Below are 115,343 nucleotides of genomic sequence, written 5' to 3'. Positions count from 1 at the left end.
GGATCGACGAGGCGCCTCACGAGGTCGGGCACGGCCAGCGCGAGGATGTCCTGCTTGTCCTTCATCGACTTCGAGTTGTCGATGGTCAGGAGGAGGTCGATCTTGTTGACTCCCCGCGGGAGCCGCTCGACGACGGTGCCAGTCGTGCGCGTGTCCTGCAGGGCTATCGGGCGGCTCAGGCACCCTGGGAGGAGCGATGTGCCGCCGACGACGAGAGAGCACAAAAGCGACGCTGCCGCGCGGGCAGCGCGGGACGGAGGACGAGCGGGCATGGATCCTTCCTTGCGCGAGAGATGGAGTGGGCCCTTCCGCGCGGCATGCGCGCGGCGCCGGCCAGCCCGTCTCGCGCGGAGTGGGTGACAGGCCGCCTGGCGATCGCGTATCAGACGCCGAGAGGGGGTGTTCTCTTGGATACGTGGCGAGATGAGCGCGGTGCCATCACGAAATCCACGAACCATGGAGAGAGCGCCACGACGGCCGCATCGCACATGGGCGACGTCGCCGCGGTCGCGGCACCGGCGGCACAGCCGCCATCGGGGGCGAAGGCACAGCCGCCATCGCGGGCGGAGGCGCAGCCGTCATCGCCGGCAAACGCGCCGCCGCCTCGTCGGAAGCGGAGGCAGCCCGCGCTGGTGTGCTACTGCGCTGAAAAATTATGCGTGGGAAGGAATTGTGCGGGCCGGGCGCCGGGTGCGTCCCTGGCCGGCGGCGGGAGCTCAGCTCTCGGCGGAGGCGGCCGTCTCGGCGCCAGCGACGAGCGGCGCGTACTGCGCGAGGAACTTGGTCCAGCGCTTGTGCTTGCGGCCGGGCTTCCGGGAGCTCTGAGCGCTCCTCTCCTGCTTCTGGGTGACCTTGAGGGTGAGGTGCTGGTGCTGGCGCGTAGGGCGATTCATGGCGGCGGATGCTGCTCGAACGCGCCGCGCTCTGCAAGCGTCAACGCGACGGATCCGGCTCCCGCTCGCCCCGCCCGTCCCGCTCCGTCCCCAGCCGGCCGAAGCTGTGGATGCCGTAGATGAGCACCAGGAGCGCGAGCAGCGTGAGCGCCATGCCCGCGTCCGACGGCCCGACGCCGACAAGCGCGAGCCCGGCCACGAGGAGCAATCCCCCGCCGCCGAGCGCGCGTCGCGCGCGCTCCTCGATCTCTCGCCCCCTCCGGGGCACCCGGCGGCGCGCCGCCCCGCCCTCCTCGAGCGCGCTCACTGGAACTTCTGCGTCCGCGCGTAGGTGATGAAGTCCTGCACGTCGCGCGTCAGCTCGCGCTCGGCGGTGATCGTCGTGCGCTCGTGCGACTCGCCGACGAGATCGTCGTAGAGGTAGTTCTGCTGGTAGAGGAGCACGAGGCGGATGGCTCCGTCCGGCCCGCCGCGGACGATGCGCAGCTTCTCGTCCCGGCCGTTCGGCGGCGGGATCGCGGCGCCGAGCGCCTGGGCGTCCTCGTCGGTCACGTAGACGACGCCGTACGAGCGGCTCTGCACGCCGACGTCGACGCGCACCTTCTTCCCGCTGGTGAGCTCGACCTCGCGCCCGCGCGCCGGCTGCGCCCCCTCGTGCGCCATCGCCCGGCGGATCACCTCGATCGCCCTGCGCTCGTCGAGGGCGCGCATCGGGTTCGGCGCGCGCGCCTCGCCGCCGCTGCACGCCGCCAGCGCGAGCGCCGCGGTCGCGATCCCCAGCGCGAGGCGCGCTGCTTCGCGCGCGCCGTCGAGGAGACGGCGCGCGCCCCGAGCCTGCCCGGGCGCGAGCGCGCGCGCCGAAGGCCGATAGTGAAGGGGGCCGAGACGACGAGCCCCCGAGTCCTTATGAAGCTTCCTCGACATGAGCGGCATGAGAGTAGCCAACCGCCCGGAGCTTCGCTACTTCTCCCGACATGGCGCGGCTCGCGGCGATCGACATCGGATCCAACGCCATCCGGCTTCGTATCGTCGACGTCGATCCTCCGGCGCTCGGGGCGTTCGGCGCCGGCTGGGATCCGGCGCTCGCCGGGGCCTCGACGGGCGCGCCCGACGCGCCGCGCTTCCACCCGTTCCGCGACGTCCATGCGGATCGCGCGTCGGTGCGCCTCGGGCACGACGTCTTCACGAAGGGCCGGCTCGAGTCGGGGCTCATCGGGGCCGCCTGCGAGGCGCTCCGGCGCTTCCGCGCGGCGATGGATGCGGCCAAGGTCGACCGTTACCGCGCCGTGGCGACGAGCGCCGCGCGCGAGGCCCAGAACGGAGACCTCTTCATCGAGCGCGCCGCGCGCGAGGCCGGCGTCCACATCGAGGTCATCGAGGGGGTCGAGGAGGCGCGCCTCGTCCAGCTCGCCGTCCGCGAGCGCGTCGCGCTCGGCGAGCGGACGGCGCTCCTTGTCGACATCGGCGGCGGCTCCACCGAGCTCACGCTGCTCCGAGGCCGCGGGGCCGTCTTCTCGCGCTCGCTCCCCGTGGGGACGGTGCGGATGGTCGAGGCCTTCCTCGAGGATCGCCGCCCGGTCGACGCGGGGCACCGGCGGCTCGTCGAGGAGTACGTCGATCGCGTCATGGTCGAGGCCACGCGCGACATCGTGGAGCTGCTCGGCGAGGGGTCGGGCTCAGGGGTCGATCTGCTCGTCGGCACGGGCGGCAACATCGAGACGCTCGCGGATCTCTGCCCCGCGACGGGCGCGTCCGCGGAGGGGCGGGCGATCGACGTGTCCGCGATGTCCCGCCTGCTCGACGAGATGGCGTCGAAGACGCCCGAGGAGCGCGCGCAGATCTACGGCCTGCGCCCGGATCGCGCCGACACCATCGTCCCCGCGGCGACGATCCTGGGCCGCGTCGCCCGGGCGTTCGCGCAGCGGGTCATCGCCGCGCCCGGGGTCGGGCTCAAGGAGGGCGTGCTCGTCGATCTCGCCCACGCCCACTTCCTCGGCCCCGACTTCCGCGGCGAGGCCGCCGCGGTCAGCGACGCCTGCGTCCGGCTCGGCCGCCGCTACCACTTCGACGAGAAGCACGGCGCGCTCGTGGCCCGCTTCGCCGAGCGGCTGTTCGACGACCTCGCGCCGCGCCACCGCCTCGGCCAGCGCGACCGCATCCTGCTGCGCGCGGCGGCCCTGCTCCACGACATCGGCGACTTCGTCCGCTACGAGGGGCACCACAAGCACAGCTATTACGTCATCGTCCACAGCGACCTCATGGGCCTGACCCCGGAGGAGCGCGCGATCGTCGCGAACATCGCGCGCTACCACAGGAAATCGCCGCCCAGCATGGACCACGACAACTTCCGCGCGCTCTCGCGCGACGCGCGCGCCAAGGTGAAGGCGATGGCGTCGATCCTCCGCATCGCCGACGCGCTCGATCGCGAGCACCGGGCCAAGGTCGCCGAGGTGAGCGCCCGCATCGAGGGCGACACGCTGGTGCTCGAGGTGCAGGGCGCGGAGGACCGGGCGCTCGAGGAGTGGACGGTCGTCGCGAAGGCGGGGATGCTGCGCGACGCGCTCGGCCTGGAGGTGCGGATGGTCGACGCCACGCCGAGATCGCGCCCGCCTTCGGCCACGAGCGCGGGCGGTTGACATGAGGGCGCGGCGAGCGTGGCGGTTGACGCGAGGCGCCGCCCGAGCGGTGGCGCCTCGGCGCCCGAAAAAAGTCGCTGCGGCCTTTGCGCGGAGCCCTGCGGGCCACCATGAAGCTCGGCATGGGGGCGCTTCTGCCCCCCGTGAATGATCGCGGCGATGCCGTACCGACGGGCGCGGCTGCGCCGCTGCGGAACAAGGGCGAGCGACCGTTGACGCTGAAATCTCCGAAGCTGATGGAGGCCCGCCGCGCCGCCGGCATCCTCAAGTCCGCCCTGCGCGGGCACTCGGGCGATCTGACGCTCGCCGACGCGTCGGCGAAGAGCGGCCTGCCGCTGCGCGACGCGGAGAGCGGCCTGCACCTGCTCGTCAGCGAGCACCGCGGGCACCTCAAGGCGACGTCCGAAGGTGAGCTGCTCTTCCGCTTCCCGTACGGCTTCACCAAGCCGTGGGAGACCCGCACGCGCCTCACGCGCGCGCTCAAGGCCGTCCTCGGCGCCGCCGCCGGCGTGGCCCGCTTCGTCGTGCGGGCGTGGATCGCGATCGTGCTGATCGCCTACGTCGTGATCTTCGTCGGCATCCTGATCGCCCAGCTGTTCGCTCGCTCGAGCAGCGATTCGCGCGACCACGACGGCTTCTCCGGATCGTTCGCGGGATACTTCCTCTTTCGGCTGGTCCTCGACGCGATCTTCTGGACGTTCCATCCTTTCTCACCGTTCGTGTGGACGGCCGAGCCGGCGTGGTCCTCGTCGTACGGTCACCGCAGGGCGTTCGTGCAGCGGCGCGACGAGACGCCTTTCTACGAGAAGGTGAACCGGTTCTTCTTCGGTCCGACGCCGGCGCCGCGCGATCCGCTGGAAGCCGAGAAGCTCATTCTGGCCGAGATCCGCGCGCAGCGGGGCCGGATCGGGCTCGCCGACGTGATGCGCGTGACGGGGCTCTCGCGCGACGAGGCGGATCCGCTGATGGCGCGGCTGATGCTCGACTACGACGGCGCGGTCGACGTGTCGGAGGAGGGGGGCATCGTGTACCGGTTCGAGGCGATCCGGCGGACGGCGGCGGAGGTGCCGTCGCGGGCGCCTCCGCCGGTCTGGGCGAAGCGCGAGGAGCTGCCTCCGTTGACCGGCAACGGGCCGGGGGTCAACGCGCTCATCGTGGCGCTCAACGGGTTCAACCTGCTGATGAGCCTCTATGCGCTCGGTGCGCACTTTACGCTCGACAACCTCGGGCTCCTGGCCCGGGGCGTCCCGATGGCGGAGCTGCCCTCCGCGGGGACGGCGGTCGCGCTCGGGGTGGTGCCGCTCGTCTTCTCGCTCGCGCTCTTCGCGCTGCCGCTCGGCCGCGCGCTCCTGCGCCCGCTGAAGCAGCGGAGGCTCGCCCAGCGGAACGCCCGGCGGGCCGTGCTGCGCGCGGTCCTTACCCGCATCGACGCGCGGCACGGCCGGGAGCCGATCACCGACGCGGTCCTCCAGCGGGCATGGCAGGAGGCGGCAGGGGAGGCGCCGCGCTCGGAGGAGATTACCCGCGAGGTGGTCGCGCTCGGGGGCGACGTCGATCTCGAGGCAGGCGAGGGGATCCGGTACCGCTTTCCCGATCTGGAGACCGAGGCGAAGGCCCTCGAGGCCGAGCGCGAGGCGGCGTCCGAGGAAGAAGCGCGCGCCGGGAAGGTGATCTTCTCGTCCGACGCCTAGGCGCCGCCTAGGACGGTTTTTTCTGTAGCGCTTGATGGGGCGCCGACAAAAACCGTCGATGACGTGTGCGTGCGTACGGAGTGGTGCCGCACGGATCTGCCGTTGATTGACGCGCTCTGGTCTGGACGTCTACGGTAGGGTGAATTTCGCTCATGTACTCCGTTGACAACAGAGCCGGTCGTCTCATCGAGGTGAGGCTCGCATCACCGCTTCCGGCTGGCGAGGTCGACGCGTGCATCGCCCGGATCCAGGGCATCGTGACCCAGAACCGGCACGGCGCTGTCGTCTGCATCGAGCTGCTCCAGGTCGACGTGCTCGCGCCGGAGAGCGCCGAGAAGTTCCTGGAGATGATGCGCGTCCAGAACGCCACGGTGCACCGGACGGCCTACCTGCTGCCGGTGTCGAACGCGATCCTGGGGCTCCAGGTCGAGCGGCTCATCCGGGACGCGCACAACTCGAGCCGAAAAGCGTTTCGCGACACCACCTCGCTCGAGGCCTGGCTCGTCCCGGTGATGACGATGGTGGAGGCGCAGCAGCTCCGGAAGTTCTTGTCGCAGCTCGGCTGAGGCGGAGCGCGCCGCGGCCGTGGTCGGGAGCGCCCGCGCCGCGCGGCCGCGGGCGCCCCACGACGAAAGGCTCTAACCGCGGACGAACGGCAGGTACTTTGGCTGCCAGAACCGCGCCTTCACGTAGGCCTCGACGTTCCCGGGGTCGACCTTCTTGCTCCTCGCGACGCCGTCCTCGAACGCCGCCCGGATGACCGCGATTGCGACGCGGGTGGAGACCTCCTGGAGCTCCTCCACGGGCGGGTAGATAAGCCCCTTGTCGAGGTGCTTCTCCGCCGTGTAGTCGACGAGCGCGTACGCCGCCGCGAGCACCATGCCGTCCGTGATCTCGCGCGCGTCGGACAGGATGGCGCCGAACCCGAGCCCCGGGAAGATGAAGGCGTTGTTGCCCTGGCCGATGGGGATGGTCTTGCCGTCGAGCTCCACGGGGGCGAACGGGCTGCCGGTCGCGACGAGCGCGCGGCCCTTGGTCAGGGAGAGGATCTCCTCGGGGAGCGCCTCGCAGGCGCTCGTCGGGTTGGAGAGGGCGAAGATGACCGGCCGAGGGGTGTTGTCGGCCATGGCCTTGATCACGGGCTCGCTGAACGCGCGCGGCTGCCCGGACAGCCCGAGGAGCACGGTCGCGCGCGCGTTCTCCAGGGTCTCGAGCAGCGTCGGCACGGCCCCGGCCTTCTTCCACGGGGCGATCTTCCCCGGATCCTGCGCGAATTTCCGCTTGTACTCCTCCATCGGGCGGTCCTTCGCGAGGAGGCCCTTCGAGTCGAGGACGAAGATGCGCGCGAGCGCCTCCTCCTCGGTGAGCCCCTCGCGGAGCATCCCCTGGCAGATAGCCCATGCGACGCCGACGCCGCCCGCGCCCGCGCCGTGGATCACCACCGATTGATCCCTGAGCCGCTCGCCGCGCAGCCGGCAGGCGGCGACGACGCCCGCGAGCGTGACTGCCCCTGTCCCCTGGATATCGTCGTTGAAGGAGGGGATCACCTTCCGATACCTATCCAGCACGGAGAAGGCGGCCTCCTTGGAGAGGTCCTCCCACTGGATGACGGCGCGGGGGCAGCTGTGCTTCACGGCGTCGACGAACTTGTCGAAGAAGTCGAAGTACGCATCGCCGCGCAGGCGGCGCTGGCGAACACCGAGGTAGAACGGGTCCTCGATGAGATCGGCCCTGTCGGTCCCCACGTCGAGCACCACCGGCATCGTGTGGAAGGGGCTCACTCCGCCGCCCGCGGTGTAAAGCGCGAGCTTGCCGATGGGGATGGCGAGCCCGCCGTAACCCTGGTCGCCGATGCCGAGGATCGCGGAGGAGTCGGTCGCCACGATCATGCGCACGTCCTCCCACGGGAAGCTCGCGAGCACGCGCTGGGCGCGATCGATGTTCACGGGAGAGAACGAGACGCCGCGCGCGCTCTGATAGAGGAAGTTGAACTGCTGCACCGCCTCGCCCACGGTCGGTGTGTAGACGATAGGCAGCATTTCTCCGAGGTGACGATTGAGGAGCGCATAGTAGAGGATCTCGTTGCGCTCCTGGAGCGCCCGCAGATACTGATACTTGGCGATCGGCGTCGGCTCGCGGCGAAACCCGCCGTAGACGCGGGCGAGCTGTTGCTCCATGGTGTTGACCTGCGGCGGGAGCAGACCGTCGAGCCCGAGGTTCACGCGCTCTTCCGGCGTGAAGGCCGTCCCCTTGTTGGTCATGACGAGCCTGAGGAGGGCGATACCGTCGAAGTATACCTCCATGTACTCGCGGCCATATGCGTCTTTCTTGACGTCGAAATACTTTGAGATCCTCACCATGGAGGCATCCTAGACCGATGCGCGCCCGCCCGCGAGCCTTGTTGAGCGCGCAAGCGGGCGAGCTCGGGCGGATTCTGCTCGGCGAACGCGGTGGTTCTCACACTGTTATCGCCGGCGGGCGAACCCGGGCGGATCGTGCCCGCCGGATGCAGTGTTTCTCACATTGTTGTCGCCTCGTGGTATAGAGGCGCGATGCGACGCATTGCCGTCATTGGAGGTGGTCTGGCCGGCTGTATCGTTGCGTTCCGACGAGCGATGGCGGGCGACCAGGTGACGCTCGTCGAGGAGGCGCCGCGGGTCGGCGGGCAGCTCTGGACGGAGCGGGCCTCTGGCTTCGTCGTCGAGCTCGGCGCCGAGGGGTTCATCGCGCGGAGCGAGGCCGTCCCCGGGCTGGCGAGCGCGCTTGGCATCGCCGGCGATCTCGTCGGCCAGGAGACGCACCGGTCGTTCGGCTTCGACGGCGTCGCGCTGCGAGAGCTCGCGCCGGGCGAGGCGGCGGAGTTCCTCGGCTTCCAGGTGCCGCGCGACGAGCTCGGCAAGGGGATCCGGACCTTCCGCCTCGGGATGGCGCAGCTGACCGAGACGCTCGCGCTCGCGATCGCCGGGCGCGTCGACGTGCGCACCTCCGCCGCGGTCGCCTCACTTGCGCCGGTGGCCGGCGGCTTACGCCTCGCGCTCGCCGGAGGCGCCGAGCTCGACGCCGACGCGGTCGTCCTCGCCACCCACGCCGCCGGCGCGGCCGCGCTGCTCGGCGAGGCGGGGCGGGCGCTCCGCGACGCCCAGACGCTCTCCAGCGTGACCGTCTCGCTGGCGTACCCGCGCGCCGCGATCGAGCACCCGCTCGACGGCACAGGCTTCGTCGTGGCCGCGGGGCACCAGGCGCACGGCTTCCGCGCGTGCACGTTCACGACCTCGAAGTTCGCCGAGCGCGCCCCCGCCGGCCACGTCACGCTTCGCCTCTTCTTCCGCCCCGATCCGGCGGATCTCGAGCAGATGGGCGACGACGCCTGGACGGCGCGCGCGGAGGCCTCGCTCGCGCGCGTGCTGCGCGTGTGCGGGCCGTCCGAGCGCGCGTGGGTCTCGCGCTGGTCGAGCGCGCTCCCGGTCTCCACCCCCGCTCACGCGGCGCGGGTCCGGGAGGTCGAGCAGGCGCTCGCCGGCAGCGGCGTCCTCCTCGCCGGCTCGGCGTTCCACGGCTCCGGGATCGACGCCGCCGTGCGCTCCGCCGAGGCGGCCGCGGAGCGCGTCGGGGCCGTGTAGCGCTCCGTCGCGCTCCGGCGCTGCGAGGAGCGCGGCCTACCGGCGTCGATCGGCGGTGACAGGCTCGACCCAGACGGGCGAGGATGCGCACCATGACCACCGACGTCACCGGCTGTCACGGCACGCGCGAAATCGAGAGGCGCCTTGCGTTCGGCTTCATCGCCGCGTGCGTCGCCGCGGGCTGCCGTGACCAGCCGCCGCGGCCGACCGCCGAGAGCGCGCCGCCCGTCGCGGCGAGCTCATCTGCCGCGGTCGCATCGGCGAGCAGCGCTGCGCCGCCGGCGCCGTCCGCATCGCCCGCGTCGCCGGTCGTGCCCGCGCCGAGCGCGCGCCCGCTCACCGACAAGGAGAAGCAGGCCCTCGCCACGTACAAGGCCGCCTTGGCGAGAGGCCGGCTCGCGACAAAGAAGGGGGACTTCGACGCCGCCACCCGGGCGTTCACCGAGGCGCTCGCCGCGGATCCGAGCGACCCGCGGGCGCTCGCGGAGCGGGGCTTCGTGCACTTGAACGGCGGCAACAACAACGAGGCGTGGGGCGATTTCGACTCGGCGCTCGCGGGCGCAGGTGATCCCGAGCTCCGCTCCCAGATCTGGTTCAACTTCGGGCTCCTGCGCGACCGGACCGGTGATGCCGAGGCGGCCCGGGTCGCCTACGCGAACGCGCATCTGCTCAAGCCCTCGGCGGCGACGCGCGGCAAGCTCGCCGGCAGATCGACGTGCACCGTGGAGGTTCGCAAGGCTGACCTCGAGAACGCCGAGCTCGTGAAGGACTGGTTCGAGCTCCTCGCGCGCGTCGGCCCTGCCGAGGAGGCGCCGGGCGACGCGACGAGCGAGGCGGCGGCGCGAGAGCGCGTGTGCAACCCTGACGTGAGGTGGCCGCACCACAGCCCGTGCGCCGGCGATCCGCCGTGGGTCATCCCCCGCGACTACATGATGTACGTGTACCACACCAACCATGTGGTCTTTCCGCGCAAGCCGGAGGGGTTCCTGGTCGTGAACGGCGGTCACTCGGGGGGCTGGCCCGCGCGCTGCCAGGGAACGCGCAGCGTGAGCGGCTCGGTCGAGGGGGATCTGCTCGTGGTCGAGGGCGCCTTCGACGGCGCGGGCGCGGTCATCGACGGAGAGCTCAGCGACGAGACGCACTGCCGGGACGGCGTGAGCTACCGCGAGCGGACGTTCTATGACGTGCGCACCGGCCGGGCGATGGTGGCGCTGCGCTGGTCGGCTGGGAGCGAGGCCGATGTGAAGGTGCAGGGCGGTCAGGTGGTCGTCTCTGGCGGCGGCTGTAACGAGCGATTCCGGCTCGGCATCAGCGCCAGCACGAAATAGGCCACGAGGTGCGCTGCGCTCGGGCCGCCTGCCGCCAGCGTCCCCGCCTCAGGGTGGCTGATCGCCGTCATAGGCCACGCGTGGCGCCCGCGGCATATCCGGGGCGGGCGCCGGGAACCGGGGAACCGGGAAAGAAAAAACGGCGCGATCCCTCGATTGCACCGACCGCGCCCGGACGCTCTGAAACCGGACGTTCTGATAGGAGAGTCCCGGTGTCGAAGGCGGCGAGAAAAAGAATCGACTCGAGGAACTTTTCTGTTGCGCAGCCGGTCCAAGGAGAGTACTTATTCCGGACACGAGGATTCGCCATGTTTAGCCGCCGCGACAACAAGCAGATCATCTCCACCCTGTCCAAATCGGGAACGCCCGATGCGGTCGTGGCATGGGATCGCCTGCTGGGTGGCGAACATTTGGCGCATAATCCAGGCTACGCCTGCGGCCTCCGCCCGTCGCGGAAGCTCGGTAACCCGGAGAATAGCGCCTAGAGGCAGCTAAGCACGCGTCGATCGACGACGTTCGCGAAGGCCGCCTCGGGAAACCCAGGCGGCCTTCGGCGTTCTGGGGGCTTGTAGGCTGTCGGCCCGCTGCGGTTATCGGCCCGCTCGTGGGCTGGAGATCTGCCGTGGGCTGTCGGCCTGCTGGTGGGCTGGAGATCTGCTGTGGGCTGTTGGCCTGCTGTGGATTGCTGGCTGCTGGCTGCTGGCTGGTCGAGGAGATGCGTTGTCTTGCGCGCAGCGCGCGATGTCGTCGCGCGCTGTGGTGGGGGAGTTGCGCCCGGAGAAAGGAGGCGCGGCAGAGAATGCGTTGGGAGCATTCGATTCGAGAATGAGCGCCACGGCGCGCGTTCATGACGCCGGGTAATGCTTTCGCGGAATGTCAGGCGTGTTTTGGCCTGCTGACAAGGCAGGTCGGGCGGAGGTGTGCCCTCCGCGCGGACCCGTAGCTCAAATGGGTAGAGCAGCCGCTTCTTAAGCGGACGGCTGGAGGTTCGATTCCTCTCGGGTCCACCTGTGTCTCGCCTGCGCAGCAGCGCCGGTCCTGGGACACCTGATCTGTGACAACCCAGGATGATGTAGATGGAGGCGCGTCGCGCCTCCATGTTCCGGTGTAGCTCAATGGTAGAGCGTCCGTCTGTTAAGCGGGTCGTTGGAGGTTCGATTCCTCCCGCCGGAGCCGCGCCCCCGTCCCGGAGGAAGGCCCGCCTCGCTCACGCGAGGCGCCGGTTCGCCGCCGGCCTGGGGGCACGTAGGCGCCTGGCCTGAACAGGCGCTGCGGGATGTAGCCTAGTGGGAAGGCGCCTTATCTGGGGTGAGGAGATCCGCCGGTTCGATTCCGGCCATCCCGACGATGATTTGCGTGGGTGTTTCTCTTCTGGTGAGGAGGGCAGGTTGTGACCCTGCGGAGGCGGGTTCGATCCCCGTACGCCCACCCAGGACGGGTCGGACATGCTCGGTTATCTTTGGGAGATCAACCCGAGCGCGATCTCTTTATCCGTCCTCTTTTGCCCGGGGTCCCGGGCCGGAGGTGGTGTGATGGCCAATTATGTGAAGCACTTCGCCGGGCTGGTCACCCCGCAGCGGCAGAAGGCCCGCGCCGATCAGGTGAAGAACAGCGCCGGCGGCTTCGCCTTCGCCCTCGACGAGTGGGCGAGGCTCGACCGCTGGCTGATCCTCGGCGCGGAGGGGGGCACCTACTACGCGACCGAGCGGAAGCTCACGGTGGAGAACGCCCGCGCCGTCGAGGCGTGCCTCGCCGCGGACGGTCCTCGCGCCGTGCAGCGCATCGTCGACATCAGCGGCTCGGGGCGAGCGCCGAAGAACGCGCCCGCGATCTTCGCGCTCGCGATGGCCGCCGCCAACGAGAAGCTCGAGACCCGGCAGGCCGCCCTCGCGGCCTTGCCCGAGGTGTGCCGCACCGGGACGGATCTCTTCCACTTCGCACGCGACGTGCAGGGCTTCCGAAAGTGGGGGCGCGGGCTCCGGTCCGCTGTCGCCGCCTGGTACAACGGCAAGCCCGTCGATAGGGTCGCGTACCAGGCGATGAAGTACCAGCAGCGCGACGGCTTCAGCCACCGCGATCTCCTGCGGCTCTCCCACCCGGTCGCGCCGACCCCGCAGCACGACGCCCTTTACCGCTGGATCGTCGGCGGCATCGAGGCGCTCGGCAAGGAGTCGACGCGCGGCAAGGCGCTGCCCTTGACCGAGCTTCCGGGCGCGGTGCGCGCGTTCGAGTCGCTCCGCGCGGCGACCAACCGCAAGCAGGTCACCGCGCTGATCAGGCAACACCGCTTCACGCACGAGATGCTCCTGACCGAGTGGAAGAACGACCCCGCGGTCTGGGAAGCGCTGCTCGAGCACATGCCCCAGACGGCGCTCCTCAGGAACTTGGGGAAGATGACCGCGATAGGCCTGCTCTCGCCGATGAGCGAAGCGTCCCGCAGGGTGGCGCAACAGCTCACCGACGCCGGTCGGCTGTCCGCGGCGCGGGTCCACCCGATCGCCGTGCTCTCGGCCCTCAAGGTCTATGAGCAAGGCCACGGCGAGCGCGCTCGCCGGCGCGCCAACGCGCTCTCGTGGACCCCGGTCCGCGAGGTCGTCGACGCGCTGAACGAGGCGTTCTACCTCGCGTTCCGGGCGGTCGAGCCGACCAGGAAGAAGCACCTCCTGGCGCTCGACATCTCGGGGTCGATGACCAGCGGCTCGATCGCCGGCGTCCCTGGCTTGACGCCGCGCGTGGCGAGCGCAGCGATGGCCATGGCGACGGCGAGGATCGAGCGCGAGTACGGCGTGGTCGGCTTCTCGGCGGCGTCGGGCGGGTACGGCGGCAAGTGGGGCGGGGGCGTCTCTGGCCTCACGCCGCTGTCGATCTCGCCGGAGCAGCGGCTCGACGACGTGTTGCGCTCGGTAAACGGCCTCCCCTTCGGCGGCACCGACTGCGCGCTACCGATGATCTGGGCGAAGCGGAACCGGGTAGAGGTCGACTCGTTCGTCATCTACACGGACAACGAGACCTGGGCGGGCGGCGTTCACCCGTTCCAAGCGCTCAGTGAGTACCGGCAGGCGATGGGCCGACAGGCCAGGCTGATCGTCGTCGGGTTGACGTCGACCGGCTTCTCGATCGCCGATCCCGCGGACCCCGGTATGCTCGATGTCGTGGGGTTCGACGGGGCGGCCCCCCAGGTGATGGCGGATTTCACCCGGGGTGTCTCGTGATAGACAGCGTGACGGACGGGCTCCGCCAGCCCGTCCGTCCGACGCGGGGGCGCCGCACAGGCGCCCTCCTTTTGCGGGACGCCGCCATGATGGATGGCACCTGTCCTTCACCAATTTGCCCGGGCTCTCCCGGGCCGCGGAGGGACAGTTCTCGTGGTTCGACTCCAGCGTCCCGCTCTCAGCAATAGCCCCCGAGCCCGAATGGATAGGGGCCGGCCTACGAAGCCGGTCGATGCGGGTTCGAGTCCCGCCGGGGGCGCCGGGATCCTCTCTCCGTCGCCCGCTCTCTCGCCCGATCCGGGCCGAAGGACGACGGTTCTCGGATCCCGACCTTGCCGCCGTAGCTCAGCCTGGTAGAGCACCTGACATGCCGTTCTCCACCCCTTTGCCCGATCCGGGCCGAAGGAGGACGGTTATCCGTTAATCTGGATGACGCGGGTTCGAATCCCGTCGGCGGCGCTGGTTTGCCCTCGTATGCATCTGGTGAGGCAGCCTGATTGTCGATCAGGTGAGGGGAGTTCGATCCTCCTCGGGGGCGCCTTGGGGTGTCGCGTCATGGAGACGGCGGAGCCTCCAAAACTCCTGCGAGAAGGTTCGATTCCTTCGCACCTCGCCGCGCAAATTGAGCGCGACGGGCCCAATGAGATCGATGGATGATCGTCCAATGAACAAGGAGGTGAGGGAAGTGGGGGGACAAGGAAAGGGGCGTGCGATGATGAAGATCTGACGCCAGCGCCTCTGGCTTCGGGGTGATAGTTCAACCGGGAGAACACTGCCCTCGCACGGCAGGGATCGAGGTTCGACCCCTCGTCGCTCCACCGGACGGGCCAAAGCTCGTGGGTTACCATGCCGCTTGGCAGTTCCCCCTTGGGGCCTTCCCACGGCGTTCCTTGCCCGTTCGTTCGTCTCGTTGCCGAGGCGGGCCGCCGGCCGGCGGACCGCACACCGTGTGGGCGCGCGGCGCCCGGCGGCCCGCCTCCTTTTTCTTTCGATGATCCCGCGGTGGTAGCTCAACGGTAGAGTGCGAGCGTGCCAGGCTCGCGACGGGAGTTCGATTCTCCTCCACCGCTCCGGTCAGGGGACCGCACCTCGCGGAGGCCCGCTTCCGCGATAGCGCGGCGCCGGGGTCGCCCGCCGGCCTGCTCTCTTGATCCGTGACCCTGTCCCCATCTCGCTAGAGGTTTAGGCGGCCGGATTTTCGCTCCGGAGACGCGGGTTCGAATCCCGCTGGGGACACCGGGCCGCTCCGCTCGCCAGCGTGCTACTTCGGGAGCCCGCGCCCGAGCGAGCGAGCCTGCCAATTTCACCTTGATGATAGATTTCTGGGTGTGGCTCAACCTGGTAGAGCACCGGCTTCGGGAGCCGGGGACTGGGGGTTCGAATCCCCCCACCCAGACCGCGGAGGGGCGACAGCCCCGCCGCGACGCGCGACGAAGACCCTCTGGGTGTGGCTCAACCTGGTAGAGCACCGGCTCGGGGAGCCGGGGACTGGGGGTTCGAATCCCCCCACCCAGACCGCGTCGCGCAGACGTCACCGTGACGGAACGGCATACGTGGCAGGCTGAGATCCTGCGCCCTTCGGGGTATGTGGGTTCGAGTCCCACCGGTGACACCCTGCCCGGGTGGCGAAACGGCAAACGCTGCTGGCTTAGACCCAGCCATCTGGGGGTTCGACTCCCTCCCCGGGCACCGATTGCGTCTAACCTGGAGTGACGTCATGAAGAGAAAGAGACGATAGAGAGGTGGGCCATGACCGCGCAGACGCTGCTTTTGACGCCATGGATGGTGCCCCATAAGGTCATCCCGTGGCAGACCGCCGTCACGATGAGCTTCCTGGGCAAGGTCGAGGTCATCGAGGTGTACGACGACGTGATCCGGTCGCCGTCGCTCTCCATCAAGGCGCCTGCGGTGGTGCGGCTGAAGCGGCCGACGCTGGGGATGAAGCGCGGCGTGAAGTTCTCGAGGCTCAACGTCCTCCTGCGCGACGGCTTCCGCTGCCAGTACTGCGGCGAAAAGAAGGTGGCCCGTGAGCTCAACTACGATCATGTCATCCCGCGTGTGCAGGGTGGCAAGACCGTCTGGGACAACATCGTCGCTTCCTGCTACGCGTGCAACTCCGCCAAGCGGGGGCGTACGCCGGAGCAGGCCGGCATGAAGCTGCTCCGCGCCCCGGTGAAGCCGAAGTGGCTGCCGCCGGCGCCCGTCATGGGCCTGAGCGAGCGGCGCATCCCGGAGGTGTGGGCAGGCTACTGCGCGAGCTCGGGGTGAGCTGAGCCCCACGCGCCGGCGCGTCCACGGCCCGTCGTGCAGACGGCGGGTCGGGCGCGCCGACGCGCGTCGGGGCTTCCGCCGGCGGCCGCGCGGGTGCAGGATGGCCAGGCATGGAGACGCGTCAGGCCGAAGGCCGCGCGGAGGACGAGGACGCGCCGTTCCCCGCGATCCTGCGGGGCTGGCTCATCGAGGGAGAGCTCGGCCGCGGCGGGATGGGGCGCGTCTTCCGGGCGCGGCACCCGAAGACGCGGGCGCGGGCGGCGATCAAGGTGCTGCTCGGCGACTACGCCCGCCGACCGGACGTCGTGGCTCGCTTCCGGCAGGAGGCGATCGCCGTCAACATCATCAACCACCCCGGCATCGTCCGTGTCTTCGACTCCGGTGAGCTCGAGGACGGCTCGCCCTACATCGTGATGGAGTACCTGGACGGGCGGGGGCTGCGCGACTGGGTGCAGGCGGTGCCTGCCGCGGATCGACCGCGGCAGGTCGTGCGGCTCGGCTACCAGATCGCATCGGCCATGGCTGCGGCCCACGCGTCCAAGGTCGTCCATCGCGATCTGAAGCCGGAGAACATCATGGTGATCGACGACGAGCTCGCCCCCGGGGGCAGCCGCGTCAAGATCCTCGATTTCGGCATCGCGAAGGTCCTCTGGGGTGGCCTTCCCGAGGTGCTGGAGCTGGATGCGGGCGGGCCCTTCGTGCCGGCGGCCGTGCCCACGATTCGCACCGAGCTCTCGGCGCCGACGGCGCCGACGGTGGCGATCGCGCTCGACCCCGCGTGCGCCGTCGGTCTGGCGGGGGGCACGACCGAGCTCGCGAGCGTCGCCGCGTCTTCGGGGGGCGCGACCGAGCCCGAGAGCGCCGTCGGCTCGGCGGGGATCGCGAGCGGCGCAGAGAGCGGCGCGAGCTCGGCGGCGGAGAGCCGAACGAGCTCGACAGCGGAGAGCGACCCGCGCGAGGACGACGCGCTCCGGAGCCTCCCTCGCGTGAGCCTCGGGAGGCCCGCGATAGAGCTCCTTACCGCGCCGGTAGAGATCCCGCCCGGAGTGGTCTCCTCCGCGGCGGGGCGCGTGTCCATCGAGCCCGCCGGGCCCCCGGCGAGCGGCGGGGGCGCGGGACAGCCCACGATGCCGTTCACGCAGGAAGGCGTGTGGGGCCTCGGGACGAGGAGCTACATGGCGCCGGAGCAGGAGCGCCACTCCGGGAGCGTCGACGTCAAGGCGGACGTCTACTCCCTCGGCGTCATCCTGTACGAGCTGCTCGAGGGACAGACGCCCGACGCGCCGCGCGGCGCGTGGCCGCCCCCGATGAGCGCCGCCACGCCGCCCGATCTCGTCGCCCTCGTCCACCGGGTGCTGTCGTTCGACCCCGATGCGCGGCCGCGCATGGCGGAGGTGGCGACGGCGCTGCACCGGCTCGGCCGGGCGAAGAAGGAGCTCGACGAGGCGCTCTCGAGGTGGGTCGCGAGCGGACGGGCCCCGAGGCTCCTGCCGCGCGGCAAGGCGCTGCACGAGCTGTCCGCGTGGGCCCGGGACATCGACGACCTCTCCGGCCTGGAGCGCAGCTTCCTCGACGCGGCGGTCGGGGCGGAGGCGCGTCGCGAGCGCCTCACGCGGGTGCTCCTCGCGCTCGGCATGGTCTTCTTGATGGGCATGGTCGCGACGACCACGGTGTTCTGGGTGCACGCGACGCGGGCGCGCGCGACGGCCGAGGCTGCGGAGCGCGCCGCGCGGGAGCACAGCCGCCTCGAGGCGGCCGCGAACGCTTCCGCGCAGGAAGCGCTCGCGAAGATGACCGAGGCGCAGCGCGCCACCGAAGAGGCGCTCGCGCTCGCGATGAAGGCGAGCGACGACGCGAAGAGCGCCAACTCCGCCAGGGAGTCGATGACCGAGGCGAAGCGCCTGGCCGAGAGCGCCGAGCTCCGCGCGAGGCGCGCGGCCCAGGCCGCGGCCGCCGCGAAGGCGGAGGCCGACGCGCGCTACGAGCAGTCGAGGAGCGCCATGGAGCGCGAGATCGCCGGGCTCGAGGTCGACCGCGAGCGCCTGTCGGCGCGGCTCGGACAGGCCGAGAGCGATCGCGAGAGGACGATTGCCGCCCTTCGCTCGAGAGAGCAGGAGCTCAGGGCGACCCTGTCGGAGCTGAGGCGCGAGTCCGCGCGCGTGGGCTCGCTCGAGCGCAGGCTCGACGACGCCTCCGCGCAGATCGCGGCGCTGGAGAGGCAGAACGAGGAGTGCGCCCTGCGGCAGCAGAGGGCGCAGCCGCACCCCGAGCCTCCCCCTGACGGGGACACGGCCCCTTCAAACGAAGAGCGAGAGGAGAGCGCGACGCCGCCGGCCGAGCCTCCGGTCGATGCGAGGCCACGGCGGGCGCCCCGCTGGCGATGGCGGCACGACACGACGATATAGCCGTGGACTCGGAGGGGAGCGGGAGACGTGGGGCTCGCGCCGCGCGCTCGAGCCCCGCGCGCCGCGTGGGCTCGGGCTAGCTGAGGGTAGGTATCTCCTCGCGGCCACGGTTGCCCCCGCGCGCGTCGACGATGCGCACGGTGCTCGCCTGAGGCCCCTCGTCGCCGTCCTCTTCGGTGTAAGCGACGCCCATGCCGACCCTGAGATCGGAGAACGGCGCCGATACGATGCTTCGCTCGTGGAAATAGATCTCCCGACCGTCGGTCGTCGTGATGAACCCGTAGTCGTTGAACAGCTTCGTGATGACGCCGGCCGTGTCCTGCGCCGGGTGCGACTTCACCTCGCTCCGCTGCTCGTCAGCGAGCTTCTTGAGCTGGCGAGTGGCGCGATGGAACACGTCGCGCACAGCCGCCGGCAGCAGGTTCCTCGCGGCCCGCTCCTCGCTCACGATCTCGTGCTTGCCGGCCACGTGAAGGTCGACGCGCACGCGGTACTCTCCGCCCGTGCCCATGCTCGCGTGGTCACGCTCGACCACCACCGCGCAGCTGTTGATGTGGTCGTTGAAGCGCTGGATCTTGTTCGCCTGTTCCCGGATCAGCTCCTCGAGCGAGGGGCTTTTGCCGATGTGTCGGAAGGTGAGCTCCACTTGCATGCTCTCTCCTTTTATCCTGCGTCGCTTGGACGCGTCGCTGCAGTCGCTGTGGGTCGCTGATCCGTATCAGCCGATTCGAGCAGATGTGTGGGAGTTCCGGTCCGCTGACCGGACGCTGTCGGCCTCGCGATCCTCCGCGCGGACGCTCGGGGCGCGCGCCGCTCCGGGGCCGCCAGCACAACGACGTCGTGCACCAACCGGGCCTCCTCAGGCAGGAACGGGATCTCCCGGAGATCGGCCGAGGCGAAGACCCCACCCCGACGCGCTGGCTCCTCGATGTTCAGCGCGCGCTCCACGCTGGGCTCCAGGGGGGAGGGCCCGCCCCCGATGTCCTGCCCGGACACGTGGTTCGGCTTCAAATCACGCTGTAGCATCATCGGTGTGCGTCTGCTTCGCCGGAGGCGCGGGCTCCGAGGGATTGTCCCTGCGACCGTGAACACCTCGCGTGTGTTCGGTGTGAACAGGTAGCAAGTTCGCTGCCACGGCTGCTCAGCGGCGCGGCAGCCACGGGGCGCGCACCTTCACGGTCGAGCGCGCCGGTCGCGCGCGCGGAGGCGCAGGCTCTGCGCGGAGGGAGCAAGTTCTTGCGTCCCTCGTGGATCTCCAGGCTGGCGCGGTGGTGTGGCATGAAGCGACGGGGCGTCCTCTCCTGGGGCAGTTTGCGACATGCAGCGCGCTTCACGTCATTCCATCGCGCTTCGTCGGCGCTCCACGTGGGTCGAGTCCGGGAGCGGTGCCGCCTACTGCCGACGAGCTCTTCCATCAGGGGGCGCCGCGCGGGCTGGTGGTCAGGGCGAGCGCTTCCGGGGGAAGGCGCGACGCGGAGGCCCGCCCGCCGTGCCGATCGGGAGCACGGTGCGCACGGCGTGTCGTAGTGCCGTCGTGCGGCGCAGGAGCAGCGATAGGACGGCGCGCACGAGGGCGAGCGCTCGCGCCTCGAGCATCGGGGCGCTGCCGGCTCGCGCTCCTCCGCTCGGCGCGCCTCACCGCGCTGCGCCGTGCGCCCCCAGCTCGCCCTCGCGACGCCGCGGCGCTCGTCCGGAGCCTGCCTTCGCGCCGCTCTGGCCCTGATCTCGCGCTCGCTTCTCCGCGCCTGGGTGCTTCAGCGGATCTCGAAGACGTAATCCGTGTCGTAGGTGCGGACGAAGAGCTTGCCGTCCTTCTCGACAAGGAACTCGGGCCCGCTCTTCAGCGGGAGCTTCGAGACCACCTTGCCGGTGGCGCGCTCGAGGACATAGAGGAAATCCGGCTCGGCTGTGAAGCCGTATCCGCAGAGGAGATGATCTCCGCGCAAGAGGAAGTTCTCGGCGTTGCAGACGAGCGGCGCGCTCTGCCAGAGGAGCTGTCCAGAGGCGAGATCGATGGCCGACAGGTAGGCGTTCTTGCCCTTCGACGAGGCGGCGTACGTCCTGTGCCCCGACGAGATGTAGAGCACGCCGTCGTCGACCTCGGCCCAGCCGACCTGGCCCTTCACGAACCCGGCTTCCTTGGGCGCGAACTCAGGTGGCATGAGGAAGCTCTCGAAATCGAAGAAGGCGACGACCGTGTGCGCCTTGTCGAGGATCGCGACGAAGCGCGCCTCGGCGAAGCTCGGGCCGTAGAACAACGCGAGGTGGTCCCCGTGACCGATCGCCTTGACGAGCGCTTGATCGCGGTAGCGCTCGGGAACGAAGGAGGGGAGGGGGGCGCTCTCCCCGCCTGCGTCCGCGCTCGGTGCCGGCGTGATCATCGGCAGCGAGAGGCCGTTCGTGGTGAACCATGCCGCCTGGTCGGTGATCTGGTTCTTCTTCTCGGCGACCTTCACGAGGCGCGGCGCGGCGGAGCCTCCGGCCGGCGCGCGCCGGAAGAGCGCCTGACCGAACGGCGGCGGCGGGAGCCTCACCGGAGACCTGCTGTCGAGCGCTGTGCCAGCCGCGGCGTCGCCCGCGGCCACCAGCGCCGGCTGCGCGTCGCCGCGGGGGTGTGGCGCGGGCTGCGGCGCCGGAGCGCCGTCCTGAGGCGTCGGCGTCGCGGCGCCGGCCGCGACGGGGCGCGTCGCGGCGTCCTGGGAGGCGCGCGCCGGCGGCGTCGGCGCCGGCTGGCACGCGCTCACGGCGAGCAGCGCGGCGGCGAGCAGACGCGCAGGGCGAGATAGGCGAGGTGGGGGAGGGGCGGCGAGCACGCGCGCAGCGTACCGCATTCGCGCTGGTGAGGGGGCGCTCCGCGGCGCGGGGGTTCAGCGGGCGGGCATGAAGGAGAGGTTAAGCGTGTAGGGCCCGGCGTCCCGCGAGCGGTACGCCTCGACGAAGATGAACAGGGGCACGCCGCCGTCGACGGCGATATCGGTCCTCTCGTCGTCGCCTGCGATCGCCCCTTCGATGCACGCGAGCTGGGGGCCCATGCAGCCGGTCCGCACGTAGAAGCCCTGGTCGGTCGCGGAGGACAGCACAAGCCTGAGCGTGCCGTCGCTCGGTGGCGTGAACGCGTGGATCCTCTCCCGCGTCCCAGGCCCGGTGCAGGTGCCCTCGAACACCATCGTCCCGGCCGTCGTGTCGCCCGGGTTGGCGCCCAGGATGGCCACGGGCGCGTCCGCGCAGAGGTCGTCGAGCTCCGCGGTGCACTCGGCGGAGCAGCCGTCGCCGTTGGTGGTGTTGCCGTCGTCGCACTCCTCGGGCCGGCTGACGGTGCCATCTCCGCAGGTGGCCGGTGAGAACGACAGATCCAGCGTGTACGGCCCTCCGCCAGCGGACGTGACGGCGTCGACGAAGATCGGCACCTCCTGGTCCTTGCGCACGGCGATCGCGATCTCCTCTTCTTCAGGCCCGGCGCCCGAGGGGGCAATAGCATCCTTGCACGCGAGCTCGGTGGACCCGTCCGCGCACGCCGTGCGGGCGTAGAGGGCGTGATCCCTCCCCGACCGGAGCACCACGCGGAGCATGCCCGACTGCCCAGCGGGAGGCGTGAACAGGTGGACATCCTCGGGCCCCACGCCCCCGCATCTGCCTTCGAACACGCGCGTTCCGAGCGACGTATCGCCTTCGATCGTCGTCGTCGTCACCGGCGCGGCGTCCGCGCAGGCTGCGTCGACGAGCGGGCGGCAGGTCGCGGCGCAGTCGCTGTCCGCGCAGTCGACGCGATCGTCGCCCTCGTCGTCCTCGCCGTCGGAGCAATCCGTCTCGCCGAGCTTGCAGAGGCCGTCGAGCGTGTCGCACACGCCGAGCGCCGGGCACTGCGAGTTCTCGGTGCACCCCGGGACGCACGCCATGTGCTCGCCGCTCATCTCGCTGCACCTGTAGCCGTCGCGGCAATCGTCCGGCCCGCTGCACGGGAGGAGGCACAACCCCAGGCCCTCGCCGAACTCTTCACAGAGGCCTCCGTTGGGACAGTCCCCGACGGCGGGATCGCACTGGCCTGCACAGGCTCCGGACGGCCATCCCCACTCGCGCTCCGTGATGCAGTAATCCTCGGGGCAGGCCGCGTCGTAGGTGCACGCCGCGCCATAGGGGGAAGAGCTCTCTCCGCCGGCGCCGCCGGTGCCCGTCGGGGCCGCGCCGCCGGTGCCCGTGGGCTCGGCGCCGCCCGAGCCGCCGGTGCCTGTCGGGTCGGCGCCGCCGGTGCCCGTCGGGTCGGCGCCGCCGGTGCCCGTCGGGTCGACGCCGCCCGAGCCGCCGGTGCCTGTGGGCTCGGCGCCTCCGCTGCCGCCCGTGCTGGTCGCGCCCGATGTCCCGGCGCCGCCGGCGCCGCCATCGCCACCTTCAGCGCCATCGCCGCCGCACCCTGCGGTCGTCGAGAGCGCGAGCACAAAGAGACCTGCAACGAGTCGTACGTTCATCCACCCGCTCCGCCAGAAGAGAGATCGTCGAGACGCGAGGTGCGCTCCACCCCACGGCGCAGCGCTGCACCATCTTCAGTGCAACGGCTTCGCCTGCCAACCCCCGCTTCGCGGCCTCCGCGTTCGCTGACCTGCCGCGCTCGCCGCCTTGTCCTGCGCGATGCGCGCAGGACAGCGGACCTCTTCGTGGAGAGAGGCCGGCTCGCGGGGGCATCGCCGGACGGCGCGAGGAGCGACTGTTGGCTCGTTTGGGCGTCTCGGGATGGGTGGAGGAGCGACTGTTGGCTCGTTTGGGCGTCTCGGGATGGCCGGAGGAACGACGGCTGGCTCGCGGCGGCATCCCGAGATCGCCGGGAGAGCGACGGCGGGCCCGTGGCGGCATCCCGGGATGGTCATGAGAGCGACGGCTGACCCATGGCGGTATCCCGGGATCGCTCGCCGGACGCCGCGTGGGCCCGCGGGAGGCGGCGCCATTACATCGCGTGCGCCCGTCCGGCTGGCCTGTGGATGCAGAGGCCGTCTCGTCCCCAGGAACTGCTCTTACGAAGGCGCTGTCGTCGGCGTCAGAAGCGCCCTCGCGCGCCGAACACGGCCCCTTCTGGCCCGGCTTCCAGCACGCCTGCGCTGATCCACCTCGGGCTCGCGGTGACCGCCTGTGGCGCGGTCTTCGGCTCGGTGAGGAACAGGACGAGCGCCGTCCCTGCCCCGGCCAGGCCGACCGCGAACCCGATGGTGCTCACCGTGGCCAGCGTGTTCGCGCTGTTCCCGGCGTCGCGCCCTGTCGTGTCGCATGCCTTCGGGTCCGCGGCGTGGATCCCGCTGCCGCAGTGCTCGTCGATGGTGCCCTTCTTGCCGAGCACGAGCGCGCCGGTGATGCCGCCCAGCGCGAGCCCCGCCGCACCGAGCCCGCCCGCCACGACCATCGCCGTCCGGCGGCCTCCCGGGCCCGCCGGCGTGTCCGGTCCGGCCGGCGCAGGCGCTGCCTCGGGCCCCGCCGGCAGCGGGGAAGGCGGAGGCGGCCTGGGCGGTGCCGGTGCCGGCGTTTCGCTCAGCCCCAGCGTGAGCTGCTTCGTCTCGCCCTCGGCGATCGTGATCCGCTGTTCCCGGACGGGGCTTCCGGGCGTCTGGATCGAGATCCGGTGCTCTCCGGGATCCACGGGCAGGGCGAGGCCCAGCGCGGCCTCACCGAGCTCGACGCCGTCGCGGGTCACCACGGTCCCGGCCGTGGCGCCGGGCGGCAGCGAGAGCGCGAGCTTCGGCACGCGCGGGGCGAGCCGCTCGAGCTCCTGCTTCGAGAGGCTCGGGCGTATGCCCTGGCGGGCTTGCTCCGCGGGCGTCAGCCGATCGAACCGCGCCAGGTAATCCTTGAAGTGCGCGGCCGCGGTGGCGACGTGGCCCCATTGTGCCTCGCAGGAGGCCAGCGTGAAGAGCGTGCCGGGCTGAGGGTCGATGCGCTCGCTCTCGGCGAGGGCCTTACAGCCCGTCTCGTAGCGGCCTGCCTGCATGTCGGCGAGCCCTCGCTCGAAGAGCGCCTCGGCGGCCGCGATGTCCTGCGCCGCCGCAGGGATGGAGACAGAGAGCAGGCCGAGGACGGCGAGGAGGTGCGTGGAGCGTCGGAAATAAGGGGTCATGCGCTGGCACTCAACAGGAGAGGAGCGCCCGCGGGACACGCGAGCGCGGGCGCGGTGGGCGGGCCGATTGGAGCACGGTGGCGGGAAGGTGGGAAGGCGGGAGGAATGGAGCTTTCTGCCCTCGGGACGGCGCGTGCGTTGCTCGGCGGCAGGCCAGGTCACGTGTGTGCTGGGCGCGGAGCGGCGTCGCGGTGGGGCGCAGCTCAGCGCCGCCCGTAGGGGGACGTGGAGGTGCTCTGCAGCGTGGCCGGCGTCTTGTTGCCTGGGGCTGGCCTCGTGCCCGGCGGTGAAGCGTTGCCCGCGACCCTGGCCGCGGAGGTGTTGGGGCGGACCGCCGTGGGCGCCGGTGCCGTGGAGGTGGGCGCCACCGCCGGCGATGGCGCGCGTGGAGCCGCAACGCCCGTCGAGGTCGTCGAGGGGGTCGGCGCTGGCGCAGCAGCGGTCGACGGCGTCACGGCGGGGGTCGGCTCGGGCGCTGCCGCAGGGGTCGGCTCGGGCGCTGCCGCAGGGGTCGGCTCGGGCGCTGCTGCGATCGTCTCGCGCGCTGCAGCGGTCGCGGGGGCGTCGGGCGCCGCCACCGGCTCACTTCCGCGTCCGTTGCGCAGCGCGAGCCAGCCAACAGCGCCCAGCAGCGCGACGAGAGCGAGCGCCGAGAGCCCGGCGGCGAGCGGCCCGCGGCGCGAGCTCGCCGGCCTGACCGGGACGCCGGACACCGGGACGCCGGTCGAGGCCCCCAAGAGCGCCGGACCCGACGAGCGCGCGTCGCGCGGCGGGACCAGAGCTCCCACCGGTGCGGGATCCATCGTCCCGAGGCCGGGGGGCACCGCCGTGGCGGCCGGGACGACGCCGGGCCAGGACGGCGCGCTCGGGAGCGTCCCCCGGCCGCCGGCCACGGGGACGCCGAGCACTTCGCCGAGGGCCCGTATCGCCTCGGTGGCCCGCTGGAAACGCGCGGCGGGATCGACCGCCGTGGCCCGGGCGAACCACCCGTCAAAGGCCGGCGGCAGCGCCACGCCCATCGCGCGCGCCCGCTGCTGCGGCGCCTCCTGCGGGCCGCGGACGGCGATCATCGCGAACGCGAACACGCCGTCGACGGTGCTCGCCTCGGGATCCCAGTACGAGGCGCCCACGAGCAGCGTATAGGCCATCATGCCGAGCGCGAAGACGTCCGCGGCGCCGGTGAGCTTGGTGCGGCCGTGGAACTGCTCGGGGGACATGTAGAGCGGCGTGCCGAGGCTGCTCGTGGCGCCGGCCGCGGTGGCGCCCTCGGCGACGAGCTTGGCCACGCCGAAGTCGAGGATCTTCACGCGGACCGAGCCGTCCTCCCGATGCGAGAGGAAGAGGTTCGCGGGCTTGAGGTCGCGGTGGACGATGTTCGCGGCGTGGGTGCGGTCGAGGGCCAGCGCGGTCTGGTGGAGGTAGGTCATCGCCTCGGCGGGCGGGAGGCGGCCCGCGCGCTTGATGCGCTCGCCGAGCTCCTCGCCGCGGAGCAGCTCCATGACCAGGAAGGGCACGCCGGTCGCCTCGTCGATGCCCGCGTCGAAGACATCGACGATGTGCTCGCTCTCGATCTTCGCCGTGATGCACGCCTCGGCCTTGAAGCGCCTGCGCATCTCCTCGCTCTGGAAGAGGTGCGGGTGCATCACCTTGAGCGCGCGGTGGCGCTCGGTCTCGAGGTGGACGACCTCGTGGACGGCGCCCATGGCGCCGGCGGCGATGAGGCGCACGACGCGGTAGCGGCGCGCGAAGACGGTCCCCTCCGCAAGCGCTATGGCCGACACGGCAGGACGGTCGCGCCGCGGGCGGGCGGCGTCAAGAATGCAGGAGGCCCGTGAACCGTCGCCGCTGGGGAGCGCCGCCATGAGGCTCATCGATCCCGCCAGCACCCTCCGTCTCGAGGTTGCGGGCGGACGAGAGCAGGCTCGACGCTGCGTAGTGAAAGCTCCCGCCGCGGACCACGCGGGTCGAGGTGGAGGTGGTGTTGGCGCAATTATTGCAAATGCCGGCTGGGTACGGACTCGCGTACCAGTCCAGGACCCATTCCCACATGTTCCCGGCCAGGTCCGCCTGCCCCCACTTCCCATCGCCCTCCTGTGACCTCGACCCGACGGCGTGGATGTCGCTGAACGCGCACGAGTCCGATCCAGACCCGTCAGCGGCGCAGTTATACACCGCGTGATCCGTATCGATGATGTCATTCCTAGCCGATTCCGACCAGGGATATGGCCGCTGCTCGTCCCCTCCCGCTGCCGCGTAGTTCCACTCCGCCTCGGTCGCCAGCCGCCCCCCGTCCCACGCGCAGAACGCGAACGCCACGTACCAGCTTAGGCAGTTCACCGGAAGGCGCTCGTGATCACCGGCTGCATCCGTCCACGTCTGGTAGCGTGAGTCGCACTTCAGCGCAGTCTTCAGCGCTGCTGCGTCGACGGGCAGGTTGCTGTTCCACGCCTCATTCCACCCGCTGCCCTCAATCAGCGGGTGCGTCCCCGCTTCCGCTGCCGGCTTGCTCCCGGGATACGCCTCCACGAACTTCCGGAAACGACCCACCGTCACCTCGAACCGATCCAGCAAGAACCCGCTCACCGTCGCCGGGTACGCTGCGTCGTTGCTCCGGTTGAAGGTGCCTCCGGGCACCGCCTCCCCCGTCGCGCAGCAGCTCTCGTTGCTGTCAGGGCCGCACATCTCGGCCAGTCCGACACAGCTCCGCGGCGTGACGCACGTTCCTCCGCTGCACACGGGCGCTGCCGCACCACACGGCTCCGCGTCCTCCCACGCCCCGCGCTCTCCGCACCGCTGCGGGCGATTGTCCTCCGAGCAGCGCACGTCCCCGCTCCCGCCATACACCGGGGCGCGCCTCACCTCGATCGATCTGACGGAGATCCAGCCTGCAGAGTACCGCGCCGACCTCGTTGTTCTGCTGCTCGACGGCGACACCCCGGTCTGGGTGCTCATCGTCGAGGTCCAGCTCGACATCGCCCCCCGCAAGCGCCTCACCTGGCCGGAGTACACGATGGGAGCGCGCGCCGCTCACCGATGCCAGGTGGGCCTTCTCGTCGTCGCTCCCGACCCCGACGTCGCCGCGTGGTGCGCAGCGCCGATCGAGACCGGCATCCCCCGGCTTCGTCCTGCGTCCGCCGGTGCTGGGGCGTGAGGCGGTTCCGATCGTGACGGACCCCGCCGAAGCCGCCCGCCGGCCCGAGCTGGCGGTGCTCTCCGCCATGGCGCACGGCGGCGGCGAGCAGGGGGCGAGGATCGCCGCCGCCGTGCTGCCCGCGATCCGGGAGCTCGACGAGGAGACGGCCAGATTTTACGGCGATCTCGTGCTAAATTCCCTGAACGAGGCGGCCCGGAGGGCCCTGGAGGCGATGATGAAGGGCTACGAGTACCAGAGCGAGTTCGCCAAGAAGTACGTCGCGCTGGGGCGTGACCAGGGGCGCCGAGAGGGAGAGCGTGCCGTGCTGCTGCGGCTGCTGCGCGCTCGTTTCGGCGAGCTGCCGGAAGCCGCCATCGCCAGAGTCGAGGGGGCCGAGATCGCAGCGATCGAGCAGTGGGCCGAGCGGGTGCTCAGCGCGAAGACCCTCGCCGAAGTGCTCGACGAGCCGAGCTGAGGGGCGCTGCTGGGGATTTCGCCTGACAGCGCGATGCTGCCGGCGCGCCGGCGCGGCACAGGGGAGCCCGCGGCGAGCGCCGTCGGCGTTCTTCGTGCCCTCGACGGGCGTGGCGCCGCGAGGGAAGTGCTTCGTTCATCAATCGTGGTGCCGTGAATTTATGGTGTCCTCACGCACCGGGCACCGACGTTGTGGAAACGGAGAGCCGGGGCTTCGCCGCTGCGAGTGGATGAGCGCTGGGCATACGCATCGCTGCGGAAGCCCCCGCCCCGGATCACCCGAGGCGAGATAGCGGCTATGTTGGCGCAGTCGATGCACTCGTCGGGGTATTCTGCGTACCAGTCCAGAACCCACTCCCACAGGTTCCCGGCCAGGTCGGCTTGTCCCCACCTCCCATCTCCCTTCCGCGATCGCGACCCGACGACCTGGATATCGCTGAACGTACACTCGCCGGACGCGGACCCATCCCCTGTGCAGTCATACACCGCATAACTGTCATCGATGGTGGTCGGGCTCGCCGGATTCGACCAAGGATACTCCCGCTGCTCGCTTCCTCCCGCTGCCGCGTAGTTCCACTCCGCCTCCGTCGCCAGTCGGCCACCGTCCCACGCGCAGAACGCGAACGCCTCGTACCAGCTCAGGCAGTTCATCGGCAGATGCTCGGTACCTTCGTCCGTGTCCCTCCACGTCTGGTGGTCGGTGTCGCACTTCACCGCGGTCTTCAGCGCGTCGGCGTCCGCCGGCAGGTTGCTCGCCCAAGCTGCCTTCCACCCGCTCCCGTCGACCTCCGAGTGCGCCCCCGCGCCCGCCGCCGGCTTGCTGTCGGGATACGCCTTTACGAACCTACGGAACCTCCCTACCGTCACCTCGAACCGATCGAGCAGGAACCCGTTCACTGTAGCTGGATACGCTCGCTCGTTGCCCCGGTTGAACGTGCCCCCAGGCACCGCGTCCGCGGTCGCGCAGCAGCTCTCATCCGTACCCGGCCCGCACGTCTCGGCCAGTCCGACACAGCTCGGCGGTGTCACGCATGTCCCTCGACTGCACACGGGCGCTGCCGCACGACACGGCTCGGCGTCCTCCCACGCCCCGCGCTCATCGCACCGCTGCGGCCGGTTGTCCCAGCAGCGCACGTCCTCCGGGCCGCACTGCCCGGTGCACTTCCCCTCCACGCACGTCTGACCGTCGCACTCTTTCCCGCCGGGCGTACACTCCTCTCCGCCTCCAGCTCCCCCGCTCCCTCCCGTACCCGGGCCGCCTCCCGGCCCGTAACCAGCCTGCCCTCCGGCGCCGGCATCACCTCCGGTCCCGCTCCCGCCGCCAGCCTGCCCTCCGGCGCCGGCATCACCTCCGGTCCCGCTCCCGCCGCCAGCCTGCCCTCCGGCGCCGGCATAGCCTCCGGTCCCGCTCCCGCCGCCAGCCTGCCCTCCGGCGCCGGCATAGCCTCCGGTCCCGCTCCCGCCGCTGCCGCCCCCCAGCACGTAATAGCTGTCCTCTAGCCCTGCCAGCGTCGCACACCCGCCCGCCGTGAAAGCCCACGCCGCCCACAGCCAGCTCGCGCGCTTCCTCTTCGCCATATCTTCTCTTACTGCCGCCCCGCAGCCGCTGTCCACCGCGGCGCGCCATGCTGCGCGAGCCGATTGCGGTCCCCGCGGCGCGCGGAGATGCCATGGCGCGGCTACCGTCGCGCGGCCCCGGCGCTCCGCGCAGCGCCGTCCTCGTTAAGCCTGCCGAGCTCCGGCCGGATAATGCCAAGCACCCCGGTCTCCAGCCCGCGTCTCGTGCCGTTCGATCAGCGGAGGACCCAGGATCGTGCAATTACGTGCGATCTGCCCAAATGATGTCTCTATTTCTGCCAATCAAGGCGGTTATTTCAAGTGCGTTCATGCCCCAGCGTTGATATCAGGGCGGCGTGGGACAGCTGGACCGGTTCGCGAAGCAGACCTTCGCCGAGGAGGCGGCGCGGGTCACGGGCGGTGCTGCCGCATGGCAAGATGCGCCCGAGGTTCGCCTCGATCGGGTGCAGGCTGACGGCTTCCTGCGGGTGCTGCGGCCTGATGGGCTGGCTCCCCTGGCCGCGCCATGGCCTGAGGCTCGGGTACATCAAGAGCTGCTCATGGAGCTGAAAATGCCCGGTGACCACGTCGACGTGCGGGAAGTCAAGCGGGCGCTCTTGCGCCGGCAGGCGCGCGAGGTCGAGCGGGTCGAGGAGCGCGAGCCGCCTTGGATGGGCGAGGAGCCGCTCTGGGTCGTCGCTCCCCACCTGCCGTCGTGGCTGTACGGCGTGCGGCTGCTGGAGCGGTTCGCCCCCGGCTGTTACCGCGTCGGCCCATCGCCGTTTCAGTTTCTGTGGATCGCGGCCAACGAGCTGCCGCTCCGGGACGAGCTCGTACCTTTCCTGGTGGCGCGCTCAGGGCGCGCTCTGGACGAATTCGCCCGGTGGGTCGCGCCGCGGCGGGAGGTGGAATGGGTGCTCGCTATGCTACAGTACATGCCGATGTCACCGTGGACCCAGGAAGAGCTGAAGCGTCGGTTCGCGCGCTCCGATGATCCAGAGATCGAGGCGCGCAGGCAGGGGATCTTGCGCACCTTGCTCGCGGACAGCCCCGAGGTGAAGGAGGAGCTCATCCAGGAGGGCATCGAGAAGGGGATCGAGAGGGGTATCGAGAAGGGGATCGAAAAGGGGATCGAAAAGGGGATCGAGAAGGGGATCGAGAAGGGTCAGCAGCAAGGTCAGCTGACGACGGCGCGCGCCGCGCTGCGCACGGTGCTGGTGCGGCGCGGGCTCGCGCTCAGCGCCGCGCTGGAGGCGCAGATCGACCGCTGCGCCGACCTGGCCACGTTGTACCGATGGATCGAGCAGGCCGTGACCGCTGCCAGCGCAGAGGAAGCGCTGGTGTAGGTGGAGGGACGGTCACGGCGGGATGCTGCGGGCCGTCTGGTCGATCCGCATCCTCGCCGCTTGCTCGGCGTGCCGCACCCCGGCTAACGGAAGGTCACCCAGCCGCTGAGGGTTCTACCGCTCTTCACGTCTCTGACGGTTATCGACATCCTGCCGGTAACATTGTCGACGATCCAGTTGAGCTGCGCTGCGTCCCTGATCGCGACGCCGTTCGCCGAGGTGATGATATCTCCAGGATCCGCGTAGAACCATCCAAAGTAGTCGGAGTACATTCTTCGCAGCGGACTGCTCGGATCGACCCAGTTGATGATGACGCCGCTGACGAAGGTGATGGGATCAGAGTAGCTGGAGACGCTGGCGCCGAGCCGCGGGACGAAATCACTCCGCACAGTCCGAGACGGTTGCGCGTGCGCCTGCGGCGCGGCGAGGCAGGCCCCCGCTGCCAGCGCGCAAAAGGCCAGGATCCTCGTGAAATTCATCATGACTTGCCCCCTTCCTTGTGCCTGTGAGGTCACGCGGAGAGCCGCGTGAGGTTGGCCTGGTGAATGCGCATCCCCGTCCAGCCGTGATCCGACCTCACGGTGCATCCAGCGACCACACGGGATTCCTGCAGCCGAGTACCGTCCACGTCAACGATGCTTCTCGTCCAGGAATTCGCGAGCCACTTCGTTCTTCGTCGAGACGAGAGGGCGGTGATTGGTGTCGACTTGCCTGGCTCTGGGAGTCACGGGCGCGCTCTGGCGATCAAGCGCGGAGAACCTGGCGGGCCAAGGTGGTCGGGAAGCGCGGACAATCCTTGCTTCGTGGGTCGCGGCCATGATCTGAAGAGGCGCTGCTGCGCAGGGAATGCGTTGCGGCGTGGGGCCGCGCTCCGCTTGTCGCAAACGGCTGCCGCTGGATCGCAAGGAACGGCGCCGCCCGGGGGAGTGACGGGCGGTCGTTGCTCGATGCGATCCTGCCGCGCAGGCGCGTTGGCCTAGGTACAGCCCTCTCGCCGTCGAGGGGCGCCGTGGAGCCGCGTCGCCCCGCCGGCGTCACCGGTGGCGATGCGACTCCATGGGCTGCTACCGTTCGCTGTCGCGGCCTACCTCTGCGGGTACTGGGGAGGCGACGGGTACTGCGGGGGCGCAGGCGGATACTGCGTCTGGCAGAACTTGGACGGCGGCGGACAGAACTTGGACGGCGGCGGGCAGTACTTCGACGGCGGTGCACACTTCTTCTGCAATGGACACTGCGAACCGAACTGCGTGCCCACGCCAAGGCCTACCTGAGGGGGCGTGCCCAGGCCGGCGCCCTGCGGCCCGACCGCAGCGGACGGGTCGGGGGCGCCCGGCATCCCGGCCTCGGTGAGATCCGTTGCCTCGAGCGCCGCGTCGCTCGATTCGACGCTCTCGATGTCCGCATCCATGTCGCCATCGGTCATGTCCGCCGACTCGGCCGCACATCCCACCATCGCGGCCGCGACCAACATCAAAAACGACGTGCCGTAATGAATCGAGCTCATGTTGCCTCCTGCGATGTCCTGTGATGGCCACCTGGCCCAGGAACATCTTGTCTCGGGTATGAGCATGTGGCGTGCCCGGCTCTGTCTGTGCACGGTGCGCATGCCTTGTTTGTGTGTTTGCCCCGGCGTCGACCAAAAGCCATTCCATGGATCCGTGATGACACCAGCGCTCCAGCCGAGCGCGCGCGTCGGCGCGGCGCTGTCCGAGCGCCCACAGCGAGCGAAGATGGGCTTGCTGACCTGCGAACGCCCGACGGACGCGGCGAGGGGCGTCGTTACACAAGGGGTGATCGTGGCGGGGGCTCGAGCGCGGGCGCGCAGAGATATTGTGCAGGAGGAGAGCGCGCCGGCTGAGATCGTCATACGGCGCTTGCGAAGCATGAGGGCTATCGCGCGCTCCATCGTTCACCCGAGGTGCTCCGCGGAGCGCGGCGCCGCCGCGCCGAGGCGCCGCGCTCTCTGGCTCGTTCGGCGCGCCGCCGTGATAAACGCTGCAGAGGCGACGGGTACGGCTAATCCCAGACGCATCTTGCCGTGTAGACGTACGTATTTGGTGCCGTTCGGGGCGCAACGCATTGACCCGTCGTGGCGCTCAGGGCAGAACGCTGCCGGGGTGTACACACCGTTCCCACTGTTTCGTTTTGTCCAACGACGGTCGTCATATGCTGCGAACAGTATGGGGCCGGTGTGGCTGAACGGAACCTCCCTCTCCGCGTCGACGGTGGTGCCGTCCGTCGTGGAATGAAACGTCGAGGACGCAGAGGATCAGGTTCAACATGGGAGCGATGCGGGGCGAAGCGCGTGCGCCGAGCGGCTCGCGGCTGCGCGCGTATCGCTCGTCGACGAGAGCGTTGCCACTCCCTCCTTCCGGTCCATGAGGATCTCCCGGCCATCGACGGTGGCCTGCCTCGCGCCGGACGCGCCGATGATCGCGTGGCTCTCCGATTCGCGTGCGACGATGGCGGCGTGGGAGAGGGCGCCGTCCCTCGCCGCCGCTCGAGCTGGGCTGGTGGTGCCCTCTGGCATCGACCACCTGATGGGTGGGCGCGCCGCATCTCGAGGTGCTTGTCGAGCTCCGCCTGCGGGGGCCGGCTGGCCGAGGAGCTCGCGGCGCCCCTGCTGGCTCATGAAGGCGCGGTGTCCCTCCGCGTCCTGTATCCGACGTGCGCAGCGCGCCTGAACAGGACGGCTCAGGCGAGCTCGGCCGGGCGCCCGCGCAGCGCCGCGCCGCGAGCTGCCTCTCCCCGGGGCCGGGCGCCCCGTGGAGGCGCCCTCACACGGCCAGGAACTCCCTTGCGATCTCGTCGTTGAACTCGGCCACGCTCCCGCGCCGCGCGATCCCCCCGTTATCCATGATGAAGTACTCGCTCGCCGTCGACAGCGCGAAATCGAGGAACTGCTCGACGAGGAGGATCGCCATGTCGCCCTTCTTCCCGAGCCCCTTTATCACTTCCCCGATCTCCTGCATGATCGACGGCTGGATGCCCTCCGTCGGCTCGTCGAGCAAGAGCAGCTTCGGCTTCCTCAGCAGCACGCGCGCGAGCGAGAGCTGCTGTTGCTGCCCGCCGCTCAGCGTGCCTGCCGCCCGCGCCTGAAACTTCTTGAGGATGGGGAACATCACCATCATCTCTTCCAGCGCCGCCGGGCTAGGCGTCGGATCGCTCTTCGCCTCGAAGCCCATGAGCAGGTTCTCTCGCACCGTCAGGTAGGGAAAAATCCCTCGCCCCTGCGGCACATACCCGATCCCCGCGCGTGCCCTGTCGCTTGGCGATCGCGTGGTGAGATCCACCCCGTCGAGCGCCACCTTCCCGTGCCGCGGCTTCAGCACGCCCATGATCGCCTTGAGCAGCGTCGTCTTGCCGACCCCGTTGCGGCCCAGCAGGCACGACACCCGGCCGGGCGCGACGTCCAGGCTGACCTGCGACAGGATGCAGCTCTCCTCGTAGTAGACCGCGAGATCCTCGATCACCAGCATGCTCGCTACCGCTCCTCCGCCTGAGCCTCTGCCCCCGCTTTGACCCCGCTCCGCGCGCGCCCCGCGTCGTGCGCCCTCCCGAGGTAGACCTCGATCACCTCCGCGTTGCCCTGGACCTCCTCGACCGGCCCCTCGCACAGCCTCCTGCCGGCGTGCAGGACCGTCACCGTGCTCGCATAGCGCCGCACGAACTCCATGTCGTGCTCCACCACCAGCACCGAACGCTGCTTCGCGATCTCCTGGACGAGCTCCCCGGTGCGATCGCGCTCGCGCCGTGTCATCCCCGCCACCGGCTCGTCGAGCAGGAGCAGCTTCGGCTGCTGCACGAGCAGCATGCCGATCTCCAGCCATTGCCGCTCCCCGTGCGCGAGCACCGCGGCCCGCGCGTCCGCGCGCCGCCGGAGCCCGACGCGATCGAGCGTCTCGGCGATCTCCCTCTCTTGCTGCGCAGACAGCCCGCGGAGCAGCCCCGGCGCGCTCTCGCGGAAGCCCATCGCCGCCTCCAGGTTCTCGAGCACCGTGAGGCTCCCGAACACCGCCGGCGTCTGGAACTTCCGCCCGATCCCGAGCCGCACCAGGGCGTGCTCCGGGAGGCGATTCACCTCCACGGCCTCCTGTCCGGACTCCCCACCTCCGTGGAACACGACACGCCCGCTCGACGGCTTCGTCTTGCCGGTCAGGATGTCGAGCAGCGTCGTCTTCCCCGCGCCGTTCGGCCCGATCAGGAACCGGAGCTCCCCGCGCTCGATGGAGAACTCGAGCTCGTCCAGCACCTTGAAGCCGTCGAAGCTCACCGTCACCCGCTGGACCTCGACGATGTTACCGCGGCTCATCGCGCTGCTCCCCTGTCCGTCTCCGCGCTCGTTTCCGTTCATCTCCACTCCCTCTCAACGCCCGGTCGTCGCCGGGGCCTCGGAGCTCGCCGCCGCGTCGACCTCACCCCCGCCCGCCGGCCCCGCCGCGCCGCCCGCGTCGCGGCGCGAGAGCTTCGCGACGTGCCGCCGCAGGAAGCCGGTGACGCCCGTCGGGAGCAGCATGACCGACGCCGCGAAGAGCGCGCCAAAGCCGAGCTGCCACACCTCGGGGTACGACTCGCTCAGAGCGCTCTTGCCCAGGCTGACCAGGATCGCCCCGACGACCGCGCCGATCAACGTGCCGCGCCCGCCGACTGCCACCCAGGTCACCATCTCGACCGACGGGATCACGCCCATCGAGGAGGGCGAGATGAGGCCGACCTGGCAGACGAACAGCGCGCCCGCGATGCCCGCCATGCCCGCCGACAGCGCGAACACAAGCGTCTTCAGCGTGACCGGGTTGTAGCCGAGGAAGCGCACCCGGTTCTCGTCGTCCCGCATCGCGACGAGCAGGCGCCCGAAGCGCGACTGGGTGAGCCGCCGGCACAGGAGATAGAGCGCGCCGAGGCAGAAGAGCGTCACGAAATAGAGCACCGTCTGCGTCCCGGCTCCGCCCCGCGCGAAGCCGAAGATCGTCTTCAGGTTCGTGATCCCGTTCGTGCCGCCCGTGATCGCCTGCTGGCCGATGAAGAGGATCGACGCGATAAGCGTCAGCCCCTGCGTGATCAGCGAGAAATACACCCCCTGGACGCGGCTACGGAAGACGAGATAACCCACCGCGGACGCGATCGCCATCGGCAGGAGGACGACGGCGCAGAGGGCCACGACCGGCGAGCGGAACGGCTCCCAGAAGATCGGCAGCGCCTCGAGGCCGCTCCAGCTCATGAAATCGGGCAGGCGCGAGCCGGACGTCTCCAGCTTCAGGTACATCGCCATGGCATAGCCGCCGAGGCCGAAGAAGAGCCCCTGCCCGAGGCTCAGCATCCCGCCGTAGCCCCAGATGAGATCGAGCCCCAGGGCGACGATGGCGTACGTAAGGAACTTGCCGAGCAGGTTCAGGCGGAAGTCGGAGAGCACGAGCGGCGCGACGAGGAGCGGCAACGCCACGGCGAGCGGCGCTCCCCAGGTCCAGACGAAATTGCGAAGGGCGGAGTCTCGAGCGTCCATGTCCGTGTCCTCTCCTATCGTGTGCGCAGGGCGAGCAGGCCTGTCGGACGCCACTGCAAGAAGGCGATCACCAGCGCGAACACGAGCGCCTTGCCGAGCGACGCCGTCGTCGAGAGCTCGAGGAGCGTGTTCGCGACGCCGATCACGAGCGCCGCCACCACCGTGCCGGGCAGCCTCCCGAGGCCCCCGAGGATGACCACCATGAAGGCGTCGACGATGTAGTTCGTCCCGAGCGACGGCCCGATCGAGCCGAGCTGCGTCAGCGCGCACCCCGCGATCCCGGCGAGGCCGGCGCCGAGCGCGAACGTCGCGGCGTCGACCCGGCGCGCGCGGACGCCGAGGCACGAGGCCATCTCGCGGTTCTGCATGACCGCCCGCAGCCGCCTCCCGCCCGCGGAGCGGTGCAGGTACGTGTAGACGGCGGCGATGCACGCGATCACGAGCGCGATGAGGAAGACCCGCTTGTACGGCAGCTGCACCCCGCCCGAGAGCGCCACGCCTCCGCTCAGCCACGACGGGCTCGAGACCTGCACGTTGGACGCGCCGAACAGGCTCCGCGCCGCCTGCTGCAGCACGAGCCCGACTCCCCACGTGGCCAGCAGCGTGTCGAGCGGCCTGCCGTAGAGGAAGCGGACGATCGAGAGCTCGAGCAGGAGCCCGAGCAGGCCGGCCACGAGGAACGAGGCCGGCAGCGCGAGCAGGAACCAGAGCCCGGCCTCCGTCCCCCCGACGAGCGGCGCGACGTGCTGCCCGACGACGTACGTCGTGTAGGCGCCCGCCATGATGAACTCGCCGTGGGCCATGTTGATCACGTTCATGAGCCCGAAGGAGAACGCGAGGCCCATCGAGATGAGCAGGAGGATCGAGCCCAGGCTCAGGCCGTTGAAGGCGTGGAGGAGAACTTCGTTCATTCTAGAGCACCCAACCGATCGAGACGCCGCGCACAGAGAGGTTCGAGCCGCGGAGGCGCCGAGGGCTCGTGACGAGCCCCCGCGCCCTCCGCGGATCGGTGGTCCGGGCTTCAGGCTTCAGGCTCGCGCCCGGCTACTTCGCGGCCAGCTCCTTCGCCCAGGGGAACGCGCTCAGGTACGGATCCGGCTGGATCGGCTTGCCGGTGCTCCACACCTCGTCGATGAGGCCGTCCTTCCGGACCGCGCCGATACGGACCGTCTTCCAGGTGTGCTGGTTCTTCCCGTCGAGCCGGACAAGGCCCTCGGGCGCGGCGTACTCGATGCCTCCGGCCGTCACGGCCTCCTTCACCTTGGCGACCTCGGTCGACTTCGCCTTCTCGACGGCCAGCTTCCACAGATAGACCCCGAAGTAGCCCGCCTCGATGGGGTCGTCCGTGACGCGCGTGGGGCCGTATTTGGCCTTGTACGCCTCGACGAACTTCTTGTTCTCGGGGGTCTCCGTGGTCTGGTAGTAGTTCCACGAGACGAGGTGTCCAGCGATGTTGTCGGCGCCGATGCCGCGCACCTCCTCCTCGGCGACGCTCACCGAGAGGACCGGCAGCTTGTCGGCGGTGTAGCCGGCGTCCTTGAACTGCTTGAAGAACGCCACGTTGCTGTCGCCGTTCAGCGTGTTGAAGATCGCGTCCGGCTTGGCCGCGCCGATCTTGCTGATGATCGTGCTGACCTCGGTGCCGCCGAGCGGCAGGTACTCTTCTCCGGCGAGCTCACCGCCCTTCGCGGCGAGCTGGGCCTTGATGATCTTGTTGGCCGTGCGCGGAAAGACGTAGTCGGAGCCGAGGAGATAAATGCGCTTCTTGCCCTTCTCGAGCAGGTAGTCGACCGCGGGGACGATCTGCTGGCTCGGCTCGGCCCCGGTGTAGAAGATGTTCGGCGACTGCTCCAGGCCCTCGTACTGGACGGGGTAGAAGAGCAGGCCGTTCAGCTCCTCGAACGAGGGCAGCATCGCCTTGCGGCTGGCGCTGGTCCAGCCGCCGAACACGACCGCCACGGCGTCCTGCTGCACGAGCTTCCTGGCCTTCTCGTTGAACGTGGGCCAGTCGCTGGCGCCGTCCTCGACAACGGGCACGAGCTGCTTGCCGAGCACGCCGCCCGCCTTGTTGATCTCCTCGATGGCGAGGAGCGTCGCGTCCTTCACGGCCACCTCGCTGATCGACATCGTGCCGCTCAGCGAGTGGAGCACGCCGACCTTGATGGAGGCGCCGTCCGAGGCGGCGGGCGCCGCGGGTGTCGTCCCCGGCGCAGGAGCCTCCTCGTTCGCCTTGCCGCAGGCAGAGAGCAGGGCCGCGCCAGCGAGGGCCGCCGCCGCGACGCAGAGCGCTCGACGCCGAAAGGAGCCCGCCGCCGGCCGATCCTCAACGCCCATCCCAGACGTGAACATATTCAACGCATCCTCCTTGGGGTGCCGGGGGCGCGTCCAATGACCTGCATCGACGCGGCGCGGCGATCCGACTGCACAAGAGCCGTTGTGAGTTCGGGAGCCGGCAACTAGAGACTCCCGGCTGGACATACCGGCAGGCCGCCCTGCGCAGCAGAGCGCGGCCTCCGGACAAGGGCCAGCCACACGATGTCGTGGTGAAAGGCCTTATGCCGAGTGCCATGTTTCGCCGAGGTTTCGTCGACGTGAAATGTCGCCCGGCCCGGAGAATGGGCGCGTTTTCCGCAGACCATTTGGAATTCCGACCACAATCCGACCACAACGCGAGTCGCGCGCTCGCGCGGCATCGTCGTTCCCGCTCGGCTTACGGGTCCGGTCCGGGTCGGGCGCGGTGCGCCGCGCGCGGCGCGTTGGGCGCGCTCGCGCCACCTCGTACCTGGCCGTCACGCCCGATGTCGCTTGAGCCGATACGGTGTGGGGAGCTCTGGCCGCTGCGCGCACGAGCGCTGAGCGCTCCGGCGCGGTGGCGAGGGTGGCGAGGAGGTGCGCTCTCCAGTGTAGTAAAAAACTTGTATCAAGAGCGGCAAATGGGAAGTACACTTGGAGATGCTGTCTGCGCCCTGTGCTCGGTCGACACGGAGGGCAGACGGGGTGGAGTGTATGGGAAGCACGAATCACTTGCCTGGCGAGACGGATGGTCGGTCCACGAGCGGCGGTGCGGCGCCGGACGGCGCCGCGGCCGGGCCGCGGGACGAGAACTCGGTGGTGATCTCCCTGAGCGCGCTGCTCGCGGTGGAGGCGGCCGCGGACACCAAAGGGGGCAGCACACGGGCCGAACACGGCGCGAGGGGCTCCGGGACGGTGGATATCCACGGCCTCTCCGCCGGTGACGAACAGCGCGCCAGCTACCTGGATCTCTTCCCGTTCGGCGCGCCTTCCGATTCCGCGCTGCCGGCGTTCAGGCCACCCGATCTCACGCCCGTGCCCTCCGAGGTCCCGATCGACCTGCGCCCGCCGCGCGCGCGGCGGGCGGCGGGCATCCGATACGGTATCGCGGGCGTCCTCGGGGCGGCCGTGGTCGCGAGCGCGGTGTGGCTCGGCGCCCCGCGCGAGACGCTCCAGGCCGCCGCGCAGCCCGGCGTGCGGCTCGCGGCGAGCGCGGCGCTGACGCACCTGCCGAAGGTGGAGGCGAAGGCCGCGGCCGTGCCCGCCGAGGCGCCTCCGGCCAAGAAGAAGGGCGACAAGGCGCGCGAGCGCGGGGCGAAGGCGCCTGCCGCCGCTCCGGCGGCCGGAGGCAAGGCGACGGCGAAGCGCGCCGCGGCGGGCGGCGGAGCGGCAGCCGGGGGCGCCGCGCCGCAGCCGAAGAGCCAGGGCGGCGCGCCGGCGAGCGCCGTCTGCGATCTCGACTGCGCCATGCGGCGCGCCACCGGGGGCTCGTAGCGTCGCATACGTGTGCAAAGGGGCCGAGAGCTCGCCGTTCCATCGAGATCTCGCTCGCTCGGAGGGCGACGAGCCATTGATGAGATCGGTCCGGCACCTCCTATCTCACCTCTGCTGTTGAGGTCGTCCGTGTGCCCATCGCGTTCCCCTGGAGCAGGTTATCCGCGCGGAGCCGCTTGATCTCCAGCACCTGCCTTGTGCTAGGGTCTGCTTCTGCTGCAGAAAACTGCTGACAGCCGATCTCTCCTGGTGGTTGCACGCACATTGTGCAGATGCATGCGCGCTCCTGCGCAACCGCTCACCGCGCGGAGGCGCAGCTGTAGGCACGAAGCAGATACCATCACGTAAAATTCTGGTGTAGGAACAGCGCCCGGCGCCGACGGCGGCGCTGAAGTGCACAGGAAGCGTCGCCCGGCGACGTCGCTCGATGTCTTTACGAGCTTCGAGCTACAGGCCGAGCTGCGCGACCCTACTCGTCTGGAGGTGGATTCATGAAAGCTTTTGGTTTCGCAGCGATCTTGAGCAGCGTGGGGTTGATGGCGGCCTGTACGGTCACGAGCGGCGAGGGCGATACGAGCGGCGACGGCGGCTCGGGCGCCTCGGGCACGACCACGTCGTCGGCCACCACGGGCGAGGGCGGATCAGGGGGTGAAGGCGGCGGCGATGGCGGCGGCGGCACCGGCGGGGCCAACGTGTGCGCCGAGGAGACCGGCGACGCGTGCTTTGAGTGCTGTTCTACCGAGCACCCCGACGAGGCGGAGGCGCTAAGCAAGCTGCAAGCCTGGTACTGTGGTTGTGTGGAGGACGCTCCGTGCGCGGCCGACTGCGACACCGACGACGCCACAAGCGATGTCTGCGTGGACGGGGGGGTCAACGTGGCCGTCGACAACTCCGCCTGCGATATCTGCATGGCCCAGGCGGCGGATGAGTGCTTCCTCGCGGCGGAGGCGGCCTGTGCGGAGGCCGACGACTGCAAGGCGCTCATGACCTGCGGCAACGACTGCGAGTAATCGGCTCGGGCTCAGAGGCCCATCCAACCGGACAGGACAGGCGAGCTCTCGCAGCACGCCTGTCCTGTTTTCTCTTGTGCTCGCGTGAGCGGCGCAGCCCGCCGCCCGGCGCGTACCGCGGTCGTGCCGCGCGCCAGAGACCCTTGCCGGGCCTCGCGCGGGCGGAGCTAGTGCGCCATCCGGACCAGCAGGATGTCGGCCGCGGTCGATTGCGCCGTGGCGCCGTCGAGGTTCACGCTGCCCTCCACGGTCCCGGCGAGCAGGACGTTGCCGCGGTCCGCGAAGGTCGCGATCCCGGCGGCGGACCGCCTCCCGCCGCTGCTCCCCGCGCCCGGGCCGAGCCGCTTGCTCCATACGTGGCGCCCTCCGGCGTCGAACCTCGCCACGACGACGTCGCGGCTGCCGGCGCCGACGAGCGGCCCCCCGCCGAGATCGGTCGGGCCATCGACGTCGCCCGTCAGGACGAGCCCGCCGTCCGCCTCGATCGCGACGCGCGGCGGCAGCTCCGCCGGGTAGGCCAGGCTGAAGCGGTGCTCTCGCGCGGGCCCGAGCTCGATCACGAACGCCGACATCCCCTCCGAGGGCGGCATGCTGTCGTCCAACCCGAGCAGCCCCTCGAACGTCCCGCTCAGCGCGATCTCGCCGGCCGGCCCGATCTCGACGTCGCCCCCCTGCTGCCGGCGGCCGTCGCCGAAGGTCATCGACCCGATGATCCGGCCGCCCTCGTCGAACTTGGCCAGGAACACGTCGCCGTTGTTCTCCGGGGACGAGAGCCGGGGCGCGGACGGGCCGAGCTGGAGCTCGTCGTGGAAGGTCCCCGTGATGAGCACATCCCCGCGCGGGTCCACCGCCACGCCCGTCGGCTCCTGGATTCCCGTGCCGCCGAACTCCCACCCCTCGAGCGGATCGCCCGCCGCGCTGAACCGGGTCACCGCCACGTCGGTCCCGCTGGGCTCCATCTGCGTCGACACGACCACGATCTCGCCTGCTGCCGAGATCGCAATGTCCTGCGGCCTACCGGGGACCTTCTTCCCCCAGCGCGGCACGCCCTCGGCGTCCAGCTTGATCACGAACCCCACCGGCGCGTTCTCGGGGAGCCCCACGGCGCTCATCACCCCCACGAGCTCGCCCGTGATCGCGACCCCGCCGTGGCGATCCACCGCGAGCGCCTGAAGCGAGCCTCGCCCCTCGTCGATGAGCCGAGGCGTCGTCCATTTCACGGTGCCGTCCGGTTCGAGCCGCGCCACGAAGATGTCCTGCTCGGCGACGGTCGCGAGCGGCCCGGCGCCGAGGTCGAGGGTGCCCTCGAACTCGCCCCCCAAGATCGCGGAGCCCTCGGGGCCCGCCGCGAGCGCCGTCGCCCTCTCCCGGCCTGCGCCGCCGAGGAGCCCGCCGAGCGGTCCGCCGGGGAGCACGGCGCCGCAGTCCCATCCTCCGTTGCAGTCCTCGTCGGCCGGCGTCGCGCAGTCCTCGATCCGAGGCGTGATCTCGCCGGCGCAGGCGCCCCACCGGCCGTCGCTCCCGCACGTCCGCCAGCCGGCGCTGCACACGCCGACGCCCACGGTGCCCGGAGGCCCGCCGTACGGGCACGGTTCGACGGTGTCGGGAGCGCAGGCGCAGACGGCGCCGCCGCTGTCGGCAGGGTCCTCTGGTCGGCCGCCGTCGCCGTCCGCCTCGTCGATCGCGCCGTCGCAGTCGTCGTCGGCCGCGTTGCCGCAGCGCTCCGGCGCGGGCGTCACCTCGCCCTGGCAGGGGCCGTAGCCGTCGCCGGCGGCATTGCACCGCATGAGGCCGGTCTGGCAGGCGCCGACCCCCTCGGTCTCCGGCGGTCCGCTGTAGCAGGCGGTGACCGAGAGCGGCTCGCAGCGATCCTCGTCGAGGATGCCGTCGTCGATCCCGAGCAGCGTGTTGCATCCGGCGCAGCCGAGCGCCACGAGGGCGAACCGCAGGCCGAGCCCGATCGGACCGCGCGCGCCCACGTCAGTAGCTCCCGCCCACGACGAGGGAGAACGCCCCGGGGCCGGCGGCCGCCGCTGCCGTGGCGCGGCGCGAGGGCTGGCCGGCGGCGCTGGGCGGGGCGGTCCAGAGGAGCACGCCGGCCGCGAGCAGCGCGGCGGCGCCGGTCGAGAACGCGATCGTCGAGGCGGTGCCGGCCGTCTGAGCGTCCTCGCGCAGCGCGACGCCGGTGGCGTCGCAGCGGTTCCGCGCGTCGCAGTGGCCCCGGTTCGAGGCGTTCCTGCGGGTGAGCGCCTCGGCGCCGAACAGGACGCCAAGGCCGATCCCGACGAGGCCAGCCCCGCCGGTCGCGAACCCGATCACGCGCTGGACACCCCCTGGGCCGGCTCCGTCGTCGCGGCCGGCGATCGACAGGGGGGGAGGCGTCTGCCTCCTGGGGCGCTTCGGCGCGGGGGCGAGCGCGCGCGGGGGCGGCTCCCGCTCCAGGAGGGGCACGTCGATGACGACGCCCGCGCCGTCGGGCGGGACGGCGCTCACGACGGACCAGCGTTTCCTGCCGGGCGCCTGCGCCTCGATCGTGTGCGTCCCCGGATCGACCGGGAGCGCCTGCCCCCACTGGGAGGGCAGGAGCAGCACGCCGTCGCGGCGGATCTCCAGGCCCGGCGCCGCGCATCCGGGGGGCACGGCGATCGCCAGCCGCGAGAGCCGCGGCTCCAGCGCCGCCGCGAGCGCGGCGGCGCGCGCGGCGCGGGGGTCGCCCGCGCTCTTCGCGACGGCCTCGGTCTCGCTGAAGACGTTCCATGCGCTAGCGGTCTCGCCCGCGCGCGTGAGGCACTCGCCGAGCCGCAGGAGGAGGTTGATGGCCGTCGGGTCGAGCCTCCGGCCCTGCTCGAGCGCGGCACACGCCTCGGCGATGCGGCCCGCCGCGAGCAGGTGCGTCGCGATCTGATAGAGCGCGAGCACCTGATCCTTGTATCCGCCGGGCTGTGCCGGGCTGGGCTGTCCCGGGTTGGGTTTGGCCTGTGCCGGGTTGGGCTTGGGCTGTCCCAGGTTGGGCTGTCCCAGGTTGGGCTTGGGCTGTCCCAGGTTGGGCTGTCCCAGGTTGGGCTTGGGCTGTCCCGGGTTGGGCTTGGGCTGTCCCAGGTTGGGCTTGGGCTGTCCCAGGTTGGGCTTGGGCTGTCCCAGGTTGGGTTGTCCGAGGTTGGGCTGGGCCAGCGTGGGGCTCGCCTGTGCCGTGTCGGGTCGTCTCGGGCTCGGCTCGCCGGCCTTGCCGCTCGCCGGCGTGAGGGACAGCGACAGGGCCGCCAGGGCCCAAACGAGCCCGCGGGGGCGCAACCGGAGGCGGTTCTTCGGCAGGGCTCCTCGGCGCATGGCGATCACCACGGGCTGTCCGGCGCGCTCGCCGGCGTCACGACGTCAGCGCCGCTGCCGGGAGCTGCCACGAGGGGCGGCGCGCCGACCGCAGCACCCTGGCCGGGCGCCGGCGCGGCCGCCGCCCGACCGACAGCGCCGACGGCGGGCGCCGGCGAGGGCCCAGACGCGTGCACCCCGCGCGCCGGTACGCGCTGCGTCCTCGCCGCATTCGTCCGCGCGGGCGGCGCGTCCTTCGTGGGCAGGACGGCTCCGGCCCCGATGCACTCGGCCGCGTGCGCACCTCTGGCGCCGGCCTGCGGCGCGCCGCACGCGCTGGCAGCGCCGCCGTGCAGCGCGCCGTCGGCCGTATCGCCGGGCCCCTGGAACGACCCGGTTGCCACGGCGTTTCCGTTCGGCTCTGCGGCGAGCCCCTGCGGCACCCCCGCGCGGTGCTGCGCGACAGCGCCGTCGGCCCAGGTCGATCCCACGGCCCGCGGCCATCCGGGCCACAGGACGATCGCGGCCAGCGTGGCGCTCGCGGAGACGGCGCCGGCCGTGGCCGCCAGCCATGCCCGCCTGGGGCGGCGGCCCTCGCGCCTCGTCTCGGGCTGCCCGGAGGCGGTCGTGGGCGGCCGGGAGGCGGTCGTGGGCGGTCGCGCGGCCGCCATGGGCAGCCGGGAGGCGGTCGTGGGCGGCCCCTGGTCCGGCCAGGTGAACGTCGGCTGGCTCCGGTGCACCCCCGTGGGCAGCGTCGCGTCGGGCGCTCCACGCAGCGCGAACGGCGCGAGCGCGGCGGCGAGCTCGCGCGCCGAGGCCAGACGGCGCGTCCGATCCTTCTCGAGGCAGCGCATCACGATCTCCTCGAACCCCTCGGGCAGATCGGCGCACACGTTCCGGAGCGGACGGGGCGCCTGCTCCGACACGACCAGCACGAACTGCTCCAGCGTCTCCGCGCCGAACGGCAGCGTGCCGCTCACGAGCTGGTAGAGCACGACCCCGAGCGCCCACAGATCCGCGCGCAGATCGATGTCCTTGGGCGTCAGCATCTGCTCCGGCGCCATGTAGCGGCGGGAACCCATCACCGACCGCGCCGTCGTCATCTCGAGGCCGTCGTGCTCCGGCTTCGCGCACGTGAACTTCGCGACGCCGAAGTCGAGCACCTTGACGAGCGGCGTGCCGTCGGTCCGGTACGTCAGGAACAGGTTCGCGGGCTTGAGGTCCCGGTGCACCATCCCGAGCGCGTGCGCCTCCGCCAGGCCGACGCACGCCTGACGGACGTACTCGGCGGCCTCATCGACCGGCAGCCGCCCGCGGCGCTCCACGATCGACCGGAGATCGTTGCCCGAGAGGTGCTCCATCACGATGTACGGCACCGGGAGCGCGATCCCCGGCCTCGGCGCGAGCGCGCCCAGGTCGTAGACCCGCGGCACGTGCTCCGTCTTCAGCCGGAACATCCCGCGCGCCTCGCGCTGGAACCGCCTCAGCAGCGCCGCGTTTCCACAGTGCTCCGGCCGCATGAATTTGACGGCCACGAGCTCGCCCAGTGACAAGTGCCGTGCCGCGACGACGGCCCCCATCCCGCCGATACCGAGAAGCCGCTCGACCCGGTAGCGGTCTGCGATGACCTCGCCGCAGTGCACGGGCACCACTCCCTCTTCATCGCTCACCACGCGCCCCCCACTCCGTCGCTCTGAGATTGCAGACCGGCCAGCCACGATCTCGGACCGGATGGTTCCTTGCAGGGCCGCGCTCGACGCGCTCGCCGCAGGTCTCTGGTGAGATTCGATTCTCGGGAGAGGCGATACGTCGCGTCGTCTGTCGAATTTTCCGGCGCTCCTGTGGGCGCGTGGAGGTGCGCTCCGTCTGCTGAGGGCGATCCGAGAGCGCCCCTCCGCCCTGCACGCGTAGCCGCGCCGAAGGCCGCGATGGATTGAAGTGTGCCGGTTCCTTTCCGCCGTCCCCTGCGATACAGACGTGCCGTGTCTGCCTCTCCCGCCCTGGTCTGTCGCGGTCTGGTCAAGCGTTACGGGGACGTCGTGGCCGTGAACGGGCTCGACCTCGAGGTGCGGCGCGGCGAGTGTTTCGGCCTGCTCGGCCCGAACGGCGCGGGCAAGACGACCACGGTGGAGATCCTCGAGGGGCTGAGCCGCCCCGACGCGGGCGAGGTCGAGGTGCTGGGCGAGCGCTGGGTGGGGGACGGCATCGCGCTGCGCGCGCGGCTCGGCATCCAGCTCCAGGAGACGCGCTTCCCGGAAAAGCTCCGGGTCGGCGAGGTGATCGCGCTGTTCCGCAGCTTCTACCCGCGCGGGCTCGATCCGGAGCAGGCGCTCCGCCTCGTGTCCTTGCAGGAGAAATCGGGCGCGTTCGTGCGCGCGCTGTCCGGCGGGCAGAAGCAGCGGCTGTCGCTCGCCTGCGCGCTCGCGGGCGATCCCGAGGTGCTGTTCCTCGACGAGCCGAGCACCGGGCTCGATCCGGCGTCGCGCCGCGAGATCTGGGACATCGTCGAGGACCTGAAGGCGCGCGGCCGCACGATCCTCCTGACCACGCACTACATGGAAGAGGCCGCGCGCCTCTGCGATCGCGTGGGGATCGTCGACCGCGGGCGGCTGCTCTCGCTCGGTACGCCGGCGGCGCTCGTCGCCTCGCTGGGCGCCGAGCACGTCGTGGAGGTCGAGGTGGACGGTGAGATCGCCGAGGAGGAGCTCCGGGGGCTGCCCGGGGTGGAGGCCGCGCGCTCCGCGCAGGGGACGCTCCGGCTGACGGTGCGCGACGTGGCGCGCGTGCTCCCGCCGCTGCTCGCGCTCTGCGCGGAGCGCGGCGCCGCGCCGAGGCGGCTCGCGACGCACCACGCGAGCCTGGAGGACGTGTTCATGGCGCTCGCCGGGCGGCGGCTCGCGGGCGAGGAGGCGGCGTGATGGCGCGGTGGCTCAGGTCCCTGCGCGCCTCGCCGCTCGCGCAGCTCATCCGGGCGCGGGTTGTGGAGTTCCTGCGCGAGCCCGAGGCGCTCTTCTGGATGTTCGTGTTCCCGATCCTGCTCTCGTCGGCGCTGTCCGTCGCGTTCAGGGAGCAGCCCGCGGAGCCCGTGCGGGTGAGCGTCGAGGAGGGCGCCGGGGCCGAGCCTCGGCGCGCGGCGCTCGAGGCGTCGGGGCAGGTCCTCCCGCGGGTGGTCCCGCGGGCGCAGGCGCAGCAGGACCTCCGGACCGGCAAGGTCGCGCTCGTCGTGCTCGCCACCGACCCGCCCACGTACTGGTTCGATCCGGCGCGGCCGGAGAGCCGCCTCGCCCGGCTCGAGGTGGATCAGGCGCTCCAGCGCGCGGCGGGGCGCGCCGACGCCTTCCGCCCGGCCGCGCTCGAGGTGACCGAGAAGGGCTCGCGCTACATCGATTTCCTGGTGCCCGGGCTGCTCGGCATGAACGTGATGGCGACCGGGATCTGGGCGATCGGCTTCTCGATCGTGCAGCAGCGCATGGGCAAGCTCCTGAAGCTGTTCGTCGCGTCGCCCATGCGGCGGTGGCAGCTCCTCGCGGCGCACCTCGTGGCGCGGCTCGTGTTCCTGGCGCTCGAGGTCGTGGCCTTGCTCCTGTTCGCGGTCCTCGCGCTCGGCGTGCCGATCGCCGGCTCGCTCGCCGCGCTCGCGCTGGTCCTCGTGCTGGGCGCGATGTCGTTCGTCGGGCTCGGCCTGCTCATCGCGGCGCGGCCGCGGACCCTCGAGGGCATCTCGGGCCTGACAAACTTCTCGACGCTCCCCATGTGGATCTGCTCCGGCGTCTTCTTCTCGACGGAGCGCTTCCCCGACGCGATCCAGCCGTTCGTCCAGGCCTTGCCCCTGACCGCGCTGAACGACGCGCTCCGCGGGGTGATGCTCGAGGGGGCGCCGCTCGCCGCGCTCGCGCCCGAGCTCGCGGTGCTCGTGGCGTGGGGCGCCGTCTCCTTCGCGCTCGCGCTCAAGCTCTTCCGCTGGCAGTAGCCCCCGCGCCGCGGCCAGCGCCGCCGGGCCACGGTGCGCGAGCGAACCGGCGCACTCTGTGCGCCACTCGACCCCTCGTTCAGCGTGCATATCAGTCAACCTGCGTCGTGGTGGCGGCGCAGTCCCCGTGAGGCACGTGAGCTCCGACCGTGTCGTCTATTTCTGTTCGGGACATTGTGTTTACAAAGCGGCGCGGTCCCGCACTCGTGTACGATGACCGTATGACTGAACGGGGGGAGCGGCGCGGCGGGCGCCCTCGCACGGCGCCGAGTCTGTCCTTCTGGGTCGCGGGGCCGCTGGCCGTCGCGCTGCTCGTGTTCGTGGGTCCGGGGCTGTGGATCGCGGCGTGGGCCATCGAGGGCGCGATCCTGAAGAACGAGCTGGGCGTCCTCGCGCGGACGCATGACGAGTGGACCCGCCGCATGAACGACCGCCTGATCCAGGCGGAGGCGAGCGTCGCGCGGTACGGCCGCGTGCTCACCTCGTCGTTGCATGAAGTCGAGGGAGAGACCCCGCAGAAGTTCGACGCCATCGTCGGGCCGTCACCCGACGGCGGCATGGTGTCGCGCAAGGCGGGCTTCGAGCCCAAGCGAGACGCCATCGTCTGGCTGCCCGCGGGGTACCCGCTCGACGACCAGGAGAAGGTCTTTCTCCTTCAGCTGAAGCGCACGACTGAGCTGTACTCGGCGGGGGCGCCCGGTGAGCCCATCAACACCTGGCTCATCCCCAGGCGGAACGGGCTCGTGATGTACTGGCCGAGCTACACGAGCTACATCGATCAGGTCGACACGACCGTGGATTTCGTCAACTCGGAGTGGACGACGCTCGTCCTCCCGGCGAACAACCCTGAAGGAAAGCCGCGCTGGACGCCGACGAGCTACGACCCAGGGGCACGCGAGTGGATGGTGAGCGTCGTGGTGCCGTTCTTCCGCAACGGGGTGTTCGCGGGCAGCGCCGGGCACGATGTCACGGTCAACACGGTGATGGACAGCTTCCGGGAGCTCTCGCTGTATCCGGGCACGGAGCACGCCCTCGTGAGGGGCGATGGGACGGTGCTCGTATCGAGCGTGCACCAGGACAAGATCCACGGGAGCAAAGGGACGCTGACCGTCGACTCCATCGGCGACGACGATCTCAAGCGCGCGTTCGAGGCGGCGAAGCGCGACGACGCCATGGCGGCGCGCGTGGTCGGCCGCACGGATCAGCGCGTGATCGTGGCGGCGCGCATCGCGGCGCCGGACTGGTATCTGCTCACCGACGTTCCTCGCGCGGCGCTGCTCTCGTCCGTGAAGGGGCTGTACTGGGACTACTGGCTGATCGCGGCGTTCTCGATCCTGGCGCTCGTGGCGCTGCCCGTGCTCGTGATCATGCGCGTGACCTTGCCGTCCGTGCGGCAGCTCGTCGCCGCGGCCGAGCGGATCCGGGGCGGTGACCTCGATCAGCGCTTCGAGGCGTCAGGCACCCGGGAGTTCGTGCACATCGGCGACGCGCTGAACGGCATGGCCCAGCAGCTCCGTGAGACGTTCGCCGCCCTGGCGAAGACGAACGAGGAGCTCGAGCAGCGCGTCGAGCAGCGCACCGCCGAGCTCAAGGAGGCCACGGTCGCCGCGGACGCGGCCAACAGGGCGAAGAGCGACTTCCTCGCCAACATGAGCCACGAGCTGCGGACACCGCTCAACGGCATCCTCGGGTACGCCCAGATCCTGAAGCGCTCCAAGAGCCTGGGCGAGCAGGACCTGCGCGGCGTCGAGGTCATCGCCGAGTCCGGCTCTCACCTGTTGACCCTCATCAACGACGTCCTCGATCTGGCGAAGATCGAGTCGCGGACGATGGAGATTCACCCCAACGATTTCTATTTCCCTTCGTTCTTGCACGCGACGGCCGAGATCTGCCGGATCCGCGCGGAGCAGAAGGGGATCGCCTTCGTGTTCAAGCCCGGCCCCACGCTGCCCGCGGGGGTCCGCGCCGACCAGAGGCGCCTGCGTCAGATCCTGCTCAATTTGCTAGGCAACGCCATCAAGTTCACCGAGAACGGCAGCGTCACCTTCACGGTCGTGGAGGTGACGGAAGGGCCGCAAGGCGCGCGCAAGGAGCTCCCGGAGGACGGCGCGAGCCCCGAATCGCGAGCCAAGACGCACAGGATACGCTTCGAGATCGAGGACACGGGGACCGGCATCAGCGCCGAGCACCTGGACCAGATATTCCTGCCCTTCAAGCAGGTCGGAGACAAGAGCCGTCACCGCGAGGGCACCGGGCTCGGTCTGGCGATCAGCCAGCGCATCGTCACGCTGATGGGCAGCTCCATCCAGGTCAGGAGCGAGCTCGGGAAAGGCAGCGTCTTCTGGATGGACCTGAGGCTCGCCGAGGCGCCCAACTGGACCGACACCGCGAGGCGCACGGAGCAGGGGCAGATCGTCGGCTACAAGGGCGCGCGACGGAGGCTCCTCGTCGTGGACGACAAGCCGGAGAACCGCGCCGTGGTCGTCAGCATGCTGGCGACCCTCGGGTTCGAGATGGTGGAGGCGAGCGACGGCCAGGAGGGCCTCGACAGGACGGCGAGCGAGAGGTTCGATCTGATCATCACCGATCTCGCGATGCCCGTGGTCGACGGCTGGGAGATGATGCGCCGCATACGAAAGGTGCCGGCGCTCGCAGGGACGGTCATCATCGCGTCCTCCGCCAGCGCGTTCATCACCGACCAGGACAAGAGCCTGGAAGCAGGCGCGGACGATTTCCTGGCCAAGCCGCTGCAGATGGATGAGCTGCTCGAGAAGCTGCAGCGACACCTCAAGCTGGAGTGGATCTACGAGCGGCAGGACGGCGCCGGCGGGGAGACGGAGCCGAGCCCCAGCTCGGGTGTGACCGGCGTCTCCGAGGTCGTCCTGCCCCCGGACGAGCACCTCAAGGCCCTGCGCGAGCTCGCGCGCAAGGGGCTCGTCAACCACATCGAGAAATACGCGGACAAGCTCGAGCAGGGCGATCCGCGGCTCGCGCCTTTCGCCAAGCACCTGCGCGAGCTCTCCAAGGACTTCCGGCTGGAGTCGATAGAGGAGTTCGTCGGCGGGCGTATCGGCGGCAGCGCCCCATGAGCGTCGGTGTGGGATTGGTCGTGAGGGTCGTCGTTCTCATGCAGCGTCGCTGACGCGAAGGGTGAGTATGTCCGCGGGAGAGCGCAGTGTGACGAATGTGAGTGACACGGGGACGGTCCTGATCGTCGACGATGAGCCACGCAACCTGAGGCTGCTCTCCGACAATCTCTCGGGCTGGGGGTTCGAGATCGCGGCCGCGACGAACGGCCTGCGAGCCATCCAGCTCGCGAAGGACGTGGCGCCGGATCTCATCTTGCTGGACGTGAAGATGGAAGGGATCGACGGCTTCGAGACCTGCCGGCGGCTCAAGACGGATCCCGTCACGAGCGACATCCCTGTCATCTTCATGACGGCGAGCACGGAGATGAACTCGGACAAGGTGAAGGGGCTGAACCTCGGCGCCGTGGACTTCCTCCTCAAGCCGTTCCAGAGCGAGGAGCTGCTCGCGCGCGTCCGGGTGCAAACGAAGCTCAGGCAGCTGATGAAGAGCCTCGCGGCGCAGGTCGACGAGCGCGTCGCCGCCGAGGCGGCGCTGCAGGAGCTCACGCACGAGCTGGAGCGGCGCGTGGCGGCGCGGACGGGCGAGCTCGAGCGGGCCCTGGAGGAGCTCACGCAGGCTCAAGCCCAGATGGCGACGGTCATCCGCGCAGCGCAGACGGTCGCCGGCGAGGTCGTCCTCGACAGGGTGCTCGATCGGCTGCTGCGGATCACGCTCGAGCAAGCCGGCGCCGAGAGGTGCGTCCTCGTCCTCGCGCGCGAGGGCGGGCTGTTCGTGGAGGCTTCGATCACGAGGGATCGCCCGGACGCGGTCCGGCTGGGGCTCGCGACGCCCGTCGAGGCGGACGCGCAGCTCGCCGTGACGGTCGTCCAGGGGGTCGCCAGGACCAAGGAGTCCGTCTTCATCCAGGATACACGCGGCGAACCGGGCCTCGCCGGGGACCGCTACCTCGGCGCGAGCGGGCCGAGGTCGATCCTGTGCATGGCGATGATGCACCAGGGCGAGCTGACAGGCGTCTTGTACGTCGAGCGTGAGGCGGTCCGTCACCCCTACACGCCGACGCAGCTGGAGACGCTGAGGCTCCTCGCGTCCCAGGCGGCCGTGGCCGTGAAGGTCGCTCTCCTCTACGCCGCCCTCCGCAGGTCGAACGAGCAGCTGGAGACCGAGGTCGCGCGCCAGACCGAGGAGCTCCGCAGGACGAACGAGCGGCTGACGCTGGAGCTCACCGAGCGCGAGCGCGCGGAGCTGGCGCGCGCGGCGCTGCAGGAGGAGATCATCCGGGCGCAGAAAGAGCGGCTGGCGGAGCTCTCCACGCCGCTCATTCCGATCACCGAGCGGATCATGGTCATGCCGCTGATCGGGACGATCGACGCCAGCCGCGCGCAGCAGGCGCTCGAAGCGGCGCTGAACTGCGTGCAGGCGAACCGGACGGACGTCGTGATCATCGACGTCACGGGCGTGATGCTCATCGACACCGCGGTCGCGCGGACGCTGATGCGCACGGCGGCAGCGCTTCGGCTGCTCGGCGCGACGACGGTGATCACCGGCCTGCGCCCCGAGCTGGCGCAAACGCTCGTCTCGCTCGAGATCGATCTCAGCACCGTGGTCACCAGGGGGACGCTCCGGAGCGGCATCGACTACGCGCTGCGGCAGGTCCGCTGACGCCGTCACGCCAGCGCGCCTGCGGGATCGCGCGGGTGAGGCGGCACACGGTGGCATTCGGCGGCACACGGAAAATCGATATCATGACAGCCACGCTGTGAGACGAGTTAGCCAGAACACCGCCGGCGAACTGGCCATGCGATATGGCCATAAGGACGCGACCGCTCGAGCGCTTTTGTGTTGTTAATCGTCTTTGTTTTACATAGCTTGAAAGCATGCTGCCATCATGCTGTCCGCGCCGCTTTCTGGCTGTGAGCGCAGGTGCTACGGCCATGTTCCTCGCCGCCGCTCTCCCCGCGGCGGCCGCCACGCCGTTCACGACCTTCGAATCGGGCCAGGTTCGCCCCCTGGCCCTGTCGTCGAACGGCAAGCTGCTCTTCGCGGTGAACACGCCCGACAACCGGCTGGAGATCTTCCGCGTCGAAGCCAATCGTTTGCAGCTCAAGGCGTCGGTGCCCGTGGGGCTCGAGCCGATCGCCGTGGCTGCCCGGGGCGACGACGAAGTCTGGGTGGTGAACCACCTGTCCGATAGCGTGAGCGTCGTCGACGTCCGAGACCCCGAAAGGGCGCACGTCGTCCGCACGCTGCTCGTGGGCGATGAGCCGCGCGACATCGTATTCGCCGGGCCGCAGCGCTCGCGGGCCTTCATCACCACGGCCCACCGCGGGCAGAACGCGCCCTTCGATCCGCAGCTCTTGACGCCCGGCGTGGGGCGCGCGGACGTCTGGGTGTTCGATGCGAGGCGGCTCGGGACGTCGCTCGGCGGCACGCCGCTCTCCATCGTGACGCTCTTCAGCGACACGCCGCGCGCGCTCGCGGTGACGCCGGACGGCAGCCGGGTCTACGCCGCCGCCTTCCACTCGGGGAACCGCACGACCACCATCGACGAGAGCCTGGTGCCGGACGGCGGGGAGGACGCGGGCGGACTGCCCGGACCCGACACAAACTTCGAGGGAGTCCCCCGGCCGGAGGTCGGGCTCATCCTAAAGTTCGACGGGGCCCACTGGGTCGATGAGCTGGGCCGCCCATGGGACGACGCGGTGCGCCTCTCGCTGCCGGACAAGGACGTCTTCGTCATCGACGCGCTCGCCAATCCGCCGCGCCAGGTGGACGGGCCAGGCGGCTTCTTCACGGGCGTGGGGACCGTCCTGTTCAACATGGTCGTGAACCCGGTCAACGGGAAGGTCTATGTGTCCAACACCGACGCCCGGAACGAGGAGCGCTTCGAGGGGCCGGGCATCTTCGCTGGCCACAGCGTGCGCGGCCACCTGCACGAGAGCAGGATCACCGTCCTCGGTCCGGGCGGCGTCGCCCCGAGGCACCTCAACAAGCACATCGATTACAGCAGCTGCTGCGCGCCGGTGCCGAACGACGAGAGCAAGAAGAGCCTGGCGCAACCGACGCAGATGGCCGTGACGCGCAACGGCGCGACCCTGTATGTCGCGGCGCTCGGCTCGGACAAGATCGGCGTCTTCGACACCGCGAAGCTCGAGAACGACACGTTCGTGCCCAGCGCGGCGAGCCATATCCGCGTTCCTGGAGGCGGGCCGACCGGCCTCGTCCTCGATGAAGACAGGCAGCGGCTCTACGTGCTCGCGCGCTTCGATAACGCGATCTCCGTCATCGATACCCGGACCCGCCGTGAGGTCGCGCACGTGCCGATGCACAACCCGGAGCCACCGAGCGTCGTCCGGGGGCGCCGCGTCCTTTATGACGCGGCGCGGAGCTCGAGCCACGGCGACTCGTCCTGCGCGAGCTGCCATATCTTCGGCGACTTCGACAGCCTCGCGTGGGACCTCGGAAACCCGGACGGCTCCGCGGTGGAGAACCCGGGACCGTTCTGCACCGATCTCTTCGGCCAAAATACGAGCTTGCATCCGATGAAGGGGCCGATGACGACCCAGAGCCTGCGCGGCATGGCGAATCACGGGCCGATGCACTGGCGCGGCGACCGCACGGGCGGCCACGACGCGGCCACGTCCCAGCCGGACAGCGGGGTGTTCGACGAGCGGGCGGCGTTCAAGAAGTTCAGCGTAGCGTTCGTCGATCTGCTCGGGCGGGACGAGACGATCCCGGAGGAGGAGATGGACGATTTCACGGACTTCATCCTCCAGGTCACGTATCCACCCAACCCCATCCGCGCGCTCGACGACTCGCTCACGCCCGATCAGAGCGCGGGGCGCGACTTCTTCGGGGGACCCGTGTCGAGCATCCTCGGCGCCTCGTGCATCGGGTGTCACGTCGTCGATCCCGACGCCAACCCCGACGACTTCGCGCCGGGCTTCTTCGGCAGCGACGGCGGATCGGCCAACGCCAACGAGACCCAGCTCTTCAAGGTCCCGCACCTGCGCAATCAGTACCAGAAGGTCGGGATGTTCGGCATGGCCGAGTCGTTCGTGTTCCCGTTCGGCGGCTCCAACGAGCACATGGGCGACCAGGTCCGCGGCTTTGGCTTCCTCCACGACGGCGCCGTCGATACGCTCGTCCGCTTCAACGCGTTCTCCGACTTCGTCCAGACGGAGGAGAACCCCGGCGGATTCCCCATCAGCCCCGAGGGCGAGCTCCAGAAGCGCCAGGTGGCGGAGTACATGCTGGCGCTGGAGTCGAACCTGAAGCCCATCGTGGGCCAGCAGATCACGCTCACGGCGTCGAACGCGGCGGTGGCCGGCCCGCGCGTCGATCTGCTCATGGCGCGCGCCGACGCCGGCGACTGCGATCTCGTGGTCAAGGGCTGGTCCCACGGGGACGAGCTGGGCTTTCTGTACACCGGCGATGGCCGTTTCGACGCCGACCGCGAGCGGGCGTCGCGGCGTTCGGACGGCGAGCTCCGCTGGCTGGCCACGAGAGGCGGCGGCGAGCTGACGTATACCTGCGTGCCGCCCGGATCGGGCGAGCGCATCGGCGTCGACCGCGACGGCGACGGCTTCCGCGACGGCGACGAGCGGGACGCCGGCAGCGACCCGGCCGACCCGGGGAGCGTTCCGCGACGGGGACATCACGGACCGCGGCCGCCGCGCTGAGCGGAAGATCGGGTTCGCGCGCTCACCCGCGCGCCGCGGGCAGCGGGGGCCTTCCCATCGACCCGTGAGCTGCCGCGGACGGGTGTTTCCCTGACAGCAACGTTTCCGCAGCGCTGGTGATCCGTTGCTGCCCTCGCAGCACGCCGCGGTGGCAGGGGAGGGGCGGCGCTTCGATCTCCGCCGCTGCGCCCGCGGCTCCGGCGTCGGGCACGGCGCTTGCGCTCTGGGAAAGGCGATCGCGTGCGGCCACGTGGCCGCGCGCGCGATCGCGAAGGACCGAGACCGAGGACACCCCATGAGCGACACTCCGCGGAAGATCCGTTTGGGCGCCTTTTTGCCTGGCGCAGGACACCACGTGGCAGCCTGGCGGCACCCGCAGGCGCAGGCGGACGGAGGCATCAACTTCTCTCATTACAAGCGCGTCGCGCAGGCGGCGGAGCGGGCCAAGTTCGACGCCGTGTTCCTGGCGGACGGGCTCGCCTTGCAGAGCCGGCCCGGAGCGCAGGGCCGCACCGCCTACGGGGCCAGCTTCGAGCCGGTCACCTTGTTCTCCGCGCTCGCGGTCGTCACCGAGCGCATCGGCTTCATCGCCACGGCGTCCACCACGTACGAGGAGCCTTATCTGCTGGCCCGCAAGTTTGCCTCGCTGGACCATATAAGCCAGGGGCGGGCCGGGTGGAACGTGGTCACGACCGGCGGGGGCGAGGCGGCGGGGAACTTCGGGCTCGACGCCCACCCCGACCATGCGCAGCGTTACGTCCGGGCGCGCGAGTTCGTCGACGTGGTCACCGGCCTCTGGGACAGCTGGGAAGACGACGCCTTCCTCCGCGACAAGGCGTCAGGGGCTTACTACGACCCGGCAAAGCTGCACACGCTCGATCACAAGGGGAAGTTCTTCTCGGTTCGAGGGCCGCTCAACATCCCGCGCCCGCCCCAGGGGCACCCGGTGATCGTGCAGGCGGGATCGTCGGAGGCGGGCAGGGAGCTCGCGGCGGAGACCGCCGAGGTGATCTTCACCGCGCAGCAGACGCTGGAAGACGCGCAGGCCTTTTACGTGGACGTCAAAGGCCGGATGGCCAAGTACGGGCGCCACCCCGATCAGCTGAAGATCATGCCCGGGGTGTTCCCCGTCGTCGCCAGGACGGAGTCGGAGGCCAAGGCGAAGTACCAGGAGCTGCAGGACCTCATCTTGCCGGAGGTCGGCCTGTCGCTGCTCTCGGGCCTGTCGGGCGGGATCGATCTGTCGGCCTATCCGGTGGACGGGCCGCTGCCCGAGCTGCCCGAGACAAACAACAACAAGAGCCGGCAAGCGCTGATGTTCGACATCGCCCGCAAGCGCAACTTCACCATCCGGGAGCTCTACCTTTGGGTGGCTGGAGCGCGCGGGCACTGGACGATCGTGGGCTCGGTCGAGCAGATCGCGGATCAGCTGGAGGCGTGGTTCACGCAGGGCGGCGCCGACGGGTTCAACGTGATGCCGCCGTGGCTCCCGGGCGGGCTGGACGACTTCATCGAGCTGGTGATCCCGGAGCTGCGGCGGAGGGGGTTGTTCCGAACGGAGTACGAGGGCCGCACGCTGCGAGAGAACCTCGGGCTGGCGCGGCCGGAGAACCGCCACGCAACCGGGGCGAAGCCTCGGGCGTCGGCGGCCTGAGGGCGCCGCTCTCGGTGATCCGCGGCTCCGCCTCTCCGCCGCTGGGTTCGGCGGAGAAGCAGGACGCCTGGCTGCCTGTGCAGGCCGCTCGGAGCCCCTGCACAACCCGGTTCAGGAATACGCGGGGGCGCTCACTTCTTTCCCACCCAGGTGTGGATACGGAACCGGGCCCCCTTGTACTCGATCACCACATCGGTCTCGCTGCCGTAGGTGGTCTGCGATTTGATCTTCTCGTCGCCCCGGTACTTCTCCAGCACCTGCCCGTACAGGTAATGGACGATCACGTGCTGGACCTCCCCGATCTCGAGGACCAGCTGGACGAAGCGCAGGATCCGCCTCTTGCACCCGTCGCACGGGCCATAGGGGCCCAGGATGATGAGCTGGACGACCGGCGGCGGCTTTTGCCGTAGGATGGCGAGCGCCGACGAGAGGACGCCCACCTCGCCATCTTCCTGAGAGACCACGATCTCGGCGTCGTCCCCGATGAGCGAGAACTTGGAGGAAAACTCTTTGTTCTCTCCGACCTTGATTCCGCGCTCGCCTATCGTATCGGAGAGCCAACCGACCACCCATTTCGGGTTCCCGCCCTGCGTCTCCACCTTCGCCAGCTTGAGGACGTCGTTGGACAGCTTGACCGCGTCCGAGCTGGAGTGGTTGATGATCGGTTCCTTCCTCCCCTCGTTGACCACCTTCTTCTCGTAATGGTACGTCCGACCGCTCAAGATCGAGCTGTACTCGCTCCAGAACGCGCTCTCCCCGCCTTCCTTGTACGCCGAGACGAGGCGCGGCTTTTCGTCGCTGGAGAGCTCGTCGTTGGCGAGCACCTCCCAGAGCAGCTCGTGGAGCGGGCGGCTCGGCTGCTCCATTCGCTGGAGCGAGCGCCCTCCGGCCGGACCGGGCCTCGTCGCCGCGCGCTTGGCCGGGTGCGGCGGCAGCGCGGCCGCTCCGGCCGGCGCGGCTCGGCGCAACGCGACCATCGCCGCGTGCGGGGGTCGTGGGGCGATCCCGGGCACGGGCCGCTTGGGCTGCGCGACCGTGGCCGGGTGTGGAGGCGGCCTGGGAATGCCGGAGGGACGAGCGTTCTTGGGGATCATCGGGTCGGGACGACGGGCGCCGTCCCGACCCATGTTCCGGCGCTCGATCGGCGTGGACCAGTTTTCGTCGATCTGCCGGCGCCGAGGGCGTGCAATCGCCTCAGCCGCAGCCGCTCCCGCCCGCCGGCTCCGCCGAGGAGGCGCGCAGGCGCTCCTTGATGTCGTCGGACAGGCACATCCGCGAGACCATGTCCTCGAACGTGTCGCGCCGCCGGATCAGCCGGCTCTTCCCGCCGTCGACGAGCACCTCGGCCGGCCGCAGCCGACCGTTGTAGTCGTAGCTCATCACGTGGCCATACGCGCCGGCGTCCATCAGGACGACCACATCCCCCGCCGCGACGTCGGCGGGGAACTCGCGCTCCGTGATCCACATATCCGTGTTCTCACAGACCTGGCCCGTCATCGCCATCGGGGCCGTCTGGCCGCCGCGGCCGTTGATCCGAACCTCGTGGTAAGCGCCGTACATCACCGGGCGCGCCATCGTGTTCATCGAGATGTCCGTGCCGATGATCGTCTTGTATCCCTGCTTGATCGAGATCACCCGCCCGATCACGCAGCCCGCGTCCCCGACGAAGTAGCGCCCCGGCTCCATGACGAGGCGCGGCGCCTTCAGGCCGTGCTCCGCGCACTTCTGCCGGACCACCGCGGCGATCCCGCGGGCGACGGCCTCCACGTCGAGCGCCGGCTGCTCCCTCCGGTAGGGGATGCCGAGCCCGCCGCCGATGTCCATGAACGCGAGGTCGAAGCCGAGCTTCCGGGCGACCGGGCCGATGAGGTCGAGCAGCTTGCCCGTGACGTGCGCGAAGTTCTCCGGCTTGTGCGCCTGCGAGTGAGGCATCATGTGCACCCCGAGCCGCTCGACCCCGTTCTCGAGCGCGGTGCGGTACGCCTCCTCCACGTAGCGCGGGTGGATCCCGAACTTCGCGGACGGCCCCGCGAACGGCTTCAGATCGGGCGTCGCGATGTCCTCGCCGCTCGGGTTGATCCGGAACGACATGCAGCGCGGCTTCCCGAGCGAGAACAGGCGCTTCAAGATGCCGTGATCATCCACGTTGAAGATCACGCCGGCGCGCAGCCCCACGGCCAGGTCCTCGTCCGAGAGGCTGTTGCCCGTGTAGATGATCCGCTCGCCCGACAGCCCGAGCGCCTGCGCCAGGCGGATCTCGTTCGGGCTCGCGGCGTCCACGCCCGAGCCCTCGTCGACCAGGAGCTTCGCTATCTCCAGGTTGTTGCACGCCTTGATGGCATAGAAGACGGACACCTCCGGGTAATTGCCCCGCAGCGCCCGCGTGAGTCGACGGAAGTTCTCCCGGATGCGCTCGGCATCGTAGGCATAGAGCGGTGTTCCGTATTGCTCCGCGAGGTCGCGGACCGAAATGCCCCCGATCTTGATCTCTGCCTCTTGCATACTCCTCGTCGCGTCAACGCTTCCACTGTGAGAGACAACCTGAAGAAACCGTTCGCAATTTCGCGGGACAGCCTACCATGCGCCCCCGGCGGCCGGAAGGGGCGCGCCCTGCCTCGGGTCCAGGAAGGCCGCCGGTACCCTTGCCCGCGCCCGCGCCTCGCAGGCGCTCGCCCGGCGCGCTCGCGCGCGGCTACTTCTCGGCGCTCCGGCTCGCGAAGAGGTGCCGCCAGAGGGCGCCGAGCCCGCCCACGAAGAGCGAGCCCTGGCGCTGGTCGATGTCCTCGACCGCGGCGGGGTCGAACGGCAGCTGTTGCGGATCGATCACCGCGAGCAGGGCGCGCTCGTCCACCGTGGGCGAGGGGTGGAGCCTCAGCCGGCACGAGCTCCCCGGCGTGCGCGGCCCGGTCGCGGGGCTCGCCAGCCGGTCGAGGCACGCGACGAGATCGTCCACCCGGTCGAAGTCGGCGTCCCCCAGGTGCTCGCCGATGAGCGACGCGCGCGCCGCGCGGATCGAGCGGCCGAGCGCGTCGTCGGGATCGTCGGTCTCGACCGAGGCGTTGATCTCCGTGTCGATCGAGAGGCTGCGGTTCGTCAGGTTGGCGGAGCCGACGGTGAGGAAGCGGTCGTCGACGATCATCACCTTCGAGTGGATGTACGTGGCGCGCTCGGCGGTCTCGTCCTCACCGCACGCCGGCAGGGTGTAATAGACGCCGAGGCGATGGCCCGTCTCGGCGGCGACGTCGCGCAGCCCGCCGAGCACCTTGGCCTGGGAGAGGCCGACCGCGATCTGCTCCTTCATCGTCTCGGCCTCCATGTTGAGCAGGAGCACCACGTCGAGGAGCGGCCGGCCCTCGGCGCGCATCCGCCGCGCGAGCCCCTCGGCGATGACATGAGAGCTGAAATACTGCGTCTCGATGTAGATGAAGCGGTCGGCGGCGTCGATGGCATCGAGGTAGAGGTCGCGTATCTCCGTGCACTGCGGGACGCCGGTGGGCGCGCCGTGCGGATCGGTGCGGCTCAGCGTGACGCGCGCCGTCGCGAGGGGGATGCCGCCCTCGGGCCGGTAGTCGGGGAACGTCGGCTCGGCGCCGTCGACGTCGGGCAGCGTGATGTCCACGCCGCCCGCGCGCCGCCAGCGATCCGTGAAGATCTCGGTCAGCGCTCGGGCGACCGCGCGGCCTCGAAGGTAGGCCTGCACGTCGTGAAACGGCTTGTGCGGCTCTCCTCGGCTGACGCGGAGCGGGTTCTTGGCCGCGTGGCTGCGGTCGTCCCAGCGGTGGTCGCAGAGATCGAGGCCGCCGAGGAACGAGAGCTCACCGTCCACCACCACGAACTTCTGGTGGTGCGAGGCGCGCTCGACGTGGGTGGAGTCGAAGAGGAAGTGGAGACGATGGTTCGTCCACTCGAAGACGAGCTGCTGGAGCCACTCGCGCTCGAGCGCGAACACGAGGTGGAAATCCCACGCGAGGATGAAGATCTGGAGATCGGGGCTCCGCTCGCAGAGGTGGTTCAGGAACTTGAGCAGCGTGATCGGGCTCGACACCTGCTCCTCCCTCCCGCCCCGGAGCAGGGCGACGTCGCTGTCGAACTGCCAGCCGGCGAGGAGCAGGTACCGCCGCGCCCTGGACGCGACCCCGTAGAACTCGGGGTAATACTCGTCGGCGTCGACCAGCAGGCCGACGTCGTCCACCGGGGTGTCGCACCACGTGTGGCGCCGAGGGTCGATGATCGTCCGTGCTTCCCTCATCGCGCCCCTACGTCCTGAGGTGCTCGTCGACGAGCCGCTTCAGGCCCGCCACGTCGGGCTGGCTCCCGCTCGCTTCGCCGATCGCGGCGAGCCGCTCCGCATCGTTGCGCGAGAGATCGGGGCATATCCACTCCAGCAACGCTGCCCAGTCCGGCGCGCCGTCGCAGCTATAGCAGTCATCCGGGATCGGCGTATTGTCGGGGAAATTCCTGAAAGCCATGTACGGCATCACATCACCCTTCGTGCCGGGAACGCGGTCGCGTCGTCATCCCATCGTCAACCATGGCTCGCGCTGGCGTGTCCGCGGGGCGCTGGCCACCTCGGCTATGGCGCCGGCGGAGCGAGGGGGCAAGCGTGCCCGAGGCCGTTCCGGTTCGCGCCGCCGGCGGGCCGTGCCCGGAGTGGGGTCCGTGTTCATGTTCAGGGGAGAGCCCAAAAGGCGCCGCGCCGTGCACGCGACGGCCGTCGGGTCATCGCGCCGGCGCCCTCGGCGCGCCGGCGCTCGGCCGTGTCAGGGGGCGCAGCCGATCCGCTCCGGCGCGACCGCCACGTCGTCATACCACATCGTCCGCGCCGGGCCGTGGAAGCCGAGGTAGCCGAAGCTGAACGTCTTGTAGGCGAGCTTCTTCCAGTTGGTCTTGTCGATGATCTTGGTGCCGTTGGCGTAGACCTGGACGTCGCCCTTGGTGCCGTCGAAGTAGGCCTCCATGCAGTGCCACTGGTCCTTGGGGAGCTTCACACCGTTGCTCCCGCACCGGGCCTCGCCGCCCACGGACAGGGCGACGTCGTCGCGCATGTTCAGCACGAGCTGGCAGTATTGCTCGGCGACCTCCATGTTGTCGCCGATGTTCGGCTCGCCGTCGCCCGTCATGGCCTGGAAGTAGGCGTTGTGATCGGACTGGCCGAGGTCGACGCTGCTGCGCACGTAGAGGCGGACCCAGAACGCCGGCCCGGGCGCCGGGACGGAGAGCATCCTCCAGTCGTAGCCGCTCATTCCGGGGTTCACGCGCAGCGCGCGCGTGCCTGCGTGGACGATCGAGGAGTCGATCGCCATGTTCTTCAGCGCATCTGCCGCCTGGTACGCGGGGCGGTACGTCGCGCCGTCGGGGAGCCCATCGTCCTCGAAGTCGGAGCAGAACGTCGCGCTCGCCGGGCACCCGCCGGTCGGCGCCCCGCTGCCGGTGCTCGCCGCGGCGGTCGTCTCGGGCGTCCCGGTGCCCGTGGTGCTGCTGCTGCCGTTGCTGGTGCTGCTGGCGTCGCTGCCGCCGCCGCTGGTGGTGGTGCTGCCGCCGCCGCTGGTGGTGGTGCCGCCGCCGCTGGTGCCCGTGGTGCTGCTGCTGCCGTTGCCGCTGCTGCCGGCGACGGGGTTGCCCGCGCCCGAGCTCACGCTCGCGCCGCCGCCGGTCCCCGCGCCGCTGCCGCCCGCGCCTCCCGTCTCCGAGGAGTCGTTCGCGCCGTCGGAGCAGCCCGCCGCCGCGGCGGACAGGGCCAGACAGGAGATCCCAACCCAAGTGAAGCGTGCGATTTCGCGATGAAGAGAAGAAGTCATGTCGATGCCCGAAGGGTGATAGGCCCGCTGCCGGAGCTGCGCTGCCGCAGCGCGGCACGTTTGCCGGTGATTCTAAGAAACCGCTGCTGCGCTGAGGCGCCAACGAGCGCTCGGCGCGGCGCACAGCTATAGCAGAATTCGCCGCGTTTCGGGGGGCGTTCTTCCGGGTCCAGAAGGGCCGTAAACTTTTGCGTGGAGCGGTGAGCGCGGACGGCGCGGCGCCCGGCGGGCTGGCGCCCATCGCGCCTGCGCCTTGCCACCCACGGTGGCCGATCTCGGCAGGGCTGCGCGCGGGCTCGGCCTCGTCGCCCGCCGGCCGCGGAATGCATCTTGAACCCGCCATGAGCCATGAGCGACGAGGCTGCGCATCCTGGTGACGCAGCGGGGGCCGAGGGGCTCCTGCTGACCGAGGCGGCTCGTGAAGCGGGCGTGCGCGTGCATCCGGTCGACACGTGGCTCGAGGAGCTCTTGTCCCACGCGGTGCGCCGCTACAACCAGCGGCCTCGCCCCGCGAGCATCTCGGCGTCGACCGGCGTGACGGAGCCGACCGACGCGTGCGCGGTCATCCGGCGCGCCTGCGTCCGCTCGGCGCTCGCGGGCGGCGCGACCGGCGCGCTCTCGACCGGCGCGGCCGTGGCCACGGCGCAGACGGACGGGCTCGGCGGGCTCGTCGCGATCCCTGCCGCCGCGCTCGCGCTCGGCGGCGAGACGGTGCTCCGGCTGCTCCTCCACGTGCGGATGCTCTGCGAGCTCGCCGATCTCTTCGGGCTCCGCTTCGATCCGGACGAGCCCGCCGACGTGTGGGGGCTGCTCGCCCTCACGTTCGGCGTCGTGGAGCACCCCCAGGACACGGACGATCCTGCGGCCACGCTCGCGCGCTCGGCGCGCGCGCGCGGCTCGGGTGTGGCCAAGCAGCTCGCGGCGCGGCTCGCCGGCGAGAGCGTGGCGCGCAACCTGGTGCCCGTGCTCTCGGTCGCCTCGTCGTCGATCACGAGCTGGGTGGTCACCCGGCGCCTCGGGGACACCGCGCGCCGATACCTGCGTTACCGGCGCGCGTTCAGCGGGCCGCTCTGCGACGAGGCGCTGCGCCCGCACCTCGATCGGCTGTTCGACGGGCTCTGGTTCATCTTCACCGCCGACGGCCGCCTCACGCCGGAGGAGACCGCGCTGCTCGCGCTCGTGCTGGGTCAGCTGCCGGCCTCGGCGCGCGCTGGCCTGAACGAGCGGCTCGCCGACGACATCGCCTGGATCGAGCGCCTCCGCGCCGTGCCGGAGGGCGCGCGCGCCCCGCTGCTGCGCGCGCTCGAGGTCGCGGCGGCCATGGACAAGGTCGCGTCGCTGCGGGAAAGGAAGCTCCTTGCCCACGCCGCGGCGGCCCTCGGCCTCAGGGTCGACGAGGCCGGGATCGCTCGGATGATCCGCGAGTTCGAGGAGATCGGCACCCTCGGCGTGGCCGCGTAGCGCGGGCCGCCCCGCGTCGAGGAGCGTCGGCGCCGGCGAGAGCGGCGAGGGGCCACACCCGCGGCGATGGCCGGGCGGTGATGGCGAAAGCCGAGCGTCGGCGCGGTCGACCGTCCTTGCCCTCGGGCCGATCGAACGGCGTGCCGCGGCTCAGGAATGAGAGCGGCCCGTCACAGCGCGCGACAACGTGGATTCACGGAGCGCACGAGCTCGTCGGCGTCGCCGGTGATCTGGCCGATGGCGCTCCCCTTCGAGCACTTTACCGCGAAGCCTGTGCTGTGCATGTTGCCGATGCCAGGGCCGACATTGATGTTGCTGTCGCTCGCCTTCCACTCTTCGATCGTCTGGCACAGCAGCTCGACCCGGTAAACCAGGGAGTCGACCCAGATGTTGATCCCGACAAGGACCTGGCTCGCAGGGCAGATCACGCTGCCCGGCGATCCGCCGTTGCCGCCGGCGGTCACGGTCTGGAATGCGGTGCCCAGGGTGCCGTCGCTGGCGAGCGGCGCGCAGATCAGGCCGATTTGATCGACCGAGCCGCCGCTCCGACCGTGGACGCCGACAGCCACGTTGCCGTTCCCACAGGAGATATCGTAAGAGATGTCGACGCCGGTACCGCCGGTACCGCCCGTGCCAGCGCCGCCGGTGCCGCCCGTGCCAGCGCCGCCGGTGCCGCCCGTGCCAGCGCCGCCCGTGCCGTCGGCGCCGCCGGCGCCGCCCATGCCGCCGCTGCCCGCGCCACCACCTGCCGTGCCACCACCGCCGCCTGCCGCGCCGACGCCCGTCGTGTCGGCAGTGCCCGAGAAGTCGAGCGCGTCGACCCCCGAGATGGCGTTGCACGCCGCGCTCCCGCACACGAGGGCGAGCGCTGCGGCCGTCACCGTCGCGAGAAGCTCTGTCGTCCGGACTGCTGCGTACTCTCTCATCTCAGAAGCTCCGTAGCGGGTGATCTGGCCGAGCCCGAAGCCCGCCTGCGCGGTCGTCGTGCCGAGCGGTCTGCGACGAGGGCAGCCTGGCGCTCGACCGAACCATACCTGCGAGGATGGCCGGAAGGAACCTGATCCGAGAGCCCGTGCTGTGCTCGCCGCGCTGGCCAGGGCCGGGCCATGGGCCTCGGCGAGCCCGAAGGCGAGGGGCTTGACGAGCCCGTCACCTCCTCGACGCGCGAGCGGGACATTCCCGGCCGCGCGCAGCTTCGCCGAGAGGCACGGCGGGGAGCTTCGGCCCAGAGGCGAACGACGAGACCTTCTCGTGGTGCTTTCTCGCCTGACGCACGGCGATGCCCATCGGTCAGCGCTGGGGGATGCGCCTCGAACGCGGCCCGGGCTCGGTCCGGTAGCGAGGCCGTCGGTCGCGCGGCCGCGGCGGCGCGTCGCGCCGTGGCGGCCGCGTCGATACCTACCCGTCCGGTGGGCTCAGCAGCGTCAGCCCCCGTTGCGCATTCGAGCAAGTCGTTGCGTGTCCGAGCAGCGGCCTGTCGACGGCGCGGCGCCGGATCCATCGCTCGAGCCCAGCCGTCTCGCCGTGTGTTGCCGGTTTTCCCCTCGCGCAGCCGGGATTTCTGGCGACTCGTGCTTGAAGTCTCGCTCGGCGCGCGGTGTGCAAGGTCACCGTGCATCACCCGGCACGCACCAGTCAGCATGTTCGGGTAGGTAGAAGGACAGGAATCGAAGATGACACAGTTCAGGTTGATCGGCGCTCTGGTGTCCACCGCGATCGTTACTGCGGCTCCGCTCGCTCGTGCGGCCAGCACGACACCGATTCAGGACCTTACGCTCGTCGAGGAGACGAGCGCACCGAGCTCGGCGGACGCGAGCGACAGCTCGTCCAGCGATTATCACGGCCACGGGTACGGCGGCCACCACGGGTACGGTGGCGGCCACCACGGGTACGGTGGCGGCCACCACGGGTACGGTGGCGGCCACCACGGGTACGGTGGCGGCCACCACGGGCACGGCGGTCACCACGGGCACGGCGGTCACCACGGCCATTGGGGTTTCAGGTCCGACGTTTCGCGGACAGGGCTCCCGACTCCGGTCGTGAGCCTGACGGCTGGTCAGCGCTGATGCCCTGACGGTTCACGGCGCCGCTGGCAGGCCGAGCGGAGGCTCGGCCCCAGCGGCGCCGTGCTGGCAAGGAGGGTCATCCGGTCGGGCGAGGTGCCGGCGTCGTCGGCACATGGGGGTGAGCTTCATGAAGGGAACAACCATGGGCCGAGGGCGCGCCATCCTTCTGCTCGCCGCGGCGGCGGCCCACCTCGTGGTGGTCTGCCTGGGCGCCCTGCAGGTTGACGCCGGAGACGGCGGCTGGGCGCGCCGAGCGCTGCAGTATTATGGCCTGCTCTCAGGAGCCGACAGCGGGTACTCATTCTTCGCCCCTGGGGTCGGGACGAACCTCTCCGCGAGCTTTCAGGTGAACGGCGCGAACGGGGACAACGCCACCGATGTCCTGGAGACGGGGGTGAGCCATGAAGCGGATATCCGGGTCAGGAACATCATCGGGATGTTCTCGTTGGAGGAGGATCAGATGGTGAGGCGCTCGCTCGTGGCTTCCTGGGCGGGCAAGGTGCTCGCCAGGCATCCAGACGCCGGCAGCGTCGTCGTCCGACTCGATACGTTCGAGCTCCCCTCGATGGCGGAATACCGCGACGGGAAGGCCGCGGGATGGAAGATGAACTATCGAGCGAAATTCGTGCATCACGCGAAGCTCACGCGCGCGCAGCAAAGCGACGGGAGGGCGCCGTGACCGCGCGGTCGATGCCCGCTCCCCGGGCTGCCATCGAGCGCGGGGTCGCGCGAGCGTGGGCGGCCGTCGAGCGCTTCGCCTTCGCTCCTGCGTCTGCAGCGCCGCTCGCCGTGCTCCGGATCGGGCTCGCCTCCGTTCTCCTCGTCCAGGCGGGGATGGTCGCGCCCGCGCTGTTCGAGCTTTACGGACGATCGGGGATCCTCCAGACCCCGCTCCTCGACGCGCATGGAGGGCCGGGCTTCGTCCGGCTCGGCTGGCTGATAGACCGCCTCGCCACGCTCGGGATCGGAGAGGGGCCCATCATCGTCGCCGTGGGCGCCTCGTATGTGCTCGCCCTCGCCGCGCTGCTCGCGGGATGGCACACGAGGGTGGCCGCGGCAGGCGCCTGGTTCTCCCACCTGATGCTGATGATGACGGCGGACAGCACGAACTACGGTGTAGACCAGTTCGCCAACATCTTCCTGTTCTACCTCATGTGGATGCCGGCGGGAGCGGCGCTGTCGCTCGATCGACGGCTCGGCCGCGCGCCCGTCGGGCCCACGAGCTCGGCGCGGCTCGCCCTGCGCGTGGTGCAGATACACCTCTGCATCGTCTACCTCACGGGCGGGCTGGGAAAGGCGCTGGGCGAGCAGTGGTGGAACGGCGATGCCATCTGGCGAACGCTCAACCTGCCGGATTACCGCCAGTACGACTTCACCTGGCTGGCCCGCTATCCATGGCTCGCGGTGGTCGCGGGCTGGACGGTGCTGTTCATCGAGTGCGGCTACCCTCTCATGATCTGGCCGCGGCGCACCCGGCGGCTCTGGGTAGCGGCCACGGTGGCGCTCCACGTCGGCATAGCGGTCTTCATGGGGCTCAGCGTCTTCGGGGCCATCATGGCTGTGCTGACCATCTCTGCGTTCGCGGTGCGGGCAAATCCTCCCGAATCGATGCTCTCCGAGACGGACGCGCCTCGCGGCGAGGGCGCGACGTCTGCCCCGCAGGAGCTGCACGGGCCAGCTCGCCACCACGGCGTTCGGCTGGCCCCAGGCACGCGCGGATGAAGTCGCGACCCCCAGCGCGAGTTCCCCGAGATCACGGACTGAGAGCCGGGGACGCATCGACGGGCGTTCGGCTCGCCAGGCGCTAGGCGGCTCGCCGCCCAGCGGTCATCACGCCTTCTCTCCACCCTCGCGCCGGATCCCGAGCTTCCGCATCTTGCTTTGCAGTGTCGTCGGCTTCAGCCCCAGCCCCGCCGCGGCGCCGTCCTCTCCGTAGATCTTCCCGCCTGACGCTCGCAGCGCCTCCTCGATGCAGCGCTGCACCGCCTCTCGGTACGTCATCGTGCGCCCTGGCGTGCCGGGCGCCGCGGAGAGCGGCGCTGACAGGATCAGCTCGTCCCCGGTCGACATCACCATCGACCGCTCGATCACGTTCTCCAGCTCTCGCACGTTGCCCGGCCATCCGTGCGCCCGCAGGCGCGCCATCGACGCCGCGCTCACCCGCGGCGGCGTCCGGCCGAAGCTCGCTGCGACCTTCTCCACGATGGCGCGCGTGAGCGGCTCCAGGTCCTCTGGTCGCTCCCGCAGCGGGGGCACGACGATCGGAAACACCTGCAGACGGTAATACAGGTCCTCGCGGAACGCTCCGCTTGTCACCATGGCCTCGAGCGGCCGGTGCGTCGCGGCGATCACCCGCACCGAGACGCGCACCGCGCCCTCGCCGCCGACGCGCTCGATCTCGCCCTCCTGGAGCACGCGCAGGAGCTTCGCTTGCGCCGCCCTGGGCAGCTCGCCGATCTCGTCGAGCAGCAGCGTCCCGCCGCTCGCGCGCTCGAACATCCCATGGTGCCGCGCCGCGGCGCCGGTGAACGCGCCGCGCTCGTGGCCGAAGAGCGCGCTCTCGACGAGCCCCTCGGGCAGCGCGCCGCAGTTCACCGCGAGGAACGGCCGCTCCGCGCGGCGTGAGAGCGCGTGGATGCGGCGCGCGATCACCTCCTTGCCCGTGCCCGTCTCGCCGCGCACCAGCACGGTCGTGTCCTGCCGCGCGACGAGGGGCACCATCTGCTGGAAGATCGCCCGCATCGCCGGGCCTACCGCGACCACCTCCCTCGGCAGCGCGACGCGATCGAGCTCTTCCTGGAGCGTCCGCTTCTCCCCCTGCGCGCGGCGCGCGATGGCCGCGACGCGCCCGAGCACCTGCACCTGCCGCAGCGCCACGGCGAGCAGGCGACCGATCGCCTCCAGCAGGGCGGGCGAGAGGTCGAGCGTCGCGCCCTCGCCGAGCGCCATCGTGGCGCAGCCGAGGGCGCCCTCCGCGTCGCGGAGCGCGAAGACGGCGATCGTCTCGCCGCTCGCCCCGCGCCGGACCTCCGGCGCGCCCGGCGCGACCGCGCCGCGGCGCAGATCGAGCCGCCGTAGCGGGAGATGGCGCGCGAGCGCGGCGCACACCGCGGGGACGAGCGTCGCCTCGGTGTGCGCGCGCGCCGAGGCCTCGCCCAGATCGGCGAGCACCAGGAGGGCGCGATCGGCGGAGGCGGTCATCGGGCGCGGAGCGAGGCCACCGACATGGCGTTGCTCGGCACCGTAGGAGCGTTGCACGCGCCGCACAAGGCCCGCGCGAGCCCGGGAAACGCCGGTCCGGCCGCGGGCACGCGCTGTGCGAAGGAGGTGGGCGAGGCGGGCGAGGCGGTCGCGCGGACGACCGCGCCGCCGAAAGGAACCCTTATGGCCTACGTCATTGCCGAGCCTTGCATCGCCACCTGCGATACCGCCTGTGTCCCTGTCTGCCCTGTCGACTGCATCCACGGTCCGCTGACGGCCGACGAGATCGCGCGCATCCCCGAGGAAGAGAGGAAGACGCGCCTCGCAGGTCTCCAGCTCTACATCGATCCCGAGGCGTGCATCGGCTGCGGTGCCTGCGAGAACGAGTGCCCGGTGGGCGCCATCTTCGATGAAGACGAGCTGCCCACCGAGTGGCAGCGCTACCGGGAGATCAACGCCCGCTTCTTCGACGACCGCGCGGAGGCGCGCGCTCCAGAGGGGACCTGAGCGCCGCAAGGGAGCGGCCGATATCCATCGTCGACACGCGGAAACGCGGAGGCGGCTGCGGGGCGTTGACAGCCCGGAGTTGCCGGGATCTCATGGTCCCTTCTTCGTCGTGCTCCGCCTACCTGTCAGCTTCCAAGCGCGAGCGATGTGCATCGGGCTCTGCTGTGCGGCGCTCGCGTGCATGGCGCCGCCCGGCCCGAAGGGCGTCCTTCGCTTCCTCGCGTCTCCTGCGGGGCTGGGCGTCGCCGCGCTGGCGCTCATGGCGCTGGGGACGTCGATCGAGGAGCTCGGCAGGATCCGGCGCATCCGCACCGGCGTGGGCCTCTGCGTCGCTGCCGCCGCGCTCCTCGCGGCCGGCGGGCTGTGGGGCGCCGCGCTGCCCGCCCTCAAGCCGTCGCTCGCCTGGTTTGCCTGGCTTCTTTATGGCGCCGGCGCGATCGGCGTCGCCCTCGCGCTCCGGCGTGACCTCGCGGTCTATCGCGATCCCCGCCACGGTCAATCCGTCCGCCTGGAGTCGATCTCGGCCGACGCCGTTCGTCTTACCGCCAACGGCGCTCCCGTCACCATCCCCACGGCCCTGATCCGCAGCGTGAGCCTCGGCACCGGCCTTGAAGGGCGGGGGGTCTTCGTCCTCGTCGGCAGCCGGGACAAGGTGATCGGCGACGCGCGCGCGCTGCCCTGGGTCGCTGCCCATCGGGACGGCGACACCTTCCTCTTGACCGAGCACCAGGCGGCGCTCGACGCAGAGGTCTTGGCCGCGCGGCTGCTCGAGGCAGCTTCCGCCGGCGGAGGGGAATATCGATGAAGCCGAACGATCGCGCCGCGGGTGACTCCCTCGAGATCCCGCTCCGCCGTCCCTACGCGGAGCTCGTGCTGAGCGCCCTCTTCTTCGCGGTCTGCGCGGCGGTCCTCGCCTACCGGGCCCACACGAACGACCGCGGCCTGATCCTGAACGGGATCCTCCATTTCGAGCCCGGAGGCGCCGACGTCTTCTATGCGGTGCTGGCGATCCTGTCAGGGGTTTTCAGCGCATTCGGCGTCCTCGCCGCCGCGCGGTTCGCCGCGCTCAAGGAGTTCCGGATCGTCCTTGGCCCTCGATCGATCACCTTGCCATCGATGCGTCCGCTCCAGGGGGCGCGGGAGGTCACCGTGCCGCTCGATCGCATCGAGGCCGTGGAGCTGCAGCCGCCGGCCAAGCCGATCACGCTGGTGATCCGCGAGGACGATCGCTCCCACAGCATCCCGCAGCGCTGGCTCACCAAGGGCTGGCCAGCCGAGGAGGTCTCCGGCGCGATCATGGCGCGGGTGCGGGGGGCGCAAGCGGGGCGGCGCGCCGGCGGGTAGCGCCCCGCGGGTTGCGGGATCTCCGCGGCGGCGCGGTAGTAGGATGGCGCTCGATCGGGAGGAGGCATCCATGAAGGCCGCGGCCGCGCTGGTGAAGGACATTCGCGAAGAGCTCAGGAGCATCGATGATCAGCTGAGGGCCCATCCCTATCCGGACGCCATCGAGCGGGGCGAGGTCACGCTCGATGGATAAGGCCTTTCCGGGCCACCAGCACCACGTGGTGCTCAGCGACCTGCGCTCGATGGCGATGATGCTCCAGCGCTTCGGGGACACGCAGCTCGGCATGACGGCCAAGCGCCAAGCACAAGCAAGAAATGCGGGAAAGAGTTAAACCGCAAGGGCGCAAGGGGCGCGAGGGACCAGAGACGAGATATTTTCTTGTCTTCCCCTTGCGCCCCTCGCGCCCTTGCGGTTTCTCTTCCCTTCTGTTGATTTCTTCGGGACCCCAGCGTGATAGGGCCGCCTCATCGTCGGTTCAGCGGGGAGCCTCCGCGCGTCAGAGCGTCTCGAGGTAGGCGACGAGATCGTCGATCTGGGCCGGCGTGAGCGCCGAGGTGGCGCCGTGCTGGTCTCCTCCGCCGCACGGACCGAAGCGGTCGTGGAGGGTCTCGGCGCAGCCGTCGTGCATGTACGGGGCGCGGGCGGCGACCCCGTTCAGCGAGGGCACCTGGAACGGCTTGCCCGTGCCCACGTCGACCGTCTCGTTGCTCGTCAGCCGCTCGCCCGAATGGCACGTGGCGCACCCGAGGGCCGGGTCGTTGAAGAGGGCCTCGCCGCGTCGTGCCGCGTCCTCGTCCGCCGGCTTCGACCGCGGCAGGGGCTTGATCGCGTCGAGCCACACCGCGAACGCTTCGAGGTACTCGCGGCTCTCGAGCTGGTCGCTCATCCGTAACAAGAACACCTCTTGCATGAAGGCGTCGAAGTTCGCCAGGCTGCCGTCCCAGAACAGCGGCATCGTCGAGAGGACGCCGCCTGCGACAGATGGCGTGCGGCGCGGGCCGATGACCTCGAAATTCCATACCCTGCCATCGTCACGCCCCTCCGGGTGGCAGGACGCGCAGGCGATCGTGCGGCCCCACTCCGCGCCATGAAACATGAAATGGGCGTCGTCGAGCCGGCTCTCCCCGAGGAGAGAGAGCTTGTCGAGCGCCTCGCCGGTGAGGGCCGAGAGGCGCAGGAGGCTCGCAGGCTCCCGCACCTGGACGAGCAGGTTTCGCTCGCCGTCGTAGCCGACGGCGATGGGCTCGCCGTGATCTTCGAGCGCGATGGCGCGCTGCTCGGCGGCGAGCTCGCAGGTATCGAACCCGTCGTAGTGCTCGAGGGTCTCGAGCGGCGTCTCGACGAGGGTGCGGCTTCCCGCGTGCACGACCGCCGCGCTGAGCCCGTCCGGTGATACCGCGATATCGACCGGGAGCACCCCTGTCCCGATGCCGCCCACGGAGGGCGCGGGCAGCGCGAGTGTCGCCTGGGCTTCGCCGGGCAGCGGGCGCATCACGGCCACAGCCGACAGGACCAGGCTCCAGTCGCAAAACTTCGCCCAGTAGCGGTTGCCCCTCTCGAGGTCGATGGGCGTGACGAGGCCGCGCTGGTGCACCATGGCCACGCCGCCCCCGGGCAGCGGGACCGTCCTCCACGCGACCGCCGGCTCGAACTCGCGCTCCCCGTACATCTTGGGGCCGAGGTACACGGTCTGGGTGTACCCCGGCGGCTTGAGGCGCCCGGTCACGGTCCCGTCTTTCGCGAGGACCAGGAGCTCGGCGGACCGGAAGCGGCTCACGAGCAGCGAATCCCCCTGTACGATCACGTCGCGCAGGTCGCGGTCGAGGCGGAGCTCGCGGACCGGCGGGGCAGCGAGGTCCGAGGAGAACGTCACGAGCTCGCCGCCCGCGCACGTCACGTGGAGCAGGCCTGTCGAGGCGTCGTGAGCGATCCCGCGCGGTGCGGGGCAGGCAGGCCTGCGGTGCGTTTCCCCGGTCGCGAGATCGATCGTGACCACCGCGCCCCCGCGGCGGAGGGCGACGTGAGCCGTGCCAGCCGGCCCCTCGATCACGCGCCCGGGCTCGTCGCCCTCTTCCAGGGCGATCGTGGTGTCCACGTCGAAGGTGGCGAGGTCGATGATGGATATCCTGTCGCGATCCGGATCCGCGGCGACGGCAAACGCCTTGTCGGAGGTCACGAGAAGCGTTCCGCCGCTGATCGGCGGAGGCGGCACCGCGGACACGCGGGGGGGCGGAGGTGGCGAAGGATCATCCCACGTCGCAGGCTGCTCTTCCCATGGGGTTGGGTCGTCGGGAAAGTAGCCCGAGCATGCAGCGACAGCCGTGATCATGGTGATGAGCGCGGTGAGCCGCGCCCCGGAGTGAGCGTCCATCATGCCTCCTGTGACCCGCGCGGCGATGCAAGTTGTCTGCCGTGGTCGCGCCCAGATCTCGAGGCGAAAGCGATCGCTGGAATGAGCGGTGTCGCCGCGCTCGTCGGCGCGTCCGTGCAGCTGAACTCACCTTCTCAGCCTGAGGCGCTGGCCCCCGAGCGTCGGATTCGTGCTGAGAGACGCAATCTGGATACGTTCGAGAGGCCCGGTGTTGCTGCCGTTTCACACGTTCAGCGAGCGCGACTTCAAGATCGACCTCCGCGCCAAGACAATCACGTGTCCCGCGGGACGGGTCGACGTGGTCGAACCGGGCGACGGCGCTCGCTGATCAGGCGCCGCCGGCGCCGCCGTTACCGCCGGTCCCCACGCCGCCGGTCCCACCGCCGCCGCCGGCGCCGCTTCCACCGCCGCCGCCGGCGCCGTTTCCACCGCCGCCGGAGCCGCCGGTCCCCCCGCCGCCGTTGCCGCCGTTTCCACCGCCGCCAGCGCCGGCCCCGCTTCCGCCGTTTCCACCGCCGCCGTTGCCGCCGGGCAAGGCGTCGGCGAAATCGCAGTCCTGATCGATGCCGTCGCCGGGCGTGTCGGTGGCGCCGGGGTGAATGGCCGGATCCTCGTCGTTGCAGTCTTCTTCAGGACCGAATCCATCACAGGTCGCCTGGTGGCCGTCGCCGTCGTTGTCGGTGGGGGGCGCGTCGCAGGGGGGAGCGCCGTAGCAGGCCATCAGGGTGACGGCCATGAGGCCGCCGGAGGCCACCGCGAGCAGCCGGCTCGCGATCCCGTGGCGCGGGGGCGCGCACGCGGCGCGCTCGGCCGTGGCCGCCGCGCCGCAGTGCGGGCAGGCGGAGGCGCCGGAAGGAAGGAAACCATCGCAGTGAGCACAAGCGCCGAGGGTCAGCATGGGAGTCTCCGTCGTGGTGGCCAGGCGGCCGATCCGCTCTCGGTCTTGGCAGGGGCCGAGCCGAGGGGGACAGCCTGTCCCTTGTAACGCAAAGCCGGCCGGCGCCGCACGCGGAAGGCATGGCGGTCCTGGCATCCATGTCACGGTCCCCAGGAGATCGGCCGGCGCAGGGGAACGCCGGGCGGGCGCTCGGCTTCGCGGTATGCTCGGGGAATGGCGCTGCGCCGTCTCGAGGTCGCTCCCGGTGAGCATGCTCCCGCGTACGTGGTCTGGGAGCTGACGCTGCGCTGCGATCAGCCCTGCAGGCACTGCGGATCCCGCGCAGGGGCGGCGCGGCCGTCCGAGCTCGGCACCGAGGAGGCGCTCGGCGTGGTGCGGCAGCTCGCGGTTATGGGGGCTCGCGAGGTGGTGCTCATCGGGGGCGAGGCGTACCTGCACGATGGGTTTCTGGAGATCATCGCGGCGCTCAAGGCGGCGGGCGTGCGTCCGACGATGACCACGGGGGGGCGGGGGATCACCGCGGAGCTCGCGGCGCAGATGAAGGAGGCCGGGCTGTACAGCGTCTCGGTCAGCGTCGACGGGCTGGCGCGCGCCCACGACCTGATCCGCAAGGCGCCGGGCAGCCACCGGAGCGCGCTCGCCGCGCTCGGGCACCTGCGGGGCGCGGGGCTGATCACGGCGGCGAACACCAACGTCAACCGGGTGAACCAGGGGGATCTGGAGGCGCTCTACGAGCTCCTGCGGGAGCAGGGGGTCAGGGCGTGGCAGGTGCAGATCACCTCGGCGCTCGGGCGCGCGGCGGACCGGCCGGGGATGCTGCTCCAGCCCTATGATCTGCTCGACGTGCTGCCGCGCATCGCCGCGCTGAAGCGGCGGGCGTTCCGGGACGGGATCACGGTGATGCCTGGGAACAACCTGGGGTACTTCGGGCCTGAGGAGGCGCTCCTGCGCTCGCTGCGCGAGGGCGGGCGCGATCACTTTCGCGGGTGCCAGGCCGGGAAGCTGGTGCTGGGGATCGAGTCCGACGGGGCGGTGAAGGGGTGTCCATCGCTGCAGAGCGACCGCTACGTAGGGGGCAACCTGCGCGAGCGCGGGCTGCGGGAGATCTGGGACGAGGCGCCGCCGCTCTCGTTCGCTCGGGCGCGCACGGTGGACGACCTCTGGGGGTTTTGCAGGGGCTGCGCGTTCGCGGAGGTGTGCATGGGCGGGTGCACCTTCACGGCGCACGCGCTCTTCGGGCGGCCGGGGAACAATCCGTATTGCCACTTCAGGGCGCGCACCCTGGCCGCGCAGGGGAAGCGCGAGCGGCTCGTGCCCACCGAGCCGGCGGAGGGCAGGCCGTTCGACAACGGGCTGTTCGAGATCGTCGTGGAGGATCTCGAAGCGCCCGAGGACAGGCTCGATTCCCCGGAGCAGCTGGTCCAGCTGACGCGCAAGCCGCGGGCTGCGCCGCCGGCCGATCAACCGGCATGAGAGCGCCGGAGGAGCGGAGGCGAGCTCATGACGACGCTGTGGAGTTCGGGACGGGGCCCCGGAAGAGATGAGCGAGAGCGCCGCTCACGTTGATCGAGCGTGGAAATGAGCCGTCAAGTCGGCGCGCGCTCCGTGGTACACCCTGCAGTCATGACGACGGGCGCGCCGCGATCCATCTACCTCCCCGGTGTCTTCGAGGCGCACGACCTCGCCGCCCTCCACGATCTCATCGACGCGCACCCCTTCGGCATGCTCGTCGCGCCGGGGGAGGACGGCGTGCCCATGATCGCCCACGTGCCCTTCCTGCTCGATCGCGACAGCGGCCCTCACGGCACCTTGCTCGCGCACGTCGCGCGGGCCAACCCGATCCGGCGCGCGCTCGACGGGAGCACGCCGGTCCTGGCCGTCTTCCGCGGGCCGCACGGGTACATCTCGCCCGGGTGGTACGCCTCGCGCGACGACGTGCCGACCTGGAACTACGCCGTCGTCCACGCGCACGGCGCGCCGCGGGCCATCGAGGACCACGACGCGCTCTTCGCGCTGCTCGCGCGCCTCTCCGACGTGAACGAGCGCGGGCAGCCCGACCCCTGGAGCGTCGCGGAGCTCTCGCCGGAGCGGCGAACCGCGCTGCTCCCCGCGATCGTCGGCCTCTCCATGGAGATCACGCGGATCGAGGGCAAGCTCAAGCTCTCGCAGAACCGCCGCCCCGAGGATCGCGACGGCGCCATCGCCGGGCTGCGCGCGCGGGGCACGCCCGACGACCGCGCGCTCGTGGAGCAGATGGAGCGCGCCCGCCGTCGCTGAGCCGTCAGGCCTCCGCGCTCTTTCGAGCTAGCCGCGCCCTTCCTCGCGCTCACACCCGTACTTCTCGCGGATCTCGACCGCCATCCGGTGCACCACCGCGCCCGCGTCCGCGCGCACGTGCAGCTCCAAGCCCGGCATCAGCTCCACGCGCCGCCACGCTCGTCCGATCTCCTCCGTGTCCCCGCGCTCCCCCGCGCGGGGCGCCGCGCCGTCGGGCGACTCCAGCGGCAGCACCTCCTTCGCCAGCTCGTCGAGCGGGATCGTGGCGAGCTTCCGCTTGATCTCCGGGAGCAGCAGGTTGTGCTCGCGCAGCTTCTTGATCGCGAGCGCCCGGACGAGGTGCTCGCGGCCGTACGTCGTGCGGCGGCCGCGGAACGCGGGCTTGTCCATCAGGCCCTCGGCGATCCAGTGCTTGATCGTGCCAGTGCTCACGCCGGCGGCGCGCGCCAGCTCGACGGCGCTGTAACCGCGCGGGGCGACAGGGGGCGAAGGGACCAGGGGCATCGAGAGATCCTAGCCAACGAACCAGACATAAATCGAGCAAATCCAGAAAATGGGTCCTGGTTTCGAGGTGAATGAGGGCCACAACTAGAATTTTGCCGCTCTGATCTGGCTAATCACGCGCCTGAACCAGAAAATCGATTCAAAAATCAGGTGGGAATCACCCTGAACCTGGATAAATAACTCAGAAATCGAGCAAATGTCGGTTCGGGTAGCGCTAGGGCACCAATCAATCCCGTTGATCGAGCGAGAGATGAACCGCCATGTGGCCAAGGACGCCAAGGTGCTTCTCTCCCCTTGGCGGCGAACACCGGCTGGCCCTCTCCTTTGTCGCTTCGTTCGAGCTCCTCGCGCGACCTTTCGGCGGCGGTGCTGCACCTGCTCATCGAAGAGACCGAAGAGACCGCTTCCGCCGGGCTGCGAGCCCTGGTGACGGTCGGCGTCTGTGCTGTGGACACAAGCGGGCACCCCGACCGAGCGCGATCGATGACACGACGGGTGCGGTGCTTGTGGGCGCAACCGGGTTGAGCTCCCCGCAGGTCCCTGCGGTAGGCGCCGCGGGGCGCGCCGCTTCGCCGTGTGGGTGCGTGAACGTCACCCCTGTGCGGCTCTCGCGCCGCGCCGTCCGCAATGAGTCCATGAAGCGAAGCGGCTCGCCGGAGCGTGACGCCCCGCGATAACGTTGTTGCTGCGCGCGCGCGGCGGGTGGTAGCTTCTCGTGATTGCCTGGGGGTGCCATGTCTGCACGACACGTCATGTTCAATGCGCTGCCCGATCCCATCCGCGAGCGGCTCGTCCGGTCGCTCGCTGGTCAGGGGTGGCCGAGGCCCATCCTCTCCGAGCCGTCGAACGTCGGCATGGCGGTCTTCGGATGGGTCGTCCTCGCGCTGGCCTCCGCCGTCGTGACCCTGTTCTTGATCGGCAATCGCTTTGGCTCGCTTTGGTCGGGCGTTCAGGGCTCGGGGCACCTCCTCGGCTATGCCGGCAGCCTCTTCCTGCTCCTCGTGTCGGCCCTGATGGCCATCAAGCGGCTCAAGCTCAAATCGGCCCTGCCGTTCAACGCGGGCCGGTACCTGTTGCCGGCGGACTACGTCGAGGCGACAGGGCCGAAGCTGACGATCATCCCGATGTCGGCCCTCGTCAACGTCCGAACGGTGCACCACAGCACGAACCGGGTCTACACCCACTCGGTCATCACGTTCAGCTTCCAGGGGAATGTCAGCCAGTCGTTCGTCGTCCGGTCGCAGGCAGAGGTCGAGGCCAAGCTCGGCGAGCTCCAGTGGTCCCGGCAGGCGCTCCAGGCCGCGGTCGCGTCGAGGGACGTCCAAAAGCTCATCGCGCTGGACCCGTTCTTCGAGGTCCGGTGCGACGACGCGTGGGACAGGCTCGTGGCCGTTGACCCACCGCACGCCGCACATGGCGGCGCGCCGCGCGTGGGCACGCTGCCGTCGTTCCTCCGCCCCGGCTTCGTCGCGGGCGCCTCGACGCTGGTGGCGGTGATCCTGGCGCTGCCCTTGTGGTATGTGCGCAACCTCCTGAGCGACGAGGCGATGTTCCGTCGCGCCCAGGCGGAGGGGAGCGAGAGCGCCTACGAGGCCTATGTGTATTCGGGCAGCCGGCATCTCGATGAAGTGAAGAACAGCTTGCTCCCCCGGGCCGCGCTCAAGGAAGCGAAGGGACAGGGCAGCGTCACCGCCCTGCGCGCTGTCTTGAAGAAGTACCCGGGATCGGTCGTGGAGGGAGAGACGCGCGCCGCGGTCCATGCGCTCTTCTCGAAGACGCTGGCCGACTTTCACGCGCAAGCGTCGACGTCCGACCCGGGCATGCTGAGGTTCATGGAGAAGCTGATCTCGTACCTGGAGAAGAGCGAGCGGTCGACCGTCGAGGTCCGCTTCGCCCCGCCCTCTTCCGACATGCTCACGAAGCTGGACACGGTCTTGCAGCAGAAGGCGCGCAGCCGGGGCGGAGACGTGGCGCCCGTCGCGGGCCACTTCGATGACGAGCACTCCCTTCCTCGCGAGGTGGCCATCGTGAACAACCTGGCGGCCGGCTTCAAGCGGGTATTCCCGACGGACATCCTCGAGCTCAAGCAGGGGGAGCGCCTGATCGGCAGCGCCGACGCGGCCAAGGTCGACCTGAGCGTCCCGACGATCTTCATCCACTACGATATCGGCTGGTCCGGCACCATGTACTCGGGCGAGCGCAGCGCACGGGCGTTCGTGGGCATCCTCGTCGATTTCGCCGGGGCCATGCGGATCCCCGGGGAGCGCGACGTGTTCGACTTCAAGCTGAAGGTGATGCCCCCGGATGAGTTCACCGTGGAGTACACGAGCACGGCGGGGCTCGGCGCCAACCTCGCGAACGCACCCCCCGATGAGCGGGTCTACGAGGTGATGGCGCTCCGCGCCTTCGACCAGCTCGCGGGCAAGCTCAGGGCCATCTTCTTCAAGCCTGGCAGCGAGGCGCTTCAAGGGCTGGACAAGAGCAGCCCGGCCCAGGGGGGCTCGCCCTCTGGCGGCCGCCCGGTGGCGCGATCCTCCCCGCTATAGAACCTGGCGGCGGTGGTGCGGTAAGCACCGCACCACAAGCTCGAGGTACTTGGGCGCCTTCGCTCATTTCCTCACGACGAATTTCGCCGTCGTGAACTTGACTGTCCCGCTGTTGGACTGGGCCTCGACCAGCAGCTTGATCTCGTGCAGGTTCCCCAGGGGAAGGCCGAGCGCTTCCCACTTGGTGAAGTGTTCGGAAACGGAGATGGTGCCGCACGTGCGAGCCGTCCGCCGGATGCTGAAATACTGATCGAACGTCTCGCTTGGACCCGTGATGGCCGGCTTGTTCACGCGGGTCTTTTTCCACACGTCGTAGGTCTCGCCATCGGCAGTGAGCGTGCCCACCTCGTCCCGCGGCGTCCCGTCGGAAGAAAAACCCGCCGGCTTTTCGCTGCCCCAGTCGTCGAGGATGTAGAACTCGCGCAGCGGGTTGACGGTCCAGCCGTAGATGCCGATGTACGTCAAGCCGCCGTTCTCCTCCGTCTTTGTATGCGCGAACTCCGCCGAGACGGTGCCGATTTGGGTGTGCTTCTGGGTCTGGTTGAAGTCGAGCCCGACGCGCGCCAAGAAATCCTCGACGTTGTTCCATTCCGAGGTGAACGTGGCGTCGACGCCGTGCACGGTCATGCAGCCCGTCCCGCCTCCTTCCGCCCAGAGCTCATAACCGTAACCATTGCCCGCATTGCCTCGGCTGTTCGAGCAATACTCCTTGCCTCCGGTCAGGGGTGGCGCTGGCGGGCAGGAGTCCGCGGCGCCGCCGGTGGACGCGCCGCCGTCGCCGGTGGAGCCACCTCCACCCGTCGCTCCGCCCGCACCAGGGAGCCCACTGCTGCTGCTCGCGCCGCCTCCCCCCGTGGCGCCTCCGGTATCGGGGGCGGCGCCCGCGCCCCCGGCGCCCGGTTCACCGCCGCTTCCGCTCCCTCCGGTGGCTCCTGCGATCGATCCGCCGCTCCCGTTGTCGTCCTTCACCCCCCCGGAGTCGGCGCAGCCCGTGAAGGTTGCGGCAATGAGGCAAGCGGTGAGGGGACTCAGCGACCAACGGGACGGGACGAGGACCTTCATGGTGGGAGCATGCCCGGGTATTCCCATTTTGGTCAAGCGAGGCGATCCGTTGGGAGGATGGCTCGCTCGGGAGGCACGGACCCGACCCGGGCCCAACTGTCCGGCTGCGGTCCTTGGGGGGCTCGCCGTGACCGAGCCGCCGCCTCAGGCGGCCGTGGTCGCCGCGCTCGCCAGCACGACGAGCCGCGCCGTCGCCCTCGGGGACGAGGTGGGGGTTCACGGAGCTGAGCGCGGCAGCTGGGACCTCCGCGCTCGGCGCAGCGGCCCAGCGCAGCGCTCCCTGGCAGCGCCTCCTCGCGTGAGCCCGGCGCAGCACGTGCAAGTCGGAGCGCGCGGGGGCGCGACGACGCCTCACCACAGGACGGGGGAATCATGCAGATGCAGACACCAGGACCGGAGGAACGTGAACGGTTTGCACAGCCGGAGAGCCAGATATCGCCGCTCTCAGGCGCGCGACGCATATCGGAGGAGGAGAAGATGGCGCCGAAGGTCGTGCTCGGGGGCTCGCTCGCCGAGGTGCTGTGCGGCGCGGCGACGATCGTCCTCGCCATCATCGGGCTGACGGGGACCCTCCCAGGAGAGCTCACCTCGGTCGCCACGATCGTCTTCGGCGCCGCGTTGATCGCGCACGGCGGCGCGATCGCCTCGCACTTCGGCGGGCTGACCCGCACCACGCCGTCCGTCGAGTGGAACGCGCGCGCCGAGCTCGGCGGCGGCATGGGCGCGGAGCTCGTCTGCGGCGCGGCCGGCGTCGTGCTCGGCGTCCTCGCGCTCCTCGGCCTCGCCCCCGTGACGCTGACCTCGATCGCGGTGATCGTCTTCGGCGGCGCGCTGCTGCTCGGCGGCGGCGCGACGGCGGACCTCGGCGCGCTCGACACACACGGCGCGCGCATGCACCTCGCCCACCTCGCTCGCCAGGCGTCGATGGCCGCCGCCGGCTTGCAGTCGCTCGTCGGCGCCGGCGCGGTCGTGCTCGGCATCCTCGCCCTGGTCGGCATCTATCCCATGACGCTCACGTTCGTCGCCCTCCTCGCGCTGGGGTCGGCCGTCGTCGTGAGCGGATCCGCCGTCTCGGGGCGGGCGGCGGCGGCGTTCCGGCGCTGAGCCGACGAGCACGCCGATGCGCTGGCGGGGAACAGCGGTTGCAGCTCGGGACACATGGAACCATCCAGTGCACTCCGGTTCGATGAGGAGAGGGTCACCCGTCCCCTCAGCGAGCGAGGTCACGTCAGCGCCGGCGCGGGTCCCGCAGCGCTCGCGGGGCCTGCCGAGCAGATCGAGCACAGCAAGGAGCGGCTCGCGCGCGATCTGGTCGCGGCCAAGGCGAGGTGGGGCGGCGTCAAGGGCGAGGCAGAGCACACGGCTCAGCGCGTCGCCATCACGGCGGCCGCCGTGATCGCCGTGGGGGCCGCGGCGGCGGTGGCGATACGCGTCCGTCGCAAACACCGGCGAACCTGGTGGTGACGCCGCGTCGCTCCCGAGGAGCTCGTCCTTCAGCTCCTGGAGCCGCAGGGGGAGCTCGACCAAGGTACCGCTTGCCTGCCCGAGGGGCCTCGCTATCGGCGACTGCCGACGCCCGGCGGCGGGTCGGAGTTGCGAGAGCCTCGCCGTCCGAGCCGCCGGAGCGCCGCCCGCCCTTCCGGGAGCGAGAGCGCGAACACCGTCATGTTGGCCGCCATGGCGACGAGGCAGTACGCGCACCAGGACCTCTCCCGCCTTCGCATCTGGACGAGGAGCCATCCGGACACGGCCGCCTCGACGGCCGCCTTGGCCGCCACGGCGACGGGGATCCAGGGGGTACTCCTGGCGCGCTCGGCGCCTCCCCAGCCAGCCAGCGCCAGGTTGGACGCGAAGCTGGTGAGCGCGAGCGGCGCGTCCGGCAGCGTGAGCCCGAACGCGATATCGGAGCTCGTCACCTTGTCCGAATCGAACCCTGGAAGCGGAGGATCGGGCAGGCGGCTGATGATCCCGAGCTGGAACAGCGAGACGACCGCCATGCTGGCGCCGCCAGCGAGGGACACGGCGGCGATGAGCCGTCGCCGGGTGAGATCGCTCGATCGACCGCGCTGGAGCGCAGCGCGAAGCGCGTCGGCGCCGGGGAGACCGCGTCGCCCGCCGTCATCTCGCCCACCGAACATCGCCCCGTGCGCCATGGCCTCTCTCTGACGTCGTCCCCTCAGGACCGCGCTCGCCGCGCCCTCGTGCGCCCGCCTGGGCTCGTTCGCCGCCGGACTTCGGGACAGGGCATGATGACCTGCAACCTGTGTACCTCGAATCGAAGAACGACGTCTGCACGGTTTGCCCGCCAGGCGCGCCCCGCTGCGAGGACGAGGTGAGGCCGTCTGAGCCCGGGCGCCGCGGAGCGTGGCAGAGGCGGCGTCTCCTCGGACGCGTCACGCCCCCGCGCGCCTTCGGATCGCCTTGGCCTCGACGGAGATGTGCTTCACCTCGGGTCGCTCGCTCCGTATCCGCGCCTCGATGCGCTCGATCGCCTCCGCCACTCCGGAGGCCGTGAGCGCGGGGTCGAACTCGATGCACAGCACGACCAGGACATCGTGCGGGCCGAAGTGCATCGTCATCGGTCGCCCCACCGCCGAGACCCCAGGATCCGCCTTCGCGAGCGCGCGGATCGCGGCGAGGAGATCCCTGTCCGCGCTCTCTCCCACGAGGAGCCCATGGCTTTGCCGCGCGAGGAAGATCGCGACCGCCGCGAGCACGAGGCCGATGCCGATCGACGCCGCACCGTCGAGGTAGGGGTTTCCCAGGCGGTGCCCGAGCGAGACGCCGAGGAAGGCGATGGCGAGCCCCGCCAGCGCCGCAGAGTCCTCCAGGACGATCGTGAACGTCGTCGGGTCCTTGCTGGACCGCATCGACGCGACGTAGCCCTGTCCGGCTTTCTTCTTGAACTCGTGGACCGAGATGGCGAGCGACGCTCCCTCGAAGACGGCCGCCGCGCCGAGGACAACGTAGTTCCACGTCGGATCCTCCATCGGGCGCGGGCGCGAGAGGTGCAAGATGCCTTCGTAGATCGAGACGCCGCCGCCCGCGGCGAAGATCATGAGGGCGACGATCAGCGTCCAGAAGTAGAGCTCCTTGCCGTGGCCGAACGGATGATCGTCGTCGGGCGGCCGGGTGCTCCGGTGCTTGCCGAGCAGGAGGAGGAGCCCATCTGCGGTGTCGACGAGGGAGTGCACGCCCTCGGAGAGCATCGCCGAGCTGCCGGTCACGGCGGCGGCGATGAACTTGACCGCCGCGATCGCCACGTTGGCGCCGATGGCGCCATAGATCGCGATCCTCGATTCTTTCTTCAGGCTCTGCCGATCCTTCCGGCGATGCGCGGCCGTCGTGCCGTTCGGCGCCGGGACGCTCATCTCGGCGTCATCACCGGACTTGAGCGACGCCACGTCCGCCGAGCGCGATGTTACCCGACAGACGTCGGCCCGATGACGGCGGCATACGATGGCGACGGGGGGTTGCTCTGCTTCTCGACGGTGATGAGCAGCTCGAACTTGGCATGCGGAACGGTCGTCTCGGTCAGCCTGCCTCTTCGGTCGCCAGCATTGTAGTCGAGCACTCCGACCCGCTGCCACGTGGACTCGGAGCTCGGACGCTGCCAGACGACGAACTGCCTGCTGCCGGCCTCGATCCGCTCGGGCGGCGAGAGGTGAACGACGTTCACCGCCAGCCGCGTGGTCGCGGCGTCGGAGTCGACGTCGGCGGTGATGTGCGCATCGGTGCCGGGCGCGAGCCGCGTGCCGTAGATGGTTTGCTCGCTCGGGCCGCCACAGCCGGCGAGCGCCATGCTCGCGAGGAGACCGAGCGTGAGCGCTATCCGGCGGCGGAGTCGTCGTCTCGTGTCAGCGTGTTTCATGTCGCCTCCTCGATCGCCTCTCTGCTTCACAGCGGACCCACAGTCTCTCTCGTGCGTCGCGTCCGGGCCGGCCGGTAAGGCAGCCGCCCGGCCGTGTCGCCGCGGTTTGAGCAAGCATCATGCCGAGGTGAGATGTGAATCGGCGGGTGGCGGTGACACGAGGACATCCACGACCGCGCAACGCTCACTCCGGCCTGCGGAGGCGCCGGTGGACGTCGTGATGTCACGATCGGGATCAGACGCGGGGCGGCCTCGTCGAGCCGCCATCACGTGTCCGGTCGCGCGCTCAGGCGTCGGGCAGCAGCTCGTTCAACCGTTCGCGCGGCCAGCCCGCCTGCAGCTTGCCGATGACGTCTCTCGCCTACCAGCCAGGGTCATCTGAAATTGTCGAGATCTCGTCAGTGACACCAAGATCTCTGTGTTCTTCTTGGCGCTCTCGGCGGTTCAAATGACCCCACTTTCAGCCAAGGTGCACCACGACCGGTTTATGAGAAGATTTTACTTCTTCAACCAGGTCTGAGTCCTGCCGAGGAGGGAGATGCCCAAAAAGCCGCGCACCTTCAGCTTCTTCCCGCCCTCGATCGCCTCGAGCTTGCAGCTATAGGTCTCGCCGTTGTTCGGATCCAGGATCGTACCGTCATCGTACTCGTCGTCATCGCGGACCATGTTCCTGATGATGACGAGCCCCACAATGGGCTTGTTCTTGTCGGCCCCCTCACAAGCGGTGCAGATCTTCGGCTTCCCCTTCTCGTCGAGCGGCTGCTTCAGGCTCACGATCTTGCCGAAGATCTTCCCGCCCCTCTCGTAAATCTCTACCACCGACTGCTCGACCCCCTGCTCATCGATCGTCCGCCACTGGCCGGTCACGGGGAGAGGATCCGCGAGCACGAGCGAAGTGGCGAGGGAGCAACCCAAGGCGGTCAAAAGAGCCAAGAACCTCTTCATGTCGTCAGAACTCCTTTCATCGGTCTGCGGAGCCACGGCGTTCGGCCCTGGCGTGGTGCTTGATTCGCATGTGGGTGTGCGCCGCTGTGTGCAAACGGCCTTGGAGGGGGGACGGGGCGCCGCGCCGTTCGTTCATCGGGTCGGAGGGAGCGGCGGCGGGAGGCAGGGCTCTGGTCAGAGGGGGAGCCGAACGGTGGACGTGGCTCCTCTCGCAGCAGCCCTGCGGCGCGGTGGACGTCATTTTTCCCCCGAGGGTACCGAGCGCGCTCGTGGCGCGCAACGGCGGCGCGCCGGCGCCAGGACGTTTGGTGGTCCGCGAACGGTCGATTCTACGCAGCTGGATCCTGCCGTGGCCAAGCCGCCCATGGCCCGCGTCTCGGCCGCCGCGTCCGTCCGCCCTGCGCCGGTGCGATCCCGCCGACTGAAGCGGTCATGTAGGGTTCTCTATGTCAACCGGCGCGTGCAGCGTGGCCGTACGGTGGACCGGTGATGCCACGAACCCTTAACCGCGGGCGATGCGGCGGCGTAGGAGCGCACGCGCTCTCGGGTCAACATGCCCGCTGGCATCGAGCACTTTTTCCAGGCGGGCCGGGGCGCATAGAAGCGTGTCGCCGCGTCACGCGCCGAGCGTGGATGGCTCGTAGCGCGTCACCCAGGTCTTGATCTGCAGCTCGCAGAAGATAAGGCGAGGCGCAATGAAGCCTGCCTGGGCCAGGAGCGCGAAGACCTCGGCGTCCGAGGCCGGCAGCTTCAACGACGCCAAGGCCTTCCGTCGTTGCTCCGCCGCCTCGGGCGGCCGCCCCGCCGCGAGGGCCCGCCGGTCCTCGACGGCCCTCAGCAGCGGATCGTCTTCAGTCCGACAGCCGATCACGAAGGGCGCCCCCGGCTTCAGGCGCCCCGCGACCTCCCGCAAGAGCTCGATGCGCGCCTCATCGCCCGGGACGTGGTGCAGGACGCCGATCATCTGGGCGCCGTCGAACAAGGGCCCGCGCGCGAGATCACGCAGCTCGCAGGCGTGCAGGCTCGTCCGCTCGAGGAGGCCTTCCGCCGCGAGCCTCTCTCTCGCGACGGCGAGCATCTCCGGCGAGGGGTCGACGCCCGTGAAACGAACGCCGGCCCCCGCGTAGCGCGCGAACGGCTTCACCTCGCTCCCGGTCCCGACGCCGACGAACAGCAATGACGCGGTCTCCTTGTCGGGGAGCGCAGCGGCGATCACCTCGGCGATGACCTGCTGCATGGCGCCATAACCCGCCCAGGAGCGGTGCACCTGGTCGTCGTAGCCCAACGCTCGCTCGCGCCCGAAGTTCGCTGCGTGTTTCCCGTGCTCGTCCGTCTTCATCACGCCTCCTCCTCGGCGGACGGTCGCCCGGACCGCCTTCAGCAGAGGAGTATCACCCTTCGTGCAGCCTCGACAGGGCGGGGGTTTCGATCCGATCGGCGGGGCTTTCTGTCTCGACCCCCGCGGCCTTGAGCACACCCTGTGCCGGCACAAGACGCCGGGAGAACGCAAGGAGGGCTTTACCACCACCTCAATCCGGCTTCATGCCGGGGGCCGAGGCGCGCGACGGGTCGGTCGATCAGTGAACGGGGCTCCACGAGGCGCCGCCGCCGTAGGCGATGAACGCGGGCACGGCCTTCTCGTCTCGGGTGTCGACGACGACGACGCTTCGAATCTTCGGCTCGCAGCCGGCGTAAGGACACAACGAGAGCGTGAAGGCGAGGTGGCGATCGTCGGGCGCCCAGGCGGGATCGTAGGCGCTGTAGAAGGGGCGCGGAAAGGCGCTGGTGAGGTCGCGCGTGGCGCGGCCGTTCGCGTCGAGCAGCGTGATCTCGTTCCGATAATCCGCGCCGAACCCACCATCGCGGACGGACCACGCGACGGCGACCTGCGAGCCCTTCGGCGAGAGCTCCGGGCGCATCGAGCCCGCGACCCAGAACGAGCCGAACCCCTTGATGCCGGTGCCGTCCGGTGCCGTCGTGTAGAGCTGCGACCCCTGGCAGCAAAAAGCCCCTGTCTCGCTCGCCGCGAAGAGCAGCCGATCACCGAGCCAGCGGACCGGGCTGAACATGTGGTTGCCCGCGTCCGGCAAGCGCTTGACCCGCCTCGTGGCGACCTCCACCGAGAGGAGGTGCTCTGCGTCGAACTCGCCTGCGACGCAATGAATCGCGTCGCCGCGCGGCGAGAACGTACACTCGCGCAGCGTCGTCGGCTGGCCGATGCGCTGGTCGTCGCCGCTCGCGACGTCGACGAGGTGAAGCTCTTCCAGGCCTTCGTCCGCGGGCGCTCGCGCCCTGGCGACATACGCGACGCGAGCGCCGTCCGGCGAGATGGCGAACGAGGGCTCGCCGTACCATGCGGCGAATTTGCCGGTGATCGACCGCTGCTCCGTGCCGTCCGCGTTCATGAGGAAGACGCGCCAGGCCATTCCATCGCGGTTGCTGAGAAAGGCGATCCGCCGGCCGTCGCCGAGGAAGGTAGGCGCGACGTTGCGCTGCGCGTTCCGCGTGAGCTGCGCCTCCACGCCCGTGGCGAGGTCCATCGCGAAGACGTCGCCCGAGCGCACGAAGGCGATGCGTCCGGACACGAGGGCGAGGTCTCTGGCGAGGCGGAGCCGAGGAGGCTTCTTCTCCGCCTCGGGCACGCCGAGCCCCTCGTACGCCTTCACCCAGTCGTCGAACGTGCCGATCGTCTTGCGCGGCGCCTGGCCCGTCGATTCCGCGGCAGGCTCGGGGGGCGGCTGGTAGGGCGCCGCCGGAGCTTCCGCGGTCGGCGCCGACGACGCCGCGAGGGCAGGGGTGGAAGGCAGCGCCGTGTCAGCGCACTGGAGCGGGGCCGCCGCGCTCGACGCGCTGGGCGGGGAAGCGAGCTCGTCGTCGCTCGCTGGCCTGGGCGTACACGCGGCGAGCAGGAGCCACGCGATCACGGTGCGCTGCGTTCGTTCGGGCATGGCCGCGGGAGAACGCCGCGGCAGGGGGGCGCTCATCCCGCCTTCGTGCACGAAGGCGGGATGAGCGCGCGGGGGGCGGCCGGCATCGAGGGCTACCGCGTCGAGGACACGCCCACCGGCCTGCTACAGTAGATGAAGCTTGGCCATGGTGCAGGGCTCGCTGATCTCACGAAGCCAATCCGGTGTCCAAGAGCTCTCTGTGTCGCCGAGGACCAACTGACCGTTCATGCGCAAGAGGTTGGGTACATCCCCGTTGTACAAAAGTGCCATTTCGCCCTGCAACTCCTTCAAGATGGCGTTGCTCATGCCTAAGATCCAGAGCGCGCCGCCCACCTCGACGAGGTCCTCCCCCCGCAGCCTCCGCGCGCGCTGGGCCGCGGGGCGCGCCCTCGGCGCCGCGATCGTGGCCGCCGCGCTCGTGTCTCCGGCCGTGGCCAGCGCCTCGGACTCGGCGCCCGCGTTCACCGGCCTGGGCTCCGCCGTCGTCGAGGCGCTCAATGAGCTCCGCTTCTGGGGCCAGGCCCAGATAGGCGCCGCGGCCGCGATCAGCGATTGGGAGGACCCGGGCGGGGTGAGCCTGCGCGCCTCGATGAGCGTGCGTGGAATCGGGCTCGCCGGCGCGATCCGCTATGAGCAGGTCGAGGGGCGCGGCGGCGGCGTGCTCGCGCTCGGCGGCCAGCTCCGGCCGCTCGCCCTCGCCAAGATGACTGCCTACGAGCGGATCGACCCTTTTCTGAGCCTGGGCGGTGAGCTCGGTAGCGAGCGAAGCGCGTTTCGCGCCGACCTCTACGCGGGCGCCGGCCTCGATTTCTCGCTCTTCCCCGAGGAGGACGCGCAGCCTACGCTCGTCGTCGAATACCAGCTCCGCCCCCTCCGCACGCCCTCGGACACGCCGCTCCAGATCCTGCACCTCGGCGCCGCCATGCGCGGCGTCTTCTGACGCGCACACACGGCTTGTCGGCCCTGCGGCAGCGAGGTGCAGCTCCGGGGGAGGCCCCGCGGCGTGTCAGCCGTCGAAGCGGACGCGCGTGCTCGCCGCGGGGTGGAGCACGGGGAGGTAGCGCGAGGCAGGGAAGCCGTCCTGGAGCCTGGGGCCCGAGGCCGGGATCGTCCGCGCGAGCGCGACGAGGAACTGGACGATCTCCATCCACGCGAGGTGATAGCCGAGGCAGAAGTGCGCGCCGCCGCCGAACTGGGCGATCTCGAGCGGCGAGATCGCCTCCTTGCGGCCGAGCCAGCGCTCGGGGCGGTAGCTGTCCGGATCCGGGTAGAGCTCGGGATCGCGCGAGAGCAGGACCAGCGGGATCGCGACGTGGGTCCCTGCGGGGACGGTGCGGCCTTCGAGCTCGAAATCGGCGATGGCGCGGCGGGCGTCGTGAGCCACCGGCGGGTGGAGGCGGAGCGCCTCGCGGAACACGGCCTCAGCGAAGGGGAAGCGGCGGAGATCCGCGGGGGAGCGCGGGAGATCCGGCGCGCTCGACGCCTCCTCGCGGAGCGCGCGCCAGGCCGCGGGGCTCTCGGCGAGGTGGGCGACGCACCAGGCCATGGTCGAGGCCGAGGTCTCGTGGCCGGCGAGGAGGAGCAGGCGGAGGTTGCCCACGAGATCCTGCTCCGAGAGCGGCTCGCCGTCCTCGTCGCGGGAGTCGAGCAGCGCGGGCAGGAGGCCCTTCGCCTCGCCGCGGGCGCGCACGTCGGCGAGGATCCGGCGGATGCGCGCGTCGACCCAGTCGCGGGCGCGGAGGCCGCGGCGCCGCGGCGAGCCGGGCACGTCGAAGGGCAGGTTGAGGATCACGAGCATCAGATCCTCGTAGTGGCGGCGCCAGTCGGGGAGCTCGTCGTCCTCGACGCCGGTGATCTTGAACATCACCTCCAGGGCCAGCTCGCGGGTCTCGCGCAGCACCTCGACGTCGCGCCGGCCGAGCCAGGAGCGGACCCTGCGCTCGACGCAGGTCGCGATGATCGCGCCGACCTCCGCGGCGTCGAGGCCCTTCGGCGAGAAGGGCCCGTTCATCGCCGTGCGGAGCCGGCGGTGCGAGGCGCCGTCGTGGGCCATCAACGTCTGACCGAAGAGGTGGCCGACGCCGCCCTCGGTCAGATACGAGGAGTCGAGGGCCTTGCTCTTGAAGAGGGAGAAGGCCTCGTTCGAGGCGTAGACGAGCTGCCAGGACTCGAAGCCGTGGCTCCAGAAGAAGAGGGAGCCGAAGCGGCGCTGGCCCTCGCGGAGCAGGCCGAGCTCGTCGAGGGCGATCGCCGGCATGTGGCCCACGACCGGGAAGCGGCCGGCGAGGATGGGGAATCCATGCCGGGTCTCGATGCGGCGGGCGAGGGGGTTGAGGCCCTGGCGGAGCGGGAGATCGGTGAAGGAGACGGGGAGGGCGGTGCTCATGGCGCGTACGACCTCGTCTTGTATCATCGAGCCGGCGCGGCCTGGGCGCCGGATCGAGGGGGGCGTCTCTGATCACCTCGCCGCCCGGTGAGACCAGCCACCTCCGGAGACCTGTCCCTTGCGACCTTGCTGCTGTGAGTCGCCGGCGGGCTCGCTGCCGCTGTTCGCCATCGACGATCTGTAACGCACGGCCGTTCTTCCTGCACTGTCGTGGCCTGCTCCGCGCGCACTCGCGACAGTCCATCTGGGCTGAAGTTGGTCATCTACACTGAATCTTCCAGAGCTGTCATTCGACCGGGACTCACCGATTGCACGACGGTTGTTTCGTTGCGCTGTGAGCCGAATCAAGGCATTACCTTGTGCTTGACACGAAAGTGCGGTCGGACGCCTTATTGCGCGGCGAAGCAGCTGCCGTTCCGGTGAGCGTGAGTTCAACCGACGAAGTTGATGATGCTCGCGCCAGGAGGTCCATCCGTGCGAACGATTGAGGCGCTGGGCGTGGAGAAGAATATCGAGTTACCACTCGAAGGTCGCCGAAACGCCGCACTGTTCGTACAAGAACGAATACGCCGATCTCCTCATCAAGAGTATTACAAAATTCCTGAAGCACGAGGGCGAGGCGCTCGGAGAGTTCCTCGTGGGCTCGGGCGGCTCGCTCAGCAGGGCGGACTGGATCGACTGGGAAGCTCCGACGCTCGAGTGATGGCGCTCTTCACGGAGCACGATGCCGAGGGCGGCGATCTACGGTGGTGGGGTGCTTACCTCACCCAGCCGGAGTAATGGAACCGCCAAGGCGCCATAAGACGCCAAGGTTTTTTCTCTCTCTTTCTCTCTCTCTTGGCGTCCTTGGCGTCCTTGGCGGTTCAAAAAATTCCCCACCTTCGGCCAACGTAGCCCACCACCCACTCCGCGACGGTTCTGCGGGCTCATGGCCGGCGGCGTTCGGATCGCGCTCCAGGAAAGGCTCCTGCCCGGCCTACGCCGCCGTGGCGCGGCCTTCGCCTGGGGCGTTCAGATTGCGATTGCCCGGCGCGCCGGGGTGCGCTCTTCTTTGAGCCAGGAAGCGGGAGACTCTCCCGCGAGCGCGCCGCGATGAAGCCCCTTTACGAAGCTCGTGCACCAGAGGTCGTGACGGAGCCCGAGCAGGTGGACCGGCTGCCGGCGCTGATCGAGCGGATCGCGGAGCAGACGCGGCGCGACGTCGAGGGCCGGCAGGTGGAGCTGCCGTCGGGGCGCGTCGTCGAGGTGCGATCCGCGGCAGGGGACGAGGAGCGGGTGACGATCCGGAGCGCTTCCGGGGAGATCGAGCTCGACGTGCGCCTCACCGCGCGCGGGCCGGTGCTGCGGATCCGGGCGGCGGAGCTCGAGCTCGAGTCGCCGGGCGCGGTGCGCGTCGACTGCGATCGCTTCCATGTGCGCGCCGAGCACGGGATCGTTCACGAGACCGGCGGCGATCTCGCGCAGACCGTCGCCGGGGACGCGACGACGCGGGTGCGCGGCGAGCTGCGCGCCGAGGCCCGTCAGGTGAACCTCGAGGCCACGCGCGGCGACGTGCAGATCGCGGCGAACGATGACGTCCAGCTGCTCGGCGAGCGGATCAAGCTGAACTGCTGAGCGCCGAGAGCGCGCGCTCGACCTGCTCCGCCAGCGCGGCCTGCGCGGCGGCGCGCCGCTGCCACACGCGCTTGAGCCGCAGACCGAACGGCGCGTCGAGCCCTTGCTCCGCGATCTCGAGCGCGAGCGTGCCCCGCCGCTCGGCCCTGACGAGGCGGGCGTACTGCTCGGTCCCGAACCCGTCCGGGTGGCGCCGCTCCCAGGCGCTCACGTACGCATCGTCGAAGCGCTCGCGCAGCGCGCGGTCCCCGCGCTTCAGCGCGCGCTCGAGCTCGTCACGCCAGCGCCGCTCGGCCTTCCGCCAGGTGGCCTCGTCGAGGTCGTGCGCGGACAGCACCTCGCCGCGCGGCGCGTCGCGCTCGGCGAGCTCCGCGCAGACGGCGGCATACCGCTCGACGGTGACCGCCTCTTCCGGGCACGCCGCGCTCGGCGCCGACGGCTCCTTCAGCAGGGCCGGCGGTGGTGGCGCGGGCGCCGGGGGGCGCGGCGCGACGCCCGCGGGGGCGGGCGGCTGCGATGAGGCGCCGTCGACGTCGAGCGCGGCGAGCTGCGCTCTCGCCGATGGGCCGGGCGTCGCGGCCGCGGGCGGCGGGGTGACGGGCAAGGTGCCCGACGCGGGCGCGCTGCCGGGCCCGTCGAGCGCCAGCGTGCCGCCCGCGGCCCCCTCCCGCGGGCGCGGCTCGCTGGAGCGCGACGGCGCCGCCGCCGCGGGGCGCTGGCCCGGCGGGCGCCGCGGCGGAACCGCCGGCGCGCTCCCGACGCCCACGCCGGCGACCGCCATCAGGCGCTCCCGCTGCGCCGGGTCGCGCAGCGCGACGTGGGCACGCCAGGTGATCGTGCAGAGCAGACGATCCGCGTCGACGTGGAGGCCGTCGGCGTGGAACACGAGCGGCGCCGGGGCGTCGGGATCGGCGTCGTCGAGGCCGTACACCGCGCCGGCGACGCGCGCGTCCGGCAGCGCGCTCTGGAGGCTCGGGCGATCCGCGTGGAACCCCTCGAGCACGACGACCGCGCCAGGCTGCAGCGCGGAGATCCACTGGTCGCGCGGGGCGCACTGGAAGTACGACCAGTCGACGGCGCCCGGCACCTCCATCACCTCGGCGTCGAGCCTTGCGCGGGCGCCCGCCGGCAGGCGGCGGCTGCGCGCCGGCCACGCCGCCGCGATCGGGCCGAAGCCCGCCGGCCTTTGCGGATCGGAGGGGTCGAGCACGTTCGGCAGCTCGCCGTCGCGCTCGCTGCACCCGAGGGGGTTCTCGGGCACGCCGACGCCGCCGAAGGCGCGCTCGTACACGATCGGCATCCGCACGAACGGCTCCGGCTCCGCCCCGGGCTCCTTGCGGCGGCCGACGACGCGCACCGTCTTGTCGAGGCCTGGCCCGCCGCGCTGGACGAGCGCGAACCGCGCGCTCATCTCGGCGACGGGGCGGCCGCCCGGCGCGGCGGCGTGCCCGAGGGCGGTCACGTCCACGTACTGGCGGTAAGGCACCCGATCGCTCGCCGCGGTCACGTGGGTCATCGGACCGCGGCGGTCGTGGACATCCTTCGCCTGGAACGGCGCCGCCACCTCCGCCGGCCGCATCGGCGACGCGTCGATCGAGAAGCTGGCCTTCACGACGACCGTCAGCCGGAGCTTGCCCTCGTGGCGCCAGGGGACCGTGTCCACGCTCGCCTGCGCGGCCGTCGCCGACGCGGCCGGCGTGAGCGACGCGCAGGCGACGCCGCCCGCGCTGGCCGGCAGGAACGGCAAGGGGCGCGCCGCGAGCTGCGCGGCCTGCGCGGTGTCGACCGGGAGTGTCCCCTTCGGCTCGCTCATGTCTCCATCGCTGACGGTCGCAACCGCGCCTCCCGAGGTCAAGGGCTCATCCAGCGAGCGCGGGCGATCGCAGGCCACAACGTACATCGGAATCTGCCGCACAGGAGAAGCGCTCTTTCGTCAAGTTCACGTCTTCGCATCCGCAGGGGACTGTCGTCGTCGGTGCGCGGCGGTGCGCGGCGCGCTTCGGAGCCTGGCCACCGAGCTCGGCCACGGGTGCGCGCCGCCGGCGTCGGGAGATCAAAACAAAATACAGAGTGGCCGCCCGCGCGCGCCAGGTACCATGATCGCATGCCGAGGCTCACCGACCCCTTTCACGTGCTGCCCGAGGCGCAGCGCCACGAGCTCATGCGCGACACGGTGATGGCGATCTTCGGCCCCGCGGTGGGTCAGGGCTTCTGGGATCAGATGGAGCCGCTGCTCACCGACACGCGGCGCCAGCCAGGAGACGCGGAGGAGCCGGAGGAGAACTTCTGGCGAGGCCGCTGGCGCATCTACGAGGCCGAGTGAGCGGGGCGCAGCGGCCGTGAGCAACGACCCGAACCCGCCCGCCGCGCCCGCCCCGGCGCGCAGACCGCGCCGCAAGACCGAGCTGCTCCTGCAGGGCGAGCCCGACGGAAGGCGGTGGATCGCCTGGATCTCGAAGCGCACCTACCGGATCCACAACGGGCGCTGCGAGCTCGACGCCCCCGAGCGGCAGGAGGTCCTGCACGACGACGAGATCCCGTACAGCGAGGCGCGCAAGCCGCCGCGGGTCTCCCCGCCGATCGCCGTCGACGAGATGCTCCCTTTCCGGCGCGCGACCGACGTCGTCATCCAAGCCTTCGCCCACGCCTACAAGCCCGACACCCGCAAGCTCACCGCGAGCGTCCGGTTCGGCGAGCACCATCGCGAGATCGTCGTCCACGGCGACCGCGTGGGCGAGATCGACCGGGCGGGCCGGCCGCGCTTCTCCGAGCCGGCGCCGATCGAGGTGGTCCCGATCCGCTACGACTATGCGTACGGCGGCGTCGATCTGACGGCGCTCGGCCGGAACGGCGATCTGCTCGGGCAGCTCGTGCAGGACGCCCGGCGGGGCATCGACCGGCTCGCCGACACGGTGTACCACTACCCGAGAAATCCCTGTGGTTACGGCTACTCGATGGAGCTCGACGCCGAGAGCTTCGCGGGGCGGCCGATCCCCAACCTCGAGTTCCCGTTCGACCCGCTGACGCCCCAGCGACTCGCCGTGGGCAAGCCGTTCCGGTGGATCCACGCGCCGCTGCCGGCAGGGTGGGATTACCAGTCCATGGCGTGGTTTCCCCGGCTCGCTTATCTCGGGCTCGCCCCGTACTGCCAGAGCGACGGCAAGCTCCCCGCGGAGAGCGAGCGCGGCTGGGCCGCGCGGGATATCCTCTCGATTCCGCCCCTCTACCAGGACCCCGGCGCCCCGCTCCGGCTGGAGTACGCCCAGATCGCGTCGCCCGGGATGAGCGTCTCCGACCTTGCGCCGGACGAGTACTTCGAGCTGCACAACGTGCATCCGAACCGGCAGGTCTACTCTTTCCACCTGCCCGGCGAGGTGCCCCGGGTGATGCTGGAGCTCGCGCCTGGCCGGGCGCTCGCCGAGGCGGAGCCCCACCTCTGCTCGGTGGTCGTGCGGCCGGTCCCGGGCGAGGTCGTGGTGGTCTGGAGCGCCCGGGCCCCCGTGGCCCTGGATCTCACCGAGGAGCAGATGACGAACCTGCGGCGCGAGGTGCGCTGGACCTCGGTGGCTCGATGACCTCGATGAAGGAGCGCTGACGATGTCGTACGGCTGTCTGACCGTCACGCGGTGGAACGTGTTCCTCGGCCTCTCGTGGCACGAGGCCCTGTTCTGGTGGCCGATGCCGCCGCCCGGGGCCTACGTGCCCCAGAAGTACTGGCCTCATCTCAACACGGGCCTTGTCAGCGGCACGCACCTCTTCTCGTTCTGGTCGGAGCAGAAGAAGCACGAGATACAGCTCGACGGCGTGCACTGGATAGGGCGGGGGAGCGACGCGAGCCTCGTCGTCCCGCACGTCGACGTGGTCCAGGGGTGGAATCCGCTCCTGCCCTGGACCATCCTCTTCGGGAGCTCCATCTCGGTCTGGGGGACGAGCGGGGTCGCGATCGGGTGCGACAACCCGATCTTCGGCGAGACGGTCTGCGATCTCGCGTGCTCGCCGTTCAAGACCGTGCCGTTCTCGCTCCACCTCGCGTGCAACAGCCCGGTCAGCCTGCCGCTCGATTTCACCATCGTCTGGGGCACCGCCAAGGCCGGCTTCACCTGGACCGACTTCATTGCGTGTCTCGTCGACATCGCGATCGAGATCGCGATGGACATCCTGATGAAGTTCGGCGGCCAGATCGCGGGCAAGCTCTGGAAGGGCGCGAAGGCCGCGGGGAAGGGGCTTGTGAAGGGCGCGAAGATGGCCGCCGCCAAGAGCGCGGACCTGGCACAGCCGTTCATCAAGCGGGCCAGCAAGGCCTTCGCGCGGGAGAGCGCCGAGGAGACGCTCGCGAAGATCCTCAAGGAGTCGGCCGAGGAGGCGGCCGACGACGTCGCGTCCAAGGTGGGCAAGCAGGCGGCGGAGAGCTTCTCGGACTCGCTCGGCCGGCTGCGATCGCAGAGCGACGAGCTGCTCGAGGAGCTCGCGGAGGCCGCGGACGGCAGCCTGTGGAAGTCGTTCAAGCAGGGCGCCGCGGAGCTCGGCGAGAGCGCCGCCGATCGCATGAAGAAGCTCGGGAAGAGCGTTGGCGCCGCGGCGAAGTCGGTGAAGGACACGATCGTCGCCGTGAAGACGTGGAAGAAGGTGACCGAGGAGAACCTCCTGCAATCGCGGAAGGTGAGCAGCATCCTCAAGTACACGGCCCTGGCGAACGGGTTCAAATACTCGAAGAAGGTCGGCGGGAAGGTCTACAGCTCCATCGACGCGCAGTACCACGACATCGGGGATCTCGACGCGGGCTCGGACGGGTACAGCTTCGGGCCGTTCGCGCTCGGGAGCAGGAGCGGCGTCTACGACGACCTCGGGGATCCGGTGGGGGACACGGGCGACGACGATGACGATGACGACAAGACCAGCAAGACCGCGATCGGCGATCGGTTCGCCTGGAGGGGCGACGCGAGCGCGGGCGCGACGGCGCGCGTGAGAGCGCGCTTCTCGTGGTCCGATCAGAGCCAGGAGAGCGGCGGGAGCGCGGGGGTGGACGACCGCTTCGCGTGGATCGCGAGCGACGCCGCCACGTCCGGCGCTTAGCGCCGCCCACCAGCCGTCGTGACGTCATGACCGCGCGCTCGTTCGCCGACCTCCGTGCGACTTCGCCCGACGGCGGGCTCTGCCTCGAGGCGCTCTCCGCCGACAACGGCAACGTGCTGCTTCGCGACGGCGTCCTCGTGAAGGGGTCGTCGTACGGGGTCTTTCAAGAGAAATTTCGGTATCGGTTGATCGACGCGCGAAGCCAGGCCCCCCTGTGGGAGCACTGGCAAGACCGAGGCGAAGGGTCGCCCGTGGCGGTGTGGGTCTCGAATGATGGCTACGTCGTGGTGCACGCCCATCCCCCCGGCTGGGTGACCGACCAACTCTTGTTCTTTACCCGGGCCGGCGAGAAGGCCCTCGTCGCCGTCATCGCGCCCGATGGCGCCGACCCCGGCATCGAGCCCGAACGCGCTCCGAAGCGGGACCGGCAACGCGAGCGGCGCCCGCGCGTGGGGCTCTGGGCCGACCGCCACGTGTGCGCCTCGACCGCCGGCCCGTTGTGGAGCCAAGGCTCGCTCACGACGTTCGTCTGCGACGGCGGTGCGACGTACTTCTCGCTGCGGGCGGCCTGGGGCCGGCGCCTTGTCGTCGACCTCGGGGCGATGGCCCCGCTCGACGAGGGGGCCGCGAAGGGGGTCGAGGCCGCGATCGAAGCCGCCGAGACCGAGCGCGCCCTCGGCGTGCTCTCCGAGCTCGTCGCCCAGGCCGAGCCCGAGTCAACGGACTGGCGGCGCTGGCGAGATGTCGCAGGTGCTCTCGCCGTCGTCATCGCGCGGCGCCCGCCCGGCGCGGTGCCGCTGCTCCGCCGGGTCGAGGCCCGCCGCGTGGGCTCGTTCCCGTCGCCCTCGGCCGTGCTCGGCAAGGGCTCGCACTTCATGAATCGCTCGTCGACACGCTCGCTGGCGCGGCTCGCGCTACGGGCTCTGGGCCAAGAGCCGGCCGCGGGGGGCAACTATGCGTTCGTGAGGTCCGATGCGAGCTTCCCCCGCGAGGGCGACCCAGAAATGCCGGCGGCCGCGCCCGCCGACGCGTGGCGCGTCGCGAGGGCCACGCCGTCGGGCGCGAGCCCCCTCGACGTGCTCGCGACGGCGGGGCCGCCCGACTTCATTCACAAGGTGTCGCGCAAGGTCGATCGGTATTACGCCTGGTCCGAGCTTTGGGACTATGACGGCCCCGAGAGCACCACGCGCATCGTCTGGTCCATGCCCGAGACGTCGGAGCGCAGCGTGACCGAGCAGCCGCGGCAGGTGGTTCAGGTTGTCGACGGGCCAACCGCCTGGCAAGGCGACGAACGCTTGTTGATGATTCTCGGCTTCCCAAGGTAGCGGTCGGCGTACGCTAGCTCGCCATGGGCCTCGACTGCACCTCCTACCTCCTGGACGAGCGGCTGATCGTCCACGAGCTCGTCCCCGCCCTCCTCGGCGCAGAACCCGCGTGCGGGTTGTCCACGAGCCCTCGCGCTCCCGGGGGAGCCTGCAGCGGATGAGCCCCGTCGACGTTTACCACTGCCAGCGATGCGGCGCGCCGCTAAAGGTCCCGCCGGGCACCGGCACGATCGTGTGCCGTTACTGCGGAACATCCAACGAGCTGCGCCGCCCAGGCCCAGGCCCATCCGGGGTCGCGCCTCGCTCCGCTGCCGCGCCCAACCGCACGCTCGCAGCGGTCCTCATCGGGGTCGCCATCGCCGTCGCGATGGCCGCGAGCGCCGTTATGTTCGTCCCGCGGGGCGTCCGCGTCCCCGGAGCTCTCCGCGGCCCGCTCGAGCTCGAGTGGTCGAACGAGCGCAAATTCGTCGTCAAGTCCGATGAAGCGCTCTACGGCGATGTCGCCGTCTTCGAGGGCAGCTACCAGATCACCTTCCACGGCTTCCCGGAAGGCACCAAGTGGAAGGTCGCGGAGAAGAGCGGGCGCATCGAGAGCGATATCTATGACATCATCAAGCTCGAGAATGTCGAGGGCCAGTTCGGAAAGATCCCGGTCGCCAAGTACCGCGACCACCTGCTGGGGCCCAAGGCGAAGCTCGAGATCGAGCTCCCCTCCGGACAGGCAGCGTCCCTTGATCTGCGCCAGGTCGACGCCGCCATGTCCGTCCTGTCGGTGCTCGAGCGGGTGAAGAACGGTCCGGTCCTCTTCGACGGGGAGGCGAAGAAGGACAGCGGCCAGAGCAACGTGCTCCTCCTGGAGACGGCTTCAATGAAGGTCTTCGGCCAGGCGGTCCTGCTGCAAGACGTCGATCTGGTGGCGATCACGCGTCGGCTCCCGGAGATCAAGGGCCGAAAGACGTGCACCGGGTACAAGGACCGAGAGAACAAGCCGCTCCCTGACTTGACGATCCGGTTCAAGGAGACCGAGACCACCGTGCTCGACAGGCGGACCGGGGCCGTCGTCCAGAAGAAGATCTTTCCGCCGGATGAAGATTGCCCGATGTTCAGGCTTTCGATCGGCGGCAATGGCGAGCGAGAGCAAGACAGCTACGCGCCGACGCGCGATATCGAAGCATGGCTGAGCTCATTGGTTCAGCGTTAGCGGACCAGAGACCCCCCGCACAGATCCGCGAAGCCGTCGCCGTCGACGTCGGCGAGCCGGAGGACCAGGAGGTGGCCGTGTTCAGCTCGACGGTCCAGTCCCGCAGCCGGCCCGGCTCGCAGCCCCACACCCGCGCGTCGTGGGTGTCCGGGTCGAGGTCGAGGCACTTGCTCTGCACCCCGCGCACCTCGCTCTGGGCTCCGTGACATGTCACGCCGCCGCCGTGACATGTCACGCCTCCACCGTGACATGTCACGGTGTCGGGGCGCCCCTTAATCATCCGCACCGGCACCTCGATGGCTCGCTGCTGCGCCATTTTCAGGACCTGGAGAGGCGGATGGACACCTTCATGACGGAGGTGGCGCGCCACAAGCCTGGCACGCTGATTGCCCTGGCATGGCGTGACACTTGGCGTCATGGGGTATTCGCGCTGTTCGCTAAGGTGATTCCTTCACTACGGTCACATGGAGAGGCTTGAAGATGAGCAGGTGCATGCGTTCGATCGGGTCATTCGCGCTCGTTCTTGCCGGAGGGGTGCTGGGGGCGGGGTGCGGCGCCGAATCCGCAGCCGAGCGCGGCGCGCCCGAGGCAGGGCGGTGCGGGCCAGAGTCGACGGAGCCGGAGTGCGCCGTGTCGATCGCGGCCGAGCTCGGCATGGGGCAACGGGGCGAATGGCGATCGCTGATCACGCATGGCAAGAGCGGCCCCAAGGAGATTCATTATCAGGAGGTCCACGGCCTGGCCGTCGCACAGGGCGACATCATCCTGGGCAACGCGGAAGAGCTGGAGTCGAAGGGGGCCGGCGTCAAGAGCAGGTCGCTTCGTTGGCCGGACCGGCATGTGCCCTACCTGTTCGATGAGAATCTGTCGGAGGAGATTCAGAATCACGTGAATAGCGCCATCGCTCACTGGGAGGAGAAAACGGATTTCGATTTCGAGTACGTGGCTTCGCCGGCGCCGGGGACCAACTACATTCGCTTCAAGGATAGCGACATGTGCGCGTCGCTCATCGGGATGCAGGGCGGGGAGCAGCTGATCTACACCTCCAAGGGGCGGATCCCTAACTCCATCGTCGGGCTCGCCAATATCAGGGCGGAGGGGCTCGACATCGCGCTGACGTACTTCAATGACGGCGTCATGTTCGTGGGGACCAGCACGGACCTCGATTCGGGAGGGTTCTCGGTCCCGTACTCGCTCCCGCCCGGTTACGATCCCGTCGACATCGCCGGCATGTCGATGGCGACGTCCCTTGGTCACCTATACACCTGGTACGATAACGGGAAATACTCGATCGGTGACGTATACGACCTTGACAGTATCCAGGGGCCAACCGACTACACTGTGGCGTCGGACGAATACATCGGGCGGATCCGCGGCATCGGCTTCGCGGACACGGGCGACCCGGACGACAGGGAGGTCCTCGTATGGTATTCGGATGGCAAAGTCAGCACCGGCTCGCCGTCGAACTTTGGCGCGATCAGCGGCGGGTCGATCCAGTTCGACCTGCCGTATGGATTAAGCGCGTCCAACGTCGTCGAGGTGGACACGGATGCCAATAACATCGTTCACCTGTGGTATTCTGACGGGACGCTGTATTCAGGGACATTCATCTATCCGTTTGCGTTCGGCGCTGAACCATTTTCGATGGCGCCGGGATGTTTCCGAGGCAGCCTCATCCACGAGATCGGGCATGCCATCGGGCTCTATCACGAACAGAGTCGCTGCGATCGGGATAACTACGTGGTCGTCCACGATGAGAACATCGTAGAAGGTTATGATTTTGCCTTTGATAAGTTCTGCCTGGACCGCGATCTCTATGCGTTCGACTTCAACTCGATCATGCTCTACGGCTCGTTCGCGTTCTCTGTCGATCCCGGGGATCCCACCAAAGCGACCATGCGCAGGGCGGACAACAACGCCACGTTCGCGGCGCAGCGGGATGGGCTGAGCGCCGGCGACCTCCGCTCGATCAAGGAGCTGTACGGCTACTCTCCTCCGGTGAACAAGGAGCCGGCCAACATCGTGGCGATGGCCAGGTCGAGCTCCGGCACCATCTATACCTGGTACTCGGACCTCAAGAGGACCGGCGGGTCCACGGACGATCTGGACAGCGCGGTCGCGTCCGCGTCGTACTCGGTCGCTCTCGGGAAGACCGTGGATCAGATCGTTGGGATGGCGTTCACGACGCCGCTCGATCGCGTGTACACCTGGTACAACGACGGCACGGCGAGCGTCGGGACGACCACCAATCTCGGCTGGTACACCACCTCATTCTCCTACTCCGTGCCGTCGGGAAAGACGTACGCGAAGATCGTGGAGATCGGGATGGATCCCGATGGTAAGGTCTATACCTGGTATAACGACTGGTCCGCGAGCAAGGGGACGGTCACGGATCTGGGATCCATCGCCCCGTCGTACGGGTACATGCTGCGGTCGGGCAAGACGCCGGCGATGATCGCCGGGATCGACATCGCGAGCAACGCCCCGACGGTCTACGTCTGGTACAACGACTTCACGTTCTCGTCCGGAAGCAACACGGATTTCGGTTCGATTCAGGAAGCCTGGTAAGGCGCGAGGGGCCGTCCATGCTGCGCGCGCTGCCCGCCTGTTATCTCGCCGCGCTCGTGCTCGCCTCGTCCTTCGGGGCGGGCTGCGCCTGGGAGCCGCCGGGCGGCGCGCAGCCGGTCGACTCCTCGGCTTCACCGGTCATCTATGGCGTCGACAGCCGGCTCGAGTTCTTCGAGCCCCCCGCGGAGGAGCTCCGGCGCCTCGCGCGGTCGTCGACGCTCGCGGTATTCCGGCGCTCCTCCCTCGACGGCGCCGGTCCTGAGGGCGTCCGCGTCGTGGCGCCGGGCCTGCGCGAGGCGCGCGGCCTCTGCGAGGGCGCGCGCTTCGCCGAACAGCCCTCCGCGGCGGTGTGCTCTGGCGTGCTCGTCGACGATGACCTCCTGCTCGTCGCGGGGCATTGCATCGAGGCCGAGACCTCGTGCGCGGATCTCCTGTTCGCTGCGGGGTACTATTACGACGCTCCCGGTAAGCTGCACGCGCTCGGGCCGGACGACGTCTTCGCCTGCCGGCGGATCGCGTACTTTGAGCCGGACGGCGAGGAGGCGCTCGACGCGGCGTTCATTCAGCTGGACCGCCCTGCGCCTCTGCCGCTCCTCCCGGTGGTCCTCGGCGACGGCTCTCCCTCTCCGGGCGATCCGGTGGTGGCGATCGGGTACGGCGAGGGGTTGCCCGGGAAGATCGATGTCGAGGGGCGGTGGCTCGGCGCGTGCGCGACGGGCAGCGCCTGCGCCGAGGCCCAGATCGACGCGTTCACGGGCCTCTCGGGAGGAGGGGTGTTCGACGCGCGGGGCGCGCTCGCGGGCATCGTCGTGTCCGGGCGGCAGGACTACGAGGTGAGCGAGGAGGGGTGTCTCGAGGCCCGTGTGGAGCCGGCGTCGGAGACGAAGGGGGAGAAGATCCTCGTCGCGGCGCGCGCCGTGCAATCGCTGTGCGAGCAGGGGTGGCCGAGCGAGCGGCTCTGCGGGCGCGCCGGCGCGTGCGGGGACGCGGTATGCGCCCTCGGCGAGGACGAGGCGAGCTGTCCTGGCGACTGCCGCGCTGCCGCGTGCGGCGACGGCGGCTGCGAGGCCGGCGAGTGGCGCACCTGCGGCCCGGACTGCCCGCCGACGCCGCCCGGACACTGGTTGTGTCCTTCCTCGTGGTACGGAGAGGGGACCCAGTGCGACTGCGCCTGCATGGCTCCCGACCCTGACTGCTTCACGGGGGAGTGCGAGCCGGGCGAGGTGAGCCCGCCGGGGGAGGCCGTCACGCCCGAAGCCCCGGCGCGCGACGCTGGCCGGTGCTCGCTCGGGGGCGCGCAGCGGAGCGCGGCGTACCCCGTCCTCGCGGGCGGCCTGCTCGCGCTCCTTCGCGCGAGGCGCCGCGCTCGTCTTCGTTCCTCCGGGAGCTGCCCTCGAGGTGCGCCGCACCCTCACGGTCAGCACCTGGCGTGACCGAGGCAATGAGCTTGACTTCCGGATCGCGTTTGGGTTCGCTGACCGTTTTGTGAATGGCAGGTCCCTCCTGCACGATCATGGGGCGCGGTGGGCGATCGGAGCGTCTGGCCCGAGCTTCGCTCGCTGTGCGACCACCGCGGATGCTTTGTCCACCGTGGGTAGAAAGGCAGAGAATGCGTACGACAAGCCTGATCGCTGTGTTCACTCCGGTTGCCATGTCCCTGGTCGGCTGCGGCACGGAAGAAGTCGAGGTGGCCGAGGGCCCTGGGGAGGCCAGGATCATCGGCACGGACGAGATCCCGCGGGAGTTCATCAGCGGTAAAGGGCAACGCTTCGTGCTGCTCGGGCCCGCGAAGATCGTTCCCGACCCCGTGGGGGGACCGCCGCCGGGCTCGTCCGACAAGGCCTCTCCCGCCCGTGGCGCCCGGTCCGAGGACCAGATGACCCGCGAGGAGCTCGCGCACGCGCTCCGGCCGGTGATGCTCTACAAGAACCACGAGTACATCCTCGAGGGGCCTGCCTACGAGCTCGCCGATGCGATCATCGCCGCGCGAGGAAAGGAGCTGAAGACGGAGGGCAGTCAGGGCACTGCCCCGAGCACCGGCGAGGTCGACCTCAAGCCCGGGCTCACCCAGCCGCAGGTCCTCATCGGGTGGGACCAGCGTGAGGTGAAGCGGGACAACACATCGTTCCCGAGCAGAACCCGTGTATTCATGACGAACTCGTCATGGACGACCGGTTGCTCCGGACAGCTGATCGGCCCTTCGACCATCCTCACCGCGGCCCACTGCCTTCACACTGGGAGCGGCTGGTACGCGTCACGATCCTGGAGCGCCGGCGTGGACGGCGAGGACGTGAACTCGTTCCCCTATCAGGGCGACTCTACCTACCCGGACTTCGGCACCGAACCGATACTCGATTGTTATAAGCCCATCCTCCCGGACGCATGGCGAAACGGCGACACCTCCGTCTCCTACGATTTCGCGATCATGGAGCTGAGCTCCATGTACCCGGGTAGCTGCAACCTCAGTCCGGGAACCGTCCTCGGGTGGCACGGGCTGTGGGTCGCGAGCACGGCCGCCCTCGAGGCCGAATCGGGATACCTCTACGGCTATCCCGGAGATAAGATTCACTGGCCGCAAATCTGGGGTGCCTGGGGCGACCTCTCCGACGAGGGCGACGCGCTCTGGTACCAGATCGATGTGACGGAGGGGCAGAGCGGCGCGCCCATTTACATGTTCGACAGCGCAGACGTTCGCTACGTCGTGGGGGTCCACAAAGGCGCGACGGAGGACTGGCTCGGGGAAGTATTCAATCAAGGCCGCAAGATGACCAGCGGCCTATACACCTGGATCGTGAACAGCTCGGCGCTGTAGCGCGAATCTTACACGCACACTGCCCCTTCACGAGCCTGGCCACCAGACCTCCAGGGGCTCGCCCGCGCCGGACGATCTCAGTAGACTCGCCTCCGTGGCTCAACCCGGCGAAGGGCGCGTGCCCCTGGTTCCCTCGGCCCTCCTCTCGAGCCGCTGGTCGCGGGATAACCTCATCACCCCCGATCCGTCTCGTCTCTACACCGGGCCCTTCTCGACGCGCGTCGGTGTCGACCAGCTGCAGGAGCAGATCGACGCGCTGACTTCGGTGCTCGGAGACTTCTCGGTGGAGGAGGGGAACCTCGGTGTGCTGTCCTGGAACGTCCGCGGCCGGGACCGGCGCGGCCCCTTCCTCCTGGTCCTGCCGCTCGGCCTCGACGAAGCGGGCGTCGGCGGACGCAGCAAGGCGCGCGTGCCTGAGCGCTGCTTCGAGCACGCGCGCCACTTCACCGAGCGCCGATTGGATCGCTACCTCCTGGCTCCCGGCCAGCTCGTCGAAGCCCGGGGCGGCGGAGCGGGGGCCTGCTTTCGGCTGCCGAGCGGCTATCTCCCCGTGACCTTCGGTCTGGGTCGCGCGCGCGTCGACGTCGTCGACGAGGACGGTGCCTGGGGGATCAGCCTCGGGGCACGCTCGACCCGAGAGATCCTCGTCGAGCTCTGCGCGGCCATGGCTTACCACTATGACCTCGAGAGCGGGACGATGATCGCCGACGTCCTGATCAACGACGGCGACTTCCTGGTGAAACGGGAGCGCGACGGCAGCTTCGCGCTCCGCTGGACGGCGGCGCGCGCCCTGGAGAGCGGAGTCGGCCCCGAGCGGTTCTTGCTCTATCTCATGCAGCTCATGGCGTACGAGGACTGGGAGGTCGATGGCGACCTGCTCGGGCTCCCCGTTCCGCTCACCGATCCCGAGGCGGCGTTCGCCGGCTTCACGCGGGGCAGGAGCCTGCGCTCCTTGGACCTCGGCGAGGATCCGGCGCGCGGCGTCGCGCAGGCTCGGGCGCTCCTCGATTCCTTCGCGCGTTCTCGAGAAGGCAGAGCCTATCGCCCTTGGGTCGAGCGCCATTGCGATCCCCTTTCCGCACCACCCTTGGAGTCCGATGACCCACGGCGCCCCTGGTGGAACCTGGTCGAGCTGAGACAACGCCGCGACCGATTGCGGCTCGAGCGCGGAGAGAAAGCGGCAGCGCCGCTCAGCACCCTCATCGAGCGCTTGCTCGGGGTGGTCGGCGTTCTGGATCCTGCGGACGCCGACACGGCGCCATCGGTCAACGACGTCGATCGCAGGGAGGTGCTCGACCTGCTCGAGAGCTCTGGCCTCAGGGCCGATGCGTGCGCGTCGGCCGCCGACACCTGGTTTAAGGGCTGGCCATACCGGAGTCGCGCAGAGCTCGAAGAGCGCCTGCCGAGCATTGCAGTCTTGCCACCGAGCCGGCTTCTGTGTCCAGGCGTCGCGCCCGCCGAGGAGGAGGGCACGCTCGCCGCTCTGGATCGCTGGTCCCGCGCTCGCCCCGTCCGCGAGCTGGCCAACCCGGAGCTCTTCGGCGGACGGCGCCTCGCACCCGACGCCCTCGCCACGGCCGTGACGCTCCTGCCCAGCTTCGAGGCCTTCATGGACGACGCCCTCCACGACCCGCGCTGGGGTTACTACGCCAACCGCGTCGTCATCGGACAAGCAGGTCACTTCTCGACCCATCCCGAGAACCTGACGCCGCACTATGGCCGCTGGGTGGCCCTCTGGGCCTTCGAGGTGTGGAGAGAGCTTCGGGCGAGCGGCAAGCTGCGGCGGGAGGAGCCGTTTTCGCTCGTCGAGTTCGGCGCGGGCAACGGGCGCCTCGCCCGCGACGTCCTGGACGCGGTTCGGACCCTGAGCGGATCGAGCGACGACTGGCGTCGCTTCCGTGAGCTCCTCGACGTTCGCATCTACGAGATCTCGGATTCCCTGCGCACGAAGCAGCAGGCTCTGCTCGGCGCCGACGCCCGCGTGCTCGTGGGAGACGCGCGAGCACCAGCAGCCTGCCTGCGCCGCGACTTCCCCGAGGGGCTCGTGGGGCTCGTCGTCACCAACGAGCTGCCGGACGCCTTCGGGGTCCAGAAGGTCCGTCTCTCGGCCGACGGGGACGCCGAGGCGGTCCTCGTCGTTCCGCGCATCGAGCCACAGCTCCTCGAAGCGCTCCGCCCGGAGCTCCGAGACGCCTGCCGCCGGGCCGACGCGCACCTTCGTCAGCTCCTCGGCGAGACCCGCTACCGGGGTGATCTCCTGCTCGGTCGGGGCTGTCTGGGAGATCTGATGACCGCCCTCTACCAGCTCCCCGCGGGCCAGCGCGAGCCGCTTGTCGACAAAGTCTGGTTCGACGAGGTGCTCGTTCCGGCCGCCTGCTTCGACTCGCTCGCGGAGGTCCTGCGGCGCGGCGCGTCCGAGGTCGCTCGAGCTTTGGCGGCCGAGCCGTCCGGGGTCATCGCCTATGTGAACGTGCACGCGACCCGCTTCATCGGCGAGCTCGCCACGGTCCTGCGCCTGGGCCAAGTCCTCACCATCGACTACGGCGACACGACCTGGGGCCTGATCCAAGGGGCCAGGCAGGGCCAGTTTCCTTTTCGGATCTACTGCGATGAAGGGAGCTATCTCCCGCGCCCCAATTACCCCTACTCGCGTCCGGGCGCGCAGGACCTGACCGCCGACGTCAACTTCACCGATCTCTCGCTGGCGGCTCGCGAGGCCGGGCTCGAGCACGTCTACTTTGGTCCTGAACGCGCGATCGCCGGCCGCGAGCTCCCTCGGGTCCTCGCGTCCACCGATCAGCGCCCGTTCGCCGAGTTCGTGGGGAACTCGGTCTTCAAGCTCCTCGTCGTGGGGCGCGGCGCGTCCTACTTCCCAGAGCTGCCGGGGCTCGATCCGCTCCCGCTCCTCGCGCACGCGCCCGTCGCCACGTGAGCGAGCGGCCCCCACCCGAAGAGGAGCTCGACGAGCAGAAAGCCGGGGCCGAGCGCGAGCTGCGCACCCAGGGACGCGAAGACGCCCACCTCCGGCGACTGCTCGCGGATCGCGCCCCTGGGCCGCTCGATCCTCGGCGCGCTCGCGGAAGAGCACCCGAGCCAGTCGGACGAAGCGAGCCAGTCGGACGGAGCGAGCCAGTCGGACGAAGCGAGCCAGTCGGACGGAGCGAGCCAGTCGGACGCAGCGAGGCGGGCGCGGCGTTTGTGGCTCGGACCACGCGTGACGCGCAGCAATTTCACCGCGTCCGCAGGCCTTGCGCGAGCGCCCCGGTGGCGCAGCGGCGCAGCGGCTTCGGGGCGCGGGCGCGCGCTGGTCGGCCTCTTGCATGCTCCGTCGAGCGGGCGCAGGGAGCGGAGCTCGCAACGACGGCAGGCGTACTCATGCTTGCCGAGAGCGCAAGGAGTCTGTTCGATGAAGCTCAAGAAGAATCGCAGGGTCGAGGATTACATGAGCACCGCGGTCATCACGCTGAAGGAGGCCGACACGATCAGCTCCGCAAACCTCGAGATGAAGCTCGCGGAGATCCGGCATATTCCGGTCGTCGACGCGAAGGGGCACGTCGTCGGGATCGTCTCCGATCGCGATTTGCTCCGCCACGTGAGCCGCCTCGACGGCGAGCCCATCCCGATCGAGTCGATCATGACCCGGCGTGTCCGCACCGTGCGATCGACGACCCTGGCCGCCGATGCGGCCCAGATGCTCCTCGATCACAAGATCGGCTGTCTGCCCGTGGTCGGCGACGAGGAGCAGCTCATCGGGATCATCACCGAGACCGATTTCCTGAGCATCGCGCAGAAGGCGCTGCGAGGCATCGACGTGGCCCACAGCGCCGGAGAGCGCTAGAACACCGATTACAGTGGAGTCTCGGGGATATCAAAGGAAGAGAAGAACAACCGCAAGGGCGCAAGGGGCGCAAGGGGAAGACAGGAAACTCTCTGATCTCTCATCTCTCATCTCTTGCGCCCCTTGCGCCCTTGCGGTTGTTCTCTTTCCCGCATTCCCTTGCTCTTGGAGTTTACTCCCCGGCGGAACATTGGGTTTCGCAACCCATTGAATTTAGAGGACTTTCAGCCTGTTCGGCGTCCTGAGCGGCAGGGGAGCGCGCGCCGGCCTCACCGGCCGTGCGCGTCCCGGTAACTCGCCGGGATCACCGCCGGCGCCGGCCCGCCGTACAGCGTCGCGGTGCGCCGCTCCTCCTTGCGGACGTGGTACTCGAACACGCAGCGGAGCGAGAAGAACACCCGCCCTTCCCCCGCGACGATCCCTATCTGATCGACGTGCATGGGAAAGACATACTCCCGCTCCTCGAGCTGCACATGGATGTGCATCCGCAGGTCGGGCATCGCGAAGGCGAGGTCCCCGCCGCGCAGGCCGTGCGTTAGCCGGATCCCGTCGCCCGGCCTCGGCTCGCCGCCTGCCTCGATCATCATGCCCGGGTGCCCCATGTTGAAGAACGTGGGGAGGATGTCCCTGTGCCCCACCTTGAATTCGGGCGCCCTGTCCGGCGTGAGCCGGCTCGGCTCCGGCACGGCGGCGCTCGTCGCGGCCTTCACGCGGAGCGCGCCCTCGCCCGGGTAATAGCCCAGGCCGACGGGATCGGGGGAGTCGCCGAACGAGCGGAGCAGCCGGTTCGGGTCCTCGAGGTTGGGCAGCGGCTTCCCGAGCGCGCTCTTCGCGTCGAGGTAGAACCCCCGCCCCGCCGGGTTGGGCGTGAAGGGCATGTCGAGCCCGTAGTCTGTAGGGCAGGTCCCGCCGAAGGCGCGCCCGTAGTCGAGCTCCATCGAGACGAACGGCTCGGGCTCGCTCGGGACCAGGGCGCCGCCGGGCCCAGGCACCCACGAGCGGTCGCCGAAGACGGCGATCCGCCGCCGGAAGGTCCGCCCTACCTCGAGCTCGACGTCGAGGCGCGGCCCCGCCGCGCCGCCGGGCTGGCGCACCTTCCCGCCGAGCAGCACGTCGATCCCGCCCATGTAGAACGGCTTGTCCCCGGGCATCTTGCCGAGCGCCGTCGCGACTGGCTCGCTCGAGATCGGCCACGGCTCGTCGGGCGTGGCGACGAGCGCGCCGCCGGCGACACGGAACGTGGGCCGCGCGATCGCGCAGCCCAGCATGTGGTCGTCGCTGCGCGCCGACGCCGTCCTGAGGAGCAGCGCCGGGTGCCTTGTCTCGTTGCGAAGCTTCACGGATCGAGCCCTCTCCGCCGCGGCGCCGCGCTCAGCAGTTCAGGCGCACGGTGCCGCCGTCGAGCTTCTCCGTGGCGCTCCCGTTGGTCACGTAGATCCCGTCCGAGGTGATCTCGATCTTCGCGGACTTGCCCTCGGCGTCGGTCGCATTGCCGATCTCGAGGACGATCTTCTTCTGGGCCCGGATCCGGATCGTCGAGTCGGCGAACAGAGCGAGGTCGGGTCCGCCGATCTGGACCTCCTGCTCGGACTCGACGCGCACCTCTCCGGCGCACGTCATCTCCAGCGCGCCGTCGGTCACCGCCCACTCGAGCGAGCTCGCGCTGAGCGTGCAGTGCCCGTCGACGACCTGCTGCATCGTGCCGCCGACCGAGAGGGTGAGGTTGCCCGCCACGCGCCTCGACTCGTCGTCCAGCGACGAGATCGCGTGCGCACCGGTGACGGTGACCGTCCGATCGCCGCTCACCATGACCGACTCGTCCCCGCCGACGCACGCGCTGCGGTCCCCGGCGACGACGTCGCGGCGGTCCCCGAAGACGCTCGCCGTGTGATCGCCCGCGACCGAGAGCCAGCTGTCGGCGCCAACCGAGGTGGTCTGATCCGCGGCCACCGTCCTGGTCTCGGCCGCGCCCACGGTCACGGCGCGCGCGCCCGCGATCGTCACCGTCTCCGCGCCGCCGATGGTCTTCGTGTGGTCGCCCGTCACCGCGAGCGCATCGTCGCCTCCGACGGTGTGGCGCGCGTCGTTCAGGGCGTCGACCTTGAGGTCGCGCTGGGCGCGGAGGTAGACCTCTTCCCGGCCCGACTGGTCCTCGAAGCGGAGCTCGTTGTACCCGCCGCCGCCCGGGGTGGTCCGGGTCCGCAAGGTCGATTTTGTCTTCTCGGCGGGGAGCGCGTAGGGGTAGGGGCTCACGACCGTGTACACCCGCCCGGTCACGATAGGCCGGTCCGGATCGCCGTCGAGGAACTCGACGAGCACCGCGCTCCCGACGCGCGGGATGTGCATCGCCCCGTAACCGGCCCCTGACGCCATCTGGGCGACGTGGACCCAGCACGCGTTGTCCGAGGCGTTGCCGTTGCGATCCCAGTGCAGCCTGACCCTCACGCGCCCGTCGCTGTCCGTCTCGATCTCGGCCCCCTGCGTCCCGACGACGGTCGCGGCCTGCGGGCCGGCGATGCGCGGCTTCTGCGTCCTGCACGGGGGCCGGAAGGCGACGCCGGCCGGGACGCACTCGAAGGTGCAGCGATACCCCTCCTTGCTGTCGAGCCGGGCAGCGTGCTGGAGCCGGGTGACGAGGTACTCCGCGTTGAAGCTCTCCCTCGGGTGGTCCTCGATCCGGAAGCGCGCGCCGGGCGCGAGCCGCACGGTGCACGCCTCGCCCTGGCCCACGGAGGCGGTCGCCTGGAGCGCGTCGAGGCGGATCTCCGCCGCGGGGCTGGCCGGGTACGCGAACACGGCGAGATCCGTGTGGCGTCCCTTCTCGGCCGCCGTGTCCACGACCGACGCGGGGTTCTCGAACGGCACGTCGCGCGTCGTGACCTTCCCCGGCCGGACCCGCTGCGCGAAGCGGAACGAATCGATGCCTTCTCCGGTGTGGAGCGCCCCCGTCACCGCCCGATACCGGAGCTCCTTGGGGGAGATCGGCGCGTGGACCTGCGCCGTGTCGGAGATCATCAGGGTCGCGCCGGCGTCCGTGTGCTCGAAATAATAGAAGATGCCTTCTTCCTCCATGAGGCGGCTGAGGAAGGCCCAGTCCGATTCACGGTATTGGACGCAGACGTCGCGCGCCTCGTAGCTGCGCTGGAGCACCATCTCGAAGCGCCGGACGCCGCCGAGCTTGAGCACGCGCTCGATGACCTCGGCCGTGGTGACGCCCTGGAAGATGCGGCAATCGTACCGCTGGTCGAGGAGCCAGACCTCCGGCACCAGGGTGGCGCGGTAGGCGGCGCGGTGCTCCAGGGTGAGGACCTGCTCGAGCCGGCTGACGATCCCGTGCAGGTGGCGGGCGCTGGCGCCGTGATCGAGCGTCAGCACGGCCGACTCGGCGACGAGCGCGTCGAGGTCGAGGTTGGTGTCGGCGCACTCGACGGTGATGTCGAAGGCGTAGAGCTCGGATATGGCCTCGGCGCCTGCGAGCTCCTTCACCTCGAGCGAGGTCTTGAGTCCATCGATCGTGAGTCGTGCGCGGACGAGGGGCGGTGCCACGGCCATGAGAACCTCGGACGAATTTCGACCATCAGAGCCGATGTCGCGCCGATGTGCAAACACGTTGCGGGGCCCGGCCCTGCCGGGCGAGCTGTGCGGTGCAGGTGCGATGTGCCCTTTGCCACCCGGCCCTGCTGCATCCAGGGCACGTCGTGGACTGCTCCCGCCGCCCCCTCTTCCGAGTCACCGCCGCGCCCGGCGCTGCCCTGGAAGGTGCGCGCGGGCTCGCGCGGGAGCTGCCCCGGAGCGACCGACGCGGCGGCCGCCTGCCCGCTCGCCGCTGGAACGCCGGACGGGCCCTTGACAAACTTCCGCATCACCGGAGACCGATCCACGACCGATGTCCCTCATCGGCCGAGGTGGTGTCGCACCTCTGCTGCTTCGTGAATGAACCCCTCCGGGTGAACGACGGCGGCCTCCGCCCGCTTCAGGCCGAGGCGCGATAGCCGGGCTGGAGCATCCCCGGGCGCGGGGTGTCGGATCGTCCCTTGCCGATCGTGTGGATCGAGCGGCGGCGCGGCCGGCTCGTTGCCGGTGATCTGCTTCAGGCCATAAAAGCCGTTCATCGCCGCCGACAGCATCATGGCGCCGCGGCTCAACGATCGCGCCCCGCGCGCGAGGCGCTCGATCACCGCCGCTGGGCCGAAGGCGCGATTCCACATCTGCCGGTGGGCGGCGAGGAGCTGCTCGGGGGACATGCGCGCCGGTCGGAAGGCGACCCCGTAGCCGCTGTAATGGGGCCAGTCGCGCTCTTCCAGGATCCGCCCGTCTCGCCGGTGCTCATCGTACAGGGGCGTGCCCCGGAACGGCGTGAGGATGCTCAGGAACGGGACGTCGACGCCGATCTCGTTCAGCCGATCGGCCGTGGAGGCGATGACCTCCGGCGTCTGATCGTCGAAGCCCGAGATGAAGCCCGCCATCACGCAGATCCCGCGATCGTGCAGCTTGCGGATGGCCTCGCGGTACTCGCGCACGCGGTTCTGGCGCTTGTCCACGCTCTTCAGATCGGCCTCGTCGAGGCTCTCGATGCCGAGGAAGATGCCGATACAGCCGGACCGCTCCATCGCGTCGAGGAGCTCCCGGTCCTTGACGATATCGATGGAGGCCTGCGTGAGCCACCAGCGATCGAGCCCGGCGAGCTCGCGCAGGAGCTCTTTGGCCCAGCGGCGCTGGACGAGCAGGTTGTCGTCCCAGAACCAGGCGACCTTCTCCTGCCAGAAGCGAGGGAAATGCGTGGTGGCGATGTCGCGGATCACCTCGTCGACGGGGCGCACGCGGAAGCCGGGGTTGAGGTCGGGCACGGTGCAGAAGCTGCACGTGAACGGGCAGCCGCGCGTCGCCTGGAGCACGCGGGGGACGAGAAAGCGGCTCTCGAGCAGATCGTAGCGAGGGGTCGGCAGCCCGGCGAGCGAGGCCGGTTCGCCGTGGTAGACGCGGCGCTGCGTGCCGCGCGCGAGATCGCGCAGGACCGCGGGCCAGACGGCCTCGGCCTCCCCGGTGACCACCACGTCCACGTGCTGGAGCG

94 protein-coding genes and 14 tRNA genes (2 of these 108 cut by a window edge) are annotated in these 115,343 nt (G+C 70.2%); 61 read left to right on the top strand and 47 right to left on the bottom strand.

The features are described from left to right. The 4 genes from WME90_RS29855 to WME90_RS29840 form a co-directional block, all read right to left on the bottom strand. Positions 1–272, bottom strand: partial view of a hypothetical protein gene (locus tag WME90_RS29855; protein WP_437275410.1) — the beginning only. 2,074 nt of this gene lie to the left of the window's left edge; the window shows 272 of its 2,346 coding nt (coding positions 1–272); its start codon is at positions 270–272; its stop codon lies off the left edge, out of view. Between the two features lie 444 nt (positions 273–716). Then, positions 717–893 (bottom strand): hypothetical protein, encoded by a 177-nt coding sequence (locus WME90_RS29850; protein ID WP_437275409.1) that lies wholly within the window; start codon positions 891–893, stop codon positions 717–719. Positions 894–933: 40 nt separating this feature from the next. Then, a complete protein-coding gene (locus WME90_RS29845; RefSeq protein ID WP_437275408.1) occupies positions 934–1,200 on the bottom strand; it encodes a hypothetical protein in 267 nt (88 codons plus the stop codon). Then, positions 1,197–1,826 carry a hypothetical protein gene (locus WME90_RS29840; RefSeq protein WP_437275407.1) on the bottom strand — a complete coding sequence of 210 codons (630 nt, stop codon included), beginning with the start codon at positions 1,824–1,826 and terminating at the stop codon, positions 1,197–1,199. The genes WME90_RS29845 and WME90_RS29840 overlap by 4 nt, the downstream gene beginning before the upstream one ends. Positions 1,827–1,867: 41 nt before the next feature. Here WME90_RS29840 and WME90_RS29835 point away from each other — a divergent pair, with 41 nt between their 5' ends. The 3 genes from WME90_RS29835 to WME90_RS29825 all read left to right on the top strand — a co-directional run bounded on the left by WME90_RS29835 (position 1,868) and on the right by WME90_RS29825 (position 5,786). Continuing rightward, complete coding sequence (locus WME90_RS29835) at positions 1,868–3,529, top strand: Ppx/GppA phosphatase family protein (protein ID WP_437275406.1); 1,662 nt, start codon at positions 1,868–1,870, stop codon at positions 3,527–3,529. 212 nt (positions 3,530–3,741) lie between these two features. Next, the gene (locus tag WME90_RS29830; protein ID WP_437275405.1) at positions 3,742–5,220 is read left to right on the top strand and encodes a hypothetical protein; all 1,479 of its coding nucleotides are present in this window, start codon (positions 3,742–3,744) and stop codon (positions 5,218–5,220) included. Between the two features lie 152 nt (positions 5,221–5,372). After that, positions 5,373–5,786 (top strand): hypothetical protein, encoded by a 414-nt coding sequence (locus WME90_RS29825; RefSeq protein WP_437275404.1) that lies wholly within the window; start codon positions 5,373–5,375, stop codon positions 5,784–5,786. A gap of 72 nt (positions 5,787–5,858) precedes the next feature. Here WME90_RS29825 and WME90_RS29820 read toward each other — a convergent pair whose 3' ends face one another. Then, complete coding sequence (locus WME90_RS29820) at positions 5,859–7,577, bottom strand: NAD-dependent malic enzyme (RefSeq protein WP_437283679.1); 1,719 nt, start codon at positions 7,575–7,577, stop codon at positions 5,859–5,861. 195 nt (positions 7,578–7,772) lie between these two features. On the opposite strand from WME90_RS29820, the gene WME90_RS29815 reads away from it, so the two are divergent. From WME90_RS29815 to WME90_RS29720, 20 genes are all read left to right on the top strand, one after another. Beyond that, positions 7,773–8,840 carry a protoporphyrinogen/coproporphyrinogen oxidase gene (locus tag WME90_RS29815; RefSeq protein WP_437275403.1) on the top strand — a complete coding sequence of 356 codons (1,068 nt, stop codon included), beginning with the start codon at positions 7,773–7,775 and terminating at the stop codon, positions 8,838–8,840. Between the two features lie 92 nt (positions 8,841–8,932). Next, entirely contained in the window at positions 8,933–10,168 is a 1,236-nt protein-coding gene (locus WME90_RS29810; RefSeq protein WP_437275402.1) for a tetratricopeptide repeat protein, read from the top strand. Between the two features lie 308 nt (positions 10,169–10,476). Beyond that, the gene (locus WME90_RS29805; protein ID WP_437275401.1) at positions 10,477–10,653 is read left to right on the top strand and encodes a hypothetical protein; all 177 of its coding nucleotides are present in this window, start codon (positions 10,477–10,479) and stop codon (positions 10,651–10,653) included. Between the two features lie 448 nt (positions 10,654–11,101). Further along, positions 11,102–11,175 (top strand) — tRNA-Lys (locus WME90_RS29800). Between the two features lie 94 nt (positions 11,176–11,269). Continuing rightward, a tRNA-Asn gene (locus tag WME90_RS29795) sits at positions 11,270–11,341 on the top strand. A 99-nt stretch (positions 11,342–11,440) separates the two neighbouring features. Further along, a tRNA-Pro gene (locus WME90_RS29790) sits at positions 11,441–11,513 on the top strand. 12 nt (positions 11,514–11,525) lie between these two features. After that, positions 11,526–11,600, top strand: a tRNA-His gene (locus WME90_RS29785). Positions 11,601–11,700: 100 nt separating this feature from the next. Next, positions 11,701–13,380: a TROVE domain-containing protein gene (locus WME90_RS29780; RefSeq protein WP_437275400.1), complete on the top strand. Its 1,680-nt coding sequence runs from the start codon at positions 11,701–11,703 to the stop codon at positions 13,378–13,380. A gap of 187 nt (positions 13,381–13,567) precedes the next feature. Then, positions 13,568–13,639 (top strand) — tRNA-Arg (locus WME90_RS29775). A 75-nt stretch (positions 13,640–13,714) separates the two neighbouring features. Then, positions 13,715–13,839, top strand: a tRNA-OTHER gene (locus WME90_RS29770). A gap of 7 nt (positions 13,840–13,846) precedes the next feature. Then, positions 13,847–13,918, top strand: a tRNA-Asp gene (locus tag WME90_RS29765). Positions 13,919–14,126: 208 nt separating this feature from the next. Next, positions 14,127–14,198: transfer RNA gene (locus WME90_RS29760), tRNA-Ala, on the top strand. Positions 14,199–14,379: 181 nt separating this feature from the next. Next, positions 14,380–14,450: transfer RNA gene (locus WME90_RS29755), tRNA-Gly, on the top strand. A 92-nt stretch (positions 14,451–14,542) separates the two neighbouring features. Beyond that, positions 14,543–14,616: transfer RNA gene (locus WME90_RS29750), tRNA-Glu, on the top strand. 86 nt (positions 14,617–14,702) lie between these two features. After that, positions 14,703–14,776 (top strand) — tRNA-Pro (locus WME90_RS29745). Between the two features lie 45 nt (positions 14,777–14,821). Beyond that, positions 14,822–14,895, top strand: a tRNA-Pro gene (locus WME90_RS29740). Between the two features lie 15 nt (positions 14,896–14,910). Continuing rightward, positions 14,911–14,992: transfer RNA gene (locus WME90_RS29735), tRNA-Leu, on the top strand. A 4-nt stretch (positions 14,993–14,996) separates the two neighbouring features. Beyond that, positions 14,997–15,069: transfer RNA gene (locus WME90_RS29730), tRNA-Leu, on the top strand. A gap of 93 nt (positions 15,070–15,162) precedes the next feature. Next, positions 15,163–15,648 (top strand): HNH endonuclease, encoded by a 486-nt coding sequence (locus tag WME90_RS29725; RefSeq protein WP_437275399.1) that lies wholly within the window; start codon positions 15,163–15,165, stop codon positions 15,646–15,648. A 113-nt stretch (positions 15,649–15,761) separates the two neighbouring features. Further along, on the top strand, positions 15,762–18,056 hold the full coding sequence (locus WME90_RS29720; protein WP_437275398.1) for a protein kinase domain-containing protein: 2,295 nt from the start codon (positions 15,762–15,764) through the stop codon (positions 18,054–18,056). A 76-nt stretch (positions 18,057–18,132) separates the two neighbouring features. Here WME90_RS29720 and WME90_RS29715 read toward each other — a convergent pair whose 3' ends face one another. The 6 genes from WME90_RS29715 to WME90_RS29690 all read right to left on the bottom strand — a co-directional run bounded on the left by WME90_RS29715 (position 18,133) and on the right by WME90_RS29690 (position 26,832). Beyond that, a complete protein-coding gene (locus WME90_RS29715; RefSeq protein WP_437275397.1) occupies positions 18,133–18,708 on the bottom strand; it encodes an HPF/RaiA family ribosome-associated protein in 576 nt (191 codons plus the stop codon). A gap of 1,102 nt (positions 18,709–19,810) precedes the next feature. Further along, positions 19,811–20,887, bottom strand: coding sequence for a hypothetical protein (locus tag WME90_RS29710; RefSeq protein ID WP_437275396.1), 1,077 nt, complete (start codon positions 20,885–20,887; stop codon positions 19,811–19,813). A gap of 36 nt (positions 20,888–20,923) precedes the next feature. Further along, positions 20,924–22,519, bottom strand: a complete 1,596-nt coding sequence (locus WME90_RS29705; RefSeq protein WP_437275395.1) for a DUF4215 domain-containing protein — start codon at positions 22,517–22,519, stop codon at positions 20,924–20,926. Positions 22,520–23,082: 563 nt separating this feature from the next. Continuing rightward, positions 23,083–24,150 carry a hypothetical protein gene (locus tag WME90_RS29700; protein ID WP_437275394.1) on the bottom strand — a complete coding sequence of 356 codons (1,068 nt, stop codon included), beginning with the start codon at positions 24,148–24,150 and terminating at the stop codon, positions 23,083–23,085. 203 nt (positions 24,151–24,353) lie between these two features. Then, positions 24,354–25,931 (bottom strand): protein kinase domain-containing protein, encoded by a 1,578-nt coding sequence (locus WME90_RS29695; protein ID WP_437275393.1) that lies wholly within the window; start codon positions 25,929–25,931, stop codon positions 24,354–24,356. Positions 25,932–25,962: 31 nt separating this feature from the next. Continuing rightward, entirely contained in the window at positions 25,963–26,832 is an 870-nt protein-coding gene (locus WME90_RS29690; protein ID WP_437275392.1) for a formylglycine-generating enzyme family protein, read from the bottom strand. 121 nt (positions 26,833–26,953) lie between these two features. Between WME90_RS29690 and WME90_RS29685 the strand changes: the two genes are divergently transcribed. Next, positions 26,954–27,301, top strand: a complete 348-nt coding sequence (locus WME90_RS29685) for a hypothetical protein (protein WP_437275391.1) — start codon at positions 26,954–26,956, stop codon at positions 27,299–27,301. A gap of 13 nt (positions 27,302–27,314) precedes the next feature. Next, positions 27,315–27,758: a DUF4351 domain-containing protein gene (locus tag WME90_RS29680; protein ID WP_437275390.1), complete on the top strand. Its 444-nt coding sequence runs from the start codon at positions 27,315–27,317 to the stop codon at positions 27,756–27,758. 158 nt (positions 27,759–27,916) lie between these two features. Here WME90_RS29680 and WME90_RS29675 read toward each other — a convergent pair whose 3' ends face one another. Further along, positions 27,917–29,335 (bottom strand): formylglycine-generating enzyme family protein, encoded by a 1,419-nt coding sequence (locus WME90_RS29675; RefSeq protein WP_437275389.1) that lies wholly within the window; start codon positions 29,333–29,335, stop codon positions 27,917–27,919. Between the two features lie 335 nt (positions 29,336–29,670). Between WME90_RS29675 and WME90_RS29670 the strand changes: the two genes are divergently transcribed. Further along, positions 29,671–30,660, top strand: coding sequence for a hypothetical protein (locus tag WME90_RS29670; protein ID WP_437275388.1), 990 nt, complete (start codon positions 29,671–29,673; stop codon positions 30,658–30,660). An 83-nt stretch (positions 30,661–30,743) separates the two neighbouring features. Here WME90_RS29670 and WME90_RS29665 read toward each other — a convergent pair whose 3' ends face one another. From WME90_RS29665 to urtA, 8 genes are all read right to left on the bottom strand, one after another. Then, positions 30,744–31,142, bottom strand: a complete 399-nt coding sequence (locus tag WME90_RS29665; RefSeq protein WP_437275387.1) for a hypothetical protein — start codon at positions 31,140–31,142, stop codon at positions 30,744–30,746. A gap of 602 nt (positions 31,143–31,744) precedes the next feature. Next, on the bottom strand, positions 31,745–32,164 hold the full coding sequence (locus WME90_RS29660; protein WP_437275386.1) for a hypothetical protein: 420 nt from the start codon (positions 32,162–32,164) through the stop codon (positions 31,745–31,747). 771 nt (positions 32,165–32,935) lie between these two features. Continuing rightward, complete coding sequence (locus WME90_RS29655) at positions 32,936–33,190, bottom strand: PEP-utilizing enzyme (RefSeq protein ID WP_437275385.1); 255 nt, start codon at positions 33,188–33,190, stop codon at positions 32,936–32,938. A gap of 247 nt (positions 33,191–33,437) precedes the next feature. Next, complete coding sequence (gene urtE / locus WME90_RS29650) at positions 33,438–34,139, bottom strand: urea ABC transporter ATP-binding subunit UrtE (protein ID WP_437275384.1); 702 nt, start codon at positions 34,137–34,139, stop codon at positions 33,438–33,440. A 5-nt stretch (positions 34,140–34,144) separates the two neighbouring features. Further along, a complete protein-coding gene (urtD, locus tag WME90_RS29645; RefSeq protein WP_437275383.1) occupies positions 34,145–34,972 on the bottom strand; it encodes an urea ABC transporter ATP-binding protein UrtD in 828 nt (275 codons plus the stop codon). A gap of 54 nt (positions 34,973–35,026) precedes the next feature. Beyond that, positions 35,027–36,160, bottom strand: coding sequence for an urea ABC transporter permease subunit UrtC (gene urtC / locus WME90_RS29640; protein WP_437275382.1), 1,134 nt, complete (start codon positions 36,158–36,160; stop codon positions 35,027–35,029). Positions 36,161–36,174: 14 nt separating this feature from the next. Beyond that, a complete protein-coding gene (urtB, locus tag WME90_RS29635; protein WP_437275381.1) occupies positions 36,175–37,071 on the bottom strand; it encodes an urea ABC transporter permease subunit UrtB in 897 nt (298 codons plus the stop codon). Positions 37,072–37,204: 133 nt separating this feature from the next. Further along, positions 37,205–38,509 carry an urea ABC transporter substrate-binding protein gene (gene urtA, locus WME90_RS29630; RefSeq protein ID WP_437275380.1) on the bottom strand — a complete coding sequence of 435 codons (1,305 nt, stop codon included), beginning with the start codon at positions 38,507–38,509 and terminating at the stop codon, positions 37,205–37,207. A 657-nt stretch (positions 38,510–39,166) separates the two neighbouring features. Here urtA and WME90_RS29625 point away from each other — a divergent pair. Together WME90_RS29625 and WME90_RS29620 are read left to right on the top strand one after the other, a co-directional pair. Beyond that, on the top strand, positions 39,167–39,946 hold the full coding sequence (locus WME90_RS29625; protein WP_437275379.1) for a hypothetical protein: 780 nt from the start codon (positions 39,167–39,169) through the stop codon (positions 39,944–39,946). 491 nt (positions 39,947–40,437) lie between these two features. After that, positions 40,438–40,956 (top strand): hypothetical protein, encoded by a 519-nt coding sequence (locus tag WME90_RS29620; protein ID WP_437275378.1) that lies wholly within the window; start codon positions 40,438–40,440, stop codon positions 40,954–40,956. 167 nt (positions 40,957–41,123) lie between these two features. Here WME90_RS29620 and WME90_RS29615 read toward each other — a convergent pair whose 3' ends face one another. From WME90_RS29615 to WME90_RS29605, 3 genes are read right to left on the bottom strand one after another with little or no spacing between them, the layout of a single operon-like run. Beyond that, a complete protein-coding gene (locus WME90_RS29615) occupies positions 41,124–42,935 on the bottom strand; it encodes a hypothetical protein (protein ID WP_437275377.1) in 1,812 nt (603 codons plus the stop codon). Between the two features lies 1 nt (position 42,936). Continuing rightward, the gene (locus tag WME90_RS29610; protein WP_437275376.1) at positions 42,937–44,283 is read right to left on the bottom strand and encodes a tetratricopeptide repeat protein; all 1,347 of its coding nucleotides are present in this window, start codon (positions 44,281–44,283) and stop codon (positions 42,937–42,939) included. 5 nt (positions 44,284–44,288) lie between these two features. Next, on the bottom strand, positions 44,289–45,911 hold the full coding sequence (locus tag WME90_RS29605) for a protein kinase domain-containing protein (RefSeq protein ID WP_437275375.1): 1,623 nt from the start codon (positions 45,909–45,911) through the stop codon (positions 44,289–44,291). Between the two features lie 333 nt (positions 45,912–46,244). Here WME90_RS29605 and WME90_RS29600 point away from each other — a divergent pair, with 333 nt between their 5' ends. From WME90_RS29600 to WME90_RS29575, 6 genes are all read left to right on the top strand, one after another. After that, on the top strand, positions 46,245–47,180 hold the full coding sequence (locus tag WME90_RS29600; protein ID WP_437275374.1) for an ATP-binding cassette domain-containing protein: 936 nt from the start codon (positions 46,245–46,247) through the stop codon (positions 47,178–47,180). After that, positions 47,180–48,232 carry an ABC transporter permease gene (locus WME90_RS29595; protein ID WP_437275373.1) on the top strand — a complete coding sequence of 351 codons (1,053 nt, stop codon included), beginning with the start codon at positions 47,180–47,182 and terminating at the stop codon, positions 48,230–48,232. The genes WME90_RS29600 and WME90_RS29595 overlap by 1 nt, the downstream gene beginning before the upstream one ends. Before the next feature lie 221 nt (positions 48,233–48,453). Next, positions 48,454–51,321 carry an ATP-binding protein gene (locus WME90_RS29590; RefSeq protein ID WP_437275372.1) on the top strand — a complete coding sequence of 956 codons (2,868 nt, stop codon included), beginning with the start codon at positions 48,454–48,456 and terminating at the stop codon, positions 51,319–51,321. Between the two features lie 88 nt (positions 51,322–51,409). Further along, positions 51,410–52,981, top strand: coding sequence for a response regulator (locus WME90_RS29585; protein ID WP_437275371.1), 1,572 nt, complete (start codon positions 51,410–51,412; stop codon positions 52,979–52,981). A 272-nt stretch (positions 52,982–53,253) separates the two neighbouring features. After that, positions 53,254–56,001, top strand: a complete 2,748-nt coding sequence (locus WME90_RS29580) for a beta-propeller fold lactonase family protein (RefSeq protein ID WP_437275370.1) — start codon at positions 53,254–53,256, stop codon at positions 55,999–56,001. Positions 56,002–56,296: 295 nt separating this feature from the next. Beyond that, positions 56,297–57,655 (top strand): LLM class flavin-dependent oxidoreductase, encoded by a 1,359-nt coding sequence (locus WME90_RS29575; protein ID WP_437275369.1) that lies wholly within the window; start codon positions 56,297–56,299, stop codon positions 57,653–57,655. A 131-nt stretch (positions 57,656–57,786) separates the two neighbouring features. Here the strand turns inward: WME90_RS29575 and WME90_RS29570 are convergent, their stop codons facing one another. From WME90_RS29570 to WME90_RS29550, 5 genes are all read right to left on the bottom strand, one after another. Further along, positions 57,787–58,623, bottom strand: a complete 837-nt coding sequence (locus WME90_RS29570; RefSeq protein WP_437275368.1) for a hypothetical protein — start codon at positions 58,621–58,623, stop codon at positions 57,787–57,789. A 226-nt stretch (positions 58,624–58,849) separates the two neighbouring features. Next, entirely contained in the window at positions 58,850–60,157 is a 1,308-nt protein-coding gene (gene lysA, locus WME90_RS29565) for a diaminopimelate decarboxylase (RefSeq protein ID WP_437275367.1), read from the bottom strand. 190 nt (positions 60,158–60,347) lie between these two features. Then, positions 60,348–61,904 carry a phospholipase D-like domain-containing protein gene (locus WME90_RS29560; RefSeq protein ID WP_437275366.1) on the bottom strand — a complete coding sequence of 519 codons (1,557 nt, stop codon included), beginning with the start codon at positions 61,902–61,904 and terminating at the stop codon, positions 60,348–60,350. Positions 61,905–61,911: 7 nt separating this feature from the next. Further along, complete coding sequence (locus tag WME90_RS29555) at positions 61,912–62,133, bottom strand: hypothetical protein (RefSeq protein ID WP_437275365.1); 222 nt, start codon at positions 62,131–62,133, stop codon at positions 61,912–61,914. Between the two features lie 282 nt (positions 62,134–62,415). Continuing rightward, positions 62,416–62,958, bottom strand: a complete 543-nt coding sequence (locus WME90_RS29550) for a hypothetical protein (protein WP_437275364.1) — start codon at positions 62,956–62,958, stop codon at positions 62,416–62,418. Between WME90_RS29550 and WME90_RS29545 the strand changes: the two genes are divergently transcribed. Then, positions 62,957–63,439 (top strand): hypothetical protein, encoded by a 483-nt coding sequence (locus WME90_RS29545; protein ID WP_437275363.1) that lies wholly within the window; start codon positions 62,957–62,959, stop codon positions 63,437–63,439. The genes WME90_RS29550 and WME90_RS29545 overlap by 2 nt on opposite strands. Positions 63,440–63,801: 362 nt before the next feature. Continuing rightward, complete coding sequence (locus tag WME90_RS29540) at positions 63,802–64,914, top strand: hypothetical protein (protein ID WP_437275362.1); 1,113 nt, start codon at positions 63,802–63,804, stop codon at positions 64,912–64,914. Between the two features lie 170 nt (positions 64,915–65,084). On the opposite strand, the gene WME90_RS29535 is transcribed toward WME90_RS29540, so the two are convergent. Then, the gene (locus tag WME90_RS29535) at positions 65,085–65,840 is read right to left on the bottom strand and encodes a hypothetical protein (protein ID WP_437275361.1); all 756 of its coding nucleotides are present in this window, start codon (positions 65,838–65,840) and stop codon (positions 65,085–65,087) included. A 1,267-nt stretch (positions 65,841–67,107) separates the two neighbouring features. On the opposite strand from WME90_RS29535, the gene WME90_RS29530 reads away from it, so the two are divergent. Together WME90_RS29530 and WME90_RS29525 are read left to right on the top strand one after the other, a co-directional pair. Continuing rightward, complete coding sequence (locus WME90_RS29530; protein ID WP_437275360.1) at positions 67,108–67,659, top strand: hypothetical protein; 552 nt, start codon at positions 67,108–67,110, stop codon at positions 67,657–67,659. Positions 67,660–67,670: 11 nt separating this feature from the next. Continuing rightward, the gene (locus tag WME90_RS29525) at positions 67,671–68,702 is read left to right on the top strand and encodes a hypothetical protein (RefSeq protein WP_437275359.1); all 1,032 of its coding nucleotides are present in this window, start codon (positions 67,671–67,673) and stop codon (positions 68,700–68,702) included. A 108-nt stretch (positions 68,703–68,810) separates the two neighbouring features. Here WME90_RS29525 and WME90_RS29520 read toward each other — a convergent pair whose 3' ends face one another. Beyond that, complete coding sequence (locus WME90_RS29520; RefSeq protein WP_437275358.1) at positions 68,811–70,181, bottom strand: sigma-54 interaction domain-containing protein; 1,371 nt, start codon at positions 70,179–70,181, stop codon at positions 68,811–68,813. A gap of 183 nt (positions 70,182–70,364) precedes the next feature. Between WME90_RS29520 and WME90_RS29515 the strand changes: the two genes are divergently transcribed. The 5 genes from WME90_RS29515 (at position 70,365) to WME90_RS29495 (ending at position 72,364) form a co-directional block, all read left to right on the top strand. Then, entirely contained in the window at positions 70,365–70,688 is a 324-nt protein-coding gene (locus tag WME90_RS29515) for a 4Fe-4S dicluster domain-containing protein (protein WP_437275357.1), read from the top strand. Positions 70,689–70,833: 145 nt separating this feature from the next. Next, on the top strand, positions 70,834–71,493 hold the full coding sequence (locus tag WME90_RS29510; RefSeq protein WP_437275356.1) for a hypothetical protein: 660 nt from the start codon (positions 70,834–70,836) through the stop codon (positions 71,491–71,493). Beyond that, positions 71,490–72,032 (top strand): hypothetical protein, encoded by a 543-nt coding sequence (locus WME90_RS29505; protein WP_437275355.1) that lies wholly within the window; start codon positions 71,490–71,492, stop codon positions 72,030–72,032. Before WME90_RS29510 ends, WME90_RS29505 begins: the two co-directional genes overlap by 4 nt. Before the next feature lie 70 nt (positions 72,033–72,102). After that, a complete protein-coding gene (locus WME90_RS29500) occupies positions 72,103–72,225 on the top strand; it encodes a hypothetical protein (protein WP_437275354.1) in 123 nt (40 codons plus the stop codon). Further along, on the top strand, positions 72,218–72,364 hold the full coding sequence (locus tag WME90_RS29495; protein ID WP_437275353.1) for a hypothetical protein: 147 nt from the start codon (positions 72,218–72,220) through the stop codon (positions 72,362–72,364). The genes WME90_RS29500 and WME90_RS29495 overlap by 8 nt, the downstream gene beginning before the upstream one ends. Positions 72,365–72,529: 165 nt before the next feature. Here the strand turns inward: WME90_RS29495 and WME90_RS29490 are convergent, their stop codons facing one another. Then, complete coding sequence (locus WME90_RS29490; protein WP_437275352.1) at positions 72,530–74,407, bottom strand: c-type cytochrome; 1,878 nt, start codon at positions 74,405–74,407, stop codon at positions 72,530–72,532. 325 nt (positions 74,408–74,732) lie between these two features. Beyond that, positions 74,733–75,302 (bottom strand): putative metal-binding motif-containing protein, encoded by a 570-nt coding sequence (locus tag WME90_RS29485; protein WP_437275351.1) that lies wholly within the window; start codon positions 75,300–75,302, stop codon positions 74,733–74,735. Between the two features lie 213 nt (positions 75,303–75,515). Between WME90_RS29485 and WME90_RS29480 the strand changes: the two genes are divergently transcribed. Next, complete coding sequence (locus tag WME90_RS29480; protein WP_437275350.1) at positions 75,516–76,775, top strand: radical SAM protein; 1,260 nt, start codon at positions 75,516–75,518, stop codon at positions 76,773–76,775. 105 nt (positions 76,776–76,880) lie between these two features. Then, positions 76,881–77,579: an FMN-binding negative transcriptional regulator gene (locus WME90_RS29475; RefSeq protein WP_437275349.1), complete on the top strand. Its 699-nt coding sequence runs from the start codon at positions 76,881–76,883 to the stop codon at positions 77,577–77,579. A gap of 27 nt (positions 77,580–77,606) precedes the next feature. Here WME90_RS29475 and WME90_RS29470 read toward each other — a convergent pair whose 3' ends face one another. Continuing rightward, entirely contained in the window at positions 77,607–78,083 is a 477-nt protein-coding gene (locus tag WME90_RS29470; RefSeq protein ID WP_437275348.1) for a helix-turn-helix domain-containing protein, read from the bottom strand. Positions 78,084–78,817: 734 nt separating this feature from the next. On the opposite strand from WME90_RS29470, the gene WME90_RS29465 reads away from it, so the two are divergent. Continuing rightward, positions 78,818–80,629 (top strand): hypothetical protein, encoded by a 1,812-nt coding sequence (locus WME90_RS29465; RefSeq protein ID WP_437275347.1) that lies wholly within the window; start codon positions 78,818–78,820, stop codon positions 80,627–80,629. Between the two features lie 63 nt (positions 80,630–80,692). Here the strand turns inward: WME90_RS29465 and WME90_RS29460 are convergent, their stop codons facing one another. After that, a complete protein-coding gene (locus tag WME90_RS29460) occupies positions 80,693–81,691 on the bottom strand; it encodes a glycoside hydrolase family 11 protein (protein WP_437275346.1) in 999 nt (332 codons plus the stop codon). A gap of 477 nt (positions 81,692–82,168) precedes the next feature. Here WME90_RS29460 and WME90_RS29455 point away from each other — a divergent pair, with 477 nt between their 5' ends. Further along, positions 82,169–82,795 carry a hypothetical protein gene (locus WME90_RS29455; RefSeq protein ID WP_437275345.1) on the top strand — a complete coding sequence of 209 codons (627 nt, stop codon included), beginning with the start codon at positions 82,169–82,171 and terminating at the stop codon, positions 82,793–82,795. Positions 82,796–82,849: 54 nt separating this feature from the next. Then, positions 82,850–83,155 (top strand): hypothetical protein, encoded by a 306-nt coding sequence (locus tag WME90_RS29450; protein WP_437275344.1) that lies wholly within the window; start codon positions 82,850–82,852, stop codon positions 83,153–83,155. Positions 83,156–83,247: 92 nt separating this feature from the next. Here WME90_RS29450 and WME90_RS29445 read toward each other — a convergent pair whose 3' ends face one another. From WME90_RS29445 to WME90_RS29415, 7 genes are all read right to left on the bottom strand, one after another. Then, positions 83,248–83,829, bottom strand: coding sequence for a vitamin K epoxide reductase family protein (locus WME90_RS29445; RefSeq protein WP_437275343.1), 582 nt, complete (start codon positions 83,827–83,829; stop codon positions 83,248–83,250). Between the two features lie 255 nt (positions 83,830–84,084). Next, positions 84,085–85,095 carry a cation diffusion facilitator family transporter gene (locus WME90_RS29440; RefSeq protein WP_437275342.1) on the bottom strand — a complete coding sequence of 337 codons (1,011 nt, stop codon included), beginning with the start codon at positions 85,093–85,095 and terminating at the stop codon, positions 84,085–84,087. A gap of 17 nt (positions 85,096–85,112) precedes the next feature. Further along, complete coding sequence (locus WME90_RS29435; protein WP_437275341.1) at positions 85,113–85,562, bottom strand: hypothetical protein; 450 nt, start codon at positions 85,560–85,562, stop codon at positions 85,113–85,115. A 498-nt stretch (positions 85,563–86,060) separates the two neighbouring features. After that, positions 86,061–86,507 carry a DUF2147 domain-containing protein gene (locus tag WME90_RS29430; protein WP_437275340.1) on the bottom strand — a complete coding sequence of 149 codons (447 nt, stop codon included), beginning with the start codon at positions 86,505–86,507 and terminating at the stop codon, positions 86,061–86,063. Between the two features lie 616 nt (positions 86,508–87,123). Further along, the gene (locus WME90_RS29425) at positions 87,124–87,846 is read right to left on the bottom strand and encodes an SAM-dependent methyltransferase (RefSeq protein WP_437275339.1); all 723 of its coding nucleotides are present in this window, start codon (positions 87,844–87,846) and stop codon (positions 87,124–87,126) included. A gap of 238 nt (positions 87,847–88,084) precedes the next feature. After that, positions 88,085–89,455, bottom strand: a complete 1,371-nt coding sequence (locus WME90_RS29420) for a TolB family protein (RefSeq protein ID WP_437275338.1) — start codon at positions 89,453–89,455, stop codon at positions 88,085–88,087. A gap of 123 nt (positions 89,456–89,578) precedes the next feature. Further along, positions 89,579–89,761, bottom strand: a complete 183-nt coding sequence (locus WME90_RS29415) for a hypothetical protein (RefSeq protein ID WP_437275337.1) — start codon at positions 89,759–89,761, stop codon at positions 89,579–89,581. On the opposite strand from WME90_RS29415, the gene WME90_RS29410 reads away from it, so the two are divergent. Next, on the top strand, positions 89,760–90,395 hold the full coding sequence (locus WME90_RS29410) for a hypothetical protein (protein ID WP_437275336.1): 636 nt from the start codon (positions 89,760–89,762) through the stop codon (positions 90,393–90,395). The two genes, WME90_RS29415 and WME90_RS29410, sit on opposite strands and share 2 nt — an antisense overlap. 66 nt (positions 90,396–90,461) lie before the next feature. Here WME90_RS29410 and WME90_RS29405 read toward each other — a convergent pair whose 3' ends face one another. Then, complete coding sequence (locus WME90_RS29405; protein ID WP_437275335.1) at positions 90,462–91,841, bottom strand: cytochrome P450; 1,380 nt, start codon at positions 91,839–91,841, stop codon at positions 90,462–90,464. Between the two features lie 484 nt (positions 91,842–92,325). Between WME90_RS29405 and WME90_RS29400 the strand changes: the two genes are divergently transcribed. Together WME90_RS29400 and WME90_RS29395 are read left to right on the top strand one after the other, a co-directional pair. After that, positions 92,326–92,544, top strand: a complete 219-nt coding sequence (locus WME90_RS29400) for a hypothetical protein (protein WP_437275334.1) — start codon at positions 92,326–92,328, stop codon at positions 92,542–92,544. A gap of 425 nt (positions 92,545–92,969) precedes the next feature. After that, positions 92,970–93,455 carry a hypothetical protein gene (locus tag WME90_RS29395; RefSeq protein WP_437275333.1) on the top strand — a complete coding sequence of 162 codons (486 nt, stop codon included), beginning with the start codon at positions 92,970–92,972 and terminating at the stop codon, positions 93,453–93,455. Here the strand turns inward: WME90_RS29395 and WME90_RS29390 are convergent. Beyond that, on the bottom strand, positions 93,439–95,268 hold the full coding sequence (locus WME90_RS29390) for a DUF2169 family type VI secretion system accessory protein (RefSeq protein ID WP_437275332.1): 1,830 nt from the start codon (positions 95,266–95,268) through the stop codon (positions 93,439–93,441). The two genes, WME90_RS29395 and WME90_RS29390, sit on opposite strands and share 17 nt — an antisense overlap. Before the next feature lie 291 nt (positions 95,269–95,559). On the opposite strand from WME90_RS29390, the gene WME90_RS29385 reads away from it, so the two are divergent. The 9 genes from WME90_RS29385 (at position 95,560) to WME90_RS29345 (ending at position 109,366) form a co-directional block, all read left to right on the top strand. Beyond that, the gene (locus tag WME90_RS29385) at positions 95,560–95,778 is read left to right on the top strand and encodes a hypothetical protein (protein ID WP_437275331.1); all 219 of its coding nucleotides are present in this window, start codon (positions 95,560–95,562) and stop codon (positions 95,776–95,778) included. Positions 95,779–95,794: 16 nt separating this feature from the next. Continuing rightward, complete coding sequence (locus tag WME90_RS29380; protein WP_437275330.1) at positions 95,795–97,030, top strand: DUF2169 domain-containing protein; 1,236 nt, start codon at positions 95,795–95,797, stop codon at positions 97,028–97,030. A gap of 22 nt (positions 97,031–97,052) precedes the next feature. Then, positions 97,053–98,528, top strand: a complete 1,476-nt coding sequence (locus WME90_RS29375) for a hypothetical protein (RefSeq protein WP_437275329.1) — start codon at positions 97,053–97,055, stop codon at positions 98,526–98,528. A gap of 26 nt (positions 98,529–98,554) precedes the next feature. After that, a complete protein-coding gene (locus WME90_RS29370; RefSeq protein ID WP_437275328.1) occupies positions 98,555–99,853 on the top strand; it encodes a hypothetical protein in 1,299 nt (432 codons plus the stop codon). 157 nt (positions 99,854–100,010) lie between these two features. Further along, entirely contained in the window at positions 100,011–101,054 is a 1,044-nt protein-coding gene (locus tag WME90_RS29365) for a hypothetical protein (protein ID WP_437275327.1), read from the top strand. A gap of 492 nt (positions 101,055–101,546) precedes the next feature. After that, the gene (locus tag WME90_RS29360) at positions 101,547–103,622 is read left to right on the top strand and encodes a M12 family metallopeptidase (RefSeq protein WP_437275326.1); all 2,076 of its coding nucleotides are present in this window, start codon (positions 101,547–101,549) and stop codon (positions 103,620–103,622) included. A gap of 17 nt (positions 103,623–103,639) precedes the next feature. After that, positions 103,640–105,055 carry a trypsin-like peptidase domain-containing protein gene (locus WME90_RS29355; RefSeq protein ID WP_437275325.1) on the top strand — a complete coding sequence of 472 codons (1,416 nt, stop codon included), beginning with the start codon at positions 103,640–103,642 and terminating at the stop codon, positions 105,053–105,055. Between the two features lie 176 nt (positions 105,056–105,231). Next, positions 105,232–106,434, top strand: coding sequence for a trypsin-like serine peptidase (locus WME90_RS29350; RefSeq protein WP_437275324.1), 1,203 nt, complete (start codon positions 105,232–105,234; stop codon positions 106,432–106,434). A 94-nt stretch (positions 106,435–106,528) separates the two neighbouring features. Further along, positions 106,529–109,366 (top strand): SAM-dependent methyltransferase, encoded by a 2,838-nt coding sequence (locus WME90_RS29345; protein WP_437275323.1) that lies wholly within the window; start codon positions 106,529–106,531, stop codon positions 109,364–109,366. On the opposite strand, the gene WME90_RS29340 is transcribed toward WME90_RS29345, so the two are convergent. Then, complete coding sequence (locus tag WME90_RS29340) at positions 109,300–109,668, bottom strand: hypothetical protein (RefSeq protein ID WP_437275322.1); 369 nt, start codon at positions 109,666–109,668, stop codon at positions 109,300–109,302. The genes WME90_RS29345 and WME90_RS29340 overlap by 67 nt on opposite strands. A 172-nt stretch (positions 109,669–109,840) precedes the next feature. On the opposite strand from WME90_RS29340, the gene WME90_RS29335 reads away from it, so the two are divergent. Continuing rightward, a complete protein-coding gene (locus tag WME90_RS29335) occupies positions 109,841–110,272 on the top strand; it encodes a CBS domain-containing protein (protein WP_437275321.1) in 432 nt (143 codons plus the stop codon). Between the two features lie 269 nt (positions 110,273–110,541). Here the strand turns inward: WME90_RS29335 and WME90_RS29330 are convergent, their stop codons facing one another. The 3 genes from WME90_RS29330 to WME90_RS29320 all read right to left on the bottom strand — a co-directional run. Beyond that, entirely contained in the window at positions 110,542–111,612 is a 1,071-nt protein-coding gene (locus tag WME90_RS29330; RefSeq protein ID WP_437275320.1) for a DUF2169 domain-containing protein, read from the bottom strand. A gap of 31 nt (positions 111,613–111,643) precedes the next feature. After that, positions 111,644–113,818 carry a type VI secretion system Vgr family protein gene (locus WME90_RS29325; RefSeq protein WP_437275319.1) on the bottom strand — a complete coding sequence of 725 codons (2,175 nt, stop codon included), beginning with the start codon at positions 113,816–113,818 and terminating at the stop codon, positions 111,644–111,646. A 347-nt stretch (positions 113,819–114,165) separates the two neighbouring features. Next, a protein-coding gene (locus WME90_RS29320) for a B12-binding domain-containing radical SAM protein (protein ID WP_437275318.1) crosses the window boundary here: on the bottom strand, positions 114,166–115,343 show its 3' portion. The gene runs 295 nt beyond the window's last position; the window shows 1,178 of its 1,473 coding nt (coding positions 296–1,473); its start codon lies off the right edge, out of view; it ends in the stop codon at positions 114,166–114,168.

The organism is Sorangium sp. So ce375, assembly GCF_051473855.1.
Classification (GTDB): domain Bacteria; phylum Myxococcota_A; class Polyangia; order Polyangiales; family Polyangiaceae; genus Sorangium.
This window is presented reverse-complemented; position numbering and strand designations above follow the sequence as displayed.

Coding starts and splice junctions, on each gene's coding strand:
- WME90_RS29850 (WP_437275409.1), bottom strand. CDS start 893: ATGAATCGCCCTACGCGCCAGCACCAGCACCTCACCCTCAAGGTCACC.
- WME90_RS29840 (WP_437275407.1), bottom strand. CDS start 1,826: ATGCCGCTCATGTCGAGGAAGCTTCATAAGGACTCGGGGGCTCGTCGT.
- WME90_RS29835 (WP_437275406.1), top strand. CDS start 1,868: ATGGCGCGGCTCGCGGCGATCGACATCGGATCCAACGCCATCCGGCTT.
- WME90_RS29825 (WP_437275404.1), top strand. CDS start 5,373: ATGTACTCCGTTGACAACAGAGCCGGTCGTCTCATCGAGGTGAGGCTC.
- WME90_RS29815 (WP_437275403.1), top strand. CDS start 7,773: ATGCGACGCATTGCCGTCATTGGAGGTGGTCTGGCCGGCTGTATCGTT.
- WME90_RS29810 (WP_437275402.1), top strand. CDS start 8,933: ATGACCACCGACGTCACCGGCTGTCACGGCACGCGCGAAATCGAGAGG.
- WME90_RS29805 (WP_437275401.1), top strand. CDS start 10,477: ATGTTTAGCCGCCGCGACAACAAGCAGATCATCTCCACCCTGTCCAAA.
- WME90_RS29780 (WP_437275400.1), top strand. CDS start 11,701: ATGGCCAATTATGTGAAGCACTTCGCCGGGCTGGTCACCCCGCAGCGG.
- WME90_RS29725 (WP_437275399.1), top strand. CDS start 15,163: ATGGTGCCCCATAAGGTCATCCCGTGGCAGACCGCCGTCACGATGAGC.
- WME90_RS29720 (WP_437275398.1), top strand. CDS start 15,762: ATGGAGACGCGTCAGGCCGAAGGCCGCGCGGAGGACGAGGACGCGCCG.
- WME90_RS29715 (WP_437275397.1), bottom strand. CDS start 18,708: ATGCAAGTGGAGCTCACCTTCCGACACATCGGCAAAAGCCCCTCGCTC.
- WME90_RS29710 (WP_437275396.1), bottom strand. CDS start 20,887: ATGCGGTACGCTGCGCGCGTGCTCGCCGCCCCTCCCCCACCTCGCCTA.
- WME90_RS29705 (WP_437275395.1), bottom strand. CDS start 22,519: ATGAACGTACGACTCGTTGCAGGTCTCTTTGTGCTCGCGCTCTCGACG.
- WME90_RS29700 (WP_437275394.1), bottom strand. CDS start 24,150: ATGACCCCTTATTTCCGACGCTCCACGCACCTCCTCGCCGTCCTCGGC.
- WME90_RS29690 (WP_437275392.1), bottom strand. CDS start 26,832: ATGTGCGGCCCTGACAGCAACGAGAGCTGCTGCGCGACGGGGGAGGCG.
- WME90_RS29675 (WP_437275389.1), bottom strand. CDS start 29,335: ATGGCGAAGAGGAAGCGCGCGAGCTGGCTGTGGGCGGCGTGGGCTTTC.
- WME90_RS29665 (WP_437275387.1), bottom strand. CDS start 31,142: ATGATGAATTTCACGAGGATCCTGGCCTTTTGCGCGCTGGCAGCGGGG.
- WME90_RS29660 (WP_437275386.1), bottom strand. CDS start 32,164: ATGAGCTCGATTCATTACGGCACGTCGTTTTTGATGTTGGTCGCGGCC.
- WME90_RS29655 (WP_437275385.1), bottom strand. CDS start 33,190: ATGCCAGAGGGCACCACCAGCCCAGCTCGAGCGGCGGCGAGGGACGGC.
- urtE (WP_437275384.1), bottom strand. CDS start 34,139: ATGCTGGTGATCGAGGATCTCGCGGTCTACTACGAGGAGAGCTGCATC.
- urtD (WP_437275383.1), bottom strand. CDS start 34,972: ATGAGCCGCGGTAACATCGTCGAGGTCCAGCGGGTGACGGTGAGCTTC.
- urtC (WP_437275382.1), bottom strand. CDS start 36,160: ATGGACGCTCGAGACTCCGCCCTTCGCAATTTCGTCTGGACCTGGGGA.
- urtB (WP_437275381.1), bottom strand. CDS start 37,071: ATGAACGAAGTTCTCCTCCACGCCTTCAACGGCCTGAGCCTGGGCTCG.
- urtA (WP_437275380.1), bottom strand. CDS start 38,509: ATGTTCACGTCTGGGATGGGCGTTGAGGATCGGCCGGCGGCGGGCTCC.
- WME90_RS29625 (WP_437275379.1), top strand. CDS start 39,167: ATGGGAAGCACGAATCACTTGCCTGGCGAGACGGATGGTCGGTCCACG.
- WME90_RS29620 (WP_437275378.1), top strand. CDS start 40,438: ATGAAAGCTTTTGGTTTCGCAGCGATCTTGAGCAGCGTGGGGTTGATG.
- WME90_RS29610 (WP_437275376.1), bottom strand. CDS start 44,283: ATGCGCCGAGGAGCCCTGCCGAAGAACCGCCTCCGGTTGCGCCCCCGC.
- WME90_RS29595 (WP_437275373.1), top strand. CDS start 47,180: ATGGCGCGGTGGCTCAGGTCCCTGCGCGCCTCGCCGCTCGCGCAGCTC.
- WME90_RS29590 (WP_437275372.1), top strand. CDS start 48,454: ATGACTGAACGGGGGGAGCGGCGCGGCGGGCGCCCTCGCACGGCGCCG.
- WME90_RS29580 (WP_437275370.1), top strand. CDS start 53,254: ATGTTCCTCGCCGCCGCTCTCCCCGCGGCGGCCGCCACGCCGTTCACG.
- WME90_RS29575 (WP_437275369.1), top strand. CDS start 56,297: ATGAGCGACACTCCGCGGAAGATCCGTTTGGGCGCCTTTTTGCCTGGC.
- lysA (WP_437275367.1), bottom strand. CDS start 60,157: ATGCAAGAGGCAGAGATCAAGATCGGGGGCATTTCGGTCCGCGACCTC.
- WME90_RS29560 (WP_437275366.1), bottom strand. CDS start 61,904: ATGAGGGAAGCACGGACGATCATCGACCCTCGGCGCCACACGTGGTGC.
- WME90_RS29555 (WP_437275365.1), bottom strand. CDS start 62,133: ATGCCGTACATGGCTTTCAGGAATTTCCCCGACAATACGCCGATCCCG.
- WME90_RS29545 (WP_437275363.1), top strand. CDS start 62,957: ATGTTCTTCAGCGCATCTGCCGCCTGGTACGCGGGGCGGTACGTCGCG.
- WME90_RS29550 (WP_437275364.1), bottom strand. CDS start 62,958: ATGGCGATCGACTCCTCGATCGTCCACGCAGGCACGCGCGCGCTGCGC.
- WME90_RS29540 (WP_437275362.1), top strand. CDS start 63,802: ATGAGCGACGAGGCTGCGCATCCTGGTGACGCAGCGGGGGCCGAGGGG.
- WME90_RS29535 (WP_437275361.1), bottom strand. CDS start 65,840: ATGAGAGAGTACGCAGCAGTCCGGACGACAGAGCTTCTCGCGACGGTG.
- WME90_RS29530 (WP_437275360.1), top strand. CDS start 67,108: ATGAAGGGAACAACCATGGGCCGAGGGCGCGCCATCCTTCTGCTCGCC.
- WME90_RS29525 (WP_437275359.1), top strand. CDS start 67,671: ATGCCCGCTCCCCGGGCTGCCATCGAGCGCGGGGTCGCGCGAGCGTGG.
- WME90_RS29520 (WP_437275358.1), bottom strand. CDS start 70,181: ATGACCGCCTCCGCCGATCGCGCCCTCCTGGTGCTCGCCGATCTGGGC.
- WME90_RS29515 (WP_437275357.1), top strand. CDS start 70,365: ATGGCCTACGTCATTGCCGAGCCTTGCATCGCCACCTGCGATACCGCC.
- WME90_RS29510 (WP_437275356.1), top strand. CDS start 70,834: ATGTGCATCGGGCTCTGCTGTGCGGCGCTCGCGTGCATGGCGCCGCCC.
- WME90_RS29505 (WP_437275355.1), top strand. CDS start 71,490: ATGAAGCCGAACGATCGCGCCGCGGGTGACTCCCTCGAGATCCCGCTC.
- WME90_RS29500 (WP_437275354.1), top strand. CDS start 72,103: ATGAAGGCCGCGGCCGCGCTGGTGAAGGACATTCGCGAAGAGCTCAGG.
- WME90_RS29495 (WP_437275353.1), top strand. CDS start 72,218: ATGGATAAGGCCTTTCCGGGCCACCAGCACCACGTGGTGCTCAGCGAC.
- WME90_RS29490 (WP_437275352.1), bottom strand. CDS start 74,407: ATGATGGACGCTCACTCCGGGGCGCGGCTCACCGCGCTCATCACCATG.
- WME90_RS29485 (WP_437275351.1), bottom strand. CDS start 75,302: ATGCTGACCCTCGGCGCTTGTGCTCACTGCGATGGTTTCCTTCCTTCC.
- WME90_RS29480 (WP_437275350.1), top strand. CDS start 75,516: ATGGCGCTGCGCCGTCTCGAGGTCGCTCCCGGTGAGCATGCTCCCGCG.
- WME90_RS29475 (WP_437275349.1), top strand. CDS start 76,881: ATGAGCCGTCAAGTCGGCGCGCGCTCCGTGGTACACCCTGCAGTCATG.
- WME90_RS29470 (WP_437275348.1), bottom strand. CDS start 78,083: ATGCCCCTGGTCCCTTCGCCCCCTGTCGCCCCGCGCGGTTACAGCGCC.
- WME90_RS29465 (WP_437275347.1), top strand. CDS start 78,818: ATGTCTGCACGACACGTCATGTTCAATGCGCTGCCCGATCCCATCCGC.
- WME90_RS29460 (WP_437275346.1), bottom strand. CDS start 81,691: ATGAAGGTCCTCGTCCCGTCCCGTTGGTCGCTGAGTCCCCTCACCGCT.
- WME90_RS29455 (WP_437275345.1), top strand. CDS start 82,169: ATGGCGCCGAAGGTCGTGCTCGGGGGCTCGCTCGCCGAGGTGCTGTGC.
- WME90_RS29450 (WP_437275344.1), top strand. CDS start 82,850: ATGGAACCATCCAGTGCACTCCGGTTCGATGAGGAGAGGGTCACCCGT.
- WME90_RS29445 (WP_437275343.1), bottom strand. CDS start 83,829: ATGTTCGGTGGGCGAGATGACGGCGGGCGACGCGGTCTCCCCGGCGCC.
- WME90_RS29435 (WP_437275341.1), bottom strand. CDS start 85,562: ATGAAACACGCTGACACGAGACGACGACTCCGCCGCCGGATAGCGCTC.
- WME90_RS29430 (WP_437275340.1), bottom strand. CDS start 86,507: ATGAAGAGGTTCTTGGCTCTTTTGACCGCCTTGGGTTGCTCCCTCGCC.
- WME90_RS29425 (WP_437275339.1), bottom strand. CDS start 87,846: ATGAAGACGGACGAGCACGGGAAACACGCAGCGAACTTCGGGCGCGAG.
- WME90_RS29420 (WP_437275338.1), bottom strand. CDS start 89,455: ATGCCCGAACGAACGCAGCGCACCGTGATCGCGTGGCTCCTGCTCGCC.
- WME90_RS29410 (WP_437275336.1), top strand. CDS start 89,760: ATGCCTAAGATCCAGAGCGCGCCGCCCACCTCGACGAGGTCCTCCCCC.
- WME90_RS29415 (WP_437275337.1), bottom strand. CDS start 89,761: ATGAGCAACGCCATCTTGAAGGAGTTGCAGGGCGAAATGGCACTTTTG.
- WME90_RS29405 (WP_437275335.1), bottom strand. CDS start 91,841: ATGAGCACCGCCCTCCCCGTCTCCTTCACCGATCTCCCGCTCCGCCAG.
- WME90_RS29390 (WP_437275332.1), bottom strand. CDS start 95,268: ATGAGCGAGCCGAAGGGGACACTCCCGGTCGACACCGCGCAGGCCGCG.
- WME90_RS29385 (WP_437275331.1), top strand. CDS start 95,560: ATGCCGAGGCTCACCGACCCCTTTCACGTGCTGCCCGAGGCGCAGCGC.
- WME90_RS29375 (WP_437275329.1), top strand. CDS start 97,053: ATGTCGTACGGCTGTCTGACCGTCACGCGGTGGAACGTGTTCCTCGGC.
- WME90_RS29370 (WP_437275328.1), top strand. CDS start 98,555: ATGACCGCGCGCTCGTTCGCCGACCTCCGTGCGACTTCGCCCGACGGC.
- WME90_RS29365 (WP_437275327.1), top strand. CDS start 100,011: ATGAGCCCCGTCGACGTTTACCACTGCCAGCGATGCGGCGCGCCGCTA.
- WME90_RS29360 (WP_437275326.1), top strand. CDS start 101,547: ATGCGTTCGATCGGGTCATTCGCGCTCGTTCTTGCCGGAGGGGTGCTG.
- WME90_RS29355 (WP_437275325.1), top strand. CDS start 103,640: ATGCTGCGCGCGCTGCCCGCCTGTTATCTCGCCGCGCTCGTGCTCGCC.
- WME90_RS29350 (WP_437275324.1), top strand. CDS start 105,232: ATGCGTACGACAAGCCTGATCGCTGTGTTCACTCCGGTTGCCATGTCC.
- WME90_RS29335 (WP_437275321.1), top strand. CDS start 109,841: ATGAAGCTCAAGAAGAATCGCAGGGTCGAGGATTACATGAGCACCGCG.